Genomic DNA, 115,343 nt, shown 5'->3' on the forward strand with positions numbered 1-115,343 from the left:
TGGACGATAAACATCGGCTGCAATCAACAACGGCCTTGCATTTTGTTCGTTTTTTAATTTTAAAGCCAGTTTACCAGTTGTGGTCGTTTTACCTGCTCCTTGTAAACCAGTCATCATAATAATAGTTGGAATATGATCAGATTTATTAAGTGGTGCGTCTTCTGATCCCATCGTTTTAACTAATTCATCGTTGACTAACTTAATAATTTGCTGAGCAGGATTTAGCCCATCTAACACGTCAGAGCCAACCGCTTGGTCACGCACCGTTTTTACAAACTGTTTAACAACTTGGAAGTTAACATCAGCTTCTAATAATGCTAACCGGATTTCACGCATCGTATCACGTAAATCCGCCTCAGTAACTTTTCCCTTACGTCTTAAATTATTGAAAGTTTTCTGTAAACGTTCTGTTAATCCTTCGAATGCCATTTCTTTCCCCGCTATCCTTCTTCACTTTGTTCTAGCTCTGACACAAGTTGCCATAGCGTGTGATCATCTTTATAGTGTTCTTGAACATAATGAACTAAATTGTCTAATTGTTTATTTCGATTATCAAAATCCTGTAACAGTTTTAGACGCTCTTCATAATCCTCTAGAATTTTAGTTGTACGCTTAATGTTATCATAAACGGCCTGTCTACTAACACTAAACTCCTCAGAAATCTCGCCCAGTGAATAGTCATCAGCATAATACAAAGTAATGTATTCCTTTTGTTTTTTAGTTAAAAGCTCTCCATAAAACTCTAGCAAGCTATTAATTCTGTAATTTTTCTCGATTTCCAAGCAAATACGCTCCTATGCATCTTCATTCAGAAGATCTTTGAATAATCCGTTAACGTATTGTTCAGGATCAAAGGGACTTAAGTCCTCTACTGTTTCCCCAAGACCAACGTATTTTACGGAAAGATGTAACTGGTTCCTAATTGGCAGCACAATACCACCTTTAGCAGTTCCATCTAGTTTTGTTAAAATAATTCCGGTTACACTCGTTGTTTCCAAAAATGCTTTTGCTTGTGTCAATGCATTTTGGCCGGTTGTAGAATCTAGTACCAACAATGTTTCATGCGGTGCGTCCGAAATTTCACGGCTAATTACTCGCTTGATTTTATCAAGTTCGTTCATCAAATTAACCTTATTTTGCAAACGTCCGGCTGTATCAACTAATAATAAATCGTAATTTTCTGCCTTAGCTTTTTTTACCGCTTCGAATACAACCGCAGCGGGATCACTCTGCTCCTTACCTGCAACAACGTCGACTCCATCACGTCGACCCCATTCTTGAAGTTGTTCAATTGCACCAGCTCTAAAGGTATCACAAGCCGCAAGCAGGACTTTACGTCCACGTGCCTTGAAACGCGCTGCAAGTTTACCAATGCTAGTTGTCTTACCAACTCCGTTAACTCCAACAAATAGGAATACTGTTGGACCCTCTTTTGAGAAAACAAGATGATTATCTTCTTGCTTACCATTTCGTGTATATAACGATACCAATTTTCTTACAATGACTTCTGAGATCTGCTCTGGAGTAGAAACGTGTTCATACTCGATTTCATCTCTAACTTCTTCACTAATTTGAATTGCCGTATCAAATCCAACATCAGCCTCAATGAGGGTCTCTTCAAGGTCATCATAAAAATCATCATCCACACCATGAAAATCAACAAAAAGTTTTGATAACCGATTTCCAAAAGATTTTCGTGACTTTTCCAATCCTTTGTCGTATTTCTCAGCTTCTTCTTTCGATTTAGAACTTCTATTAAACCATGCCATCTATGCTAACTCCTTTTTTTGTGCCTCTTCTAATGAGACCGAAACCATCTTAGATACTCCTGATTCCTGCATCGTAACCCCATACAACATGTCAGCTTCTACCATTGTACCCTTTCGATGGGTAATAACAATAAATTGAGTAGTATCCTTGAACGTTTTAAGATACTTTGCAAAACGACTAACATTTGCATCATCAAACGCTGCTTCGACCTCATCTAAAATACAGAACGGAACCGGACTGACCTTTAAAATCGCAAAAAGTAAGGTAATTGCCGTCAAAGATTTTTCGCCACCAGATAATAAACTGAGTCGCTGTAATTTTTTCCCAGGAGGCTGGGCCTTTATCTCAATTCCAGTGTTTAAAAGATCATCTGGGTCGGTGAGCTCAAGATGAGCTTGGCCTCCTCCAAACATCTGTTTAAACACAATTGTAAACTCATTTGCAACCTGATCAAATGTCTCCTTAAATCTATGACTAGCTTCTCTGTCCATTTCGTCGATTGATCGGTTCAGTTGATCAGCAGAACTAGTTAAGTCGTCTTTTTGGGAGCTTAAAAAATCATATCGCTCTGAAACACGATTAAATTCATCGATTGCTCCAATATTGACAGTTCCCAACTCGGTAATCCCACGTTTTAGCAGTTTCATTTCTTGCATTAACTTTTCTGAATCAACATCAACAAGCTCTTTACGGGCATTTTCAATGGTTGTTTCATGTTCATCTCTTAGCCTGTCGATTGCGACCTCGACGGTATTTTTAGCGATATCGCGCTGTCCTTTTTGTTGACTAAGTACATTAGTACTTTCACTTATTTGTCCACTTAACGTTTCAATTTGTGCATTCACACGATCTAATTCATCCTGTTTTTGTACTAAGTCTGATTGTAAATCAGCAATACCCCGTTGAGTATTTTTTAGCTTCTCCTTAACGGTTTCTAAACTCTCATTTGAATTAGTTCGTTCGATTACATCATTGCCTAATAATATTTTCTTTTTCTTATTAAGGTCCAAAAGCTTATTCTGTGAGGATTGTAATGATGATTTCAGATTACCAATTTGTCGTTGAAGTTGGGTTAGCTGTTCATCATAACGTGTTTTTTTAATTCGTAAATTTGTTAATTGTTGATTTCTTTTTTCCTCTGATTCTGAACTTGCATCCAGAATAGATTGCTTTTCTTTAGTTTCAGCTTTAATTTTTGAAATCTGTACTTCAAGTGCCGACTCTTTGTCATTCAAATCCAATTCATTTTTTACCTGAACGTCACCACTAAGATTACGTAGCTCAAACTCAGATCCACTAATTTGCCTTTTTAAAACTAAAATCCGTTCATTTGCCAACTGGAGTTCATTTTTTCGATCGTTCAATGCTGCTTTAACTTCTGATTGTCTAGCTTCAATGGCATCTAGTTTATTTTTTAACTCACGTCCTTCGTGCTGCAATTCTTGCGTTTTGCTCTCTTTAAGAATAACCTCTTCCTCAGATTGATTAATCGTGTCCCGAAGGTCAGCGATCTCCTTATCCTGCGCTAACAATCCTTTACGATTATTTTTGGTAGCCCCGCCACTCATTGTTCCACCAGCATTAATCACGTCCCCGTCCAGTGTCACAATACGAGCACGATACCTAATCTGATTAGCAATCTTTGTCCCATTATCTAAATTATCAACAATCAAAGTCGTGCCCAATAGATATTTAGCAACATTTATAAATTTATCTTGAACGTGAACCAGTTCGGCTGCAATGCCTAGGAATCCCTGTGAATTCATGGAAGCTTCTCGCACTCCAGTCGCTAGGGAACGCGCTTTCAAAACATTGACCGGAAGAAAAGTGGCTCTTCCTAAACGATTTGTCCGTAAATAATTAATGACTGTTTTAGCAGTTTGTTCGTTATCAGTTACAATATTTTGCAATTGATTTCCCAACGCCGTTTCAATGGATACCACATATTGCGACGGTACTGAAATTATTTCTGAAACCGGACCGATAATTCCTGTAAAACGATCCCTTTTTTGTAGAGCAACCTTCGCTCCTTGATAATAACCAGCATATTCATCTTTAAGATTGTTTAAACTGTTAAAACGCGCCTTAAATTGTTGTAACTCTCCCGATTTATGCAACCACTCACTGCGCACCTGTTGATATTCCTGATTAATCTTCACGCCCTTGACTGAAATTTCCTTCTTTTCATCTTCAATTGTCTGAAGATCGGATTGAATTGTATCAACAACATTCGTTAGATCTGTAATTTTTGTTTCTTGTTGCTGTTGTTGTATTTTCAAACTATTTAATTCTTCTTCAATACGAGTAACCTGTTTAGAAGAACGTACCTCGCTTTTTTTTAGAAAGGAACGTTCATTTCGGACCGAAGTTAATTCCTGCAATACATCCATGTATGTAGCCCTCAGGCCGTCAATTTGGTGTTGTAACTTATTTGCATCAAACGTCTTAGAGAGATTCATTAAGTCTGCAATTTGTCCCGATAGCTTGTTAACCTCTTGCTCAAGTACTTCCTGATCCTTATTTTCAGCTTGCAATTGTTGTTTAGACTTCGAAATATCCTGTTGAACTATAACAATCTCGTCATCAAGGCTCTTAATTTGGTTTGTACGATACTTTTCTCTTTCAACTGCTAAATTCTTAACACCCGTAATTTGTTCTTCTTTCCTTGTGAGTTCAACAATCACATTTTGCAAGCTGTCCTTTTTTTGAGTTAAAAGAGTTATCTGTTGTCTTAAACTATCGCGCAGATGTTCTTGCTTGCTTAAGGTATGTCGAAATTCTTGTAACGTAACATCTGTTTCTTTTATCGTTTTTGAGAGGTTAGTGCTCTTTTCAGAATTAGCATCTATTGTTCTAATCAGCCTTGTTCGATCTAAAATATCATATCGTGTTTTTTGCTCAATAAAATCCTTTGCTAAACTAGCTTGTTCTTCCAGTGGATTACGCTGCTTATCAAGTTCATTAATTAAATCATTAACACGTTTTAAATATTCACTCGTTTTACCAAGCTCATTTTCAGCTTTTATTTTATTTTGTTTATACTCTAAAACACCAGCGACCTCTTCAATAATTGCACGCCTGTCTTCAGGTTTACTGCTAAAAATTGATTCCACTCGTCCCTGGGAAATTATTGAAAAAGATTCTTTTCCTAACCCTGTATCAATAAATAAATTCAAAATATCACGTAAGCGACAATCGTTTCGATTAATTTGATACTGACTTTCTCCGTTACGATAAAGCTTTCGCGAAATCATCACTTCAGAAAATTCTGATTTCAAAAAGTGATCAGTATTATCAAAAATAGCCGTAACAGAAGCTCTTGCTAAAGGCTTTCGTGTTTCAGTTCCTGAAAAGATAACATCGGGCATTTTACCGCCTCGTAGGCTCTTAGCAGACTGTTCTCCCATTACCCATCTGATCGCCTCAGTAATATTACTTTTACCAGATCCATTAGGACCAACAATTCCTGTTATTCCATTTTGAAATTTAATTTCAGTTTTATCTGCAAAAGATTTGAAGCCACTAATTTCAATTGATTTTAACTTCATATAACCTAATTCCTATTTTTTACTTTTTATCTGCTGTAAGGCCTTATTAGCAGCATTTTGTTCAGCTAACTTTTTGGATGTTCCTTTACCTCGCGAAAGCTTTTTCCCGTCGGCTATCAATTCAACCTCAAAAACACGATCATTTTCACCACCAGTTTCAGCAATCAACTGATAATCAATATCGACGTCACCATGCACCTGTAAAACTTCCTGAAGCTCACTTTTATGATCGATAACGTGATCAAACCGTCCTTCATCTAGCTTAGGAAAAATCACCTTTTGAACAAATTCCTCAACAGCATCACGGCCCTGATCCAAATAAAGTGCACCAGTAAATGATTCAAAAATATCACAAAGAAGTGAAGAACGTTGTCTTGCCCCTGATAATTCCTCACCTTTGCCTAAACGGATATACCGATCAAAATGGCATTCTTTAGCAAAATCACTAAAACTATCCTCTTTAACCATTGCAGCCCGTAATCTTGTTAATTTTCCTTGTGGCATTTCTGGATACCTTTTGAATAAATATTCAGAAACCACAATCTGTAAAACAGCATCACCTAAAAATTCAATTCGCTCGTAAAATTTAAGTCCTTGATTAGGATGTTCATTTACATATGATGCCTGTGTGAACGCTTCGTCCAACAAATCATGATTATTAAAATGAATATTAAAATTTTGTGCTAAATCATCTTCTAAAGCTTTTATCATTATTGCTCCTTTTTAATTTATAAGAGTTTAACTTTTATTAACCATCATTTTGGGTTTGAATGCAAAAAAGAAGTTTGAAGCAAAAACTAGTTTTGTCTCAAACACCTTTTAACATTATCATTTATTTTTGGTGACTTTCGATATAGTCTACTGCATCCCCAACAGTGTTTAACTGTTCAGCATCTTCATCAGAAATGTCGGCACCAAATGTATCTTCAAGCTCTAACACGAATTCGACAACATCAATTGAATCTGCATCCAAATCCGTTTTAAAATTTAAGGCGTTTGTTACCTTGTCACGATCAATCTCAAATCGATCTGCTAAAATATCAGCAATTTTATTAAAAATTTCTTCTTTTGTCATAGTGTACTCCCTGTTTAATTAGTTCCATACTCTAATATTTTAATATTTTTAAATATTAGTGTCTAGCTAAACCGTAATAACTTTATTCTTTTTCTTCCTGCCTACTTTGATGTGTTTCAAAGTAGTCTGAAAGATTCTTAGTAATTCGGGAATCTACCATGGTTGTTAGTTGACGTAACGCATTTTTAACCTGCTCCTCGTTACTTGATCCGTGTGCTTTCACCACTGGAGCTTTTACTCCTAACAAGACCGCACCACCGTGTTTTGAATAATCCATTTTATCCTGAACTTCTTTGAAGGAATTCTTAAGCAATAATCCCCCTAATTTACCGGAAACCCCACTATCCAAAATAGCATGTTTAATTAGCTTTAACATTGACAGCGCCGTTCCTTCAGTATTTTTTAATACCGCATTTCCAGTGAAACCGTCTGTAACAACAACATCTGCCGTTCCATTTAGAAGCTCTCGTGATTCAATGTTACCTACAAAATTAATTGAATCATCCGCTTCTAACAGCTGATAAGCTTCTTTATGAATTCGGTCACCTTTATCGTATTCTGTACCATTATTCAAAAGTGCAATTCTTGGATTTGTGACTTGCATAACATTGCAACTATAAAAATTCCCTAGAACAGCAAACTCATGTAAATTTTTGGCCTTACTTTCAGCGTTAGCGCCGACGTCTAACATTGTAAAACTATCTTGTGCACCTTCAAGGCTAGGCAAAGTGGTCGTCATACCTGGACGATCTACGCCCTTAATACGGCCAATTACAAATAATCCGGCAGCCAATAATGCTCCAGTATTACCTGCGGAAAATAATGCATCTGCATCTCCATTTTTAACCGCTTGAGCTGCCATCACCATTGACGAATTCTTCTTCTTTCTTACCGCTCTAACAGGCTCATCTTCCATTGTTATAACTTCATCAGTGTGTACAATGGTTATATTTTTAAAATCAGAAACGTATTTTTGAATTTCCTCTTTTTTTCCAAACAAAACAAATTCAACATCACTCAACTCTTCACGAGCTGCAACTACACCTTTAACAATTTCTTCTGGAGCGTTATCTCCACCCATAGCGTCAACAGCTATTTTAATCATCACAATCTCCTTTAGTCCAAATCTTGATTAATTTTTAAACCTTTAGTTACAAAACTTGCTAAGTTTTGATACTTAGAAATTTTTTGCCAGTTGCTTATATTTACAATTTTACTAGCCTCTAATTGTGCAGTCTGAAGAGCACCAATATCAACAACTGGATCCCCAACTTTAAAAATTGGTGTCCCAGATTGTTGTTTTCCAAAAATATCACCTTGTCCACGCATTTTTAAATCTGCTTCAGAAATTTCAAAACCATCATTCGTTTCCACCATAATCTGCATCCGTTCTCGCCCAGTTTGGCTTTTAGGATCAGCTACCAAAATACAGAATGCTTGAGCATCACCACGCCCAACACGACCTCGTAGCTGGTGCAACTGTGCAAGTCCAAATCGATCAGCATCCTGAATGACCATGACGGTCGCATTAGGTACGTCAACTCCAACTTCAATTACGGTTGTTGACACTAACCCTTGGAACTTTCCATCTTTGAAATCAGACATGATTTGATCTTTTTCTTCAGAGGTCATTCTACCATGAAGCAACGCCACCTTAAACTCGGGTGCAAAATCCTTTTGTAAATCTTCAAAAAGGGCCGTTGCATTTTGAAGATCCATCGCTTCAGATTCCTCAATTAGAGGAGTTACAACGAATGCCTGGTGACCCTTTTTAAACTCTTTTAGCATAAATCCTAAAACTTTATTCCATTCGCCACCTTTTAACCAGGTAGTTTTAATCGTTTTACGTCCACTTGGTAACTGATCAATAATTGAAACATCCATTTCTCCATAGGTTGTAATAGCCAAAGTTCTTGGTATCGGAGTTGCTGTCATCGCTAAGGTATCGGGATTTTGCCCCTTTTCACGTAACATCTTACGTTGCTTAACACCAAAACGATGTTGCTCATCAGTTATAACTAAACCTAAATCTTTAAATTCAACATCTCCTTGAATTAGTGCATGCGTTCCCACAACGATATTAACTAAGCCTGCATTCACTTTTTCAAGAAGTGCATCACGCACTTTTTTCCTCGTTCCTCCAACTAACAACCCAACGGTTACTCCAGTACCCTTAAAAAAGCGGGCCAAATTATTCGCATGTTGTTCGGCAAGAATTTCTGTGGGTGCCATTAAAACAGCTTGTTTTCCCGCTGTTACAGCAGCATACATCGCAATTGCCGCGACAACTGTTTTTCCACTACCAACATCGCCTTGAAGCAATCGATTCATATGAACTGGGTTATTCATGTCCCGAAGGATTTCTTTTGTAACACGTAATTGTGCGCTTGTCAGAGGAAATGGTAATTGCCGAATAAAATCTTTAATAACGTTATCATCATAATCTAAAGGAATTCCGTCACTAGATTTATCCCTTTGTTTCATCCATTGCAATCCAATTTGAAACTCCAAAAACTCTTCAAATTTGGCCGTTCGACGTGCATTTTTTACTAAAACGGGGTCGGCAGGAAAATGCAGACTTTCTATCATTTGTTTCCTGTGTAAAAGACGATATTTGCTAATTAAATCAGACGGTACAATATCGTTAATTAAGGATCCATATTGTTTAAATGCGTCTTTAACCAGTTGCTGGATCGTTGCCTGTCTAATCTTTTTACTGGCAGGATACACTGCTTTATACTCATTAGTACTTTCACTAACAATAATTTTAATCCCTGTAAGACTCCTTCGCTTGGCATCCCAGCGCCCATATACGATTAATTCACGCTCAACTTGCACCTGACTCTTAATCCACGGCTGGTTAAAAAAGGTGACCATAACTGATTCAGATCCAATTAATAAACGGAAATTAACTCTAACTTTCTGTCTACCAAAGCGAACGATTGTAGGATCAGCGGCTACGATCCCTTTAAAGGTCACTTTTTGTTGATCTTCTACTTGGCTTGGGTCCTGGATTGATAAATCTTCATAACGAAACGGAAAATACGTCAACAAGTCTTCAATTGTAAGAACATCTAACTCAGCTAATGCTTGTTGCCGTTTAGGACCAACACCTGGCAACACCTGAACTGAATCATACAGACTTTGCACCATTATTCCGTTTCCTCCTATGCTCCTATGACTAATGAAAAATTAGAAACGAACGACGAATGATTCTGAGATTAAAATCATTCGCCGTTCCCTTTTAGACTGTTAAGAATCGTTAACAGTACGCTATTCAACCGAAATTAAAAATGGATAAACTGGTTGATCACCCTCATGAATTTCAACTTCCAGATCATCATCCAGGTCTAGAATTTCATTTTGTAACATTTCTGCTTCATTCATACTAGAATTTTCGCCATAAATAATTGTTACGATCTCACTATCCTCATCAAGCATTCGCTTAACCATATCAATAGTAGCTTGCATCATATCAGGATTAGTATTAACAATTTCTCCGTCAATTAATCCCATATAATCGTTTTTCTTGATGGTCCTGCCATCTAGAGTTGTATCTCGGACAGCGATCGTTACTTGTCCGCTCTTAACCGTATCCAAATTATCTTCCATTCGTTCTCTATTTTCACTGAGGCCATCATCAGGATTGAATTCAAGCATTGCAGCCATTCCCTGCGAAATAGTTCTGCTGTGCACAATTTCAGCTGGAATATTTGATACTTCCACTGCTTGTTCAGCAGCTAAAAATATATTTTTATTATTTGGTAAAATGATTGCTTTCTTTGCACCTGATTGATTAATTCTTTCAACGATATCAGCTGTGCTAGGATTCATTGTCTGACCGCCACTGATAATATGCGTAACTCCTAAGCTTTTGAAAAGTTCAGAGATTCCTTTACCTGGTGAAATTGCAATTACTGCAGTATCGACAGAAATTTCTTTTTCTGATGCAACTTCGTCGTCAGCCACATCTTGTTCCATAATTTCTTCTTGTTGCCACCGCATATTATCAATTTTAATATTTAAAAGATCACCAAATTGTTGCCCCCAAGCTAAAACATCTCCGGGATGTTCAGTATGAACATGGACTTTAACAACTTCGTCATCATTGACTACTAACAGTGAATCTCCTTTATCAGCTAAATAATTATAGAAGGTATCGTAGTCAAATTCTTGTTTAACTTGCTTTCCTTTTCCAATTCTAACCATTACCTGAGTACAGTATCCAAATTGAATATCTTCTGGATTAATCTTTCCTTGAACACTTTGATGATGTTTTGCCTCAACCATTTCATTCATCTGCTCTGAATCAGGCTGATATTCCCGCTCATCTGAAATATCTTTTCCGTTTAATACATCACTAAAAGCATCAAAAACAAAAACTAATCCCTGACCACCAGAATCAACTACACCCACTTCTTTCAATACCGGAAGTAATTCAGTTGTGGTTTTAAGAGCCGCTTTAGACGCAGTATCAATAGCCATCATTACTTCAGCCACATTATCCGTCTCATTTGCTTTAGTCATACCAGCTTTAGCCGCTTCTCGTACAACTGTGAGGATAGTACCCTCAGTCGGCTTCATAACAGCCTTATATGCAGTCTGCGCACCATCAGCAACCGCTTGTGCAAGATCACTAGCACTCAAGCTAACTTTATTCTCCACACTTTTTGAAAAGCCACGAAAAATTTGCGATAAAATAACGCCTGAATTACCCCGTGCTCCCATCAACAATCCCTTAGCTAATGCACCTGCTAATACACCAATCTCATTGCTTGGCTCATCAGCTTCATACTTAGCACCGCTTTCTAGAGAAAGACTCATATTTGTTCCAGTATCACCATCAGGTACCGGAAAAACATTCAAAGAGTTGATAAACTCCGCATTTGCTTTTAGACGATTAGCACTAGCTTGAACCATTGTGTTAAAAACATCGTTAGTAATTAAAGTAGTAACAGCTTCCAATTAATATTTCCTCCTCGTCCAAACGACTTAATCGTTTAAGACCTTCACACCCTGAACAAAGACATTCACAGAGTTGGCTGAAATCCCAAGAATTGATTCCAGACTAAATTTAACTTTTGATTGAACATTTTTTGAAATTTCCGAAATTTTTGTTCCGAATCCAACAATGATATAAACATCGATTGCAACACCGTTATCCTGCTGTCGAACAACCACTCCACGCGAATAATTTTCTTTTCGCAAAATTTCGTTTAAATTGTCTCGAATTTGGTTCTTGCTGGCCATACCAACAACCCCGTAGTTATCGGTAGCTGCACTGCCAACTACTGTAGCGATCACATCATTTGAAACGTCAATTGTTCCGTTTTTTGTTTTAATCTTAACAGCCATTAAAAAACCTCCCTTATTCAAGTACACCAATGATATTTTACCATATCTCAAACACTCAAAAAATACAATATTACCGTTCGCTAATTTTTATGAATACCATTATATCAATAATTCATTAAAAAGTTTCACGTTACATATGTGTAAAATTCGTAACTATGTTAAAATTGGGTGTCAAGGTAATTTACTTGAAAGATTTATCTTGCATTAAATCAAGCAATATGATAAATTATTTAAGTGATTGAAAAAGATTCTATGTAAAATTAGAAGTGACAAAGGAGGATTTCAGCATGGCAAAAGATTTTCTTACAGGAAGCCGTACCCACTTTGGTAACACTCGTTCACATGCGTTGAACCACAGTCGCCGAAGCTGGAAACCAAACTTACAAAAGGTGCGCATCCTTGTTGATGGCAAGCCAAAACGTGTTTGGGTATCAGCCCGAGCACTTAAATCGGGTAAGATTGAACGTGCATAATATAAATAAAAAGAAGCGATCAATTGATTGCTTCTTTTTATTTATATTATGCTATTTAGAGTGACGTAAAAATCAATTTTTAGTTTTATCTCAAACCTTTGGTAGATCCCTACTTTGAATAGCAGCCACGATTCCACTTGCAAAGTTAAAATGGGCCTCATTACCAATAAATTCATTACTACCAAAGGCGCGTGGGTAAGTACATGAATAATTATCGAGTGTATATTTTTCGTCAATCAAGTTTAAATCTGTCACCCCTGTTAGTAAAACAAATCCCAAATATTTATAACCCATTTGTTTTCTAATAACATGATTTCCGGCATGGTAGAATGTAATCAAATTTTGTCGATCTATTAAAGTAATCTTTTCAATTAAATCCTTGAACCTAGGCTGCAAAACAGCAAATATATTCGACAGCAAATGATCCATTCTACCGCCTGTGGCACCATATACTACAACTTCTTCCGCATCCAAAAATTCTTCTTGGACTAGTTTCAAAGCCAATTCAGTATCAGTATCGTCTTTATGCTCATTTACCCGTAATACTTTTTGAGAATGTTCTTGAACCAATTGAAAGTCTTCTTCGTCAATCGAATCAAAATCACCCAAAGAAAGCGCAGGACTGATACCAGCCTTAACCAATCGCAGACTTCCTCGATCAACACCAATCCAAATGCCAGTGACAGTTTCCCAATCAACTGGAATTTGATCAGTAGGCCCTCCAATTAAAATATTGACCCTTGCCATTATTTTGTAAGACCTTTTAATTTTTCAACTTGGGATTCTGGGTCTTTGCTGTTAAAAACGTAAGAACCAGCAACGGCAATGTCTACGCCAGCGTCATATACATCTTTCACGTTTTCCTCTGAAATTCCACCATCAATTTCAATATCAAATTCAAGGCCCCTCGCCTGTCGAAGGTTAGATAACCTTTGAACTTTATCAATGGCCATTGGAAGGAATTTTTGACCGCCGAAACCAGGGTTAACAGACATTACTAGCACTTGATCGACCATTGGTAATAAGTCTTCAAGGGCAGTTAATGGGGTTCCCGGATTCACTACTACTTCCGCTCTTATTCCCCCGTCCTTTATCATTTGAATGGCTCTCGCAATATGATTAGTACTTTCAACATGAACACCAATTACCGATGCACCAGCCTCAATAAAGTCCGAAATAAATCTTTCAGGTTCAGCGACCATCATATGCACGTCTAGCTTTGTCTTTGTGTTTTTAGCGAGGTCACGAACTGTTGCAATCCCAAAACTCAGGTTTGGTACAAACTGCCCATCCATGACATCAACATGTAGGTAATCAGCTCCACTTACTTTTTTTACGTCAGCAACTAAATTTGCTGCATCTGCACTTAATATTGAAGGTGCTACTTTTATCATTTCTTTTTTCTCCTATCCTTTTTCTGATATCCTTTTTGTTTATATTCAGGTTTTTGGGCTTTAATCAACTCAATAAATTGTAAATAATTTTGATAACGACTTTCTAAAATAGTTCCATCTTCAACTCCAAGTTTTACAGCACAACCTGGTTCATTTAAATGTAAGCATTCTCTGAAACGACAATTAGGTGCTACCTTAACAAAATCCATAAAGTATTCTTTTAAATCTTCTATTTGCATTTCAAATATTGAGTAAGTTGAAAATCCAGGGGTATCTGCTACTAACCCATCGTTGATCGGTAATAGTGACACTTTCCGTGTAGTATGTTTCCCACGGTTAAGCGCTTGCGAAACCTCACCAGTTTGTAAATTAAGATTGACATCAATATGATTTAAAAGGGTTGATTTTCCAGCACCAGTTTGTCCCATAAAAATAGTTAACTTGTTTTTGAACAGTTTTTTTAAATCATCGATCTCTGATTGTGTAAACTCTTTATTCTCAAAAAAGACCTGATAACCCATGCTCTCATAATATTGTACTGTTTTATTAAACTTTGTATATTCTGACTCAGTTAGTAAATCAGTTTTAGAAAAATAAATCAATGCTCTAATGTTCTTCTCTTCTAAAGCAACTAATTGTCGATCAAGTAAATTAGTTGAAAAATCTGGTTCCTTAACAGCCGTCACAACTACTGCCTGATCAATATTTGCCAATGGTGGCCTGACAAGGTTATTCTTTCTTTCATGAACAGCAGTGATATAGCCCAGTTCATCCTCTTTTTTAAAATCAACAAAATCCCCCACTACAGGAGCTAATCCTTTGCTTCTAAAATTACCTCGTGCTCTAGTACGTATAACGCGTCCGTTCGCTAAAACATCATAATATCCTGCTAAAAGTTGAATTATTTGCCCATTCTGTTTCATAGATTCTCCAATTATCTTGCTGTTGTGAAAGTGATTGTAGTTACCCGTGGCACAACAACTTGTCCTGCAACAACACTCTGTGAAATTATTCTACCATTGTCAAATTTAGTTGTTTCAATCTGATGCTCTTTAATGGTGAATCCTTTTTTCTCCAATTGCTTTTTAGTACTGCTAAAATCACCACCAACATAATTATCGGTATCAAAACTATTGGGTCCAATACTGACCTCTAAATTAACCTTAATGCCTTGCTGAACCGATTTTCCAGCAGTAGGTAAAGTCGCAATTACGGACCCATAATTTATCTTATTACTGGCCGACTTTGTAACTTTCCCAATCCCAAGTTGGCTTTTAGAAAGCTTAACCGTCGCCGCATTTTGTGTCATTCCCGTTAGGCCCGGCACATTTACCATCCTAGGCGAACTGAGTTTAAAAGCTATTAAAATACTGCCAATAAAGGCTACCATTACTAAGAATGTAAATAATGCTCGCCTTCTAATTGGATGGCGATGTTTCGGACGATGACTTTCTTTTTGTGGTACGTTTTTCGGATAGTTAACCTTATTATTGGTGGAGTATCGAATTTTGGCGTCTCCACTTTCGGGAGTGAAAGTATTTAATTTTTGATCAATTTCTGCCTGATCTAAAACAATGGTCTCTTCATTTTGTTCACCTGCAACAAAACGATCTTCTGACGCACGCTCTGGATTCAGAGTCGAATCCAAATCCTCTGACATTTCCTGAATATTCGAATATCGATCCATTTGGTTTTTGGCAGTCGCCTTTAAAACAACATTTTCTAAAGGTTGTGGAATTCTATCATCGTAACTCCTAACAAAGGGTACCTGATCTTGATAATGCTTAATAGCAATTGATACAGCACTTTCTCCCTCAAAAGGCACTTTGCCAGTTAGCATCTCAAACAAAATGATACCAAGTGAATAAATATCTGATTGTTGGGTTGCAACATGTCCTCGAACCTGTTCAGGTGATAAGTACTGCACCGATCCGATTACCGAGTTTGTCTTTGTGAAGGAACTATCTTCATTGGCTAAAGCAATTCCAAAATCCGTTATTTTAGCATTACCATTCTTATCAATCAAAATATTTTGTGGCTTTAAATCACGGTGAATAATTCCGTGCAAATGTGCTGTTTCAACACCATTTAAAATTTGTTTCATTATTTTAATAATCTGTTTAAAATCTAACGGAAAGTTATCATGGATATATTGTTTTAAATTTTCTCCGTCAACATATTCCATAACTAAATAATTTAAGCCATGATCTTCACCAATGTCATAAACCCCAACAATATTAGGGTGAACTAATTCTGTTGTTGCTAATGCCTCCCGCTGAAACCGGCGAAGCGCTGATTCGTCATCTTGCATATCAATTCTAATTAACTTAACAGCAACATCCCTATCAAGAATTAGGTCGTGAGCAAGATAAACATTGGCCATTCCACCCTCACCAAGGGACCGAATAACCTTATATCGTCCATTTAAAGTTTGATTAGGAGTCATTTTGATTCCTCCTGATCGATTTTCACAATCAATGCAGTAATGTTATCAGGGCCCCCTGCATTATTAGCCATTTCAATCAATTGGTTGCATTTTTCTTCAAGACTAACCGTACTTTGCAAAATAATACTAATAGCATCGTTACTAACCTGGTTGGTCAGTCCATCGGTACATAATAAATATTGGTCATCAACGTGAATCACGAGTTCCTTTGTGTCAATTTGAACATTGTCATCCACACCAAGCGATCTTGTTATGTAATTTTTTTGAGGATGAAATTTTGCCTCTTCATTTGTTATTTCGCCCTTTTCAACTAATTCATTCACTAATGAATGATCTGTGGATAATTGTTGTAAATTACCATCAGCAGAATAAAGGTAGCAGCGACTATCGCCCAAATTCGTAATAATCACCTGATGATCGACAAACAAAGCAACCACAATCGTAGTTCCCATCCCATTTAGATCCTGAAATTGTTTTGCTGCGGCTAAAATTTTAGTATTTTCAGCTGAAATTTGTCTTCTCAACCAATTAACTCCATTTTTAGTCGAGCTAACGGTAGATTCTTCAAATAAAACACCAATATGTGAAACGGCCATTTCAGAGGCTACATCACCTCCACGATGACCCCCAACACCGTCTGCGACAATAGAGAGAACCGCTCCCTTTTTATTTTTAAAGATCCCAACAAAGTCTTGATTATTAGCTCGTTTACTACCACGATCTGACAAATAAGCATAATTCATTGGTATTACCTCACTCTTTTCAAATTAGCAATGAAGAAGCCATCAGAGCCGAAATCATCTGGGAAAATATTTAATGTATCTAATTCCCGGTCATCTTTCAAGGATTTGTCGGTTTTAACCTTTACCAATTCAAAATTTGAATGTTTTTCTAAAAACTCCTTAACCGTTCCCTGATTCTCCATGTCTAACATTGTACAGGTACTATAGGTTAAGATACCATCAATTTTTAATTTTTCAGCAATTGCATCAAGAATGGACAACTGAATTTTATGTAACGTCATCGGATCTAGGTTATCTTTTACATATCTAATCTCCGGCTTTCTTCTCAAGAGGCCGATTCCCGAACATGGTGCATCCACCAGTATACGATCAAATGTATTATTATCATATTGATCATCAACTATAGATGCATCTTGTTTTTCGACCTCAATTCGATCACTAAGCTGCATTCGTCTTGCATTCTTTTTGATCAGATCTAATCGATGGTCATGTATATCCCATGCTACTACTTTACCATTTTGACCAACATATTCGGCAATTTGTGTTGTTTTACCACCAGGGGCAGCACATGCATCGAGTACCTTCATACCATCTTTAACATCCATTACCTCAGCAACTAGCATTGCTGATTCATCCTGTGCAATGATATCTCCCTTTTGGAATAACTCTGATCTAGAGAGCGAGTAAGGTACTCTCTCTAAAATCAACCCTTCCGATCCCACTTGGCTACGCTCAACACTAAATCCTTCTTTTTCTAAACCTTTTGTCACTTTTTCAGTTGTTGAAAGCACTGTGTTAACTCTGATTGATAACTTAGAAGGTGTATTGATACTTTTTAGAATTGAGACAGTTTTTTTCTGCCCTAATTCGTTTATTAGTTGTTTGATAATCCATTTCTTTACACTGTATTCAACAGATAACCGTTCAATTGGATCACTAACAGCAGCAACATTAGGAATGCCCTGTCGCTCAATAGACCTTAAGACTCCAGTTACCATTCGTCGAATACCGTCATGTCCTCTTTTTTTTGCAATCTCTGTCGATTCATTCAAAATTGCAAATTCAGGAATTCGGTCAAGATATTTCATTTGATAGACAGCTGTTCTTAAAAGATTCCTAACCCAGTTCTGCAATTTTTGTGGCTTTTTTAAAAAAGGTGATAAATAATAGTCCAACGTTAACTGATTCTGTAAAACGCCATAAACCAGTTCTGTAATAAGGCGCTTATCCTCAACCTTCAAATCATGTTGTTCGATTTCATTATTAACCTGCAAATTAGAATACGATCCTTCATCGATCTCCGACAATATATTTACAGCTATATTTCTTGGGTTATTTCTAATATTCTTCATACTTGATCACTTGATCGCCTTCAATAAAGGCATTCTCACTTCCATTAAGATAATCTGTAATTGTTAGTTTTGGTTTACCAGCCGGTTGAAGCTCTTCAATTGAAATAACACCATTTTCTCCAGTTGCTATATCTAAAGAATGTTTTGTCTTTTTAACGACTTGACCGGGTTCTAAATTAGTTTTTTGTTCCAAAACTTCAACTTTCCATAGCTTTGTTCGTACCCCATTCAAATATACAAAAGCCCCCGGAAATGGACGAAGTCCGCGAACTTTATCATCCACTAACGAAGCTTTTAAATTAATATCAACCTGTTCTTCTTCCGGCTTAATGTTAGGAGAAAAAGTAACCTTATTTTCATCTTGATCCTTAGCCTCTATGCTACCGTCTAAGAGAGCAGGTAAAGTTTTTAATAATAGATCTCTCCCCAATAAGCTCAATTTGTCAAACATCGTTCCGACATCATCTCTTTTGGTAATATCAATGGACTCTTGTGCAAGCATTTTTCCGGCATCCATTTTTTTTACCATATAGATTATTGTGACACCCGTTTCTTCTTCACCATGCATAATAGCATAATGAACTGGAGCACCTCCACGATATTTGGGTAATAGCGAGGCGTGTACGTTAATTGCAGCAATTTTGACTGAATCAATCAATTTCATTGGTAAAAACTGACCAAACGCTGCCGTAACAATCAGATCGGCATGTAAATCAATCAATTGTTCAAGTTCTTCACTACCTCCAAGTTTTTCTGGTTGATAAACTGGAATATCGTATTGAATTGCCACTTTTTTTACTGGAGATGGAGTCAAAATATGTTTTCGACCCACTTTTCTATCAGGCTGTGTCACTACTGCAATTACATTATATTCTTCAGCATCGATAAGTGAAGTTAGAATTGGAGCGGAAAATTCTGGTGTTCCCATAAAAATAATTGACTTCATATCTTCTTCTCCTTTAAATTAGATAAACACCTGTGGCTCAGGATCTATTGAGATACTTATACCTTGACGATACTGTTTCTGTGCTTCATCTCTAATGGATCTAAGTACTTGATCGAGACCCGGTTCCTTTTGAAATTTAATTACTAATTGGTAAAAATATTTTTGCTTTATTTTTGCAATCGAACGTGGACTTGGTCCTAAGATGACAGACCGATCACTGACGACTTTTTTAATCTTATTTACGATATCAAATGCAACTTTAGCAGCGGTCTTCTCTTCTCCACTAGAAACCGCAACTTGCACTGTAAAGAAATAGGGTGGATACTTTCCGAGTTTTCGCAAATACATTTCTTTAATAAAAAAGTCTTCATAATCTTGTTTTTGTGCTAATTTAATTGCGTAATGGTCTGGATTAAAACTTTGAATGAGGACTTCCCCTTCCTTGTCTGCTCTTCCCGCTCGGCCTGCTACTTGTGTTAGCAGTTGAAAAGTTCTTTCTGCGGACCTGAAATCTGGTAACTCCAGCGACGTGTCTGCGTTCAAAACACCAACAAGTGTTACATCAGGAAAATCGAGTCCCTTCGCAATCATTTGTGTTCCTAATAAAATATCAGCCTCATGATTACCAAAACGATCAAGTAAACGTTCATGTGCTCCCTTTCTTCGGGTGGTGTCAACGTCCATCCTAATTACCTTAGCATCTGGAACAAGTTTTGCTAGTTGTTTTTCAACTTTCTCTGTACCAGTTCCATAAAAACGAATTTTGTCACTGCCACAATTTTTGCAAGCCTTGGGAATTACTTCTTCATGACCACAATAGTGACATCGCATTGAATGTGTATCAACATGCATGGTTAGTGAAACGTCACAATTTGGACACTTTAAAACAAATCCACACGACCGACACATCACAAACGATGAAAAACCTCTTCGATTTAATAATAATACGATTTGTTCTTTCTTGGCAATCCTATCATTAATGGCAGTCAGCATTCCCTTTGAAAATGTTTCATCTGCTCTGCTATTTAATTCCTTACGCATATCGATAATTTTAATTGTCGGTAAATCATGCTTATTAGCGCGCTCTTTCATTTGCACCAAATTATAAACTTTTTTCTCCGCACGTGCTCGACTCTCTAAGGAAGGAGTGGCACTTCCAAGCACAACAGGGCACTTATTAGTTCTTGCACGATAAACTGCAACATCTCGCGCTGAATACCTTGGAGTATCTTCTTGTTTATATGTTGAAGAATGTTCTTCATCAACAATTACAATTCCTAAATTTTGCAAAGGAGCAAAAACTGCTGAACGTGCTCCAACCACAACAGATACCTCCTGCCGAACTATTCTCCTCCATTCATCGAACTTTTCCCCGTCGGATAGAGCACTGTGCAATACCGCCACTTGATTCCCAAACCTTGCTCTTACCCGATTTACCATTAACGGTGTTAGAGAAATCTCAGGAACAAGCATAATCGCTGTTTTTCCTTGTTTAACCACTTCTGCGATGCTTTGTAAATATACTTCCGTTTTCCCAGAACCAGTTACCCCCTCAAGTAATATTGGAGTTGAATCTTTAGACTTAATCTGTCGATCAATCATATTCTTAGCAATTTTTTGTTCCGAATTAAGTATTAAAGCAGAATCACTTTGAACCGTTTTGCTTTGGAATGGATTACGGTATTTCTCAATTGCCTTTCTGATAATCCAGTGTTTCTTTTCAGCACTTTCAATAGTAGAACGGCCAATTTTTTCTTCATTAATCAGTTTCTTCTGAGCAATTCCATCTTCGTCTAGGGTGCCTAGTAACTTGAGTAATTTAATTTGACCGGTAGCATTGGACGCCAACTGGCTAACTTCAATTTTTAAATCGCTTTCGCTTAAATTTGGATACACTTGCATTTCAGTCTTTATCTTAGCGGTATCAGCAATCGCATATTTAAGTTCAACTACTCCTTGGTTAACCCATTCATTAAGTTTAGCTTGTTGCATATGTGTTAACTCTGCTATCCGTAAATCATTGGCTTGTTCAACACCCAGTAGATCAAGTACTTCATTCTTAGAAATTTTTTCTTCATTTACTAGTACATATCGACGAGTATTTAATTTTAGTAAATTAGGAAGCATTGCCCTTAAAACATTGGCTCTGAAGGAATATGTTTGGTCTGCTAACCAATTTGATAAACTGATCAACTCAGAATTTAGCATTGGTTCAGGGTCTAAAAGAGCATTAATATTCTTCAGGTCATCAAGATTTGCTTGAGATTCAATCGAAATAACATAAGCCTGGACGGGTCTGCCAGCTTGTCCAAAAGGCACAAGAACTCTACTACCAACCTTAACCAAATTTTCAAGCGAATCATCAACAAGATAAGTAAAATTCTGATTAGTTTGAAGTGCTGGTATATCAACAATTACATCAATTTTTTTACTCATCTTAATCCTCTTATTTCATAATTTTTTCAGCAACAACATTTAAAATTTCTCGTGCTATACTATTTTTAATTTGTTTTTTTAGCACAATTTTGTCTTTATCAGGCTGTAATAAAGTCACGGCATTATCATCTGCCCCAAACCCAATACCATTACCACTAACATCATTAGCGACAATCATATCTAATCTTTTCTTAGCAAGTTTCGTAGAAGCGTGATCGAGTAAGTCATCAGTTTCAGCTGCAAATCCCACAACCATTTTCAAAGTATCAGGTCTCTTCATATTTGCAATAACATCTGGATTCTCAACCAATTTTATTTCTAAATTCCCATCAAAATTTTCTTTTTTTAATTTATGTTGTGCCTTTTCTAATGGTCGATAATCAGAAACAGCTGCCGCCATAATAACAACGTCAGCATCTGTTACAGCCTTATTGAGACTTTCTTGTAAATCACGAACAGTTTCAATTGATTCAGATATAACTTGAGTAGGTACTTTCAAGTTGGTGGGGCCCGTAATTAAAATTACTTTTGCTCCCCTTTGAGCTGCCTCGTTTGCAATAGCATAACCCATTTTTCCAGACGAAAAGTTGCCGATGAAGCGAACAGGATCAATTGGCTCTCTCGTTCCACCAGCAGTAACAACGATCTTAAAATTCTCTAAATCCTTGGCTACCTGTTTTTCAGAATCTAAAAACTGATTTATCTGATCAATTTCTGGAAAGCGTCCCTTTCCAGTGTATCCTTCTGCTAATAATCCATCATCAGGCTCAAGAACATAAATACCATCATCTCTAAGCTGTTTTACATTGCGCTTAGTAGCAAAGTTAGACCACATATGGGAATTCATTGCCGGAATAACATAAACTGGCGAGTGGCGCGCCAAAACAATGGTACTAGCAAAATCATCCCCGATTCCATTTGCCATTTTTGCGATGAAGTTAGCAGTTGCTGGCGCCACAACTATTACGTCCGCCCAATCCGCTAACGAGACATGGGCGACAGGGTCTTCAACATTATCCTCAAAGTTTGAAAACACGTCCTCATTTGTTAAAGTTTGAAACGTTAATGGGGTGATAAAATGTTTTGCCATCTCCGTCATCACCACTCGTACTTTATTACCATTTTTTATCTGATGTCTGATTACATCGATAACTTTATAAATTGCAATTCCACCATTTAAAATAAAAAGATAGTTTTTCATTATTGAATACTCCCCTTGTCTTATTAGTGTAATTTTAACAGAAATAATTTATAAATTTGTTTTACTAGTCTTTATCTTAAAAAAATAATAAAACGACAATCAACCAATCTAGGTCAACTTGTCGTTTTAAGTCTAACTTTAAATTAATACCAGTCCATTAATCATCTACTTCGTTTGGGTCAATAATAACATCCCCTACTACCACTTCTTCTAACGCTCTACCAACGTTCTTGGTAGACTTATAACTGTCTAACATCTTAGGAGCACCCTCATCTAACTGGTGCGCCCGTTTACTAGCTAACATTATCAGTGAATAACGAGAATCCACTTTTTCTAACAAATCATCTACAGATGGATATAAAATCATAATTATAATTCCCCCAACATTTCTTGATATTCTGGATAAACACGTGTCACACGCAGATGTTCACCCTTTATAATATTCTTAATTTCATCAACTGCAACAACCAAGTCATCATTAACAACAGCATAATCATAATCACGCATTGTCTTGATTTCATCTACTGCCTTACCCATTCGTTTATCAATGGTTGCCATATCCTCAGTTCCACGATTAATAATTCGTTGCTTTAATTCTACCAAATCTGGTGGCGTTAGGAAAATAAAAACTCCATCTGGCATTTTTTCTCTGACTTGTCTAGCGCCGTTAACTTCGATTTCCAAAAACACATCTTTACCAGAATCTAAAGTCTGATTCACATACTGTAGCGGTGTCCCGTAGTAATTATCAACGTATTTTGCGTACTCTAACATTTGTCCATGCGCTATTTTATCTTCAAAGTCACTTTTTGATACGAAGAAATAATCTTCACCATTAACCTCGCCATTTCTTGGTTGTCTGGTTGTCATTGAAATCGAATATTGAAAGTCATTATCCTTTTGTTCAAAAATTGCTTTTCGTACGGTTCCTTTTCCTACTCCAGACGGTCCAGACAACACTATTAACATTCCACGCTTCGCCATTAATAAAACCCCTCAAAATAATTATGTATGCTATATATATTGCACTTTTTTCAGCTTTTTTTCAAGATAATTAAAATTATATCTTGCATTGTCGAACTAATGTTCGTATAATAGAAAATGCAAACAAACGTTCGGAGGATATAAAAATGCAAAATATTCAAGGCATCCCTTTTAAAAGAATCTCAACATCTCTAGCTAAAATTCACGATTCCTACGAAAAACTCTTTAACGTTCCAGAAGATCGTGAACAAATTCTAGCAGATCGTCCAATGCCAGAGTACCAAATTTTAGATGTGATTTCTTATTCCATTACTAACCACCTTCCTGTAAAAATACAATTAAATATTCGACAAAACATTCTTGAAGCTACAGGTTATCTTCATCAAAACAATTCAGGATCTCTGCGTTTAGTCAACCCTAATTCAGGACTAACCCACATGCTAAATATCGATACTATTCGTAGTATTAATAATTTGAATTGATTTTTGCATTTTTTCGCTAACTTATATGGAGTAAAGTGATTATTTTTCAATTTAAAAAGGATTGAATTCATAATATTCAATCCTCACTGTGTGATTTTTCAAGAATGTTCAATTGTTAGCAACTCGCGAGCATGAGCAACACTTAGTTTTGTGATCTCATTACCTGCTAGCATTCTAGCTATTTCTTGTACTCGTCCCTCATCATTTAATACCGTTAAAGTGGTTGTCGTCCGATCATTTTTGACTTCTTTTGCAACATGCAGTTGCTGATCTGCTTTTGCAGCAACCTGCGGTAAGTGTGTAATACACAAGACTTGCGAATGATTTGCAATTTCGTGTATTTTATCTGCAATTGCCTGAGCAACCCTTCCACTTACACCCGTGTCAACCTCATCAAAAATAATACTTGTCACACCATCATTTTGGGCAAAGATCGTTTTTAAGGCCAACATGATCCTTGATAATTCACCACCAGATGCAATTTTTACTAAAGGCCGTAGTTGTTCCCCTGGATTAGGCTGAATAAAAAATTCAACATCGTCTAGGCCACTCAACTCTGGACTCTTTCTTTCAGTAAATTGAACTTTAAAAATTGTATTATTCATATAAAGTTCGTTTAATTGTTCCTGCACTCTTTTTTCTAAGCTAAGAGCACTTTTTTTCCTGATTTTTGATAGCCTAATTCCCAATTTTTGCGTTTTTGCTTCTAATTCTTCAACTTGTTGACTAAGTTCATTGGCGCTGTCGCCCGTTCCAATCATTGAGTCTAGTTCCGTCTTGATTTTTTCAAAATATTCCAGTACTTCGTTTATAGAGTCTCCATACTTTCGCTTCAATTGGTGAATTAACTCTAATCTTTGTTCTACCTGGTCTAGTTCACCATTATTCCATTCAAGTCCATCGATTGCATCGCGCACAGAACTCGCAACATCCTCTAGAGAATAATATGCGTTTGATGCTTCCTCAGCCATCTTTTGATATTCAGTGCCATATTCAGCAATACTTTCAAGATCGTTCATAATGCCGCCAACTAAATCAGTAGCCGCCCCACCATCATCATTCTCAAGAGCCTGCATACTAGAGGAAAGTGCCGCAGATATTGCTTGAAAATTATTTAATTGGTCTCGCTTGAGGATCAACTCTTCCTCCTCACCACTTTTTAGATTGGCAGTGCTAATTTCGTCAATTTGGAAACGTAACATGTCAACTCTCTGATTCCACTCTTGCTCATTAGCCAACTGCTTTTTTAAGCTTTGTTTTACCGTTTGAAGTCTTGAAAAAATTGTTTGATATTCTTTCAAGACAGTTTTTATTTGTCCATCATCATATTGATCTAAGGTATCCAAGTGCTTCTCTCTATCCATTAGCTCTTGGTGCTCATTCTGACCATGAATATCAATTAAAGTATCGCCAATTAAACGTAAGCTCTGTAAATTAACAATAGTTCCATTTATTCTGCAAACATTTCGTCCATTGTTATGAATTTCCCGAGTAATAATTAATTCATCATCAGGTTCAACTCCAACCTCATCCAAAGCTTTTTCCGTATTTTTAGATGTATTTGCATCAAAAACGCCCTGTAATACAGCTTTGGTTGCACCGGTTCGAATAAAGTCACTTGACCCGCGTCCGCCAGCCAATAACCCTACTGCATCGATTATAATTGATTTACCAGCTCCAGTTTCTCCGGTTAAGGCTGTCATTCCTTTGGAAAAATCGACATCTAATTTTTCTATTATCGCAAAATCTTTAATTGAAATTTCTCGTAACATTTTAAACTCCTATTAATCTATCTGTACGAAATCATATCAGTAATTCTCTGCCTTAAACTACTTGCACGATCAGCATCATTGCAAATCACCAATACACCATTATCATCATTTAGAATGCCAAAAACAAAATTATAATTTATTTGCTTAAATGCTGCAGAAATACTAGGCCCATACCCTGGTCTCAATTCGATAAAGATCAACTTATCCTGTAACCTAATAGCTACCATAGCACGTTTTAAAAGATCAAACACCCGTTGTTCTAACTGTGATACATTGTCCTCAGGAACAGCATAGATATTTTTTCCATCACCATTAGGCACTTTTATCAATTGTAATTCACGAATATCACGAGAGATTGTCGCCTGAGTAACCTCAATTCCTGCTTGCTTAAGTGCCTTAACTAAATACTCTTGTTTTTCAATATTCTGTTCTTTAATGATATTTTTAATTATTTCATGTCGTTTGCTTTTTTGCATAATTACTCCGTTGCATTTAATTCCGCATATGCTCTATCTACCGTATTTAAGATATCCACACTAGAGTTAATCGTACCCCTTGCTCCTGGGACACTTTTTAACAAAATCAGGAATTCAATATTACCCTCTCCACCCTTTATTGGAGAAAAATCCAGTTGTTCGACATTAAAGCCTTCTTGAGTTGCCATCGCTGTCACATTTTTAAGAACCTCAATATGGGTACTTCGTTCTTTAACAATGCCATGTTTGCCGACTTTTTCGCGTCCGGCCTCAAACTGAGGTTTAACTAATGCAACAACTAATCCGTTGGGTTGAATTATATTTTTTAAAGTAGGCAGAATTAACTTGAGAGAAATAAACGAAACATCAATTGAGGAAAATTGTGGTTGTCCCTGTGTAAAGTCCTCTAACTTGCTGTATCGAAAATTAGTATTTTCCATAACAACTACTCGCGGATCCTCACGCAGTTTCCAGACCAATTGATTAGTCCCAACATCTAATGCATAACTTAGCTTAGCACCATTTTTTAACATTACGTCCGTGAATCCACCAGTTGAAGAACCAATATCTAAAACCGTTAAGCCATCAACTGTGACATCAAACACTTTTAACGCTTTCTCCAGTTTGAGACCGCCCCGACTCACATATGGCATCGGTTTTCCTTTTAAATGTAATTCAGTGTCAGAATCGATCTTAACTCCTGGCTTGTCCAATCGTTCTTCATTTTCTCCAAGTATCTCACCCGCCATAACAGCTCGCTTAGCTTTTTCACGCGTTTCAAAAAGCCCCTGTTGCACTAATAAAACATCAACTCGTTCTTTACTCATTTTATTTCACCATCAATTTTAAAATCCGATAAAAATACTTCAAGGCTATCAGTTTCAAAATCTATTCTTTCTCTAATCTGAGTAATTGCATATTGACACTGCTGAATTACCCGATTTAATTCTTTTTTAGCTCCGTCTAATCCTAAAATACTTACATACGTATTCTTATTTAGACTGACATCTTTATTAGCTGTCTTTCCAAGTTCCTTTGATGTTTTAGTGACATCCAATATATCATCAAAAATTTGAAAGGCTAAACCGAAATTCCTTCCAAACTCTTTATACCAAGATCGTAGTTCTTCAGAAATATTGGAGTTGGAAACAACAATACCAGTCTCAACTGCTAGACTAATTAACCGACCTGTTTTATTTAAATGCAGCTGCTTTAATTCAGATAATGAATACTGAATATTATTTCCTAGAATATCTTCCAATTGACCGGCAATCATACCGTCTGCACCGGCAGCTGTTGCAAACAGATGCACTAATTCTTTAATCTGTTTGCCGTCGAAGTCAGTATCAGTTAACAATTGGAATGTATACGTTAATAACGCATCACCTGTAAGTATTGCTTGCGCCTCACCAAATTTTTTATGGCTTGTTAACTTTCCCCGACGCAAATCATCGTTATCCATTGCGGGTAAATCATCATGAATTAAAGAGTAAGTATGCAATACTTCCAAGGCCATCGCTGTCGTATAAGTAGAAGTATTAATCGTACCTCCTAATGAGCGAACAACGGCTAAAAAAAGAGCTGGTCGAATCCTTTTTCCACCCGCCTCCAACGAATATCGCATCATGGTTCGTAAATCGTTGTTTAAGCTGTCACTTTCAATCTTTTGATCCATAAAATGATTTAACATTTTTAAATCAAAAATTTTATCTTTACTATTCATTGTCATTGTCATTTACTTCAAAGGCGTCTTCATCACCATTATCTTTCATAACTTTAGCAAGCGTTTCTTCTGCATCCTTCAACGAGCTCTGCAGTTCATTACTTAACTCGACTCCCTTTTGAAACTCTTTTAAAGCTTCCTCCAATGGAACATCGCCTTGTTCTAAATGAGCAACAATTTGTTGTAAATCCTGTAAATTCTCTTCAAAAGTTTTTTCTTTATCCATTTTCTAAATTTTCCTTCTCAATCTTTTTAATTTCAGCACTAGCTTCGCCATCAGAAAAATGGAGATTTATCATCATTGATGGTTTTAAATCTGTCGCATTTTTAATAACTTTATTATTACTGGTTACGTATGAGTAACCCCGCCCCATAATTTTCAAAGGACTTAAATGATCCAAGCTTTCCGCTAATGAAGCAAATCGATTATTTTTATTTAAATATTGTTGCTTTGCAGCATTTTTGTTTCGTTCACTTAAATTAATAACAGTTTGCTTTAGAAGCTTAATTCTATTTGGAAAGTCGTTATTTGATAAATATAACGACTTAACTTCAAGTGATTTTCTTTTATCCTCAAGAATATTCCGTTGATTGTCAAATAACCGTTGTTTCAGCAGATCCAAGTTTTGAACATATCCCTCATACAATCTTTCTGGATTACTAAATAAAAACGATTTTTTAATATTCTTTAAACTTTGTTTCTTTAAATCCAGTAAATTTTTAGTTGCATTGATGACCCGAATACGTTGTTGCTCAAGATTTACTAGTTCATCAGTTAAAACGGGCGTTGCCAATTCTGCAGCGGCCGTCGGCGTTGCTGCTCTAACATCAGCTACTAAGTCCGCAATTGTTGTATCAGTTTCATGTCCCACGGACGAAATTACTGGCAATTCGCTATCAAAAATCGCTCTGGCTACATTTTCTTCATTGAAAGGCCACAAGTCTTCAATGGAGCCACCACCACGTCCAATAATTAATGTGTCAAAACTTGCTAACTGATTGGCGCGCTTAATCTGTCTTGTAATGTCCGCTGAGGCACCTTCTCCTTGAACCTGAGCAGGAAACAAAACAATCTGGGCGATTGGATAACGTCGCCGCACAGTAGTAATAATATCTCTAATTACTGCACCAGACGGACTAGTGACAACGGCGATTTTTTTAGGAAATTTTGGAATTGTTTTTTTAGCAATTGTAAACAGGCCTTCTTTTGCAAGCTTTTCTTTAAGCTGTTGATACGCTTGATACAATGCACCAATACCATCTGGTTGCATATTATCAATGTATATTTGATAACCACCATTACCAGGGAAAACACTGACTCGACCACTCACTAAAACTTTCATACCTTCTTCAGGCTGAAATTTAACTTTGGAAAATGCCGATTTAAACATAACTGCATTTATCTTTGAATTTTCATCTTTCAAACTGAAATATTGATGACCTGGTCTAATTCTAAAATTAGATATTTCACCAGATAAATATATTTTTTGTAAATAAGGGTCAACATCAAATTTCTTTTTGATGTAACTCGTTAACGCTGTTACAGTAAGATATTGCTCATCCATTTTAAATACTCCATTTAGCGAGATTTACGGTTTGTTTCATTAACATTGAGATCGTCATCGGTCCCACACCCTTTGGAACAGGGGTTATGAAACTAGCGATGGATTTAACCCCTTCAAAATCCACATCTCCGGTTAATTTTCCATTTTCATCACGATCCATACCTACATCGATTACAGTAGCACCAATTTTTACTTGATCCTTTTTTATAAAGTGTGCAATTCCTGTTGCAACAACCAAGATATCTGCCTGTTTAATTATATTTGTAATATTTTTTGTATGACTATGTGCAATCGTTACAGTGGCATTTTCATTTAACAGAAGATTTGCCATTGGTTTCCCTACAATATTACTCCTGCCAACAACTACGGCGTTTTTACCGTCTAAGTCAATCGAATATTTTTTAAACATTTCCATAATTCCCATTGGTGTACATGCGATCGGAAGATGATATGTTTCCCCAGAGCTAAGTTTTCCCACATTAATTGGGCTAAAACCATCTGCATCCTTGTTAGGAGAAATTGCTTCAATGATTCTTTGTTCGTTGATTTGTTCTGGAAGTGGCAATTGAACTAATATTGCATGAACGTCTTTATCTTTATTCAAATCTGAAATCTTGATTAATAGTTCTTCTTCGGAACTATTTACTGGCATTCTAATGATTGTAGACTTTATTCCCAAGCTCTCAGCCCTTTTATGTTTATTTCTCACATAGATTTGGCTGGCTTCATCTTCACCCACTAAAATCACAACTAAATGCGGTATTAAGCCTTCATGAGATAATTTTTCTACTTCAATTTTAGTTTGCCCATCAATTTCATTCGCGAGTTCTCGTCCGTTAATTATCATCGCCATTTTAAGTCCTCCGTTCAAATTACTATCTACAATTTTATCATAGAAAACCATTCGTATTATTTTTAAAAGCAATAAACTAGTGATTAAATAAGCCCTATTAAATTATTTAATTAAAATACAAAAAAAGCATAACAAAATTGTTCATCTTGTTACACTTCTATTAATTAATCTTTTTAAAAGCCTCTTCAATCGGCAATTTTTGACAAAACGCCGTTGATAAAACTCTTAGAACTTTCATCAGTGTATTCTTTAGCTAATTCAATTGCTTCATTGATTGCAACACTATTAGGTGTTTCTGTATGGAGTATTTCAAAAGTACCCAGTTCTAGAATCGTTAAATCTGGCTTTGCTAATCGTTGAAGAGTCCAACCATCTTTTAACTTTTCTGCAACCGTAGAATCTAAATCTTCCTTATTTGAAACAATCCCAGACACTAATTGTTGAAGGTATTGTTCATTATCAGGTGCAACTGTTCTGCCATCAATAATTTGATCAGTCAACGCCTCAACATTTACATCTTGATTGGCCTTTTGTGCAAAGGCCACTTGGAAAGCCACTTCACGAACTTGATGTCTTGTTAAACTCACTTATCTTCACCATCATTTTCTGCAAAAATATCATCTGGATTAATGTCAGATTTAACTTCTTCTGGTTCCATACCAACTATTTCAACATTCACTTCATTGATTACGATTTCGGTCATAAAAAGCAGTTGCTGCTTAATTTTTTCTTGAATTTGAGCAGCTGTCTGAGGCACCGAAATACCAAAATCTAGCATCACTCGAATATCAATTACCAGACCACGATCATCTTCACTTAATCGAACCCCTTTTGGGTTAGAATCCAATCGTAAAATTGCATTAAAACTTTTGGAAATCCCACTATCAACTAAGTGCACTCCCTTAATCTGTTCAACTTCAAGTCCCGCAATTGCTTCAACAACTTCTGGGGTAATTGAAATGTTTCCATTTGAAGAACTCGTATCTGTTAATTCCAAAAATTTACTTTCTGCCATTTTTATAACCTGCCTCTTTACTAATTAAGCGCGCGAAATATAACTTCCATCTGATGTATTGATGGTTAACACATCACCTTCGTTTACAAAAAATGGAACTTGAACCACTAATCCTGTTTCCAACGTAGCCGGTTTAGAACCACCACTGGCAGTATTTCCTTTGATTGTAGGTTCTGTTTCGGTAACCTTCAAATCAATTGTGTTAGGCAATTCAACTCCCAATGATTCTGATCCATAAAATGAAATACTAACTTCCATATTTTCAATTAGATAATTTTTTTCAACCTCTAAACGTTCACTTGGAATTTCAACTTGTTCATAGGTATTGTTATCCATAAAAATATAACTAGATCCATCATTGTAAAGGTACTGCATCTTCCTAGTTTCAATGTTAGCTTGTTCCATCTTTTCACCCGCGCGGAAAGTTTTTTCCTGAACGGCACCATTGCGTAAGTTCTTTAGCTTTGTTCTAACAAAGGCACTACCCTTACCTGGCTTAACATGCTGAAACTCAACAATTCGCCAAATATTATCATCAAACTCAATTGTTAGTCCATTTTTAAAATCTGATGTTGAAATCGTACTCATATTTCCATCCTCCAATAAACTTACTTACTCAATAATATCAATCGCGCTATCATTGTACAAGCTAATCACATTAAAAAAACGTCGGATAAGATCCGACGTTTAATGCAACCGATTATTCTGCGTCTGCGACTGGATAAACAGATACTTGACGCTTGTCACGGCCTTTACGTTCGAAGCGAACAACACCTTCTGCCAAAGCAAACAATGTATCATCATTTCCACGGCCAACGTTTGCACCTGGATAAATATGAGTACCGCGTTGACGATAAATAATCATACCTGCCTTAGCAGTTTGACCATCAGCACGCTTTGTACCTAAACGACGACCTGCTGAATCACGACCATTTGATGTTGATCCACCACCTTTATGGTGAGAGAAAAATTGTAAATTCATTTCCATGGTTAGTTCACCTCCATAATTATTTAATTTTAATATATTTTCCATATGACTGACTTACATCTACAAGACCTAACCGTAAACTTTTAAGTAGAACTTGCAATTGCTCGTCCTGCTTACTGTCAATCGTTCTGGGGACGGTTACATTGAGGTAACCACCATTCGCATTATCAGAATCCACGATTAGCTTGACTCCTGTAAGCTTCTCAGCACTGTTGACAGTGTTAATTGCTAAAACAGAAATTGCTGAACAAACAATATCCGAACCATATTCCGAATAATCAGCATGTCCAGTAATTTTAAAGCCTGTAATTCGCTTTTGATTCTCAAAAACTTGTGCTTGTATCATAAACTCACACCCGAATTATGCGTTAATTGAGTCGATCATAACCTTAGTATATGGCTGACGATGACCAGTCTTTGTATGTTGGTTCTTTTTAGCTTTATACTTAAATGTTGTAATCTTCTTTTGCTTGCCTTGTTTTTCAACTGTTCCAGCAACTGAAGCTCCATCAACAACTGGAGTACCAACTTTAGTAGTATCGCCACCAACGAAGACAACTTGATCAAAAGTAACTTTTTCGCCTTCAGCAACATTCAGCTTTTCAACAAAGATCGATTGACCTTCTTCAACTTTAAACTGCTTGCCACCTGTTTTAATAATTGCGTACATAACGTGCACCTCCTTGTTTTCTAATACTCGCCGAAATTAAGTGCTATGCTTTAAAACTCAATTCGAGCGGTTGTAGCGCAGAGTTCACGCAACGTTAATCATGATAACTCACTTTACGACTGGACGTCAAGCCTTATTCAGTAAAAAAATTCAATGGGTGCATTTCATTCTGTCGTGTTGGTGCTTTTAATACTTGGGCCGTAACTCCTGCCATATAATGTGGTGTATAAACCATTCCGGCCGATAACCAATCAATAATCATACCTACCAAACCATGTACATAAAAAGAATTTATTGTAGCCAGTGGATATCCACCAACGTTCATTCGGCTTTGAAAATACTTGGTAAATTGATTGAGATATAAATTAATTGTATTTTCAATAGCCTGAGCAAATCGCCCTTGTTCATCATTACATAATAGAACCGTATACATTTGATAATTAACAGCAATATTATCGAAAAGAGCCCCAATCGACATAACATAAACCTCATGTGACTTTATATCATCCACTGGAATTCTTCCTCTTGCATCAAGAATAACTGAACTAAAAAGGCCCACTACAATATCCTGAAGCGTTTTTTCGACGAAATCATCTTTATCCGTAAAATGTGAATAAAAAGATCCCCTTGTTATTCCTGCTTCATCGGTCAACTGTCGTACATTTAAATCTTCAACACTATATGTTTTTAACAAGTTAATTAAAGCAACTGTTAACTTCTTTTTAGTTTTTAGCACACGTGGATCACTCGAATTAACCATACTTCTCACTCACTTTTCTAGAACTTATCCTAAGTATAGTCAATAAACCATTTTATTTCTATTAAGTTGGCCCTTCAGCATGTAATTTAGAAACATTAACGAACTATGCTTTTATTCATGTCAGAAAACCTATAATTTTATCTATGAAATAAACTTTATATTTTTCACAAAATTTATTTTCGCGTATACTAATCACAACTTATCCGCAGAGGAGGGTTAAATTTTTGGTAAACTGTTTACTATTTTAAATCGTGATAAATAATTTAACTTAGGAGATGTTTTAAAGTATGAAACAGGAAAGTATTTCAATCAAAATCATTGGTCGTTTAGCATCGTTTTTATCAGTTTTAATGTATGTATCCTATATTCCTCAAATTTTTGCTAATTTAAATGGTTCATATGGTAATCCCATTCAGCCCCTTGTCGCAGGAATAAACTGTACCGTTTGGACCTATTATGGATTGTTCAAAGCCAATCGTGATTGGCCCATTGTTATTGCAAATTTGCCTGGAATAGTTCTGGGCTTTTTCACCTTTTTTACAGCGTTACATTAATTAACATTAAACTCACTCAGCATACCAATAATGTTTAACATTAATGTACTTTAAATTATTGAATTGACGTTAAAGAAATAAGAAGCACTTTGTTAATTGAAATTCGATTTAGAAAAAAAGCGATGACCTATTTACCATCGCTTTTTTCTATGCCCCATTATTCCGATACTTTATTCTTTTTATTTTCATAATTTGGTTTGCTAGCTGTTTCCAATCCGAATCATGAACAGGATCTTGTAAAATAACTTGTGGCAAATATACATTTGCCATATAAGAGTCAGATATATATAAATCTGTCCTTGAAAAAACGGTACTATCAATAACGATATTAAGTGATACTAAATCCATCAAGCGACTTTTAACATATTCCGTGTACAATGTTCCTTGTGAAAAATCAACTGTGATAAAAACTGTGTCCATAAATGCATTAGCCGGAATTGTGTCAACTAGGCTGAATAAAAAATAATAATAAATCTGGTTAACATTTTCAAACAATAATTCACGCTCTAGTTTACTTAATACAAACTTAATTTCTTTTGTCGCTATTGCGTCAATATTAGGGTAAACATCATGAAAAAATGATGTTTTTTTGTGATCAAAAAAAGTGGACCCATTAAAAAATGGAAACAGTGCTCTAAAATTAATCATGTCGAAGGATTTTTCAAGCTTAACTCTGTTAAAACTAATATCAACCTCATCATCAACGATTTGCATTTCTAACTTTGTCATTCTGGTAATATCTATTCTAAAATCTGATGTAAAATCTTGTGTATTCACTCTAATTATTTCATTAATCATCATAGATCCAACTAAGAATTCAGTTTCCTCACTTAATCTCAAATCGTTAATTTGATAAATTTCTTCTAAAATTTTTTTTATTTCCAAAATATAATAGTTTTGATCATTAATTATTCCAAGTGTAAACTGTTTACCACTATCTATTCTAATATTTTGAATTGCTAAGATGTATCGCAGCTGTTCAATTTGTGTCGGCGATAGCTGTTTTAAAAAGATCAATCGCAATTGACTTAATAACTCCTTAACATTTACTAGGTACTCCGAAAAAGGAAAAATAATTCCGTTAAAAAAATAATAGTACACATCAAAAATTGTTTCACGAACTTCTAATTCTGAAGAATTTTTGTCAAAATGAAATATATTATATAAGACTCTATTTATTTCAGAACTCATTCGATAGAAATATGACCGACTTATATGAGATCTTTCTATAAAATGACGTTTGGATTCATGTTCTTTTCCAACTAACAAGTAATCAAATATAGCAAAACGAACTGACTCTTGTGCATATTTGCATCTGAGCTGTCTCAATCCAAGCGAGCTTATGTTTTTGAACAGAATATATCCCTTATAAAATAACAACTCTGGTTTTGGACTACCATCAAAAATATTTGATTGTAAATCTTGTGACAATTTTTCAACCAGTTGTCCAAGCTTATATTCACTAATTTTAAGTTCGAAAACAAAATTCAATGTAATTGGTACATCATTGCCAAAATCTAATCCCAATTCATAAAGGGTCAGGCACTTTGCCTGTTCTTCGTCCAGCAATCCCATGAATTCTTTGTTCATAGACATCCACTCCCAAATTTGGTATACACACGGTAATTATACAAACCTTAGGTATATCTTAATGTTAAATAGCAAAATAAAATTCCCAATAATTATTGATTTTTAATTGAAATTTGGGATTGTTTTTTAACGACTTTCATCAACGTTCTTTAGGTATTTTATTTTTTGTCTAAAAGATACCTATTAATTTCATCATAATATTATAATAAAGTTAATACGCTATAAGCTATACTTAAATAACTAAAAAAAGACACCGATAAATATCATTTATCGGTGTCTTTTTAGTAACTACTAAATCCAATTTCATTTTCTTAGATAGTATAGACTACTTCTTTTTATCTATTTTACGACGTTTTGCAACTACAATTAATGCCATCATTCCTATCACTTCTAGTCCAATAATTGTTGCAACCATTTCACTATTAGTGTCATCACCCGTTTGTGGAAGTTTTTCAGAATTTAAATGACTATTCATCTCTAACCCTTTCCCTGGATTAAGCTGGTTGATCGAATTATATAAGTAAGTCATCTTTTCAGTTGAGACCCCTGTATAGTTCATTACCATACGGCTTGGATCTATCAGCGTATTCGCTGGATTAGTAGAAATACTATGACTGTTTTGGTCCAGTGTATTTCTCTTTATTGATGTGCTTAAACTCTCGCTCATTGATGTTGAATCACTCAGGCTCTCACTATAACTTGTACTTGTTGAGGTCGAAACACTCAAGCTTTCACTATTACTCGTTGAGTCACTTAGACTTTCGCTAGTGCTTGCGGAGGTTGATTCACTACCACTTAATATTGTTCTTGTTGATGTTGAATCACTTAAGCTTTCACTAGTGCTTGTACTTGCCGACATGCTTTCAGTTGTTGAAGTTGAAATACTTAGGCTCTCACTATTACTTGTACTTGCAGAGGTTGAAACACTTAAACTCTCGCTTGTTGATGTCGATACACTCTCACTATCACTTGTACTTGTTGAGGTTGAAATACTCAATCTTTCACTATTGCTTGTTGAATTACTCAGACTTTCGCTATTGCTTGCAGAGGTTGATTCACTACCGCTTGATATTGTTCTTGTTGATGTTGAATCGCTCAAACTCTCACTATTACTTGTCGAGTTACTCAAACTCTACTCAAACTCTCACTATTACTTGCCGAGTCACTTAAGCTTTCGCTATTGCTTGCTGAATCACTCAAGCTTTCGCTATTACTTGTGGAATCACTCAAGCTTTCGCTATTGCTTGTGGAATCGCTCAAACTCTCACTATTACTTGTCGAGTTACTCAAACTCTCACTATTACTTGCCGAGTCACTTAAGCTTTCGCTATTGCTTGTCGAGTCACTTAAGCTTTCGCTATTACTTGTGGAGTCACTCAAGCTTTCGCTATTGCTTGTGGAATCGCTCAAACTCTCACTATTACTTGTCGAGTTACTCAAACTCTCGCTTGTGGATGTGCTTAGGCTCTCACTATTGCTTGCTGAATCACTCAAGCTTTCGCTATTACTTGCTGAATCACTCAAGCTTTCGCTATTGCTTGTGGAATCACTTAAGCTTTCGCTATTGCTTGCCGAGTTACTCAAACTCTCACTATTACTTGTGGAGTCACTCAAGCTTTCGCTATTGCTTGTGGAATCGCTCAAACTCTCACTATTACTTGTCGAGTTACTTAAGCTTTCGCTATTACTTGCCGAGTTACTTAAGCTTTCACTATTGCTTGCCGAGTTACTTAAGCTTTCACTATTGCTTGCCGAGTTACTTAAGCTTTCGCTATTACTTGTTGAGTTACTTAAGCTTTCACTTGTACTTGTTGATGTCGAATCACTCAAGCTAGCCAAGTCCGAAGCACTCATACTTTCAAAACACTTGCGATACGTTGCACTCAAAACCTGGCTTAAGCTACCCGATGCAGAAGCACTACCACTCAAACTATTAACAACATTTTGGGACAAGGAAACACTGTTACTTAGTGAGCTACTTACTGAACCAGAAAGACTAACTGTATTTGAACTTGTGCTACTACCAGTACCGGACGAAGACAAGGATATACTAGCATTCGTAGACTGGCTCAAACTCATGCTTTGAGAGCTGTCAGTACTTATGCTCCCACTGGCGCTTACGATAGCACTATTAGACAAACTATCAGAATAAGAACCACTTTGGCTTACCGAACCACTTAAGCTCTGCAATCCTGACGTACTCAATGATTCACTTGTCGTTACCGAGGCATTACTAGTTGAGATGTGGTAAACAACATTAAACACATTACTGCTTCCTGCTGCATATACAGCATTTTGTGCACCGTTAAATGAAACGTAATATCCAGAAATAGTTGGAACAGTTGCATTTACAGCCGTTCCTGGCAGTCCCATTGAAGTTACCGTTGGTGACAACGTATTTCCGTAAATATCCGTGTAGTTTACTGTTGCAGTAATGTCGTTTTGAATTACATAAGTTGTTGGTACCGCAACCGCATTAGTTACAACTCCTGTTCCAGTGGCCGTCGCACCAGTTGGATACGCTGCTGTCCCACTTCCAATTGCCTGCCAATTTCCAGTCGAAGTATAGGTTGTTGGTCCAACTGCTGTTTGAACATTTGCCTGTGGGCTTGCCAATCCAGAAGTAGAAAAGTTAACTAAACCAGGTCCAACAGATATTTGTTCAAGCCCCGTCAATCCGTCTAAGGCCAAAGTAGCATCCGTCACCTTACTCGTATTCCAGTTTGATAAGTTTAACATGGTTAGAGCCCTATCATACTGAAACATAGCATTCATATCTACTACATTACTTGTATTGAAATTTGATACATCTAATGTGGTTAATGCCAAATCAAGCTGAAACATACCCATCATAAAAATTACATTTTTTGTATTGAAATTTGATACATCTAACGCAGTTAAAGAACTATCGTCAGCAAACATTGTGGACATACTAGTTGCATTGCTTGTATTAAAATTTGATACATCTAATGCGGTTAGGGCACTATCATTCTGAAACATATTACCCATGTTAGTTACATTGCTTGTATTAAAATTTGATACATCTAATGCGGTTAAAGAACTATCATTTTGAAACATGGCAGCCATGTTAGTTACATTACTTGTATTGAAATTTGATACATCTAACGCTGTTAAAGAACTATCACCGTAAAACATATCCATCATATTAGTTACATTACTTGTATTGAAATATGATACATCTAACGCTGTTAGAGAACTATCACCGCTAAACATATTATTCATATCTGTTACATTGCTTGTGTTCCAACTCGATAAATCTAGCGCTGTAAGAGAACTATCACCACTAAACATCCACTCCATAGTAGTTGAATTACTTGTATTAAGATTACTTATTCCAGTTATCGTTGTTAACGCCTGTAAATCCGAAAAAAGACCATAAGAATTTGCATTTGCAACAACCCCGCTATTAATAACGATTGATTTTATAGTAGTATTAGCCGTATCATTAGTCCATTTACCAGTCGTTCCTGACCCAAGTGTTCCGCCATTACCATCAGACCCTAACCGTCAATACCCCGTTGCTGTCCAGCGTCCATGCAACCGTCCCGTAAGTACCAGAACTCACTATCGTAGCCGCCTGCGCCACCATGGCCATTCTTACCATTGCTAACTTTTTGGTTGCACTTGATGAACTACCACTAGCAGCTACCGAAGAAGTATTGGCAACTGAACTAACAGCTGCAGAAGCAATTTCACTATCAACTAAAGATACTGCGCTCGAAGTTGCTGCGCTTGAAACATCAGTGTTTAACGAAGATGATGTCGCATCAGAAGTTGCTGAACTAGTAGTTGCATCTGGGGATGAATCTGCTGCAACCGCGCTACTTATACCGTCAGAAGTGATTGCACCAGACGAAACTGCAGAGCTAGCCGATGAGCTTGCTGTGCTACTGGAACTATTTTCAGTAGCTTGTTGGTCACTTGCTGTTGAACTAGTAGCAGACGCAACATTTGTCGCCGAACTTGATCCTGACGTTGTACTTTCAGCAGAATTAGCCGCTGAACTAGCTGTACTTGTATCTGAAGATGCGGAACTTGCAGACGATGAGTCTGTTGCACTCGCACTGCTTGAAGTAGAACTGCTATTGCTTGAACTAGTGGCACTTGATGCAGCTGCACTCGACTCAGCGGGAATTACCGCACTATCCTGTGTAGCCAGCACATCATTATCCTGAACATCCTTAGTTGCTGTTGAACCGGTACTCAAAGAATCCGCATGTGCACCGATTGCATTTTGCCCACCTAAAAAGCCAGCGACCGTCGTTATTCCCGCAAACATCCATTGGCGTCCAGCTTTATACATCTTGTAGTGGTTCTTTGTGTTACTATTTGTTGCCTTATGATTATTTCTCCAAAAAGACATCCCTATTCCCCCATTTGAGCTCAATCCCCTAAATAATATTTAGAGTTCAGCATTTTAGTTGGTCAACATTCAACACTAATGTAAGTTAAAACTACCGCATGTTAATAAACTACATATTATCTTAGCTTAATATCTTTGTTGAAAATCTAGGTTGTTCCAAAAATAATTCCCAATTATTCACGATTTTTCAAAAAATTTAAAACTCTTTTCGATGCAGGTAAACTAAAAACACTGCATGCTATTCTCGTAATTTTAAAGGTCACTAAGACGTAATCAAAAAGGCAAATTTAAAAACATAACTAAGAACAACCAGCTTACACAGCCCAAGCTTATAGCAGTCAGTTAAATTAAACAAGTAGATTATGAAAAAAATATTAAATTAATTTTCTCATATAACATCTAAAATAAATCATCCTTTCATTTAGTGATAGTACTTGATTTAGCTTAATAATTAGAACAAAAAGCTCAGTATTATCCCTTCCAAAATGTAAGCACTTTATGATATAATCTCATAAGCTTTAAAGCTTTCTAATGTATCTTTAATTTTAGCTCAATAGAAAAGCCTACGAGCAAACGTGATCCTCGTTAAAAGCTGCTAACGGGGGTAATTATGATTGAATCATATCAGCGTTTTTGGAATAATATTACAAATTTTTCAGATACAGCAAGTCGACTGGATTACTGGTGGCCAGTAATTATTAACTACATACTTGGAGTAATCTTGGTATTTTTGGTCAACGCCGCCACTGGTCATGGCATTTATAACCTTGTAAATGTCGGAGCATATATAATTGCAGCAATTATTTGGCTTGGTACATTATCAGTTAAAGTACGTCGTCTACATGACATTGACCACTCCGGTTGGTGGATATTAATTAGTTTTGTACCATTCATTGGTACAATTTGGTTTTTCATATTAATGGCATTACCTTCTAAACAAAGTCGTTGGAGCTAGTACAGGCAAGAGCGTTAGTGGGCTTCTATGTCAAAATGTGGTCATTTTGTAGAATAAATTTGGCGTTCTAACACAGTTCTATAAAATAAAGGGCTCCATAATATTTATGTGTTGGTGAAAAAATTCATCAACACTATTTTTTGCATATTAAAAGATATGTTCTTTTACACAACAATTTCGTCGGTGAAAACTAAATTGAAAACGGTGCAAGAACACTCCCTTATTTGGACATCACACAAAATTTCTTCCTTTAAAAATTACACGTACAAAGATATTCTATAGTATAGTTTAGTAAAACTAATATCAGGTTGAATACATAATTGGAGGAGTGCATATCATGAATAAATTACTAACACTTAGTGTAATATCTATGTCTTCATTTACACTTGCTGCATGTGCAAATGGTAATAATGCATCAAAAAAAGTAATGTTAGATCTTCAAAAAAGGAGTCTGTATCTGATAAAAAGCAGGATAGTGAAAGTTCTTCTAAAGGATCATCAAGTGAACAATCTTCAGATCAGAATTCATCTTCAAATCCAGAAGATGTCTCTACTTCTGTTAACAAATCAGAAATTTTAAGTGGTAATTATAATTCATTGGATGGCACCTGGACAAACTCGCATGGTTATAAATTGGTCTTTCAGGACGGAAAAATCACTGCCAATGTTGACAATAGTAATCAAACTTTTTCACTAGCAAATCCAACTGAATCACAGAATACAGTTTTTGTTGCATTTACACCTGCCCCTAAGCCTGACGGTATGTCCATCATGATTGCAACAAAAGGTACTGAAGTTGACAGTGGATCTGGTGACGGAACTATCACCAGCAAAGATCGCATTATTATGGGAAATAACGGTGGAGCTACACTGTTCGCATCCGAAGATAATGGTGGGGCTTCAGATACTGCATACTACAGGAACAACTAGATTTACTATTATGAGCACTCGTAGCATATCTTTACTCGCAGGGAATCGATATTTACGCGATATCTAAACGACTTGGGCATTCTAATATTTCTATTACAATGTAAGTTATGCTTATTTGATTGATGAGAGCAAAAAGGAAAATAACCTAAAAATTTTAAATAATTTAAATAATATTTTTATTTCTCCTTCAAAAAAGCAAAATGCAGTATAGGTTAAAGACACTCTAAAAAGTATTTTTATGGGATTTTTGTGGGATTTCTTTTAAAATGTGGGCATTTTGTGGGATAAAATTTTACGTTCTAGTGCTTTCTAGTGTAAACTTTTAAAAAACAAAAAGTCACAAACGCCGTTATAAAGGCATTTATGACTTTTTGTAAATGTTCTAGTGTGAACTATTATGAACCGGGTGAGATTCGAACTCACGACCGTCCGCTTAGAAGGCGGATGCTCTATCCAGCTGAGCTACCGGTCCATATCTAAAAATTATAGAAAAAAAACTTAATATTGTCAATTTTAATATTGAATTACTTTCATATTTTTTTAAATTTGTTATGATTGTTAGTAGTAAAAACGAGATGGAGATGACTTGTAATGAAAAAAATAGTTGCTTTGGCTGCCCCGCTTTTGGTACTCATACTTTTCCTCGCAGGATGCGTTCATAACAAAGTATATGCAACTGTTGTTATTACACCACAAAAATACGATCAGATCATGAATGACAAGAGAATGATCAATGCTACAATCAAGGATTTAAATAAGTTTAATCCCGAAAAGCCTAGCACCAAGTCAGATATAATTGATGCTGTAAAAGAGATGGAAAACAAAGGTTCAAAGAATTTAAGTAAAACAGATAAAGTTAAATTTAGGGCTTTACTTTCAGATAATAAAAAGGGAATAAACGGAATGGTTTCCCATTCCTATGAACATCGTTTAGGCTTTGATGATGACGTTACTGGTCGCATTAGACATAATATGTTAAGTGCCATTAGACTTATGTCAAAATCTATCACCTCAAATAAAAGTGATCAGGACAAAATATACAAACAATTTATTGACGACACGGGTGCAGAAACAAAATTATACAAAATGAATGATAACCAATAATATTTTATATTAAAACGTCGTAGGTTCTGGCCGAACCTACGACGTTTTTTCTTATGGCTTAAACCAATAACCAATCTGAATTGTTTTTAACATTTTAATGAGTTGAACAGTCTCTTCAATATCGTGCACTCGTAAAATGCGTCCTCCGCTTAAAAACATAGAACTTTCTGCAACCAAGGTAACCGCTAATCTATCCTCACGCTCTAAGCCAAATAACTTTTTTCCAAAGCCTTTTCGCGAAATTGCAATAATTATTGGCCGCTTAAAATCCAATAACTGGTTTATATTACGCATCATAGCATAATCTTGATATCCGTCTGCAACTGTTGCATAACCGATTCCTTGATCAAGTGCTATTCGCTCTTGATCAATTCCTGCTTCACTTATTTCCTTCAGATTCCCCTCAAAAAAAGCATGAACTTCATCAGTCAGATTGTCGTAGTCGTTACTTCGATTACTGTGCATTGATAATAATCCTACCGAAGAAGCTGCTAGTAAATCTAATTTTCGACTGTCATCTGTAAATCCGTTCACATCATTAATAATATCGACGTAATCAATTGCAGCTTTCATCACAGGAAACTTATACGTGTCAATTGCTAGTGCTACACCCGGGAAACGCCCTTTAATTTCTTTTAAATATGGAACAGTTCTCTCAATTTCCGTCTCAGGTGAGATTTCCTTAAAGCCGGGTTTGGTCGTTTGCCCACCAACTTCAATAATATCAACTCCAGCTTCAATCATTTTTTCAACACGTGATATCACAGACTGCATATCAGTATATCTTCCACCATCATAAAAAGAATCAGGGCTTGTATTTAACACCCCATAGACCAATGGATTAAACTGGGTTTCTCTGGTAAATCGCCCATATTTCCAAACCACTTGATGCTCTTTAATGATATTTTGAAAACCGGCATCTGTTGTGAATGTCTCAAAAAGTTTTTTTGAAAAAATTTGTAACGCGGCAATTGGCAAGGCAAACTGTTTTTCTTCAAAAACACTATCAAATTTGCTAATTAGTACACGCAGCTTATTTTCCTCATCATGTCCAATATCTTCAACCTTAATTAAAACCAATTGATTAGACTTAAAAATATTTTGAGCTATTTTGGACTCCAAATTAATCTCGGTAAATTTCATTTTACTGTTCCTCCAACTGATCTGCCATTTGTTTCACTGCAATTGCTCTATGCTGCCACTTTAAACTTTCCTGTACACTCAATTCTGCAAAAGTTTTACCCAGTTTTGGCACAAATAATAGTGGATCAAATCCTTGGTTCAAGTGATGGCTCGGATATTTAACAAGTTCCCCTGTAAAAGATCCATGAGAAATGTATACTTTTCCTGCTGGTGATAAGACTACTAAAGCGGTCCTCATCGTGATCGCCCTATCCCCACTTTTATCTGTAATTTGTACTAAATAATCGTTTAACACGTCATCGTCATCAAAATTCGTTTCCTGACGTAATTGACGAGCAGTTAAAATTCCGTATTTGTTAGGAAATGCATGGAGCTCCATTCCAGAATCATCCGCTACAATCCACTCTTTAGGTAACTTATGCTGCAAAAATTGAGCTTTTATTAACGCATTGTCATAATATGAGCTCTCTCCTTCAACAGGAAATTCAACCTTTTCAATTAGATCCCTATACCAAACTGCGGCTATATTAAACGCCTTAAAAAAAGTAATTAACTCTTCACTTTTAATTTTGTTATTTGATGCAATTATAAGTCTTTGATCCACTTTTTAAACTCCTTTACGACATAAAATGAGCCAGCCACCACAATTACATCATCCGGCGTGGACTTTTCAATCACTAAATCTAATTCATCACTTGATTTAAGGAAATGAGCATTTTTAAAAACTTGTTTTAGCAAATTAGCTTTCAGACTTCTAGATTGATTGTCAGCCTCAATCAGAAAAATATCATCTGCATATTCCGCTATTATTTTACTCATCTTAGCATAATCCTTATCGGCCAAAACTCCGAAAACAACTCTTATCTTTCCTTTTTCTGCTGTCTCCTTTTTAACCGATTTTAATAGGTTACTTATGCCATCAACATTATGCGCGCCATCTAAAATCACGGTTGGATTCTCTTGCAGCACTTGATAACGAGCAGGAATTGAAAAAGATGCCAAAGCTTTGTTTGAAAGGTCACGATTAATCTTCCAACCTTTGAAATTCAAATAGTCTAATATACTGAGCAAGGTTGCCACATTATTTTTTTGATACAATGCTCCTGATTTTAAAGAAATTGATGATCCAGCAATTTTACTTTCGCGATCACTCATTTCAAGATGGGTGAAATTAAAATTATTAATCTTCATTCGATCGTTTTCAACGATAACTAGATTCGAATTAAATTCCGCTGTACTTTTTTTAACAATTGTTTTTACCATTTTGAATTTTTGGGGTGCTAAAATAACCGTTTGATCAGGCCTAATTATTCCAGCTTTTGCTTCTGCAATCTTTTTAATCGTCTTCCCTAAAATATTAGTATGATCATAGCTAATGCTGGTAATCACAGTTAATAAACTTTGTTGAATAATATTCGTTGCATCTTCGGTTCCTCCGAGACCAACTTCTAAAATCACTAAATCTACTTTTTCTCGAGCAAAGAAACACAATGCAATTAAAACAAACCACTCAAAAATACTAATTTTCTCACTATCTTCTCTTTTAATTTGCTTCTTAATAGAGTTAAATTCCTGAGTGAAAGCCTGTTGTGAAATATTGATATGATTGACAGAAATTTGTTCTAAATCATCCCAGATTGCTGGACTCGCAAAATGCCCTACTTTGTATCCATTCTTCTCCAGCACTGTCGCTGTCATTTCGCCTGTAGATCCTTTTCCATTCGTTCCGGCAATATGAATAATAGAATAGTTTAGGTCTGGATTTCCAAGGTCTTCCAATATTCCTTTTAACCACTTAATACGTTCTTCCCCACCAAATGACATTACATTTGGCATTGATTTAATAATTGTATGATATTCATTTTCCTTATTTTCCATTTAAATCCCCAAACATTAATTCAAAAATTCACTTCTCATTATAGAATCGCTTTTAAATATTCCTTGAAATTTAGTAGTGGTTGTCTCTTCACCCTGTTTATTTATTCCACGCATTTCCATGCACATGTGTCGCGCGGTAATCTTAACCGCAACCCCCTTGGGATTCAAAATTCTATTCATCTCTGTTATTAGCATACTGGTCATATTCTCCTGTACGTTCGGTCTTTTTGCGACAAAATCTACCAGTCTTGGAATTTTGGAAAGTCCAATAATTTTTCCATTGTTTGGCACATAGGCTACATCCACAGTTCCAAAAAAGGGGAGTAAATGATGCTCGCACATTGAATAAAATGGTATATTCCGAACTACTACAGTTTGATCATCATCATCAATATCAAAAAGCTTAAAATCATTAAATTGTTGATCATTAGTATGCGCAAATATTTCATTAAAAGCCTTAGCAACCCGTTTCGGCGTCTCTTTTACGGATGAACGTTCTGGATCATCACCGATTGCTTTTAATATGCTAGCAGTTGCTTTCTCGATTTCACTATTATTCATCTGTTTTTCCCCCATATATCTGAACGTTATTCTGATCCATCGTCGCTTTTAAAAGATCGCCAACCTCATACTTAAAATCGCCCTTTGCAATTTCATATAGCGGAATTAACACAAATTTTCTATTCTTCATTTCGGGATGTGGTACCTGTAAAACCGTATTATTGATTGTTTTTCCACCATAGTACAGAATATCCAAATCAATTGTCCTTGGTCCCCAATGAATTTTCCTGACCCTATGTAATTTTGCTTCAATTTTATGCAGGTAGTCTAGTAAATCTTCAGCTGACAATGTTGTTCTAAAGTAAACAGCAATATTTAAAAAATCATCTTGTTTTACACCGCCAACAGGTTCAGTCTCATAAAAATTAGACATTTTAATATCTTTAATATTAGAATTCTCTCGTAATAATTGAACTGCCCACTCTAAATTTTCTTCACGATTTCCTAGATTTGAACCCATACTTAAATATACGTCAACTTCTCCCATTATCTCTTCCACCCTCAACTTCAATCTCGACGTTATCAAAAATTCCGGCAATTGGAGCGGAATATTTTCTAATACGAAGCTTTATGTGTTCTAACGTTGGATAATTTTGCAAAAGCTCCGACAATAAATGATTAGCAACGCTTTCAATTAAATTATAACTGTGAGAGTTAACAAACTTCTCAACTGTTTTGAACACATCAGAGTAGCTTACTGTCTCTTTTAAATCGTCATTTCTAACATTATTTTCAATTGGATACGTCATTTCAACATCAATTTCTAATCGTTGCCCAAGTCTTTTTTCCTCAGGATGAACACCGTTAAAAGTATATAGGTTTATATTATTAATATTAATTTTTCCCAATTTATTCACCTCAAACTAATCTCAAAATCACTAAAAACTTTTATATACATATAGAGACCAGATCAAAACATTGTTTTGTCCGGCCTCTATATGTATATACTATTTAATTTAAACCTGTAATCAGTAATTATTTTCCTGTCTTTTATAATTAATCGTATTTTTATTAAAAAAAGCCTCTTCCATCTGTTTTGGTGTAAATTTCAATCCATTCAGACAAAATTTAATAAACAGGTGCCAAGCATGTTGATAATCAGTGCTTCGATTATAAGAATATGCGCCAAATAACATTTTTTTAATATTCAAAAAAGTCTTGGTCAAATTCATTTTTCGGGAATCATTTTGATAAGCATCAATCTCATGTTCCTCAATTACAATCAAATGATTCCATTGATTCAAGTAAGCTAACAAAAGGAAAAAATCCATCACATCTCCAACTTCATTAAGTACGGTTTCATCCACTGTTAGCCCTTCATCGTGCTTTCCAGCATGTGTTTTCCAAACCTTAAACCATTCTGAAGTATTTGCAACCTCTGACAACTCAGTATCAAGCGCCAAATAACAATTCTCAATCCTTTCATCTATGCTTTCTTGTAGATTGTGTTTTTCCCGAATCTGCCGGTCTAAATCAACCGAAGTTTTTAACATTTTTGCCCAATCCATTTAAATCACCATCTTCAATTTTAGTTCATTTATGTTTCTAATATACCACTCACGAATAAAATCGTATGAATTTAAAATTGCAAAGAGCGATTGCTTTTCTCCATCATCCGTAACTTTGAAAGCCCATTGGTGAGTATCCGAATCCACCTCAATAATTTTAAAAGTAGCGTTCTTTAGTTCAAGATAACCACCTTCAACTTTATCATCATTCATAAATACAAGACCATGTTTAGACGACGCAACAAATAGTTGATCCAAAATATTTTTGTTTAAACCGGACTGTTTGAATAAATATGTCTTAGCATTTCGAGCATCGAACATATTAAAATCAACTTTAAAATCATAAACATTTTCTAAAATGCTTCCAAACTGACTAAATAAAGCAATTTGATCTTTAAATGCTTCCGATTGCTCTTCGTTGCGATTCAAAAAGTATAGATCATTAATCGTATCAGTATCAAAGCTCATTGTCCTTTTTTTTAGGTTTAACACAAATAGTTGACGATTAGTTTGCTCCTCAACATACTTAGCTTGATCACTGTCAGCGTGAAACCTAAATTCCTGATCTGATCCCTTCCAAGTATGTCTTAACTGTTCATGACCATTTGATTCCTGAATTAATAGACTCAATTTAGTTGGCATATTTTGTAATTCAATTAACCGCGTCATAAATACCAGGTAGTAGTCGCTTGGCTCAAACTTCTTGGGAAAAACCACAAAATCACTATCTACTTTAAAACTAAATAAATCACGGGCCGAGGATAACAATGAGTCATATTCTGTTGTTGTGATTAAAGTTCTAAACAGCTTAGCATAATCGTCAGCATGTTTAAGTCCTGCTTCATAGTTATCACGATATGTAAGTAAACGACCTGTTAGTTGTCGCTCCTCAACTGTTGTTTCGGTTTTCTCACTAGAATTATTCACTATCCTTCACCCCACTATTTCCAATCAAGCTAGACATATAGTCAACATACAAGCTGTCGACATGATTACTAAAATCGCCAAAATTTTTGAACTTAAGCAACACTGCATTACGCTCATAACTTAAAATAGTATCTTCCTTAGATAATTCTAAAATCTTTTGCTCATTTTCCGTTATTTTACGTGGTGCGTCTTTAGCTCCTTCATCTTGACTAGCAAGTTCGGATAATTGTTTTTGCAGGTTCTCACGATCTTCCTTAACCTTATTAGACTCAAAAAGGCCACCTTTTTCGGATAGTTCAGCTTGTTGTGCACGTAGTTTCTTGCGCTTTTCATCGCGTTCTTCTCGTCCATCGATAATCTTTTGTAAAGCATCGTTTTCGGTAGTTAAGGCATTAATCTTCTCAATATTATAAGTTTTCTCATCTTCAGCAAGCTCAAAAGTTTGTTTTAATTTTGCAAGTTCAGTTTGGTCAAAAATAAAATCAGTATTTAAAACATCTAATTTTCCAAACAAACGTCGATCCCACCAATTTCCCAAAAAGACGGCGAACTCACCCTTTGAAACTTCCCGATAGTAAAAAAATGGGAAGGTTTCAATTAGGTATTTTATGAAATTTTCACTAAGAAAGGCCGACAGTTCAATGCGTTGGTCTTTTACTAAGTCAAAAGGATTATCTCCATACTTTAAATCAAAGCTTGGAGAAATTTCATCACGATAGCGAACAGGATTCAGCATTTGATAAACCGTTAAATCATCGTGCTCTGAAATCGCCTTTGCGAGATCAACGATGTAGTTATCCTTATTTTCTAAATTTTGAAGCAGCAAATCTCGATCTTGTACCTTTTGTTCCTCTGCCATAGTATTGTCCACTCCGTTTCTTATATTACTAACTACATGTTACAAAAAAAAAAGGTATAAATAAAGTAATGAATTGTATAAAAATAAAAAATACCTTTAGACCCGCAACTTTACGTGCCCAAAAATATTTTTCTTTCCTATTATTTTAATTCTTAAAACATTTCTAAATATTGATCTCGTTCCCATTGCGTTACTTCTTGACGATATGAAGCCCACTCGAGTTTTTTTGCTTCCAAAAAGCTTTGATATATATGTTCTCCCAATGCTTTTTTCATAATATCATCTTTTTCAAATTCCTTTAAAGCATTGTGCAAGGTCGATGGCAAATCTGTAATATTTTCTTCGGTACGCTCTTCTAAGTTCATCCGATAAATATTGCGATCAACTGAATCATCGGGTTCAATCTTGTTTCTAATACCATCAAGACCAGCTTCCAATACAGCCGCAATTGCCAGGTATGGATTAGCAGCTGGGTCCACACTACGTACTTCAAACCTTGTGGAAGCTCCTCTACTACTTGGTACTCGCACTAAAGGTGATCGATTAGAACCTGACCACGCAACATAAACTGGGGCTTCAAATCCTGGAACTAACCTCTTATATGAATTAACAATTGGATTGCAAACGGCCGTAAAGCTACGCGCATGTTTTAACAAACCACCGAGGAACCAGTATGCCTTCTGCGATAATTGTAGTTCACCCTTTTCATCGTAGAATGCATTTCCTGAGCCATTAAATAATGACATATTTAGATGCATTCCTGAGCCATTAATACCATCCATTGGTTTAGGCATGAAAGTAGCATGTAAGTTATACTTACGTGCAACGGTCTTAACCACTAGCTTAAAAGTCTGAATATTGTCAGCTGCTTTCAGTGCATCAGCATACTTAAAGTCAATTTCATGTTGCCCCGGAGCCACTTCATGATGAGATGCCTCAACATCAAAGCCCATATTCTCAAGTTCCAAAACAATATCTCTTCGACAATTTTCTCCTAAATCCATTGGTGCCAAATCGAAATAACTTCCAGAATCATTTAAATGAGTCGTTGGTTTACCGTTCTCATCCAGTTTTAAAAGAAAGAATTCAGGTTCTGGTCCAATATTAAAATCGGTAAATCCTTCTGCCTTCATATCCTCTAAAACACGAATTAGATTATTACGAGGGTCACCAGCAAACGGTTTCCGATCACTTGTATAAACCTCACAAATAATTCTTGCAACCTTTCCATGTTCATTGCCCCAAGGGAAAACCATCCAAGTCGATAAATCTGGATATAAATACATATCACTTTCTTCAATCCGAACAAAACCATCAATAGAAGAACCATCAAACATTAATTTATTGTCTAACAATTTATCTAACTGGCTGATTGGCACCTCTACATTTTTAATCATTCCAAATAAATCCGTAAACATCAATCTTAGAAAGCGAACATTCTCTTCCTTAACCATTTCTCTTATGTCTTCTTCGGTGTATGTACGACTAGCCATATGTATCTCCTTTATATTATTTTATTCGATTCGATGGAAGTTGCGCGCCTGATTCATCTGACAAACGTCCAATTTGGAGCATCTCATCTCTTAGCAACTGGCGAATTTCACTATCTGAAAGTTCCTTTTTTATAGTTTGTTTACCATCATAGATATTTTTTATATCCGCAATATTTAGTCCATCTGAAATATAATCTTGAATCTCAAGAATCCTATCAACGTCGTTCAAAGAATATAGACGTCTATTCCCCTCACTGCGCGCTGGAAAAACTAGTTCTTGTTCCTCATAATATCTAATCTGGCGTGCCGATAAAGAAGTTAACTTCATAACTGTACCAATCGGTAGAACCGACATGGAACGTCTTAGCTCTTTTTCACTCATATAACCATCCCTCTTGCTAATGTCATAATTCTACCAATTTTAGTTATGAGGGTCAAGTTTTCATGTTACATTTTATAACATCACTAAAAAAACGTTGCTTGAACGGCCGAGGTAATTGCGATTTTAACTTGCGAATAAGTTAAGCCACCCTGAATATATAACGTGTATGGCGCTCTAATCGGTCCATCAGCAGAGAACTCAATGCTTGCGCCCTGCACAAATGTTCCCGCTGCCATTATCACTTTATCTTCGTAACCTGCCATGTCTGACGGTTCAGGTTTTACATATGAATCAATGGGTGAATTTTTTTGGATCATTTGGGCAAATTTAATCATTGATTCTTTTTTACCAAAATTAACTGATTGTATTAAATCAGTTCGCGCATCATTCCATTTTGGTGAAACAGAAACGCCACACTCTTCCAAAATTCCACTTTCAAAAATTGCACCTTTAATTGCTGCCCCTGTGACCTCTGGAGCCATAAATAATCCTTGGAACATTCTTCGTAAGCTGCCTAGGGATGCACCTTCTTCTTTTCCAGCTCCAACATTGGTTAAGCGATTGGCTACTAAATTGACCAACTTTTCTTTTCCGACTACATATCCACCCGTTTGAGCAATTCCACCACCAGCATTTTTAATCAACGAGCCGGCCATAATATCTGCTCCTACTTCAGTTGGCTCCAAAGTTTCGGAAAATTCGCCATAACAATTATCTATAAAAATATATACATTGGGGTTTATTTGTTTTATTTGTTCTATCATTTCTTTTATTTCAGCAACGGTAAAACTAGATCTAGCAGAATATCCACGAGACCGTTGAATGGCCACAACCTTAACGTCTTCAGTCAGTTTACGTTGAAGCTCCTGATAATTAACTTTTCCTTTCTCATTTAAACCTACATAATCGAACCCTATTCCAAAGTCTTTAAGTGAACCTTGCCCTTTTTCCCCAACTATTCCTACAACTTCTTGAATAGTGTCGTATGGCATCCCTGTTGCATATAATAATTTATCTCCCGGACGTAAAATTCCAAAAAAGGTCGAGCTAATCGTATGTGTACCCGAGACAAACTGAGAACGCACCAACGCTGATTCCGTTTTAAAAATATCGGCATAAACTCTTTCTAAAACATCTCGCCCAATATCATCATAACCATATCCTGTTGTGCCGTTTAAATGTTCCTCTGCAACTTTTTCTTTTTGAAATGCTTCCAAAACTTTAGCTTGATTAAAAGTAACCTGGTCATCAATTTCATTCAATTTAGTTTGAATCTTCATTTCAACACTAGAAACAAGTTCCCTGACTTCTGGTTTAAAACGTTCTTTCCAATCCATCATTTATTCATCCATTCCTTTATTAAATTATTCATTCTTTTTTGATCATTATCGGGCTGCAAAATTAAATCAAACCAGTTAGTATCCATCTTATTTCTAAACCAAGTTAGCTGACGCTTAGCATAATTTCTAGAATCTTTTTTTATAAGCTCCAAAAGTTCTGGAAAACTAATTTGTTGATTCCAATATAAAGGCCACTCACGGTAACCAATTCCCTTTTGCGGTTGTAATTCATTACCTTGTTCAAACAGCCATCTTGCCTCTTTTTCAAGACCAGAATCAATCATTTGATCAACCCTTTGATTAATTCGATCGTACAACAAAGGACGTTCTGTATTTAATCCAATGACCAAACTGTCAATATTAATCGCATGTTGCGGTTGTTCTGAAAATTTATTTCCAGTTAACCTATAAACTTCCAATGCTCTAATTAGGCGTCGTTTCCCACCAAGCGCAATTGAATTAGCACTATTGGGGTCTACTTTTAATAACTCTTCTCGTAATACCTCTTCACTCAAATTATCTAAACTTAACCGTAAATTCGTACGTTGGCTATCCAGATTAAAATCACCACCCAGCTCCAGATTATCAACTAGGGCTTTTAAATAAAAACCTGTGCCACCAACAATAATCGGCAATTTATTTCTTCCTGAAATTTCCGTAATCAATTTATTGGCATGTTGCTTAAAATCCTTTGCAGTAAATCCTTCGTGAACGTTATTAATATCAATTAGATGGTGTGGAACCGTTAGTTTTTCATCTTCGCTTACTTTAGCTGTCCCAATATCCAATCTACGATAAATCTGCATTGAATCCCCAGAAATTATTTCACCGTCCAAACTTTGTGCCAGTTTAATTCCTAACGCCGTTTTTCCCACAGCCGTTGGGCCAGCAATTATTAAAGCTTTATTCATTATTCACTCTCCCTGAATTGATTTTCGAATACTTAACCCTCGTTCAGGAAAATCTGTAATGATCCCTTTAAAATGATGTTTAAAACAAAACTCCATATTATCTTCAGAGTTAACTGTCCAAGGCCTTATTTCCATCCTAGGTAAGAACCAGCGATGGCTTCTCACCCATGCAATGCTTGGATGCCAATCTTGTATAACATTTTTCTTCGCAAATCTTTTTGCTGATGCCGTTCTCAACTTGAATAAACTTGCTGTTTCAATTGTTGGCTGAATAGCATGTATTTTTTTTATCGATTTAGGATTAAAACTTGAATAAACAAGATGAAATGGATAATCAATGCTGTCAAAATAATTGGCAACTTTTTCTTCTAATCCAGGATATCCAAATTTGTCAGTCTTAAATTCAAGGTTGAAAACTCCCGTATAATGACTTTCAATCAATAGATGAACCACTTCTTGAAGAGTCGGGATCCTAGTACCGAGGTAGTTTAAGCCGAAATATGATCCCGCATCTAACTCCTTCAATTCTTTTAGAGTCATGTCATATACTCTGCCGGTACCATTAGTTGTTCTGTTTACCGTTTCATCATGAATAATTATTAATTCACCATCTTTAGACAGATGTACATCAGTTTCAATACCATCTGCACCGGCTTCAATTGCTTTACTAAATGCCGGTAATGTATTTTCTGGACGCAATCCCTTGCTCCCCCTGTGTGCAATAACTTGAGTAATCATATATTTTCTCCAAAAATCTATTTCTGGTATTTTATTCCCATACAGCGCATAATTAGCCTATAAATGAAAAGGAGTGACTGTGATGAGTAAATTTTTTAAGGGTTTTGTTTTTGGAACATTTTCAACTTTAGCTGCAATTGCTGGTTCTTTATACGCATTTCATCAAATTGTAATTCAACCAATTGAGGATCAGGAAAATCGAGCGGCAGAAAACAAGCGTCGGGCACAACGAAAACAACTTTCTGCTCACCATAACTAGTAATCAATGTTTATTGTAACCTAAATAACAATTAACAACATCGTTGAATGATATTCATAGTTTATATTTAACTAACTTTTCAAATCAATGATAATATTCCAACTTTCATCAAAGTAAAAATCCACTAATTTATGATTCGATGCTGGTGTCCTAAATATTAACTCTTAGGTATCCTTCATCAATACACTTGTTAGTGGATTTTTTATTTTTCCATTGCTTTTTTCATCGCAATTGCTAGTGGACTTTCTTCCGGATCTTCATTATTAATTTTGCTTAGTAATTTTCGCTCTTCTTTTTTCGAGATTTTTTTCTTACGTTCTTTTTTATCCAACATTTTCTCAGTGGTTCCATCATTCAGACAGCGAAAATAACTCTGACCATTTTTTTCAAGAATTACCATCTTTTTATGACATTGTGGGCAACGATGATTCGATACCTTGGGATCTTTACGTCTGCGATAGCCACAATGTGAACAGGTCAATATTTTCCCATCTCGTGAATTTCGTTCTTTTAGTGCATATCCACATTCTGGACATAATTTATTTGTCACCCCAAAATCTCGGTACTCAATCTCACTAGTTTTTATTTCACTCACTAATCTTCTAGTTTCTTTTTCAACATCTTTAACAAAATCCATATAATTTACTTTTCCATGGGCAATCGATTCCAGAGACTTCTCCCACTTACTTGTTAAATCGGGCGAAGCCAAACTTTTATTAACAAGTTTTAAAAGTTGTTGTCCCTTAGGGGTGGTTATTAGCGCTCCATTCGTTCGTTTCACTAATTCACTTTGGGTAAGCTTTTCTATAATTTCGGCACGAGTTGCAGGCGTCCCCAACCCAAATTTTTCCATTTTTCCAAGTAATGTTCCCTCTGTTAATGGCTTAGGAGGTGTTGTTAACTTTTCTTTAATTATAAACTGGCCCTCAATTTGTTGCTTAAGCTTTAATTGAACCTTCGTTTTTTTAGTTTCGGTTTCCAAGTCAAACCGCCATCCCGGTTTAACAACTCTAGTTTGTTTAAAAACAAATTTTGCAGATCCAAAGCCAATCGTTGTATTGGTTGTTTCAGTTATAAATTTTTCCGCAAATAAGCCCAAAAATCTTTTTTCAATTAAACGGAAAATTCGAAGTTCATCTGACGATAACTTTGCTGGTTGAACTGATTCTTCGGTCGGAATAAGTGCGTAATGATCTGTAACTTTTTGATCATTAAAAACAGACCTCTGAACAATTTTCGCTCCCCGTCTAAGATATGCTTTTGCTTGTGAATCAAAGCCACTAAGGGCAGACAAACGTTCTTTTAGAGTATCCTTAATATCTGTTGATAAATACTTAGAATCAGTTCGAGGATAACTAACAATCTTATGCACTTCATAAAGGGACTGAACAATCGACAAAGTCTTCTTTGCAGAAAATGCATACATACTATTTGCCGTTCTTTGTAACTCGGTTAAATCATATGGTAAAGGTGCATCCTGCATATTTTGTTTTACTTTTAAATCCTCAACTAGCCCGCTCTTTTTTTGCAACCCCTGTACTACTTTTTCTGCCTGTTCCCGTGTTTCAAACTGTTCGGAATTTTTCAATAGCAAATCCGCCGTCTGCCCTTGATATACTAAATAAATTTTATAAAATTTATGTGGTCTAAAAGAATTTATTTCTTGTTCCTGCTTCCATATAAAGGAAAGAGTTGGCGTTTGTACACGCCCGGCAGAAAGATTATCTTTATATTTTGTAGTTAAGGCTCTGGTTACATTCAATCCTACCAGCCAATCTGCTTTTCCACGCGCTAAAGCAGAAGCATACAAATCGTCAAATTGTTCAGCAGGCCTTAAATTTGAAAAGCCCTCACGAATTGCCTTAGTTGTTTGTGAGGAGATCCATAATCGTTCAACTGGTTTATTAAAACGTATCCATTCCAAAATATAACGTGCAACAGCTTCTCCCTCGCGTCCAGAATCAGTGGCAATAATTGCACTTTCAACGTCAGTTCTTTTAGCTAAACGGCTAATTGCCTTTAATTGTTGCTTTGTTTTCGGTAACGGTTTAATTCCAATATTTTTGGGGATAATTGGAAGATCGTTTAAATCCCAATTTTGCCAATCTTTATTAATATCTTCGGGTAGTTTTAAAGTTAGGAGATGACCATAAGCCCACGTAATTATGTAGTTATTTCCCTCATAGTACGTTTTATTTTTCTGTTCAACTCCCAAAACTCTTGCTAAATCAGTTGCTACACTGGGTTTTTCAGTAATAATTAGTTTCTTCTTCATTGTTTATCTCCATTTTTTAAATATTCCAGATAATACATTTAAAATGTTTAAAGCAAACTTAGGATTCAGATAGTAAAACGCGAAAAAACAAATCCCGAACAATGAACAAAAATCATCATCATTCGGGATTTGCACTTACCAATTTCTATATGGAATTGTCTATTATTAATCGTACTAAGCTAACCTAGGAAACGTTAAACTTAATATTTACTTTTCTTAGTTTTACCTTCCCAACGTTCAAAACCAGGACGTAAAATCGAAATATTTGTAAAATCATTCTTAGAAAGAAGCAAGGCAGCTCTACCACTCAGTGTTCTTCCCTGGTCATATAGATAAACTGGTAAATCAGCGCGCAACTCTTGCAAACGATTCTTCAACTGAGAATAGGGAATATTACGGGCTCCCATGATATGTCCAGCATCAAAATCACGTTTTTCACGCAAATCAATTACCTGAGCCTTCCGCATTCCGGCCTGAAACTCTTCTTCATCTAACATTTTTGAAATTCTACTACGCTTCCACATCAAGTATCCCTGGTATGAAAAGAAACCAATTAACGCAATGATAACAATGATATTTAACCATGCACCACCACTCAAACTTGCACCAATTATCATTTACATTCACTCCTCAGTCTTAACAAATTAAGCAAAAGTACGGGCAAGTGAAGCAGCTCCAATAACCCCAGCATCATTACCAAGACGTGCCAATTTTAATTCTGTTGAAGTACGAACTGTTGAAAATGCAAATTGTTGAAAATAGTCATTAACCCGATCTAATAAAAACTCACCAGCGGCAGAAACCCCACCACCAATAACAATGCTTTCAGGGTTCAAAGTATTACCCAAGTTACCAAGTGCTAATCCAAGGTAATAAGAAACTCGGTCAACTACACGTAAAGCTAACGGATCACCATCTTTAGCAAGATCAAAAACAAGTTTAGAAGTAATATCTTGACCATCATCAGCTTGTTGCTTCAAGGTGGACTCACCAGAAAATTCTTCAGCAAGATCACGAGCAACATGAACAACCCCCGTTGCACTAGCGTATTGTTCTAAGCATCCACGTTTACCACATGTACACAAATATCCATTAGGTTCAACGGTAACATGACCAATTTCTCCAGCTGCACCAGCTTTTCCGTGCAATAATTGGCCACCAGCAATCAAACCGCCCCCGATACCAGTTCCGAGTGTAACGAATGAAACGTCATCTCCGTTTTCACCAGCGCCTTTCCATCGTTCACCCAAACCAGCCACATTAGCATCATTATCAACGGCAAACTTAATTCCAGTGCCTGCTTCAATATCGTCCTTCACGTTTTGTGTTGTTTTCCAATTTAAATTGAAAGCACCAATAACGGTCCCTTTATCGCGATCTACCGTCCCTGGAGTTCCCATCCCAATTCCAACGAACTGAGACTTATCCATTTTATATAAATCAATATGATGATTAATTGATTCAATAATATCTGGTACGATGTGTGACCCTTCATCTAGAATGTTTGTTTCAACGCTCCATTTTTGTTGAACTTCACCCTCAAGCGTTAAAATAGCGAACTTAATAGTTGTCCCACCTAAATCTACGCCAATTAATTTTGAATCCATAATCCTACTTCCTCCAAGTCTATTTTTCTCGTTTTTCTTCCTCATGGTGCTCATGCCGTAACACAAGCTGTGCTTTCACAAAGGTTTGATCATCAACAACGCCCGCTTTATGTAAATTCTTAAGTTCCAGGCTCATCAATTCAATATCCCATTTGCGTTTTCCAACATATACATATATTCCAAATTGTTTTAAAAGTTGCTGCACGTCATATAAATTTTTCATAACACCATCTCAATTAATTTACCAAATTATCACTAAAATGTAAACGCTAAATCAGTTAATACAACCGTAAATCCAACCAAAATAACTAAACTTCCGACTCTTTTCCACATAGAAATTTTCCCAATCTTTGGAAATCCGATTATAAACCCTAACAAGAACCCTGCTAGGACACCTCCTAAATGTGCAGCAATATCCACATCGGGACCCAGAAAACCACCAATCAATCCCAAAATCGTGAAAATTAGCATTTGTTGTCCCATCTGAGCTAAGTATGGCACACTTCGAAAAGTAATAGCTAACATTAGCCAAACGCCAATTATCCCAAAAATAGCACCGCTAGCTCCCGCAGATATTGTTTGTGGATTGGCAAAGTATAAGCTTACCAAATTGCCAAAAACACCAGCAAGAAGGTATGTAGCAAGAAATTTCCAATGTCCCATTATAGCTTCTAAAATTCGTCCTAAGAAGTATAAAGTTACCATGTTCAAAACTAGATGTTCAATACCAATATGAATAAACATAGAGGCAAAAATAGAAAAATAGTCGCTACCGTTCTTGATTGACTCAGGCACCATCGCCCCGTACCGTATTAAATTATTTATATTTGTTGTTCCGCCCGTGACAGACATCAACAAAAAAACAATCACATTAACTATAACCAATATATTAGTTACAAAAGCCCCTTGAAACCAACTTTTAATTCTGTAATTAATCGGTTGCATATTGAAGTCCTCCAGTAGAACAAATTATCTTTATTGGTACGTCAAAATCGTTAACTTTCCATTCTGGAAGCTTAAATAATTGCTCTTCAAAAGCTAATGCCATTGTTATCCCTTTAAAATTAGCTAAATATCGATCATAGTAGCCGGCTCCAAAGCCAACCCTAAAGCCATCCCTACTTTCAAAAGCAACTCCTGGAACTAGCATCAGGTCAATCTGATCACTCTCATAAACAATACCATTAGTAGGTTCTAAAATCCCAAATACCTTGGGTTCTAAAATCGTATCAGCATCCAGCCTGACAAACTCCATGGTTCGCTCATCATCGTTATATGTTCTAGGAATAACAATGGTTTTATTAATTTTTTTTGCTTCCTGAATAAGTGCATCGGTGCTAAATTCATGTACTTGACTAAGCGTAATCCCGACCACTTTACTTTGCACCCACTCATTACTATTGAATAAATATTTAGAGATGATCTTCTCTTCTTTTTGTTTAACAGTTTGATTAATCTTTTCTAAAGCTCTAATCTGCCTTTGCCTAAAATCTCTTTTGCTAAGCAAACCCATCATCTCCTAATCGCCTAGAAAAACAAAAATCCGAGACAAATTGCTTTGCCTCGGCCTTGTTTGCTTATTTTGTTTCGCGGTGTAAAGTTACTTTACGATCGCGTGGGCAATACTTGTTCAATTCCAAACGATCTGGATTATTACGCTTGTTCTTGCTTGATAAGTATTGACGATTATGGCATTCTGTACATTCCATTGTAATGTGTACTCGCATCGAAACAACCTCCATAAAGTCTCAAAAATTGAATTACTGCTTGTAATCCGTTAACAAATATTAATACTACCACGTTTACAATTCAAAAGCTAGTTATCTTTATCTACTATTTAAGTTTTGTGCTGCACTTGTTGAAGTTGACTTAGTTGGATTTACTAATGTTGACTTCGATTGCACTGTATCCCAGTACGCCTTATAAATCTCTTTTGCAGCATCCATATTGTTACTCTCTGCGTCTAGACCTAATCCTGGCAATGCAAGTGCTACTACCACTTGTGGATCATTAGAAGGCGCAAATGACGCTAACGAAAGGGTCACAGTTTGGTGTCCATTAGTTACGGTTTGGGCTGTACCTGTCTTAGCAGAAATACCTGGACTAATTCCAGCAAGTGGGCCTCCTGTTTTATATTGATTATTACCATGTACAACATCATATAACCCTTGTTTTACAAGTGCTCGTTGTGCATCAGTTTCTTTAACATAGTTCATAATTTGCGGACTTGTGGATGATTGAACCGGCCCCAATTTACCATCCTTATCACTACTTCGAATTTGAGAAACTATTCGTGGAGCAATTCGGTAACCACCATTTGCAATGGTAGACATATATTGAGCAATTTGAATTGTTGTATAAGCATCGTAATTACCAAATGACAAATCTAAAGCCTTACCAATATTAGCCATTCCACTTGGTCCAATCAGTCCAGAAGATTCCCCTGGGATATCAACACCAGTATCAGTTCCCAAACCAAACTGTTGAAAATACCCACGCATTTTATTGAATACGTCAGGGTTCATCGAGGCAAGCCCCTTACCAGGCGCATACGTGAATCCGCCCTCTTTCATTGCTAATTGCATCATATACGAGTTAGAAGAAACCTGTAAGGCACTGGCTGCATTAACACTCATATCAGCAGAACCAGTTGGATTAAACCAAGAAGATTTTGCTCCAGTTCCTGCTAATCTTATAGGTTCATCAGTCAAAGTATTATTTTGAGGCGTTATTACCCCATCCATCAATGCCCCAGAAACCATGGCACCCTTAATTACGGAACCCATTACAATTGGTTCATTGATCGTTCCAAGGGGATTTGTCGTGATTTTTCCTGTTGATGGATTACGGTTCACTCCAGCCAAAGCAATAATCTTCCCAGTATTAGGATTCATTACTACTGCATAACCGCCAGTCGATTCACCGCCAGCACTCTGCGATGCATCGTGCATAATTTGTTGAACCTTTGACTGAAATTTTTCATTAATAGTTAAAATAAGGTTATCACCTTTTTTACCGGCATACTGCTTAACACGCTTGATTATTTTACCACTACCACTTAATTCCAAAGCAGTTTGCGACTTAGAACCACGTAATACTGGCTCATATTGCTGTTCTAAATAACTTTGTCCCACGCTATCATTACGAGCGTAACCTTCTGCCAATAAAGTATTCAACTGGTCACTTGGCAGACCTGACTTGGAGTTTGAAACTGTTCCCGTTAGCGCCTTAACTCCATCGCCAGCTGGGTAGCTTCTTGACCAACTAGTACCTATCTTGACTCCTGGCAAGTCGGATAAATGTTCACCAATTTGTGAGAGTTCTGTGCTGGTTACACCATCATCCTTAATATAGGTTGTAGAAAGCTGATAAGCACCGTTCATGATAGTAAAAATTCGAGCACTGTTCATCTGAGCATTTGATATTTTAGAATCATCTTTGATTACCAAATCGGTTGCTGCATTTAACAACGCCTTTGATGATAACTCATTATGGTCTTTCACTCTATTTTCATATTTTTCTAAGGTGTCAGTATCCGCAAGTAAATACGTAGCTATATTTTGTTTGCTTAATTCCATATCATCTGCTTTTAAATATTTCCCTAGATTATTAGCAGTTCGATACATATCGGCAGGCATTGTCCCAACGTTTTTAGTGTATAAAACCGCCTGATGAGCTTCATTACCAACTAAAACCTTGCCAGTTGAGTCATAGATCATCCCACGTTGAACATTATCAGTTTCAACCGTGTTATCCGTTCGATCAACTTCCGCCTGAAACTTAGAACCATATAAAATTTGCAAATAGCCAAGTTGCCCTACTAGAAGAAGCAAGAGTGCAAAAACTGTAAAGAAAATTAAATTTAGGCGAAAAGGTAGTTCTTTTTTTCGTTTAAAATTGTTATTGGAATTTTTCAATGCTAACTTCCCCTTTTAAATCACTTAACACATCATACCAAAAAAAAACGCACCTTACTATCTAATAACGCTCAACTTAACATTGTCTTATGCTATGCTAAAAACATAAAAAATAATAATTGGTGCAGGAATAATAATGAAAAATATCAAAACAAAATCTTATATATTAAGTTTCATAGTTCCTTTTTTAATTCTTGGAATTTACTTTGCAAGTCGTAGAATGGCTCCGTTCGGAACATCGAGTATTTTAACCGTTGATATGGGACAGCAATATGTTGAATTCTTTGCGTACTTTCAGCATACAATCTTACATAACCCAGGTGCCCTCTTCTATTCATTCTCTAAGGGAATTGGTGGGGAAATGGTGGGAACATGGGCATATTACCTGATGAGTCCCTTTAATTTTTTACTTTTGTTCTTCAAAGGAACGTCTATCACTTCTGGAATACTACTTATTACGTTGCTAAAATATTCATTTGCAAGTTTGAGCATGAATTATTATCTAGCAAAAAATCGCAATCTAAATATATTCATTCAGATTGGAGTTTCAGTTTCTTATAGTCTCATGGCATTTGGTATTGCAAACCAATTGAACATTATGTGGCTAGATGCTTTAATTTTTCTACCCCTCATTACCAATGGTATCGAACACCTAGAAAAAAAATCGAATATCTTGAATCAGTTCACCATTTGGATGTCATTGATGATTATCGTTAACTATTATTTTGCGTATATGATTGCAATTTTCTCTTTAATCTACTTACTTTTTAAATTAACCAAAAGCAATTGGAAAAACTATTCTATTAACTTTTTAAAATCTTGGATCGTAACTATTGGTCTAACCGCATGTCTATGGTTACCAACCCTTTGGTCATTACAACAAAGTAAGCTTACTTACACTGAAAACACATTTAGCTTTGGAACAGATTACAACCCCATTAATTTGGCTAGTAAATTTTTCCCTGGGGCTTTTAGCTTTAAACAAATGTCTAGTGGCTACCCTAACATATACATAGGGATATTTTTCATTGTCGCTTTTGTTGCCTACTTTTTTAATCGAAATATTTCAAAATCTCGAAAAATCAAATCGTTACTCATTACATTGTTCTTACTTGTCTCACTAGATTTTATACCATTTAACTTAATGTGGCATGCCTTCCAATTTCCATGGTGGTATCCATTTCGTTTTAGTTTCATCGTCAGTTTTTGGTTTATTTTGTTAGGTACTAAGGCTTTAGAAAATTATCAGTTCAGCAATCTAAAATTAACTATCCTATCTAGTTCAGTAATTATGGCAGTTTTAACATTTTTATCCGTAGTAAAACTGCCTGATCACACTGACTTTATGACAAGTAATCAAATTATGTTGGGCATCATTTTCTTTATTACTAGTATCCTACTTTGGAGTGGACTATATAATAAATTCAATCCCAAGGGAATTACACTCCTTTTAGGACTCTTTTTAATTATTGATATCAGTACAAACGCAATATTCTCTTTAAATCGAATTTCCTACGTTTCACAGTCAGAATTTGCCGACTATTCGAATGCAGTCAATGATCTAACAAAACAAACTCAAACAAAGAATTCAACTTTTTATCGAGTTGGTAGTAACTTTGCTAGAACAAAAGACGATGCGATGCAATTTAATTATAATGGTGGTTCTCAATTTAATTCAAGTTTGGAAAGCAGTATGATCAATTTGTTAGGGACAATCGGTCAGCCTGTTAGCTCTGGAAATGTATCATACTTGAATGGCACTAATCTAAGTGATAGTCTCCTCGGTTTTAAATACTGGATGATTAATGACCAAACAGTCCGTGGTGAAAATCCGCTGCCTACACAAAGTGTTCGACAAGAACTTAAGCAACCCAAAAATAAAGTATTAAAAACCAATTATGCTTCCGTTTATGAAAATAAAAATGCTCTACCCATCGTATTTATGACTTCTAAATATAAATCAAATCAAGTTCTCCCAATTGATGATCCAATTACTGCACAGAATATTCTTTGGAAAAACGCCACCGGTGAAAAACATGATTTGCTTAACGTACTACCAATGCCACAATATCAAATACAAAATATCAATAACATTAATTCTTTGAATGGATCTATCCTGAGAAAACAAAAGCTCAATAAGCCGGCATCTGTAACGTTCTTCTTGAATAAGCCCAACAAACCAACATATATGACGATTGGCAGCAATATGAATCACAACAATCTAGATGTTCTGGTTAACGGACATCAGATCACAGAAAATGTTGAACTTGATCATCCAATTATCCTTTCAATAAACCAACTATCACATGGCCCAGTTAAAGTTCAAATCGTTTTAAAGAAGCCACAACTAGTGGTTAATAATTTAAACTTTTACACACTAGACCAAAATAGATTGAATCATGATGCATCAGTTTTAAAAAAGGCTAATTCAAATTCACTTACAAACTCTGGTAATAAGATCTCTGGAACAATTAATGTTAAAAACAATCACAACTACTTATGGTCTTCTATTCTATATTCCAAAGGATGGCATTTATATGCTAATAATAAATCAGTGCCAATTGTTCAAAATACAAATGGATTTTTAGGTGCTAAAGTTCCACTTGGCAAGCAGAAGATCTTGCTTAAATATGAACCTCCATTCCTAAGACTAGGTGTTATAATTTCTTTGCTCACTGTAGTGTTATTAGCATTAACAAAGATTACATTCAAAGTAAAAAAAGCAACGAAAAATATTAGCTCATAAATAAAAATGGGGTAACAGCAAAACGTAATTTGCTGTTACCCCATTTTTATTTAATTCACATTATTTTTAATCGCTTGATTTTAGAACTAGTTTTTTACTTCGATGATTTCAACTTCCATCTCACCAACAGGGATACTAATCATTACATGATCCCCAACTTTTTTACCAAGCAACGCTTGTGCGATTGGAGAATCATTCGAAATCTTACCAACCATTGGATCAGACTCAGCTGCTCCAACAATTGTATATTCCTCAGGCTCTTCATCAGGAAGTTCCTTAAAAACAACCGTACGTCCAACCGAAACCTCATCAGTTGCAACATTATCATTATCAATGATTTCTGCATTGTGCAACATGTTTTCAATTGTACTGATCCTACCCTCAACCATACTCTGTTCATCTTTAGCTGATTCATATTCAGAGTTTTCTGACAAATCGCCAAAGCTTCGAGCAATTTTAATTCGCTCAATAATTTCTGGACGAGTCTTTGTTTTTAATTCTTCTAATTCCGCCTCTAACTTATCTTTGCCCTCTAACGTCATCGGAAAAACTTTCTCTTCTGCCATTTTAAATCTACCTCTACTTAACCGTTAAATTTTTCATCGCGTCCATCTTCAGAAAGAATATCACGTACTTTTGTAACTAGTAAATCAATCGCTACAGTATTCTCTCCACCCTCTGGAACGATCAGATCTGCATATCGTTTTGTTGGTTCAATAAACTGATGATACATTGGTTTAACCGTGGTCAAATACTGGGTAATGATCGAATCCAGACTTCTTCCACGTTGTTCCATATCCCGTTGAATTCTACGAATAATTCTAATATCATCATCCGTATCAACATAGACCTTAATATCTAACATATCTCTAACACGCTGATCATCTAAAATCAAAACGCCCTCAAGAATGATTACGTCCCGTGGCTCTTGATGAACGGATTTATTACTACGAGTAAACTCAGAATAATCATATACTGGAATATCGATAGACTGATTACTTTTAAGCATCTTTAAATGCTCTACTAGCAAATCACTGTCGAACGCAAGTGGATGATCATAATTAACATTAATTCGTTCTTCCATTGACATATCAGCTTGGTCTCGATAATACGAGTCTTGCTGAATAATTGAAATTGAGTGTCCAGATAAGTGTTCTAATATTTTACTACTAACCGTCGTTTTTCCACTACCTGACCCACCAGTAACACCTATAATGATTGGTTCTTGTTTATGTTCCATAGCGAACAAACTCCTACTTTCCTTCTGGATTGTACTTTGCAACAGCAGCGTTGAAGGAGTTTATATCCTTAAAGTACAGAACATCACCAACGTTATACTTATTGTCGACCTTCTTTGTAACGGCAAAGAAGAACATATATTCACGATTGGCGTTAATGACTGCCATAATAGAACTTTCCCCTGGGCTATCAACTGGTCCAGGCATATATCCGGTATTAACACGCGTGTTATACGGACTATCCGATTGTAAATCGCTTTCCGTTAATGCCTGTGTCGCTGATTTACGAACAACAGCATACCTAGTAGAAACATCAGATCCTAACGTATCACCCTTAGAGATTCGATTTAAGAATACACCCGCAATCTTTGGACGATCAGAAGTCTTACTTCCTTCCATTTCAACCAGAGAAGCAACGCTTAATGCCTGCTGAACAGTCAAGTTCTTTTCTTTTAGTTTTGAATAATATGGCTTCAAAACAGCATCTTCCTTAGCAACCATTTGAGTTACCAGGTCTTTAAGTGAACTATTCTTGTTGATTGGATAAACGGCTGGGAATAAATAACCTTCCAAACGATACCTAACATTTTGTGCTTTCATTGCAGATCCCAAAAGGTCTGGATACTTAGCAGCAAGTTGCTTAATAAAAGCTTGGTTATTCATTAAACTCAAAAATTGTTTCCCAGTAAACCGATCATTAGTCTTACTCATTGATTTCGCAATCTGATCAATGTTTTCACCCTCACGAATTAATAGCTTAGGTCCATTAACCTCAATCGGAGTTGCAGATCCACCTTTTTGTAACTTATCAGCAATCTGTTTCAAAGTCATTGAAGGCGAAAGTACATAATATCCAGCCTGAAAATTAGCCAAATTTTGTTTTTTAGCATAATAATTAAAAACTGAACCGTTTTTAACAACTTTTTTCTCTTGCAGAATTGAACCAACCTGGCGTGGTGCGGTTCCAATTGGTATATCAATCTGAACCTGTTGATTACTATTTGGGTGCAATGGTTTCATTGCGGAATCAAAGAATCGATATCCTAGAAAAACGGTTACCAGAATTACTAGAAGCAAAATTCCCAAAACCCATTTTACAATCTGATGTCCTCCACCACGTTTTTTATTGTTTTTATTTCCGTTCATCTGCGATCTTGTTCGTGTCATGCTTTGATCGTTGTTATCCAAAATATGTCCCCCTGGTCTTTTTTACATCCCCGTCATTATACAAAATAATTATCAATTATGCATTAACAACTGAAAAAATTTTCCAGAAAATTATCTAATTGTTGCATTTAATTGTGTTTGTAAAGCCATTTGCAATTCATCAAATTCGTTATTTACAACACTTTCTTGCAAAGTTTCATTTTGATCTTGATAGGTTAGCTGGTAAGCCATTGAACGCTTACCACTTGGCAAATGATTTCCTGCGTACACATCAAATAGTTTAATATCAACCAGATATTTCTGCTTAGTACTATTCATGACATCAAGAATCGATTGATTTGAAATGTCATTATCAACCAGCATAGCAACATCACGAGTAATTACAGGATATTTTGAAACTGCATCGTAATGCTGAATATTTTTAGGTAATTCCATGATCTTTGTAAAGTCTAATTCAAAAACATACGTTTCAGAAATTTTAAGTTGTTTTGCTAGTTCAGGATGCACTTGGCCTATAAAACCAATTACTTCATCATTAACCAAAACATCTGCCGTTCTTCCAGGGTGTAAGCTATTTAAATCATGATTGGCGCGGTAAGTAATGTTACCTGTCAAGCCTAGGTTGTGTAAATATTGATCTACAATCCCCTTAACTTGGTAAAAATCAACATCTTGATTCTTAGTATTCCAAGCTTTAGACATTAAACTACCAGCAATCACGCCTGCCAAATGTTCTGTTTCCATCGGTTGAACATCGTCCGTAGTCTTTTCAAAAATTCTTCCTTGCTCATATAAAGCCACATTTGAAACCGAACGAGCCTGGTTATATGCAACATCATCCAAAAGACCGCTAATCAAACTCATTCTAAGAGCCTCATGATCCTTGGTCATTGGCCAGTCAACCTTAACTAATTTGTCTGATTCAGCTTGTGTAAATCGCTGCGCTTTCTCAAGAGTTGTTAAACCATAACTCATTGCTTGTGTTAGTCCCAAGCCTTCCAACACATTACGAGTTTCACGCATTAAACGTTGATTTGCGCTAAGTCTCCCAACTGTGGACCCACTTGAAGGTAATGTTGATGGTAAGTTGTCGTATCCATAAATGCGTGCCACTTCTTCTAAGATGTCCGCTTCAATTGCAATATCCCATCTTCTCAATGGAATTGTGATGGTAAATTGATCATTACTAAATACTGACTCAAATCCCAGACGATCAAAAATATGTTCAACTTCTGATCGTTCTAGATTAGTACCTAATATTTTATTAATACGTGATAATTTAACGTTTACTTCTGTCAAATTAATTTTCGTGTCATTTCCGATAACCGTATCGCTCATTACAAAACCACCAGCAATTTCACGAATCATCTCAGAGGCCTCGTCAAGTGCAGTCTGAAGCGAGGAATAATCAATTCCACGTTCAAAGCGCATTGCTGCTTCACTATGTAAAACATGATAGCGAGCCGTTTTTCTAATCATAATAGGATCAAAGATAGCTGCTTCTAAAACCACATCTGTTGTTTGATTGCTGATTTCTGAATCCATACCACCCATGACACCAGCTAATGCAATGGGAGTATCACTACTCTTTATAACTAAATCGTCTGGTCTTAACTTACGTTCAACACCGTCCAAGGTGGTAAAAGTAACATTTGGTCCAGCTGCATCAACAGAAATATCCGTTCCTAGTGTTGTTTGATCAAATGCATGCAGAGGCTGCCCATATTTCAGCATAATATAGTTAGTAACATCAACTACATTATTAATCGGACGAACTCCGGCTTTCATCAACTTAACCTGCAACCAAAAAGGACTAGATGTAACCTTAACTTCATTAACGACTCGCATCTTATAAACAGGTGCAAATTCGGGATTAACAACATCCACCGAAATCTCTGCATTAGCACTATTCCCAGTTTCCTCAACTTTGCGTTCTTCAAAAGTTGCTTTTTGATCTAAAATTGCAGCAATCTCATGAACATTACCGTTCATACTGAACATGTCACCACGATTTGGAGTAACTGAAGTATCAATGATATCATCATCCATGCCAAGTGCTTCCATAACTGAATCACCAGGCTTCACTTCACTATCAGCAGGAAAAACATAAATCCCATCCACAAATTCCTTTGGAACAACTGAATCATCGAATCCAATTTCCTGCAAAGCGCATATCATTCCATTTGAAGGAACGCCACGCATTTTACTACGCTTAATTTTAACATTATCTTTTATTCTTGAGCCGTGTAAGGCAACAATAACATCTTGATCTGCTGCAATATTAGGTGCACCACATACAATTTGAATTGGTTCTTCTTCACCAACTTCAACCTGGACTATGTGCAAGTGATCTGAATCAGGATGATCAACAACTTCAAGCGTATGTCCCACAACAATTTTCTTGAGTTTGTCATCTAATCGGCGAACTGAGTCAACTTCAACAGCCGTTCTCTCTATTTTTTCAGCAAGATCTTTTGGTGCAATATTAAGTTCCAAGTATTCCGATAACCATTTATATGATAATTTCATTACACATTAACCTCGCTTATTGAACTGAGAAAGAAATCTCACATCATTTAAATAAAAATTACGTATATCATCAACCCCGTAACGCAACATAGCAAAGCGATCGGGACCTAATCCAAAGGCAAAGCCACCATATGTTTCTGAGTCAACTCCTGCCATTTTTAGTACATTAGGGTGCACCATACCAGCGCCTAACACTTCGATCCATCCAGTATACTTACATACTGAGCATCCCTTTCCCATACAATTAAAACAGGTCACGTCTGCTTCAACTGATGGTTCAGTAAAAGGAAAATAACTTGGACGAAGACGTACTTCAAAACGATCTCCAAATAATTCCTGGGCAAGTGTTTCTAGGGTACCCTTTAAATCACCCATAGTAATGTTTTTATCGATTACGAGACCCTCAACTTGATGAAATTGATGCGAATGTGTTGCATCATCCGTATCACGTCGATAAACAACCCCCGGCGAAATCATCTTCAATGGTCCCTTAGAAAAATCGTGCTTTTCCATCGTTCGTGCCTGTACAGGTGACGTTTGAGAACGCATTAAAATATCCTTAGTAATATAAAACGTATCTTGCATGTCTCTGGCAGGATGATCTTTTGGTAAGTTAAGCATTTCAAAGTTGTATCGATCTAATTCGACTTCCGGTCCTTGTACAACCTGATAACCCATGCCAAGAAAAAGATCCTCAATTTGATCAATAATCTGTTGAATAACATGAGGCTGCCCCTGTGCAACAGGAGTACCAGGAAGAGTAACATCAATACTTTCTTCAGCTAGTTTGCGATTCAAACGCTCTTTTTCTAACTCTGTACGGCGTTTTTCAATCGTTGCTGTAAGATTGTCGCGAACCCGATTCGCAAATTCTCCAACCTTTGGGCGATCTTCCTTACTTAAATCTCGCATCCCCCTTAGAACTTCAGTCAAAGGTCCCTTTTTACCTAGTAAATTAACCCTGATGTCGTTTAGCTTCGAAAGATCACCAGAGTTCTTAATCTCACTTAAACCATTTTGTTCCAGTTTTTTTAACTGATCTTCTAACCCCATTCATCTCACTCCTTAAATAAAAAAATAAAACACGCCCCTCAGAAAGGGACGTGTTAACGCGGTACCACCCTTGTTTGCCAGATTTGACACACTTGGTAACCAAATAAGGATGGTTAACCCATAAACCAATCTGAAGCGAATTCACTGCAACTTCTAAAGAGAATTTCTCAGTTAATAATTCTCATTCCTGTTCAGAAGTCTGCCCAGCTACTACTCTTCAGTTACGAATCGCTCAACTATATACTGTACAAAAAAAAAGAGAACCCGTCAATCATCCTCTTTATTACAACTAATCATGCGAAACAATTCACTGATAATTATTTACATAACCTACTGCAAACGACTCACTTTAATACCAGCAGTCAGCAAAAGCATGTACCGAATCCATAACAGGTCGGAGTGCTTCTCCCCGTTTAGTCACTTGGTATTCAATCAAAGACGAATTTGAATGAGTTACTCGTTCAATTAAGCCTTCTTTTTCTAGCGTCTTGAGTCGCTCAACCAACACCCGATCACTGCACCTAGCAACCGTATGAGCCAAATTCTTAAACCGTTGTGGTCCTTCACTCAATAAAGTCTCAATAATTAAACCGTTCCATTTTTGACCCAAAATCTCAAAAGTTTTTTCAAATTTTGGACATAACTCAAATTCTTGCGTCGTACTACTTCTTGTCTCCATCATGGTATTTTACCTCACTACTTAATTAACTTTGGTTATCCATTTTCGATACTTTAAAAACTTTATATGAAACTCTTTACCCAAATGTCCAAAATATTCTTCAACTGCTTGAACATCATCAACTAATGATACCACACTACTCTCCGTGTACTTAGGAAAAGCAACTGTCGCACCCCACATATGTTTTAAAATAATATCTTTTTCTTTGTCATTTAAATTTGTTAACTTTTCAGCATTCCTCAAAGCAACTCTAGGGTGAATATAAGCATGGGTTCCCAAATCAAACTTAGTCGTTCTCCAATCATAATAGAACAGATCATGAAGTAACCCAGCACGAGCTACTGAACGGGCATCAAGATGCAAACGCTTGGCAATACGATAACTATCATAAGAAACACTGATTGAATGATCTAACCGAGTTCCATTATGATGCTGAGTGTAATTACCAAGTTTTTGCACTTCAGCAGTCTTCAAAAGATCTCCAACAATCGACATATACTCTGAATCTTGCTTCCAATCGGACATTAAGAATTCCCCTTTAATTTAATACAGCAATACTACAACCTTATTTATCTAAAATCAAAGAATCTGGTTGATCGTTTCAAAAACGTAATATTTACAATGAAAACATCAAAACCCCGGCTGCAATCGCCACATTTAACGATTCTGCTTTACCTTTTATCGGGATGTATAGGTTAGCAGTAGTCAAATTCGCCAGTTCCGGAGACATACCGTTTCCTTCATTTCCAACGATTAAACCAAGATCTGAACTTCCTTCTACTTTATCATAAGCAGTAGCATCTTTAGACAAAAGTGATCCGTAAACAGGCATCCCATTATCTATTAAGGTAGGAATTAGTCGTAAGAGGTTTGCCCGCTTTAGAATCAAATGATATTGGCTTCCCTGCATTGACCTTAGGATTTTGGGATTATAAAAATCAGCGGTTCCATTTCCAAAGACCACACCAGTATATCCAGCTGCATCAGCTGTTCTTACCATTGTGCCAATGTTACCGGGATCCTGAACATCATCCAAAATCAGCCACTTTCCCTTGAAACTCGTTGGCAAACTCCAATCTTCATCTGAAATGGTTCCAACTAAAAAAACTCCTTGGGTATTAATAGTATCAGATAAATGTTTTGCCACCTCTTCTGACAATATAATCAAACGCTCATCATCAACACGCTTAACAATATCCACATCCTCTTCTACATCTACAACTAGGATATATTGATATTCAATCCCAGCGTCCAATGCTTCTCTTACAGGATGACGTCCTTCTATAAGATATGAACCAAACTTTTTTCGTCCACGGGTTGTTTTTAATTTATTCCATTCTTTAACTTTGGTATTTTTTACTGAAGAAATTTGTTCCATTCTTATCCACCCCTAATCACTGGTTAGTATATCACATGGTCAGTCCTAAAAATGGTATCATGTTATTAAAATAAATGAGGTGATATACTTGAAAACTGTCTATATGAACGCTAGTGGCCGAGTACAAGGCGTTGGCTTTCGATATTCAACTAAGCTTTTAGCTGATCAAACAAAGATAATTGGATGGGTTAAAAATGAAACTAACGGTTCTGTTAGTATTGTTGCACAAGCGGATGATGATAGGTTAGATAAATTCATCGAAGCTATTCGCGCTTCACCTTCACCCTCCGGACGGGTAACCAAACTTGTCATCAAACAAATTCCCCCAATTAATCAGAATGGTTTTATTGTAAAATACTAAAGTTAATTGAAAAAATCCCGTAAATCAAGTATAGTTACCGTTGTATTTTCTATATTGATTGAAGGGATTTTTTACATTGAAAAAATTAAAAGGAATATCTACAATAACCGCTATTTCAACAATAGCCTTGCTACTTGGTGGTTGTGTTCAGAGAACTAAATCTGGAAAGCCATATGGTTTGATTTATGACAATTTAGCAGTCCCAACCCAACATTTAATGGACGGCATTGCTCATATTTTCGGTGGTAATTATGGCTGGGCAATCATACTAGTAACATTTATTGTTCGCCTAATTTTACTACCGTTAATGATCAACCAGTCTCGAAAAGCAACCGTGCAACAAGAAAAAATGTCATTCGTACAGCCCCAAATGAAAGCACTCCAGGAAAGAACTAAAAATGCAAAAACTCCTGAAGAAAAATCTGCAGTTAATCAAGAAATGATGCAACTCTACCGAAATAACAACATAAGTATGACAGGTGGAATTGGTTGTTTACCTATTTTAATTCAATTGCCCGTATTTGCAGCTTTATATGCCGCTATCCAATACTCACCCGAACTTCAAAATGGTGCTGCACATAGTATTTTTATGGGTATCAACCTTGCTAAGCCAAGTATTTTCCTTGCGATTCTTTCATTTGCAATGTACTTCTTACAAGGATGGCTAGGAACCTTTGGCATCCCTAAGGAACAACAAACTACCATGAAGTCTATGATGATTGTTAGTCCTTTGATGATTTTCTTCTTTACCTTAAACGCTCCTGGTGGTCTTGGTCTTTATTTCTTTGTTGGTGGAATTTTTGCTTGTATCCAGACATTGATTATTAATTTATATCGTCCACGTATTCGTGCTCGAGTGCAAGAAGAAATGAAAAAGAACCCTCCTAAAATTGTTGAACCCTCTGGACCCGTTGATTTAAAGGAAATTGCTGAAAGTGAATCAAATCCTGATAACATGGTTATTGAAGATTCAAACAATGATCATGATCAAGTAGACGGTGATGAGCAGAAAAACGTCTCTAAAAAAGATACCCGACGAAATGCGGGAAAGCAACGCCATCATAATTAATAACACATATATAATAAAAAAGATTGTTGAATTTTTCTCAACAATCTTTTTTATCTACTTAAAATTGGTAACTCAATCCTAAAAATGGAACCATGTCCTAATGAACTTTCCAAAGAAATATTTCCCTGATACTCTTCAATCAATCTTTGAGCAATTGAGAGGCCAAGACCATTGCCACCTTTATCACGACTACGGGCCTTATCAACCCTGTAGAAGCGATTAAAGACCTGTTTTGCACTATCTTCTGCAATTCCTTCTCCGAAGTCCTGAACTGCAATTTCAACTGATTGCGTGTTACTAGACAGGGACATGTGTATCTCTTTTCGTTTACCGGAATATTTTACAGCATTGTCAAGCAAAATTATCAGGACTTGTTCAAAGTGGTTACGATAAATCTGAACAATTGGATCTCCCATAACATCGTTATCAAGCATAAATTTAAACTCAGGATGAATCATTTTAAAATCGTTATAAACTTGTGTAACCAACTTTACAACATCCGTTGTCTCGTTTGCGTAGTTAATTTCAATCTGATCTGCTCTTGTTAGATCTAACATTTCACTAACTAAACTTTTCATACGTTGAGTTTCTTCTAATGAGGATTCAATCGAATCATCTACAATTTTGGGATCATCTTTCCCCCATCTATTAAGCCTCTTAAAATGTCCCTCAATCACTGCCACCGGGGTTCTTAACTCATGTGAAACATCCTCAACAAATTGCCTCTGCTGTTCAGTATAACGTTGCATACGATTAACCATGTTGTTGAATTCAGTTGCTAAGTCTGACAACTCATCATTTTGCTTCATATTAGGAATTCGAGAATTGGTTTGAGGATCATTTTCCAGTTCGACCATCGTTTCATGGACCATATTAATAGGTCGTAAAAAGTAAGCTGCAATCAAATAGCCAAATACCGAAACAATAATAAATACCGTTACAGTTGAAAGTAAAAAGACCCAAATCAGTCTATTGTAATTTTTTTTATAACTAGTCAACCGATTTACAACTTGGGCATATCCAATCGGACGGTTCTCCTTGCCAATGATTGGTTTTCGACCAACTAACATTCCACTCTTTCTTGAGAACTGCTGTTGATCCACCCTTTTGAACTTAACGGGATCCTCTCGAGAGGTAAACACATTTTTCCCATTCAGATCATAAATTGAAACAACAATATCTTGTCTTGCTAAGCTAGTAAATAAGCTATTTGTATACAGGTTGTTATTCTGATGACTACTGCGATCCAGATATTGATTCTCAGGTCTCAGCAAGTCGATGCCGCTAGAGCTAATCTTTGTTTCAGAACCTAATCTGTTACCAATTTGATTTAGAGTTAAGTCAACCGAATTACGTTCTTGCTCATACATTGAAAAAGTAATACTTCGAAAAATAAAAAAAGAAAAAAGAGCGAAAATAACCAAAAAACCCATTCCGGTTGAAATCGCCCATTTCCACTTCAAAGATATTCTTCGAGCTTCCTTAATATCTCCGTTATTCATATCACTACGTCCTCATTACGTATCCAGTACCACGAACGGTTTGAATATAGCTTGGTCGTCCATCAACATCAATCTTATTACGAAGGTATCTTATATAAACATCAACAACATTTGTTTCAACACCGTCGTCAACTCCCCAAACCTTGTTTAGCAATACTTCACGAGACTGGACAACATTAACATTCTCCATTAATAGCAATAACAATTCGTACTCTCGCTTAGTTAAGTTAATTGTTTCATCATTCCGACGAACAACTCGATTCTCTTTTTCAATGACAATGTCTTCGTATTCAACTGTTGTTTGATGAAATACCGTATCTTCAGTTTCAAGATCCACCCGACGTAATAGCGCGCGCAATCTAGCCAATAGCTCTTCAATAGCAAATGGCTTAACAATATAATCATCTGCACCATGATCCAACCCGGAAACTCTATCAATAACTGAGTCACGAGCTGTCATCATTATAATTGGAGTTATTTTTTCGCGACGAATTCTGCGGCAAACTTCAATCCCGTTAATCTCTGGAAGCATCAGATCAAGGAGAATTGCATCAAAATCTTCGCTGAGTGCAGCTTCCAATCCTGTTCGCCCATTTCCTTGTACTTCAACCTCATAACCCTCATGTTGTAACTCAAGCTCAACGAAACGGGCTAAGCTTTTTTCATCTTCAATTATCAGAATTTTACTCATGTCTTACTCCAAAATTAAATTATTTTAATACTTGCAACTTAGAATTTTAACATTAAAATGAGTTTTTTCCTAGTATCTTTTTAGAACTCGCATGCTTTTACCGTTATAAATAAAAAAATCGCAACAGGATTTATCCTGCTACGATTTATAAAAATTCTATTGTTCTTCATACCATGGATAATGGAACGAACCTTCACGGTCAACACGTTCATATGTGTGAGCACCAAAGTAATCACGTTGAGCTTGAACTAAGCTGGCTGGAAGGACAGGTGTTCTAAATGAATCAAAGTATGCAATAGCAGATGAAAATCCAGGAACTGGAATTCCAGATTTAACGGCCAAAGCTACGATGTCACGAACAGCAGCCTGATACTTTTCAGAGATTTCTTTAAAGTAATCATCCATTAGCAAGTTATTTAAATCAGCTTTTTTATCAAAAGCGTCTGTGATATTCTGCAAGAACCTTGCACGAATAATGCAACCAGCACGCCAAATTTTTGCAATTTCAGCAAAATTTAGATCCCAATCGTAATGTTCGGATGCAACTTTCATTTGTTCAAATCCTTGGGCATAACTCATAATCTTACTAAAGTAAAGTGCCTCACGAATTTTTTCAACAAGTTCCTTTTTGTCAACATCTGTAACTACTTCAGGTCCATCAATTACCTTACTTGCAGCAACACGTTCGTCTTTCATAACTGAAATATAACGGGCATAAACAGATTCAGTAATTAATGATTGTGGGACACCTAATTCGAGGGCATTTTGAGAACTCCATTTACCGGTACCCTTATTACCAGTTTTATCCATAATCATATCAACAATTGGCTTATCTGAACCAAGATCGTCTTTGCGAGTGAGAATATCAGCAGTTATATCAATCAAGTAACTATCCAATTCGCCCTTGTTCCAATCAGCAAAAACATCGGCAATTTCGCCAACACTCATTCCGAGCATGGTCCGCATTAGTTCATAACTTTCACTGATCAATTGCTCATCGCCATACTCGATTCCGTTATGAACCATCTTTACATAATGGCCAGCTCCGTTAGGACCAATGTATGTCACACAAGGAGCACCATCTTTAGCTTTTGCAGCAATTTGTTCAAAAATTGGAGCAACTAAATCGTATGCCTCTTTTTGACCACCTGGCATCATAGAAGGCCCTTGAAGAGCTCCTAATTCACCACCAGAAACACCAGTACCAATAAAGTTAATTCCTGAGTTATCTAACTCTTTATTACGACGCATAGTATCTTCAAAGAATGTGTTTCCGCCGTCAATTAGAACATCGCCCTTATCCAAAAAAGGAAGTAACTCAGCAATAACGGCATCCGTTGCTTTACCAGCCTGCACCATCATCATAATTCGACGAGGCTTCTCTAAAGAATTAACAAATTCTTCAATCGAGTATGCTGGTACTAACTTTTTTTCTGCGTGATCCTTCATCACTTGTTCAGTTCTTGAAGCAGTTCTGTTGTAAATGGCTACTGTATATCCACGACTCTCAATATTAAGAGCCAAGTTTTTACCCATAACAGCCATTCCAACTACACCAATTTGTGGTTGTGCCATGTTAAATTTCCTCCTAAAAATCACTTCATTTGTACTTATACATACTATCACAATCATTAAATAAAAACACAAAAAAGACCAAAGGACCATGGCTCCTTCAGTCTTTTCCTAATTCAAAAATTAGTTTGCTTTTACGTCAATAACTTGCTTTCCGTTGTAGTAACCACAACTTGGGCAAACACGATGTGATACGCGCAATTCACCACAGTTTGGACATGGTGCCAAACCTGGAGTTGTTAATTTGATATGTCCGCGACGATTACGTTTACGTGTCTTTGATGTTCTTCTTGCTGGTACAGCCATCAATGAGCACCTCCTTTAAGCGAATTACGGTTCCCCGTTAATTTTTAACCCTACTGTTCTGAATCATTGTCCTTAAACAAATCTTGTAGCTTAGCAAGGCGTGGATCAATATTTTTAGTAGCTTCAGCTTGTTCATCCTTTTCGGACCTTACTTGCCAACCATTACCACTTGGCATCGTGCCCTTAGCGACCTCATCTGAAGTTAACACTTGCATTGGGACTTGGAGGACAATGTTATCCTCCACCGCCCGATTCAAATCAATTACGTCATCTTCAACAACCACAACGACCTCTTCATCTGAATAATCATCCAGCTTTGCGTCATCTTCCACATAAATCTCATTAACAGGAAAATCAAGCTTCAGCTGAACCGGTGCAAGTGACCGTGTCGATGGAACTGTTAACTCACACACAATCCTAGCATCAATGGTTACCGCTGAATGATCAGTAACTACTAACCCAGAAAATTCAATCAAACTACATCCTAGAACCAAGTCGGGAAAACGCTCCTTCAGTTGTTGCTCTAGATCAAGCGTCTCCTCAAAAGAGTAAGGTTCCCGATGTTTCCGTAGTTCACTAAAATATAACTGCATGTCGAACCTCCAATGCAACATGAATTATTATACCATGTGCCACTTGAATGTCAACGTAAATTCCTTGACAATCTTTTACACAAGAATAATTTTTTCCATAAAATCATTTGGTGCGATCAACTGATAAATTCTATCTGCCCGATCACTATAAAAATAGTCATTATTAAAATCTTTTTGAGAAATACGATTTAAAATTTTATCACTATTGTTTATTTTCGAAAGGTATTTTCTGCCTAACTGATTCATCCCGAGAATACGAGGTTTACTATCTAAATTAACAGTAGAAGGAATGTTAAGCAATATTGCAGTCAACATCCGTTGTATTGTAGTAACAGAATACCTTCTCGTCTTTAAGTGATCCATTAACTCCTCATAAGAATTACTTTGTTTTATTTGGGATCTGATTCTATTTTGGAATCCTTCTTTTATATTAAGTATCCTGGCAAGCTCAGCAACATCACAACTAATCACTCGATATTTTAACATTGGAAAAAAATCGGGCCATGAAACAAGTTGTGAATTCGTAAGCTCTGCGAGACTTTCACGTGGCAAGGAAGTTAAAAGTGCTGTGGAACTTGTACCGTGTTTAATCAATTCGTTTCTAATCGCAGTTGCACTTGAAAACTCTTTATTTTTGATCACTTTATCATTAAAATCAGCTCCTACCCTTTGAACCGGCATCAATTTTAAGTGCGAATCTAATTTTAAATTCCAGTATGCGTAGTTAATACCCAAAATATCATTTGAGGCGACTTTTGAATCTCCAAAAAGTTGTTGAGCAAAATTTTTCTCGTAGGACTGAAACCGATCATGTTGGTCATCAATCTTACCAGCCATTTTCTGAAAATCTAAATTTGGATGCTCACTGCCAAAAACAAGCGACTTAATTTGAAAAAGGTTTGCTATTCTAACTCCCGCTCTCGCAAAATTATTAGCAGATTGCACAGATTCCTCTACAGGAATCTCTACAACTAAATCAGCACCCTGTTTCAAAGCCATTCGTGCTCTCTTCCATTTATTTACGATCGCTGGCTCTCCGCGTTGTAAAAAATTACCACTCATTATAGCAATACAAACACCATTTGAATTAAGCTTCTTACCCTCTTCTAAGAGGTAACGGTGTCCAAAATGAAACGGATTAAATTCAGCAATCACTCCGAAAGATTCCATTACGACCTCCGACACTTAAAAAACCAACGAGTAGAATCTTTTTTCACTTCACTCTTACCAAAATCTGATGAGACTTCAACATTTGCAAAACCAACATCTTGTAAAACAGATAGATAATTTTGCAATTCATACGTTTGTTCAATATGGATCTCTGAAACCCGTTTAAAATCATTAGAATCATTTTTAATAAAAAAAGTGAGCTCATGTTCTACACTATTAGCAGTATCACCTTCAAAACTTTCCCACATAAATGCTCTATCATCATCTTGGTAATTATACATATATCCAGGATAAACTTGATTAGTTTGATAAGGCGTGATGACATCAAAAATAAATGTTCCATCTTTTTTTAGATGTTCATAGACTTGACGAAATGCTAATTTAACTTCTTGTATACTTTGAAGATAACAAAAAGAATCAGCATAGCAGGAAATAACGTCATAATCTTCCAGTCCATTAAGATCTAACATATTCCCTTGGATTAATTCAAGATCAACATCTGCTTCTTCTGCATGTTGATTTGCTAAAGCTAACATCTCATCTGATAAATCAAATCCCGTAACCCACTGACCATCCTTTGCTAGTAGCACAGCCAACCTACCAGCACCACAGGCAAGCTCAAGCCATTGATTATTACTAGTTTTTACACTTTTTTTAGTGTACTCAAACCACTTCTGATACATATCAGAATCAAAAAGCTGATCATATAGACCAGCAAACGTTTGATAAATCATTTTGTAACCCAATCTTGAACATTAATTTTCTTTGCTTCGGACCAAAGCTTCTCCAAATTATAATATTTTCTTTGTTCCGTTTGAAAAACATTTACAACCACTTCACCAAGATCAATTAAAATCCATTGGGAAGCTTTCTGACCTTCAACACGATAAATCTTTACAGAATTATTTTTTGCCTGCTCTGTGATCTCATCGGCAATTGCAGAAACTTGTCGTTCTGAGTCAGCATTAGCAATCACAAAATACTCTGCCAAAGTGCTTACCTCATTCATTTCAAGTGCAATAATATTTTCAGCGCGCTTATTATCGGCAGCCTTCACTACCATTTCTAGCGTTTGTTTAATATTCAAATTAGATTCTCCTCTTTATCCTATCCTTTGAATCCAAGCATTATAACTTGCAATCATCGCAGGAAAAATTGTTTTATTATTATCAACTAAATATGACAGAGTATGGGTTAATTGGTAAATCACACCTTGCTTTAAGCTTTGATTTGTAACCTTTCGGGCCTCTTCGACGCCTTCAAAATCGCGACCAGGTTCCACATAATCAGCCATAAAAATAACTTGGTCTAGGCAAGACATGACCGGTGCTCCAACTGTATGATGGCGAACGGCATCTAAAATTTCTTCATCAAAAATATTTAGTTCTGCTTTAATTATCTCAGCCCCTACTAATCCATGCCAAATTGCATTACCATAATCCAGTAGCTCAGGATCCATTGCCAAGTCGTTAATATAGCGAACGAATTCGCTGTCTGACTTTTGTTTTGCATAATCATGTAACAACGCAGCAATACTGGCCTTCTCAACATTAACCCCATTTTTTTCAGCGAGATTAATGGCCGTTTGTTCAACTCTTATAATATGTTGAAACCTTCGTTCATCAACGCTTTGTTTAACGATTCCAACCAATTCAGAACGTGTATATGGTACGTAGCCCTCAGCGTACTCAAGATCATTTGTATCCATACAAACTATTCTCCTTTATATACTCTTCAACTTTTTTTGGAACTAAATATTTAATTGATCGTCCATGTTTAATATTATTTCTTATGTCGGTCGAGCTTAAATCCAAGTTTGGTGCGTCTACCCAAATTACCGGATAAGCGCTCACTTGTTCAAATTTTGGACGTTCAACACCAACAAAGTTCACCATTTTACTTAATTCTTTAATCTTATGCCATTTTGGTAGGTATTGCACCATATCGCCACCAATAATGAAATAATATTCGGTTTCAGGATGACGTCTTTTAAGCTCCTGAATAGTATTGTAAGTAAAACTTTTGCCACCTCTTTCAATCTCAATCAAATTAAGTTGAAACATGGGATTATCTTCAATTGCAAGTCTGACCATTTCAACTCGGTGTTTAGCTTCAATGGCATCTTTACTATCGACATGTGGCGGCAAATAATCTGGGATAAACTCGACGTGATCAAGTCCTAATTGTTTACCAACCTGATCTGCAATCATTAAATGTGCTATATGAGGAGGATTAAAAGTTCCCCCAATTAATCCTACTCGATGCTTTTTTTGTATTTCAATCGGTTGTTCTACTATCTCAACATCAACAGAACTGATTGTCTTATTAAAAACTTGTACCATGAATTTTCACCTTTTTAAAACTCCACTTTATAGCAATTGCGTTGTTTAACTCAAAGCTAGTTTCCTATATTGCCCTTACTTGATCAGAAATCTCACGCTTGTCTTCAAATTGTGACACCTTAAAAAGAACAAGAACTCTTCCAATAATTTGTACTACTTGAATATCGGTCTGATCCTCAATGAATGATCTTACATCACTTGTCTCAACATCTGAGTTCTGTTGAATATTGATTTTAATTAATTCATGGTTATCTAGTGCTCCGCTTAATTGTTTCAACCAATTTGTTGTCAATCCATTCTTCCCAACTGAAAACATCGGATGAAAATTATGAGCTTGTGCTCTAAGAAATCTTTTTTGCTTTCCTCTTAAATTCATTTGTCTCTCCTATATCATTGCTTTTCTTGTAATAACTGAAATACCTTCTGGTGCCCAGCCAGTAATAATTGCCCCAGCCGGAACTGATATCCATCCTAAGCCCTCAAACACAATATCACTTTTCTCGCTCACGCTAAAATTATGTTTAATTAATTTGGGTAATTTTTCAAAATTACCATTTGTTGGAGGCGTTAGCAATTCTCCAGCATGCTTTTCATAAAATTGATCAGCATTTTCTAACTTGGTCCGATGTATGTTTAAATTATTCTCAAAATAAGCCACGACTGGTCCATTTGAGCGTTGATAATCAAATCGAGCCAGAGCACCCATAAATAAGGTTTGATCCCCATTAAGTTGAAATACCCGAGGCTTGATCGTTTTTTGTGGTGCTGCGTACTTTAAATCCTCTGGTTCCAAAACATGTGCCATTTGTTCGCGGTGAACAATTCCTGGCGTATCAATCAAACTACTTTCCTCATCAAATGGAATCTCAATCTTATCAAGGGTTGTACCAGGAAATCGTGATGTCGTTATTAGATCTTTAATATCATTTCTAATCGCAATTAGTTGATTTATCAGTGTTGATTTTCCCACATTTGTAACTCCAACAACGTAAACATCTTTGCCATTGCGGTATTTTTCAATTGCCTCAAACAGATTATTTACCTCATGTCGATTCTTAGCACTCGTTAATACTACGTCGATTGGTCGAATTCCATTTGCAAATGCCTGCTGTCGTAGCCATTCTTTCATTCTTGGACGTTTAAGGGATTTTGGTAGAATATCCTCTTTATTCCCGACTAACAACACCTCATTATCACCAATGAATCGATGCAGACCTGGAATTAGGCTTCCGTTAACGTCAAATAAATCCATAACATATACAATTAAAGAATCTGTTTCACTTATCTGACTGAGTAATCGTCTAAAGTCGTCATCAGTTAAGTTTACCGGTGCGATTTCATTGTAATGTCTAAGCCGGAAACAACGCTGACAATATAACTCTCCTGATTCGAGCCCCTTTCTTAAGGCTGATTCAGGTGTATAACCCAATTCATCGGGATTACTAGTCTGAATATGTGCGCCACAACCGATACAAACTAAGTCTTGATCAATTTGATCCATTATTTTTTAAGCCCCTGTTCCATTTCAATTCTGGATACTTTCTTTTTAAAATTATTTTTATAAATTGTTCCAAAAAACGATTAATTCGTGTATTCCATGCATCACTACCAACTAAGGGCTTGACTAATACCCCACGAACTTCAGCCATATTAGCGGAAACCATATCAGTAATTAGCTGATCCCCAACCATTATGACCCCTTTTCGATCTAGTTGATAATGCTTTATTGCCTTGTTAATTCCAAATGTTAACGGCTTCAATGCTCGAGATTCGAATGGAAGACCAAATTTTTCAACAGCTAGTTGGACACGGTGATGATTGTTATTTGAGACAACAATCACTTTAATTCCAGCCGTTCGCATCATATCGAACCAGTCTAACAGTTCTTGAGTTCCATCAGGATTATTCCAAGCAATTAACGTATTGTCTAAATCTGTTAAAACCGCTTCAACTCCATTGTTTTTTAAATCATCTGCGGATAAATCGTAAATTCGTTCGACCATCCAGGTTGGTTTGAAAATTGACATTTTATGCTTCTCCCAATTTACTACTGTCTTACCATTATAGTAAACTTTTTAGCACTTTGCATTTGCAAATCAATTTATTTTTAACTAAATGTTTTTTATATTATTATTTATATGTAAATAATTGAAAAGAGGAAACTCATATGAAGGCAATTGGCATTGAAAAATTTGGTACTCTAAACAACTTAAAAATACTCGAAATTCCGGAGCCTACACCAACAAAAGGACGTCTAATTGTTGCAGTACAGGCTTTTAGCTTGAATCCTTACGATTTAAAAATTATCGATGGATCACAATTAGCGGTCCGCCCTTTAAGCTTACCCTTGATTCCAGGAAGTGATGTTGCTGGAATTGTAATTGATAAAGATAGTTCTGTGACTGATTTTAATATTGGGGATAGGGTTGTTGGACGCTCTAATTTGGGTGGATATGCCGAAATTGCTTCTGTGCCACATCTAAGAGCTGCAAAAATTCCAGATAATGTTTCGTTTGAGACCGCTGCTTCTATCCCCAATGCAGGTGTCACAGCCTTTGACATCGTAAATGGTGCTTTATCTAAAGCAAAGTTTAATTCTGTTCTCATAAATGGGGTCTCAGGCGCTGTTGGGATAATCGCTGCGCAACTACTTCGTGAAAACGGCAAGTTAGTGAGTGGCGTCTTACACTCAACAAATAAACACCTCCAATCTGACTTAAACTTATCTGAAACAGCATTCTATGACATTCCGCAATCATTAGATAAATTAGGAAAATTTGATCTAATCATAAATACTGCACCAGATACCAATAAAATTAATTATCTAAACACCCACCTTAGTCTTAATGGCACAATTCTATCAACAACCGGGATTAGTCAGCTTTCCTCTGCTACGGAACTAATTGACTTCGATGATACAAAATACAAAATGAATCGCCAAGCATTGGAAAGTTTATTAAGCATGATCTCCAATAACCGCCTAAAAATTCCAATTGCTAATCAATCATCATTTAACGTTCTATCCGTTATTAATGATTTAAAACAATTAGAAGTGGCTCACAAACCCGGTAAATTTATTGTAACTATCTAGCAGTAATGCTGACTATTGATATAATTTTTTTCAATTCAATTAAAGCGAAAACGAGACATAAGTTGAGAATGGGACCACTTAGAAGTGATTTCACTTTTCGACTAGTGTCTCGTATTTTTTCCACCTAGTAGAATAGAAATAGGATTCCTTTTTGGATTTTGTCCTTGGCCTACGTTTTCCAATCTCAATATATAATTAAAGCGAGTTGAGGTTTAAACCTCAACTCGCTACGACTTAATCTATATTAATTTTTAGCAAAGACAACAATTACTCAACTATCGGACTATTTTCAATTTCTTCACCGGCATGTGGACCAGCATCTAAACGAACAATTCGATCAACGGTAATTACAACTGCAGCAAGAGGTGCAGGTAATTGTTTGTCAGCCGCATAGGCAGCTGAATCATCAAAAATTTTTCCATCCTTATAAATCGTTGCTTTTCCCTCAACTCTGATACCTTTTAGTCCAGGAAATGGATGAAACGCAACTGCAATTTTATGATTGTCATTCAAATTATGCCAAGCCTGACGCCCTGTCTCTTCATTATAAATCAAATGTGTATCATCTAAAACACGCATTGTTCCCTTAGGACCAACTTGTGGATTTCCATTTTCATCGACAGTCGCAATAAATGCAAAAGCTTGATCAATTAAATCCTTCATATCTGTTGTTAATTTTGCCATTACTTGTTACCCCCTACTTTTAGTAACTGATTATAGAACACATTAAAATCGTTTTCTACTAATAAGATTCCAGCTCAGATAAAAAGATAATTTATAGGACAAGGGGGGTATCTTAAAACTTGATATCTGATTAAAAAAGCCTACAACAAATTTATTATTTGTTGTAGGCTTTTTTTAAACTTAAAGTGACTTTTTAGCTTCATCGGCCAACGATGTGAATGCAGCTGCATCGTTAACAGCAAGATCAGCAAGCATCTTACGGTTAATATCAATACCAGCTTCCTTCAAACCATGCATTAACTTGCTGTAGCTTAAACCATTCATACGTGCTGCAGCGTTAATACGAGCAATCCATAACTTACGAAATTCACCCTTACGGTTACGACGATCACGGAATGCGTATAATCCTGACTTCATTACTTGGTCTTTAGCAACCTTAAATTGAATGTGCTTAGCACCGCGATAACCCTTAGCAAGCTTTAAAATACGTTTACGACGGCGATGTGTAACTGTTCCACCTTTTACTCGTGGCATAATAATTCCTCCTGTAACTGACGACTCAGTTTATCTTTTTCAATTAATTATTTACTGATTGTAGAAAGCATTTTGCTGTAACGTTTGATGTTAGTAACATCCATCATGCTTGTACCACGTAATTGGCGACGTTGTTTCTTTGTCTTACCGTGAAAGCGGTGACTTGTATAAGCATTACCACTCTTAAGTCCGCCGTTACCCGTTTTTTTAAAACGCTTAGCAGCAGCACGGTTTGTTTTCATCTTAGGCATAATAATAATCCTCCAATTTTATTTTTCTACTATTGGTGCTAATACAAGAAACATACTGCGTCCGTCCATCTTAGGTCTCGCTTCAACGGTCGAAACATCAGCAGCTTCTTTAGCCATTCTTTCCAAAACCCGACGTCCAATTTCTTTATGCGTAATTGCACGACCCTTGAATCGAATAGATACACGAACCTTATCACCTTTGGAAAGAAACTTTTTAGCATTCTTTAGTTTCGTGTTAAAATCATTTATATCAATTGTAGGACTAAGGCGGATTTCCTTAATACTAACAATCTTTTGACGTTTACGAGCTTCACGTTGCTTCTTTTGTTGCTCAAAACGGTACTTTCCATAATCCATGACCTTGGCCACAGGCGGCTTCGCCTTTGGTGAAACAAGTACTAAATCTAAGTTTGCGGATTCTGCTAAACTTAAGGCATCTGCCTTACTTTTAACACCTAGTTGATCTCCGTCAACCCCAATCAAACGAACCTCACGTGCGCGAATTCCGTCATTAACCATCATATCATTTGCTATGGTCCTTCACCTCCAAAAAAATCATCAGAGACAGCAGAAAAGCGGAATGGCACAATGCCACCCCGCTTCACGACTATACAATATAGTCTTCAACGTTTTTAGCCCGGCAACTTAATGTCACAAGGCGAGAAGCGGTGGCTTCTGCTTAATCCCAACTATAATAGTATACCAAATCATTAATATGTCGTCAAACTAATTAACTTTTCGACTATAATTATTAATTTCATTTTGAATATCTTGTATGAACTTATCACTCGAAACACTAGTCGAGTTTTCTTCACCATACTTACGAACACTTACTAAGTCACTCTCAAGCTCGCTGTCTCCAACAACCAAAATATATGGAATTTTTTGCGTTTGAGCTTCTCGAATCTTATATCCCATCTTTTCGTTACGATGATCAACAGAAACACGAACGTTGTTACCAGCAAGCTTCTTTTGCAACTGATCAGCATATTCGCCATGCAACTCATCATTAACCGGAATAATAGTTACTTGCTTAGGTGCAAGCCAAGTTGGGAAAGCCCCTTTATAAATTTCAGTTAAGTAAGCCGTAAACCTTTCCATCGTGGAAACCAATCCACGATGAATCATAACTGGGCGATGTTCTTCTCCATCAGCACCAACATAGTGTAAATCAAATTGTTTTGGAAGCATGAAGTCTAATTGAATCGTCGAAAGTGTTTCTTCATTCCCCATAGCCGTTTTAGTTTGAACATCTAACTTAGGACCATAGAATGCTGCTTCACCTTCTGCCTCGACATAATCCAATCCAAGGTCATCCATAGCGCCTTTTAACATGGACTGCGAATGATTCCATATTTCGTCATCATCAAAATATTTTTCAGTGTTCTCGGGATCACGATAACTTAAACGGAATGAATAGTCTTTAATATCAAAGTCAGCATAAACATCAACCATCAATCGTAAAATATCTTTAAATTCATCCTGAATTTGATCGGGTGTAACGAAAGTATGACCATCATTCAATGTCATTTCGCGAACTCGTTGTAGTCCAGAAAGTGCTCCTGATTTCTCATAACGATGCATCATTCCTAATTCAGCAATTCGGATAGGTAGCTCACGATATGATCGAATATGATGCTTGTACACCTGAATATGTGAAGGACAGTTCATAGGACGAAGTTCCAGCAATTCACCATCACCCATATCCATTGGAGGAAACATATCTTCACGATAATGTTGCCAATGTCCAGACGTTTTATACGCATCTAAATTCATTAGCACCGGTGTATAGACATGACTATATCCGTTTTGCACTTCTTTATCTACAATGTATCTTTCAATTGTACGCCGGATTGTTGCACCATTTGGCATCCAATATGGTAATCCAGCTCCAACTTTTGGATCCACGAAGAATAAATCAAGGTTATTTCCAATAACACGATGATCGCGCTCACGAGCTTCTTTTTGACGTTCAAGTTCCACTTCAAGATCTTTTTGTTTTAGAAATGCTGTTCCATATATACGTTGAAGCATAGGATTGCTTGATTTACCTTGCCAATATGCACCAGCTACTGATAAAAGCCTGAGAGCCTTCACGTCACCAGAATTTGGTAGCACAACAGCATCGCTAATAATCACGTTATCATTAACTTGATATACTTGTACACTACCATCTTTGGCATGTTCCTTTATAATCTGTGCTTGATATGGATCGCCGTCCACAATCTCAAGTGCTTCTTTTTCGCTAATTTGATCAGGCTTTAAATTAATTTTAGACTTAACCAAGTCTTTCATTGTGTCTTCAATTGCTGGTAGTTCATCAACACTGATTTGTTGATCATTTTTATCCGTATCAACATAGAATCCATGTTCAATATCACCAATCGTTCCAAAATGGACATTAGGATAAATTGTCTTAATGGCACTGTTTAATAACACAGCTGCGGTATTCCAAACAATAACATTTCCCTCATCTGAATTCTTAACCACAATTTCAATTGCTGCATCAGCCTTAATTGCAGTGTTAACCGATACTAAACTTCCATTTAACTTACCTGCAACGGCGTTCTTGGATAAACTATTGCTAATTGACTTAGCAACATCAAGCACACTTATACCTTGTTCGACTTCCCTTATACTTCCATCTGGAAAACTTAATTTGATACTCATATTTTCTCCTTCCAATAAAAAAGTCCCTAGCACTGTGTAATAACAGTACTAGGGACGCCAATTAACAATTTACGCGGTTCCACCCTCGTTACGATCACGCAAATGATCGTCACTTTATTATCCAATAACGATGGAAACCGGGACAGATTTTACCTGCCCTCACCCGAGTGGGAAACCTTTTTGTATATCATTTTCAGTCACGATGATATTCCCTGCAAAATTAAAAAGGTTACGTGTTCGGATTTAATTTAACTATATAACAACAATCATACTAAAAATTTAATACTTGTCAATCATTTCTGAAATTTTTTCCAACCATCTCAACCGGCACCATTAAAAAACGAATCCGCTCCATTAATCGCTTTGCTTTTAGTGGTTCATGCTCATTTCTTTGATTAACCGACAAATATTCGGTCTCGAGCTGGTCCATAGACATATTAGAGGTTATAAAAGTTGCAAGTTCTTCTTGCATTCTATACTCTAAAATGACCCCCAAAATATCATCACGAATCCAGCTATTACTGTTATCGGCCCCTAGGTCATCCAAAATTAAAATTGGAGCCGCCTTTAAAGCATTCAACTTTTCAGAAACAGAATTACTGCCAATAGAAGCTTTCATTTCCTCCGTAAAACTTGGAAAGTGCACCATTGTGGTTGCATACCCATTATTAGCAAGCTCATTAGCAAGGGCACCCATTAAGTATGTTTTTCCAACTCCAAAACTACCACTTAAATATAACCCCTTGTGAAAAATTCGAGGCTTGTCGGTGTAATCAATGAAGAATTGCATTGCTTTTTCAAATGCATCATTCCGACTTTCATCCCGGTAATACTGGTCAAAACTAGCATTCCGAATATTCTTAGCAATACTTATGGAATGTACAAGCTTACTTCGTTCCATAGCTTTTTGCTCCGCAATTTGGCGATCAGTTGGAACATACTCAATATCGATCAAGTGATTGCTCAAAACTAGGATAGGGCGGTAACCAGCATGAATATTCTTTCCATCCTGCTCACTTCGATCTCTCTCAGAAACATATTCATAGAGCTTAGCGGCGCTTCTTTCAATTGCATCTGAAGTCAAATCTTCGTGATGCTCTTCACAAAAATTAACTATGTCAGGATCTGAATAGACTTTTTTCATCATTTGTTGAAATTTTTGGTTCCATTGTCTCCGGTTCATTAAAATATTCAGCGTTTCCCTAACATTCTCCATCATTACACCTCCCTATTCCGATTTCTCAAAGCTTTTAACTGTTCCTCAACAGAAGAATTACTTACTTTTTTACTACCTTTTTTACCAGTATTAGCTTGTATGGATGACTTTTTTGCCCACTCTGGCAAAGTCTCTTTGGCGACGACTCTTCTACTACGGTGACTAGCTGATGCAGGAGTATTTTGTTTTTGCTTTCGCTCTTTAATCTGCTTAATAGCTTCCTCTGGATTCTTGATTCTTTTCTTACTCCAGTCACTAGCAATTGCATCAAAGAAATTTTTATTAACATTTGTATTATCCTGATCAACAATAACATAATAAATCAATATATTGATCACGCTTAATGGCAGTACCTTGCGATTTACCATTTGTTCAACCGTATAACGTTCAGACGAAGTTACAACTCCACCAACTTGGATCTTAAGGTCGCTTAAAAATTCAATAGGCGCTAGCTCACGTGCAATCTTTGCCAACCGCTTTTCGCTTTTTACCAAATCTTTGTCAGAGCTCACTTTATCTTCTTTTTCTTCCACCACTTGATTGTCGCTAAACTTCTCACGTTGATACTGAAAAACAGCAGATTTTAACTTGGCAAGATCAATTTCATTCGTTCTAAAATCAGTTGATTGGTTTATTAATTTTGCCATCTCTGTTTCACTTATGTTATACAAAGTCTGTTCAACCATGATTAAATCATAATTATCTTTTAAGCTTTTGGGGTCCACATAGCTTGTTTCTAGCAAACTGCTCAGCAGATTAAAATCAAAATTCTTATTTAAAACTGGATCATTATTTTTTTTCTCTGAACCAATTGCTCTTCCAGCCTGTTTTACCAGACTAGAACTATCCACCAAATTTTGTTCAACCTGGTATATATCCGCCAAGGTGCTAGAGATTTTCTGAAATCCATTAAAGTCATGTTTAGTTCGCTTAAAATAATTTACTAGTTTTTTAAATTCTTCTTCACCAGTATTTTGAAGTAGTAATGTTGTTAGAAAGTTGTCTTTAAAAAAAGTCGCTGGTTGAGCTGGCAGCAATAGTCGATAAATCAGACTACTGTGTCCATCCGCCGGTTTACGAAAAGTCTCCATTAATCCAAGAGCTTCCACATACTTACGACCATTATCTAATTCATTAATGTTAAGCCTCAAGTTTGAACACAAAAAGCTATTCAAATGTCGCTGCAATTGAAACTTATCGATTTCTGACACTTTCCAAAGTTCAATAATGAGGCTATACGCTTCTGATGGCATTAGTGGTCGATATAAAACATCTAAAGTTTCACGCTCAACACTATTTAATTGACGGTCATTATCAATGATAAAACTATCATTTGGTGCTATCACATACTTTTCAGCCACTCTAGTGCTCCTTGTTTTTTCGTTCCTTTTTTATCATTTCTTGTAACTCATTCATAAATACATTCATATCTTTAAATTGTCGATAAACACTTGCAAATCGAATATAGGCAATTTCATCAATGTCTGGTAGCAAATTCATAACATACTCACCAATTGCTTGACTTGAAACTTCACTTTCTCCAAGTGCTCTGACCTTATTCTCAACTTTATCCACAATATCTGTCATTTCATCCATCTTTACTGGACGTTTTTCTGCTGCCCTAATAAGACCGCGTAAAATTTTATCTCGATCAAATTCCTCACGGTTCCCATTCTTCTTAATCACTAACAATGGAGTAGCTTCGACACGTTCAAACGTTGTAAAACGAAATCCGCAGTTTTCACATTCACGGCGTCTGCGAATTACCCTTCCTTCGTCGGTAGGTCTACTATCCACTACCCTGGAGCTATTATTATTACAGTGCGGACATCTCAATCAATTCACCTCATAAATTATCTTACTAATAAGTTGTTTTCAAGCCATTTTAACACTTGTAATTCTGTATCGGCAATTGTTCCACTATTATCAATGACAATATCAGCAAGCTTTTTTTTGTCATTCAAGCTCATTTGTGCATTGATTCGTTCTTCTGCTTCTACATTTGAAAGGGAATCGCGTTGCTTCAATCTCGATATTTCAGTTACGCGATCTACTGCAACTACCATCAAAAAATCTACATCATTTTGATACCCTTGTTCTAAAAGGATTGGTGCGTCAAGTACTACTACCCTGTTATTCCTTTTAAAATGCTTCAATTGCTTTAATATCATCCGTCTAATTTTAGGTTGCACAATTTCATTTAAAACGTTCAAAGCATTTTCATTTTTAAAAACAATGCTTCCTAATTTTTTCCGATCAACGTGTTTCCCCGTAATAATTTCAGCGCCAAATTGTTTAATCAATGCTTTCTGTACACTTTTTTTTTGCAAAATCTCATGTGCAATTTTATCAGCATCAACGATCGGAAATCCAATTTTTTTAAAATAATCACTCACTGTAGATTTCCCAGTAGCAATTCCACCAGTTAATCCTATAACCTTAGTCATTTGGCAACCTCAGCTTTTGACAATGAGGACAAAAATGAGTCCCTCTTTGAGCAACTTTTATTTTCTCAATCAAGGTTCCACAACGTGGACAAGGTTTCCCTTGCCGGTGATATACATTTAGCTGATTCTGAAAACTTCCTGCGTGCCCCGCTGCATTAAGGTATGAAAAAACTGTCGTGCCATGTGCATTAATTGCACGTTCAAGTTCAGAAAAAATATTAAGGCGTAACGCCTTTATTTCTTCGTCTGTTAACGTATTAGATGGCTGTAACGGGTGTACCTTGGTTAGCCACAAAACCTCATCAACATAAATATTTCCTAACCCTGCCACGTTTGACTGATTGAGAAGAAAACTTTTCATCCCCACTTTTTTACTTCGTAACCTCTGCGATAAATACTCAAATGTCAATGTCTCGGGGGTTGGTTCCGGCCCAATTGTTGCTAATCCTCCTACTGTCAACTCTTTACCGCTTGGAACCAGGTTCATTCTTCCAAACTTACGTGTATCATTATATCTTAGATCGCTTCCATCGGTGAGTTCAAAGATAACATGATCATGCTTGCTAAGCGGCTCTGTATGAGGTAAAACAGCGTACTTTCCTTCCATCCTCAAATGAGAAACCATTGAAAGGTTTTCACTGAATCTAAATATTAAGTATTTCCCGCGTCTTTCAATATCCAGGATTTTCTTTCCCTTTAGTGCAGACTTAAATTCATCAGGATTTGGCGAAACCATTTTGTCATATCGCACATTCACCTGTTTGATCGTTTTACCCTTAACTAAAGCTTCTAGCCCACGTCTAACTGTTTCAACCTCCGGCAATTCAGGCATTATCTTCACTCCCTATTTGGCTTCATACCAATTATTTCCCCACGATGTTTCAACTTTAAGCGGAACCTTTAATTTCATTGCTGAATCCATCACACTAGGTACAAGTTTCTTAATTTCATTCATTTCTTCATCAGGCACCTCGAAAATCAATTCATCATGAACTTGTAGCAACATCTTTGTTTTTAAGTTTCTACTTTCAAGTTCTTGTTGCATTTTTATCATCGCAATCTTGATTATATCCGCTGCACTACCCTGAATTGGTGTATTCATTGCAGTTCTCTCCGCAAAAGACCTTTGACTAAAATTACTAGAGTTTATATCCGGTAAATATCTTCTACGGTGTGAAATTGTCTCTACATACCCTTGTTCCTTGGCAACTTTAACAATATTATCCACATAATTTTTTACCCCAGGAAATTCCTGGAAATAAGTTTCAATAAATTTTTTAGCATCGGATCGTGAAATTCCAATATTCTGAGAAAGACCATAATCACTAATACCATAGACAATCCCAAAATTTACAGCTTTGGCTTGCCTTCTAATATTAGGTGTAACTTCGGAAGCATCTTTCAAACCAAAAATTCTAACGGCAGTACTTGCATGAATGTCTTGATTCTCAATAAAGGCTTCCTGCATGTTCTTATCACCGGTTAGGTGTGCCAGCACACGCAACTCAATTTGAGAATAATCGGATGATAAAATGTGCCATCCTTCCTTTGAGGGTACGAAAGCTTGTCGAATCTTCTTTCCTTCATCAATTCGAACGGGAATATTCTGTAAATTAGGTTCAATTGATGATAATCGCCCCGTTTGGGTTAAAGTTTGAATGTATGTTGTGTGAATTTTTTGATCTTTCGAATGTACAACTTTTAAAAGGCCTTCAACATAGGTAGATTGGATCTTTGAAATAGTTCGATAGTTTAAAATATCATCAACAATATCAGATTCCCCACGTAGTTTTTCAAGAACATCAACCGCTGTTGAGTATCCTGTCTTGGTTTTCTTGATAATTGGCAAACGCATTTTTTCGAATAAAATCCGTCCTAATTGTTTAGGAGAGTTTATATTGAACTCTTCACCCGCCAAACGGTAAATTTCACCTTCTATTTCACTTAATCGTTCAGCAAATTCACTTTGCATTTGGATTAACCGATTGGAATCTACTCTAATTCCGCTGATTTCCATTTTTGCCAAAACTATTGCAAGGGGCAATTCGATTTCCCAATAAAGTTTATCCTGCTCATTTTGCTTCAACTCGCCATCCAAGGCTTTTCCTAAAACCTCTATTGCTTTACCCTTATTCGCCAGATGCTGAAAAAAGGTTTGATCATCATCTGGAATAGACAACTTTGCACCAGTGCCGTACACGTCAGCATCGGATTCCACATTATAATAAGCATGTTGTTGAGCTAATAAACCTAAATCATTAGAATTCTCATTAGTATCAAGTAAATATGATTGTAATAAAACGTCGTAATTAAAACATTGAGCATTAATTTCTAGTCTATTCAAGCCCACATAGGTTCGCTTGCTATCAAAAACATTTAATTTTACGTCAATATTTTCAATCAAATCTTTAATGGTTGGAAGTTTGAGTAACTCGACATTCCGGGAAACAAACCACTTTTCATCGTTGCCTATTACAAAACCCGCAAAACTTGATAAATGATAATTTTTTTCAGGCATTTCTAAATACAAAGATACTTCATTACCTAAGCTCTCCATTGCCTTATCTAAATTCGCTTTTGTTAACTCTTGAAATTGTGTTTGCTCTACTTCTTTCAGCCCACCAGATTTTTGAAATTTTTTTAAATAGGATTTAAATCCCATTTTTTGATAAAAATCAATTAGGTATTCTTCGTTAATTCCTTTATATTCAAGTTGATCCAATCCAATTTTTAGAGGGGAATCACGATCAATTGTTGCCAATTTTTTTGATAAAAATGCATTATCTTCATCTTCGATAAGGTGCTCTTTCATCTTGCTTTGCTTTAGATCATCAATGTGGTCGTATAAATTTTCAACACTTCCAAACTGGTCAATCAGCTTTAAGGCGGTCTTTTCACCAACTTTAGTTACGCCAGGATAATTATCTGAGCTGTCTCCCATTAACCCCTTTAAATCAATCACTTGCGTAGGTGTCACACCTAACTTTTCTTTCAAATGCTCTGGAGTATAATCTTCAACCTCGGTAACGCCCTTAACGGTAACAGCCACTGTGGTCTTATCACTGACTAACTGAGTTAAATCACGGTCACCCGTCACTATTGTGACACGATATCCAAGCTTTTCTGCTTCTAAGGACAAAGTTCCAATAATATCATCAGCTTCATAATCAGCCAATTCGTACGACTTTATTCCGTATCCTGTTAGCAAATCACGTAAATATGGCATTTGCTCTGTTAATTCCGAAGGTGTTTTGGCACGTCCCCCCTTGTAATTGGTATACATTTTTGTCCTAAAGGTTGTCTTTCCAGCATCAAAAGCAACTAAAGCATCTGTTGGGTTTACATTATCCAAGATAATATCTAGCATTTTATTAAAACCATAAATAGCATTAGTATGCAATCCATCAGCATTAGTGAATCGACTTAGTGAATTTTGTAATGCAAAAAAAGAACGAAACGCAATACTGTTCCCATCAATCAAAAGTAATCGTTTATCAGTCATAATTTTCCTCCGTTTATCCTATCTACATCATACCAAAAATGCAACAAAGCACGAAGTCTTTAGTCAAAAATTATATCAATGATAAGCACTTTTCCCATTACATGTTTTTTAGAAAAGAATCAATCACGTTTAACCAATGCCTTATCGTTCCAAGTCTTATTTCTTAATTGCATCCTCAATATCCGCAATCATTTTTTGGGGTGTTGTTATCGGTGCGTACCTTTTAATTAAGTGTCCATCTCTATCAATTAGAAACTTAGTAAAATTCCACTTAATTCTGCCGTTACCGGATGTTTCTTTTAAATACGTAAACAGCTGATCCTCATCTTTACCATTCACAACAACTCTCTTAGTCATTGGAAAAGTAACTCCGTAATGCATCTGACAATAATCGAGGGTCTCTTCATCAGATTTCAATTCCTGTTTAAATTGATTTGAAGGTAGCCCTAGTATTTCAAGCCCCTTACTATGATACTCATTATAAATTTCTTCAAGCGTCTCTAATTGTGGTGCAAACCCACACTTACTAGCAGTGTTTACGACTATTACAACTTTTCCTTTATACTCAGCAAAATTAATCTTCTTCCCATCCATCTCTGTTTCTGAAAAATCATAAAATGTTGTCATAATATCTCACTTTCATTAAATTTTTTTCAATATTATTTTCTTCAATATTTCAGAGATAATATCTATGTTTCTTGAAATTTTTAATTGTAAATTTAGTATATAAAAAGAAGTTGCATCAAAACAATTGATTACAACTTCTAATATCTAAAGGTTAAATTTTAATCTCGGCTTCCCCATCCAAAAATCATAAGGAAATACTGAAATAAATTAATAAAATCAAGATAAAGACTGAAAGCTCCCTGTAAAGCCAGTCCAGTTTCTGAAACTTGGTCACCATAGCTAAGGTACATATTTTTCATCTGTGCCGTGTTATACATGGATAATCCCGCGAACACAAGAATCCCAATAATTGAAAACACAAAAACAACGGCGCTACTATGAATGAAAAGCATATTGATAAATGATACAACAATCATCCCAATTAATGCTGCTAAGAGTTGCGTACCCATCTTGCTAAGGTCCCGCTTCGTAGTCAGACCTATCAACGCCATTACAACGAACGTAACTGTCGCAGCAAAGAAGGCCCCTGCTATCGTAGCAGCACTATAAACAAGGAAAATGGCTGACAGTGAAAATCCAAAGAATCCCGCAAATCCAAAGAGCATCAAAAATCCGGTCATTGGATTTTGCAAAGCAGAGCGCTGTCCAAACATACTAAACAGGAATAATCCACCAAAGATGAGCCAATACGCAAGCCTATTATTCATAAAAGTAATGTACTGTGGTCGCCAAACAGTGGCCCCCATAAAGGAAATAATGCCTGAAAAGGCAACTGCCGCCGCCATCCACCCGTACATCTTAGTTAAAAATCGATTTAACCCTACTTGGGTATTAATTACATTTCTAGGTTCTTCCAATTAAATTGCCCCTTTTCTCTATTTGAGTGCAATTGTACCAGCTTTTAACTCATAATTCGAGTTTTTAAACGTCAAATGGTCAACAAAAGTCAAATTTATACATTTCTTAAATTTGTTTTTCTAACCCTTAATAGCAGCCTTATAATCATCTTCATATTTTCCAATATCGCCAGCGCCCATGAAAACTAGTACCGCATCATGTAAGTCTAATAATGCTTGTAAATCATTCTCATGAATTATTTTGGTATCATTTCCAATTTTATCAGCTAGATCCTTTGAAGAAACTTTACCCTCAGACTCACGAGCAGAGCCAAATATTTCAGTTAAAATCACCTGATCAGCCAAACTCAAACTCTTTGCAAATCCATCTAATAACGCTGCAGTCCTCGAATATGTATGTGGCTGAAAAACGGCTACAACTTTTTTGTCAGGATACTTTTGTCTTGTAGCATCAATTGTTGCTTTGATTTCAGATGGGTGATGAGCGTAATCATCAATAAGGACGTTGTCACCAACTTTTTCTTCGGAGAAGCGGCGCTTAACTCCTTGATAACTCATTAGCTCACGCTTAATAAGATCTAAATCAATCGATTCGAAGTAACTGACAGCAATAACGGCCAAACTATTTAAAACATTATGCTCTCCAAAAAGGGGTATTTCAAAATGCCCTATTTTTTTACCATGATGAACTACGTCAAACTCCGACCCCGTTGTAGTCCTCTCAACATTTTGCGCCTGAAAATCATCATTCTCACTTGTACCGTAATAATAGATGGGAACATCCGCATGCAAGCTTCTTAGACCTTTGTCATCACCCCAAGCAAAAATACCTTTTTTTACTTGTAATGCTACTTTCTGGAAGGCACTTTGAACATCAGCAAGATCCTTGTAATAGTCCGGATGATCAAAATCTACATTTGTCATAATCATATAATCTGGGTGGTATGCAATAAAGTGTCGTCGATATTCGTCTGCCTCAAACACAAAGAAACGAGCGTCAGGTATACCTTTACCCGTCCCATCTCCTATTAAATAACTAGTTGGAGCAACACCACTAAGAACATGGGAAAGGAGACCAGTTGTACTTGTTTTACCATGTGTCCCAGCAACGCCAATGCTTGTATATGAACCCAACATTTGACCTAATAGTTCATGATAACGGATTACTTCGAGGTTCATAGCACGAGCACGCTCAATTTCCGGGTGCTGATCAGTGAAGGCGTTACCGGCAATTACCACCATTCCATCTTTTAAATTATTGGGATCAAAAGATAAAATTTTAATTCCAGCAGCTTCTAACCCTTTTTGTGTAAAAGTGTACTGATCAATATCTGATCCAATAACTTTAAATCCTTCATCATGTAATATTAGTGCTAAAGAACTCATTCCAGAACCTTTTATTCCTACAAAAAAATAAATTTTCTCTTTATCCACGTTAGAGCACTCCTATCATTTTTTATTTTCTTCTTCACCACTATAATAGACATCACGTGGCTTAGATCCTCGAGCCTCAGACACGTATCCTAATTCTTCAAGTTGATCAATCATTGTAGCAGCACGATTATATCCAATTGAAAACATCCTCTGTAACTTGGAAGTAGATACTGTATCTTCGTTCGCAATATACTTCAAAACATCACCCATCAATTCATCTGAATTATCCGTTTGAGCCACTGCTTCTTTCAACTCAGTCGGATTAAACATATACTGTGGCGGTGCTTGTCCTCGAACATACTCTGTAATTTCGTCAATTTCATCTTCAATATATGCACCTTGCAAGCGAACGGGGCGACTAGCACCGTTCCCGAGAAATAACATATCTCCTCTTCCAAGCAAACGTTCCGCTCCAGCGTGATCAAGAATCGTACGCGAATCAATTTGACTAGAAACCATGAATGCAACCCGAGTTGGAATGTTATTTTTTATAAGACCTGTAACGACATCCACACTTGGCCTCTGAGTTGCAATAATCAAATGAATTCCAGCTGCACGGGCTTTTTGGGTGATACGCACAATATAATCTTGAACTTCGGAAGACGCTACCATCATCAAATCCGCCAACTCATCAATGATTACAACGATATACGGCATTTTGTTAGCGTCATCACCAACTTTTTCTGCCTTTTTATTAAATTGCTCAATATTTCTCGCACCCGCAGCAGCTAGTTTTTCGTAACGTTGATCCATTTCTTTTGTAACCCATTTTAACGCTGCTGAAGCTGCCTTTGGATCAGAAATAACTGGTGATAACAAATGTGGCAAATTGTTGTATGGGGCAAGTTCAACTGCCTTAGGATCAATTAAAAGTAACCTTAATTCTTTTGGCGTTGCTTTATATAATAGTGAAACTAACAAACTATTAATAAAGACTGATTTTCCAGAACCAGTAGCACCTGCAATCAATCCATGCGGCATCTTACGCAAGTCGTAAACCCGAGGTTGTCCAAATAAATCAACTCCGATCGCAACGGTTAAGGGCGACTCACTATTTCTAAAAGCATCTGAATCAATAATTTCTGACAATAAAACTGGCCTAGATTTAAGATTTGGTACTTCGATCCCAACAGTACTTTTCCCTGGAATAGGAGCCTCAATTCTAATATCACGAGCCGCTAATTGTAATTTCAAATCATCTGCCAAATTAGTTATTTTATTAACTTTAACTCCTCTGCCAAGTTCGATTTCAAATTGCGTGACAGTAGGACCCACTGTCCAATTTGCTACACTCGCATTAACCCCAAACGCACTCAGAGCATCATTAAGTCTCTGAGCCAAATCTTTTACCCATTCAGAAGTATTTTCAGCTGTCCTGATAGGATCTGGTAACATTGAAACCTTAGGGAAATTATATCCACGAATCATTTCTGAATGTTCATCCACCTGATTAGACGTTAGAGCAGACTTAGGTACTTCTACATCAAAATCTGGAGTTGGTTCTTCAAATATACGGTGACGTCGGTGATTGGAAGAAAAGTTGCTTGTTGAAAGTTCTCTTGACACTTCTCCACTTGTTAAACTGGATTCTGTTAACTGACTACTTACGCTTATTGATTGTGAATCAAGTCTCGTACTACTCTGCATGTCACTCCGACTATCCAATTCTTTCGCTGGATAACTTTCTGAACGTGTTATCGATTCTCTAGGCATAGATTCAGACTTAAGATGACTTCGCGGTACAAATTTAGAAGTCTCACCTTGTTTGTTCTCCTGAAAAGTTTTATCTTGCCTCGTTATTTTTTTTAAGTGCTTAACTTCTTTTTCATCAATTGCCGGCTTAAATTTTTTTTCAGTTTTAAAAAGGCCATTTTCAACTTGATCTTGGCCTTGTGGATCTTTAAATTCTAATCTTTCTTCTTCTTTTTTCTTTTTTCGAAAAAAGGCTGGCCCATCATACTTACCCATACTTACCCCTAACTAGTACTAATCAAATAAGTGATTTCCTCGTTCAAAGTCAAACGCATCACCAAGCTTAAAGTGGTCATCATTCTCGGGTAAAATTAGTGCACCCTTCTTTTGAGGAGCATTTTTCAAACCAAGCTCTCTTCCAGATACAATCATACCGTCACTTTTAACGCCGCGAAGTTCTCCTGGCCAAATAATCGTTCCGTTTGGCATCATAGCACCAACTTTAGCCACAACTACTTTAATATCTGCTTTCATGTTTGGTGATCCGCTGACTAACTGTAATGTTTCTCCATTACCTATTTCAGTTTCTGTAATTAGCAAATGATCTGAGTCAGGATGCGGAGTAGTTGATTTTACGTATCCAACTACAAATTTAGGATCTCTATCCACAGTTAATAATGTTTCAAAACCAGCTTTATTCAGGAGATCATTTAGAGTTTCGATTTGCGAATCATTTAATTGTACTTGCCCAATTTCATCTATTTTCATCACTTTAGAAATATTCAAAAAATTAATTCCAATTACTTTGCCACTATTTGTATCCGTAATTTGGGCAATATTATCTTTTACTTCTACCTGCTGTTCATCAGCATCTGGTCCTAAAATTGTAACTAATATATCTCCCCATGCTTGAGGATTGTAACTAGAAATAAGCATCCGTATCCCTCTTTATTCAATTATTAATTATGTTAAAATGGTTGTAAAATAATGATTGGAAGTGTTTTCATGTCAATAAAACGTTTGAAATTTTTTATCATTAGTTCTGCCGTCGCAACAGCTTTTGTAGCAGGCGTCGGTTTATCAAACTATCTCAAGGCACACCGTAAGCTCAATTCAAAAACTGTTCTTCGTAAGGTTCGAAACGGCTTTTCAGCAGAAGATAGACCAATCGAAGGAACATGGATTGAAGCAAAATCTGAAGAACTTAACCGCAACGGGTTACACGCTTTTGTGTACTATGGTGGAATCTCCCGTTATGAGGATGGAAAACTGGTCCAATATGAGTTTATAGCTGACGCATACACCGGTACCTTGATTGATATATATCGTCTGTAAAATTTGACATATGCTTCGCAAACTTTTTTGTATAAATAGTTTGCGTTTTATTTTAGCTTTTTAAATAAAATGCGCCTTTAATTTATAAATTGGTTGTCCTTTGACGCTAAACCTATGTTCATATTCCGTCTCAACATTCTCAACGTTTTCATCACTTTTGTGCAAATCAAGCCACACATTATCAAACTCCATACCGTAGTTATTCAAACTAACTAGCGAATATTCAAACAATCCTTGATTATCAGTCTTGAATTCAATAATACCATTATCAATCAATATTTGTTTATAGACTTTTAGAAAGCTCTTAAAAGTGAGCCTTCTTTTTTCGTGACGAGTTTTGGGCCAGGGATCAGAAAAATTCAAGAAAACTTTGCTAATTTCTCCGTCATCAAAATAGTCGGTTAAATCCGCACCATCTGCATATAACAATTGCAAATTAGGTAAAGTAAATTCCAAAGCATTTTTGAGCGCAATTCCCACTACTGTTTTCTGGATTTCAATACCAATGAAATTATAATCCGGATATTTTTTTGCCATGTTAATTACAAATTGTCCCTTTCCCATACCGACTTCTATAAATATGGGTTGTTTTCTTGCAAACCGCGTCTGCCATTTTCCTTTAAGATCCTGACCATGCTCTACTATTAATTCGGGGTGTTCAGGTATTAACTCAATTGCCCAAGGCTTATTTCTAACTCTCATATCTGTTCTCCTACTTTTTTTACGTACCTAGGTATAAACCAGAGTGTAACTAAAAAAATTACAATGATTTGCCCCAAAATGATCCACATTAAATCTATAAAACCAGACATAGAAATTGTAGATGCAATGATTAAAACTATGCTAAAACCAATCGATAATTTTAATATAATTTTTCGCAAAGCTTTCTGCGCTACATCAGTTTCCAATGGATATATCTTAGTAAGCACATTCTGTCCTACTTGAGGATAAACTGCCACTGCTTGTACTGCCATTAAATAAAGTGATACGGCCGAGATTAAGACTTTAAGTTCTAAATTAGACGAAAATCCAATAATTAAAACTGCAATTACTAACAGCCTCAAAACTAAACTACCTAACTCCCCGCCCCTCAAAATAGTACGGCCATAAATATATTCAAAAGGTGAACTTGACTTAGGCGATAAAAGCAAAATAAGTGGATCTAAATAACGTCGCCGTTTTGACTTTGTTTCTAGCTGAGGAACATTGGTAAACAAACTAAAAAAACGATATAAACCATTCATTCGTTTGGCTTCAAAGCTAATTGCGGATAGCCAATCAAAGTTCCCATGATGATCAGAAGTAAGCAAAAGCAAGCCACCAATAATAATTGTAATGGCAAACGAAAAAAATGGATTGATTTCTAACCCTAGCATCGCTACTGCTATAGCACCAATCAATTTGTACCACCATTTCATCTTCCACTTATTAAAAAAAAATTGTTGATAATCTAATTTCAAATTAATAAGACTAACGAAGATCATTTGTAAGCTAAATACTGTAGCCAACAGCCACATACGCAAAATCAATCCCAATAAAGGGGTCGCAATTAATAAAACAATTATCATTATTAAAAAACGAGAAAAAGCAGTTAATCGATAAGAATGTTTTACAAAGTCTTTTGAAATTAAATTTTCTTGCGGTAATAAGAATATTTTATCAGGCTCCTGTAATAGCAAAACCGGTTTACCTAAAATTGCCGCAAAAGACGTGGCAACAATCACTAATGGTCTAATTAATAGATTACTAGAGGATATTCCGCTCAGCCATGAAGAATACGCCAGTCCTACTCCGCCCACGAAGAACATCATTGCTAGCACTAAGTGATCATTCAACACATATCTTAAATACTTAAAAATCATTTTGTGATAAGCTTGATTTCGTTTACGCCATAACTCACTCATCTACATTCTCCCTTACTATTGATAAATATATGTCAGATAGTGAAGCCGCGGGCATCTCGTATTTGGTTTGAAATTCTTTTAGATCACCTACTTCGAGCATTTTACCGTCGTTAATTAAAGCAAAGCGATCACAATATTTTTCTGCTGTGTCCAAAACATGAGTTGACATTAATATTGCAGCACCTTGTTTTTTCCGATGATCTATTAATGATAACAAATCATCTGTCGCCAACGGATCCAATCCTAAAAAAGGCTCATCAATTATAAATAAATCAGCATTAGTAATAAATGCGCAAACAATCATTACCTTCTGCTTCATTCCTTTTGAAAAATTTGCTGGAAACCACTTTAGTTTATTATCTAATCGAAACGTTTTAAGAAGCTGATGTGCAGTTTCCCAAGCAGCCTTCTTATCCAAATCATATGCTTTAATTGTTAATTCAATGTGTTCACTGAGAGTTAAATCATCATACAGTATTGGAAATTCTGGAATATAAGCCAAGTGTTTTTTAAATTCCACAGGATTCATACTCAAATTAATTCCGTTTACTTCAATACTCCCCTTTTGGGGACGTAATAAACCAATAATATGGTTGATAGTAGTCGATTTTCCAGCGCCATTCAAGCCGATTAATCCCAATAACTCGCCAGAATTAACTTCAAAATTCAAATTTTTAATAACAGGAACTGCCGTGTAACCGCCCGTTAAATTGTTTACTTTTAACAAATTTCCACCTCCTATAAGGAAGAATTTCACTTTCATCATTATAACATAGTGAATTTTCTCAGCTCTCTCTTTTAAAGAGTATTAATTAGGTCTTCTTCTCACTCATGGCTTCCTTCAAGGACTACATTTTCAAATATTTATCCACCACCATTTTTAATGTATAATGCATGTATACAACACGGAGGTACCTAAAATGGATGAAAATTGTATTTTTTGTAAAATTGTTGCAGGTATAATACCTAGTTACACAGTCTACGAAGATGACACCGTAAAAGCTTTTCTAGACTTGTCCCAAACAACACCAGGTCACACACTTGTAATTCCAAAGAAACACATCGCAAATATTTATGAATACAACCCTGATCTCGCTGCTAATATTTTCTCTCACATTCCAATGATTGCCACTGCAATTAAGAATTCTGATCCTAAAATCAAGGGTTTAAACATTATAAATAATAATGGTGAATTAGCCGGGCAAACCATTTTTCATTCTCATTTTCACATTATTCCAAGATATAGCAACTCAGACACGTTTTCAGTAAACTTTACTGATAATAGCCATTCATATTCAGAAGATGAATTAACCACCATCCAAGCTCAAATTAAAAATACGTTGGAGAAAAGCAAATGACAAAAAAACATTCTTTTATTAAAGCCACCATTGGTACATGGGCAGTAGTTAAGGTTGTTACTTATTTAGTTGACCATCCTCATTTTATCCGCGATTCCAAGCGAACTGTTGAAGAGTACCTTGATGCCGTCAGCCAGCTTTCACAGTCTACTAAAAACTTACGTCAGAACTCTAACAGATTACAAAATGAGCTTAAAAAAACTCAAAAAACAGTCGATGAAATTAGTAACTCTGTTGACCATTTTGAATTTAAGTTGGAACCCCGCCTTGAAAAAATTCAAGAATTGCAAACTCATATGCAAAATGAAATGAATAGTTTAGAAAATCGTATTTCTTCCAAAAAATGAAAATAGATTGAACTTTTTTTAAAGTTTAACAGTATTAATTTGGAATCTTTCTTATTAATGGTATGATTAATCTTGTATTTTTATCGAAAAAATTGGTTAGGATGTGAATTAAGGAATGAAGAAATTATTACTTGGCCTAGCAAGTATCGCTATGGCTTTTACCTTGGCAGCCTGTGGAAGTAAAACGGTTGCCACAACAAGCGGGGGAAATATTACCCAAGATCAATATTATAGTAGTTTGAAGGATACATCTAATGGTAAACAAATTTTACAACAGATGATTATTAACAAAGTGCTTGAAAAACAGTATGGTAATAAAGTTTCAAGCAAACAAGTTGATAAGCAATACAACTCTTACAAGGACCAATATGGTTCACAATTCAAGAGTGTTTTGCAACAAAACGGAATGACTACTGCAACACTTCGTAGCCAGATTCGCTCAAATCTTCTTCTAAAGGAAGCTGTTGAAGATCAAGATACAATTACTAACAAGGAACTTGATTCTGCATGGAAGAGCTATCAACCTAAGGTCAAGGTTGCACAGATTTTAGTTGATAAAAAAGACACTGCTGAAAAGGTTATCTCAGCTTTGAATGATAAACAAAGTTTTGCTAGTGTTGCTAAGAAATATTCTGTAGACACAGCTACTCGTGATAAAGGTGGCGTTATTCCTGCCTTTGATAACACAAATACAACCTTAGATTCAACCTTTAAGAAGGCCGCATTTAAGCTTAATAAAGACGAATATACTAAGACGCCGGTTAAGACTCAGTATGGATATCAAGTTATCAAAATGTTAGACAAGCCTGCCAAGGGAAAGATGTCTGATCATACTAAGGAACTTAAAGAACAGATCTGGAATAACGATATGAACAATAGTGATAAGTTACATGATATTGTTGCTAAAGTCCTCAAAAAAGGAAACGTAACAATTAAAGACAATGATTTAAAGAACGTTCTTGATGATTACATCTCAACTTCACAAAACTAATAAAAATAGTTAGAAAAATGAAGCGCACTAGAAAAGTTTACAATTCAGATTTTAGAATTAAGTAGTCATGGCTTGCCCCCAATATTCAACTGGGAGTGAGCCATTTTTGTTTGGTTCTATCCCAAATTGTTGAAACAACTTTTAACTTGAATTAACTATTATATTTATCCATAAGAAAACCCCACAATCATTAGATTTCTCGTCTAACAGTTGCAGGGTGCTTCAAAACAAACCTTTATTTTTTAACCCAATGCTTATTCCTATTTGGTTTCCGGTTGATAAAAATTGCGACCATCCATACCAAAAATCCTTTCACTAAATGTACCAGGTGTTACACCTTTTAATGCCCCACTCACCATTTGGATCTGTGCATCTAAATCATCCAAAGCATGTAGCACAACAGCCTCGAGCATATGCGGTTCAATTGGAGAGCCGTATTCTTTCAACCCATGATGAGAAATGATCATGTGACGCAAAATAATCATACTTTCTGAATTAGTATCAATTTTTAATTCTTGCGCTGCTTTTACAATTTCTTCATCAATTAAAACAATGTGTCCCAACAAATTGCCCGGAACAGTATATGTAGTCCCCACTGGACCTGATAATTCAATAGTTTTACCTAAATCATGTAAAATCGCTCCAGCAAACAATAATGACTTATCAATCTGTTCATACTGTTTCGCTACTGATTTGGCCATCCTTAAAATTGAAACCGTATGAAACGCCAGTCCACCTTCAAAAGCATGATGATTTGTTTTCGCAGCTGGGAACGAAAAGAATGAAGCATCAAACTTTTTCAAAAGGTATCGTACTATACGATTCCAGTCAGCATTAGTTATTTCAAAAACCGTGCTATTAATTTCTTCACGTAATTCATCAACAGAAACCGGAATCTTATCCATATATAGTTTGGGATTGGCAGGTTCACTGGCATCATCGGCTAATCGCATTGAATTAATTTTAACTTGTGGATTACCCTTGTATGTCTCCCTGAGGCCGCTAAGAAATACAACTTTGCCCGCCTGAAAATTCGTGATATCTTCCGAGCTTGCATCCCAAAAGTTCCCCCTAATTGTCCCAGATTGGTCCTGAAATGTCATTGATAGGTAATCTTTTTTGGCTCGGGTAACTCGTTTATCCGCCGATTTAATTAAAACAAATATATCCATGGATTCATCATTTTCAAATTCCTTAATTTGTTTTGTCATTGCTAACCCTCCTCTAAATTAGATTTAAAACCTGAACCTCATTGCTCAACTTTTTAATGTCTTCATTTGATGTTAAGTATATCACTTGGTGTTCTTGAGATAATTTATTAATAATATTAAAAACGTTAACAGTACGATCTGAGTCAAAACTTACAAAACCATCATCAATAATCAAAGGTAACTTTGATTCACTAGAAACAATCTTTACAAATGCAAATCTTAGACTGATATAGAGCTGATCAGTTGTCCCCCTGGATAGTTCACCTAATTCAAACTTTTCATGGTTGTCAGAACGCTTAACCTCAATCGTTTGATTACCTATCTTAATTTCATCATAGCGTCCATTTGTTAAAATATTAAAATATTCACTAGCACTCGTTATAACTTCAGGTAGCCGACCGTGAGTTGCCTTTTCCAATGTTTCATCAATCCATTTTTTTGCTATTTTATCAACAAGCCATTCATGTACGTGGTCCGCAAGATTTGCTTTTGTTTCTTCCAAATCCTGTTCTAATTCTTGAATCTCATTTCGGGAAATCAGACCACTTATTTCACCTGTCTTATCAGATCGTTCATCTAACAGTTCATTTTGTCTTTGTTGATTTTGCTGTATTTGTTGTTGCAAAGAATTAATTTGCTCATTTAAAACTCTAATATTCTCAAACTGGTTATATTCATCTAATTGTTCTTTATCTATAGCTTTTTTTAAACTATCAAACTCTTTCTTTGCTTCTTGGAATTGTCGTGCTTCACTAATCAATGCAGGTATTTTCCCTGAATCTATTTGTTCAATGGTAAAATGAAGTTTCAATTTATCAAAAGATTCTTCTTTTTTCTTGCTTTGTAAATCTAATTGATCGGATTGCGCCATCATTTGTCCTTTTAAGCTAGCAACATCATGTTCGACCTGCTTAGTGTCAAACTGCATTTTTTGTATTTCAGACAATCCCTTTTCATCTTCAGGAATGTTAATTAACTGGTTGATTGAATGAACTTGCTTCCAAAAACTATTAATGTCTTCATTTAATTTATTCAATTCTGAATTAGCAACCTGTAATTCTGTTTTTGATTTTTTTAATTGGAAAACTAAATTTTGAATAACAGTCCATTCTGACACATCGAATTCCATCATACCTGCTTGCTTACCAATCGCAGCTAAATTTTGATGTACTTCATCCAACTGTCTTTCCTCGTTCTCCAACTCAACTTGCAGTGGGCTTGCTCCACTAGTAGCCCTTTGACGTAACCCAAGAGCAATGGCCCCACCCCATGCTAAAATAAGCAGAACTCCCTTTATAAGACTTGATATTGGTAAAAGCAAATCTAAAATTGACCAAATTGCCGCCCCAATCAAGAATGGATTAAGTAAAATGTTTTTTTCGTCATGTTTAGGCATTGATAGGATTTGGTTTTTTACTTGATTTACTTCAGACTCTTTTCTCGACTTGGTTAGAAGAAGTTGTTGCAAATTTTTATTATCATTCTCATCGAGTTCTTTCACATTAGAAATATCAATTTTTGAGGGTCCATAACTTTTAATCTCATCAATTGAGTCAATAATTCTTTGCGTTCTTCGTTTATAGTCCTCTCTCTGGCCAATTTGAAGTTTTATCGCAGGAATTTGGTTGCTGATGCTCGTTAAGTTTAAATCATTGTCCTTAGTGTTTTGATTAATTTTTGTGTTTAAACCTTGTACCACTAACTTTAACTTTTCGACCTGCTGACTAGCCGACTGGTATTTTTGCCAGTTTATTGATTCTTCTTCAGTATCGATCGACGGAATATCAAACTTGGATTCTGTTATTTTAGAGTTTAAGATATTCATTCGTTCGATTTTATTCCAAGCTTTTTTTACATTTTCCAATTGGTCGAGTTTACCTTGAAAAGAGTTTTGCTCTTCTCTAAGGTGCTCAACTTTATTTTGATTTTCTTGTTTAACCTTAATTAGTGCATCATACTGGGGCAACTCCTCTCTTTCTTTATTTAATAGTTGTTCCTGTGCACTAACTTTTTTCAATAACTGATTAATAATCGGCTTCTGACCACGCACCTTATATAAAGTGTTTGCCTCTGAATCAAGCTTATCTTCTAAGCTAAACCATTCGTGCCCACCAACTGCTCCCATTCGCATAATTCTTTCTTGCAAAGTTCTATGGTTGACATTCTGAATTAATTCTAAGTCATCTTGATTAAAGCCAAAAAACTCTCGATAAGTGACCAAATCCACTTGTCCTAATATTTCATCTAATAACCCATTATCAACTTTTTCTCCATTTGTTAGGTTGGTTATATTAACAGTATTTTTTTTAGGCTTATCGATCCGTTCTATTTGGTAAAATCCACCATCATATTCCACAGTCAAATTACCACCGTATGCTGCTCCACTGTGGGGCTTATACTGGTTAAATTTATTTTTTCCTTTTGCATCGGAAAAACCAAATAAAATTGAAATTATAAATTGTCTTAACGTTGACTTTCCTGCTTCGTTTTTACCAAAAAAAAGTTGTAATTGTTCATCAAGATTGAACTCTACATTATTCCACTTTCCAAATCCGTATATTTCAATTTTTTTAATCTTCATTTGTATTTTCTCCAAATACATTCTCTTCAATTAACTTTACTTTTACATCATTGTAAAGTTCATTAATTTGTTCATCACTAAGATATTCTTCCGCAATAAACTGATTTTGAAATAGCTTGCCTGCCACTGAATTTATTTCTGCAGGTTTAAAAACAGCTTTTTGGGCCTCGCTCCAAAAGCTTTGATCTAATTCAGAAAATTGTAATGTCTGGGTTTTAAAATTAATTTTAATTTTATGAATCCAAAAATCATCTATTCCTAAAGCGGCTTGCACTCGATCTCGAACCAATCCATTGCTTAGTTGTTCCACTGTTTCCCTTGTGAGTTGGTCCGCATTTTCTAAACTCAAATCAATAATCTGAAAAACATCTTCTTTTGAAGACTCCACTTTAGTTATCATGTGCTCAATGATTTCTCTAGTATCTTTTTCATTAGTTATACCGTAAGCCAACCTTTTCCAAATGATTCTACTTGTCTCAACAAATTTTGAGTCGATTCCACTGCTATTGGTTTCTAACAAATAATATCCTCTCTTACCATTCTCGTTAACATGACGGCCTTGAATATTTCCCGAATATTGAATAATTGGCATCTCATTAAGAATCTGTCTTTGATGAATATGTCCCAGAGCCCAGTAGTCATAATTCTTGTTTAATAGTTCCTGTTTAGTAAATGGTGCATAATGTGATTCAGGAGCATTAATTCCGTCCATACTTCCATGCAACATTCCAATTTGAAAATCAACTTTAGAATCACGAATTGGAAACAAGCTCGCCATGTCAGCTGTGACAGCTTGCTTATCATAACTAAAACCTGCAATCCCAATTCTTTCTCCCGTACTTAACTCAATGATTTTATTACTTATATCCGCGTTAAAAACATTTACATTTTTAGGAAAAATATTTACTGGGATTCTATTATTTAAAAAGTCATGATTTCCAAAGCTTAAAAATACTAGTATTCCTGCGTCTTGTAATTTTTCAAATTGGTCAATTGCCAAATTGATTGAGTTTAGGTCAGGATTCGCATTATCGAATAAATCACCAACAATCAAAACAAAATCAACTTGGTCACGAATAGCGTTGCTAATTAATTGTTTAAACGCTTCCCCCGTCGCGTCTAACACTCGCTGTTTTACTTTCAAATCAATATCTTTCAAGCCTTTAAAAGGACTGCCTAAATGGATATCTGCAGCATGAATGAATTTCATTTTTCTCCTCCTCAAAAGAAAAGACTGACACAAATATATTGTCCCAGTCTTTTCGCGATACATACAAAAATTAATTCCGATATAACTCTTGAACAGGTTTGGTAATAATTTGATTAATATCACCTAATAACTGATTAAGGTTGCGTTCTTTATCCATCAACGACTTAACTACTTCGATGTCACCAACCTTAGTAGCAACTTCTCTAGCATGTGTCATTTCGTCTTCAGTTAAGTCTTCACCGTTTGCCTGTTTTTGTTGAACATTAATTTGAATTTCTTGAAAATCTTGGAAGAGTTTATATGCGACTGGATCCTTTTTCATCTCGCCAAATGCCTTAACCAAATCTTGGTATTCGGTTGTTTCCCTTAATTCGCGTTCCATTTGATTCGCTGTATCATAAATGTTGATAGCCATGATCTTCCTCCTTTTATTAACTACCATAATTATAGCATTTGATTGTTATATACACTACTGGTCCTAGTGTCCAGTGATAAAGTTTTTAGCGTCATTAAACCACTCTTCAGCCTTATCTCTAACTGTATTGGTTCCTTGCGAGATACTATCTTGAATTGACGATGTTCCATTTTGGATATCATCCCATAAATTAGAAGGTGAACCTGAATTTTGCGCTAATGTAGAAGCCATCTGTGTATCAAATTTAGTTCCTTTTGTACTTGGTAAAATTGCACCCATTTCACTTCTAAAAAGCCCGTTCATACCGACCCCAGTTATGTTCTCTAAATGGTGAGCTTTATTAGTATCATCAAAGCCTTCCCACGTTGCAACAACAATATCAGGTGTATAACCAACCATCCACTTATCTTTTGTTGCATCCGCCGATCCAGTTCCATCCGCTTCTGTTGAACCCGTCTTACCAGCAATTGTATAACCGGCCGGTTCAGCTCCATAACCGGTCCCAGCAGAATCATTGTAAACCCCAAGCATCATACTCGTCATTTCTTTAGAAACTTTAGTTGAGATAATCTTCTTTGTACTAGGTTGATTATTTACAATCACGTTGCCAGAAGCATCAACAATCTTTCTTATGAAACCGGTTTGTGCGAGATTACCATCATTTGCAAAAGCTGTGTAAGCTCCAGCTAATTGAAGTGGCGAAACTCCTTTTGTTAATCCGCCCAGCGCCATAGCGAGATTTTTATCCCCACTTTCAGGATGTAATCCGAATTTCTCAACTGAATCGTAACCCTTATTTACACCAATTTTATTCAATAACCAAACAGCGGGTGCATTTTTGCTTTGCTCTAATGCCTGATACATTGGTAATTTACCGGAGTACTGATCATTGTAATTAGCCGGTCTATAATTATTGGACCCATAACTTGTTAACTTATCTTGTAAATTAGAGTCATACGAATAACCATCTTCAATCGCCGGGGCATAAACTGCAATTGGTTTCAAAGTTGAGCCTGGTTGGCGTTTAATTTGTGTTGCTCGATTAAAGCCACGGAAAACATGCTTCCCACGCCCACCGACAACTGCTTCCACTCCACCATTTTTTGGATCTACTGCAACTGATGAAGCCTGTACCATAGTTCCGTCTGTTGCGTTACTTGGGAAGTTTGCAGCATTATCAAAGGTTTGTTCCATTCCCGTCTGTTTACTTTGATCTAAGTAGGTATAAATTTTATACCCACGGTTCAT

General features: G+C 36.1%; 122 protein-coding genes, 1 tRNA gene, 1 pseudogene and 2 other annotated features (2 of these 126 only partly in view). Of the genes and pseudogenes, 17 read left to right on the top strand and 107 right to left on the bottom strand.

What is annotated here, in order from left to right; all coding sequences use genetic code 11:
* The 10 genes from ffh to PECL_RS05010 all read right to left on the bottom strand — a co-directional run.
* A protein-coding gene (ffh, locus tag PECL_RS04965; RefSeq protein WP_014215499.1) for a signal recognition particle protein crosses the window boundary here: on the bottom strand, positions 1-429 show its beginning. Its footprint begins 1,002 nt before the window's first position; only the first 429 of its 1,431 coding nucleotides appear in the window; it begins with the start codon at positions 427-429; the stop codon falls past the left edge of the window.
* An 11-nt stretch (positions 430-440) separates the two neighbouring features.
* Positions 441-782 (bottom strand): putative DNA-binding protein, encoded by a 342-nt coding sequence (locus PECL_RS04970; RefSeq protein WP_014215500.1) that lies wholly within the window; start codon positions 780-782, stop codon positions 441-443.
* A 12-nt stretch (positions 783-794) separates the two neighbouring features.
* Positions 795-1,769, bottom strand: coding sequence for a signal recognition particle-docking protein FtsY (gene ftsY / locus PECL_RS04975; protein ID WP_014215501.1), 975 nt, complete (start codon positions 1,767-1,769; stop codon positions 795-797).
* A complete protein-coding gene (gene smc / locus PECL_RS04980) occupies positions 1,770-5,318 on the bottom strand; it encodes a chromosome segregation protein SMC (RefSeq protein ID WP_014215502.1) in 3,549 nt (1,182 codons plus the stop codon).
* A 12-nt stretch (positions 5,319-5,330) separates the two neighbouring features.
* A complete protein-coding gene (gene rnc, locus PECL_RS04985) occupies positions 5,331-6,029 on the bottom strand; it encodes a ribonuclease III (protein WP_014215503.1) in 699 nt (232 codons plus the stop codon).
* Positions 6,030-6,150: 121 nt separating this feature from the next.
* The gene (acpP, locus tag PECL_RS04990; RefSeq protein WP_014215504.1) at positions 6,151-6,393 is read right to left on the bottom strand and encodes an acyl carrier protein; all 243 of its coding nucleotides are present in this window, start codon (positions 6,391-6,393) and stop codon (positions 6,151-6,153) included.
* A gap of 82 nt (positions 6,394-6,475) precedes the next feature.
* Complete coding sequence (gene plsX / locus PECL_RS04995; protein WP_041534742.1) at positions 6,476-7,495, bottom strand: phosphate acyltransferase PlsX; 1,020 nt, start codon at positions 7,493-7,495, stop codon at positions 6,476-6,478.
* Positions 7,496-7,509: 14 nt separating this feature from the next.
* Positions 7,510-9,546, bottom strand: a complete 2,037-nt coding sequence (gene recG / locus PECL_RS05000; protein ID WP_014215506.1) for an ATP-dependent DNA helicase RecG — start codon at positions 9,544-9,546, stop codon at positions 7,510-7,512.
* Between the two features lie 120 nt (positions 9,547-9,666).
* Complete coding sequence (locus PECL_RS05005; protein ID WP_081478631.1) at positions 9,667-11,313, bottom strand: DAK2 domain-containing protein; 1,647 nt, start codon at positions 11,311-11,313, stop codon at positions 9,667-9,669.
* A 72-nt stretch (positions 11,314-11,385) separates the two neighbouring features.
* Entirely contained in the window at positions 11,386-11,748 is a 363-nt protein-coding gene (locus tag PECL_RS05010; RefSeq protein ID WP_014215508.1) for an Asp23/Gls24 family envelope stress response protein, read from the bottom strand.
* Positions 11,749-12,035: 287 nt separating this feature from the next.
* Between PECL_RS05010 and rpmB the strand changes: the two genes are divergently transcribed.
* Complete coding sequence (gene rpmB / locus PECL_RS05015; RefSeq protein ID WP_014215509.1) at positions 12,036-12,221, top strand: 50S ribosomal protein L28; 186 nt, start codon at positions 12,036-12,038, stop codon at positions 12,219-12,221.
* 90 nt (positions 12,222-12,311) lie between these two features.
* On the opposite strand, the gene PECL_RS05020 is transcribed toward rpmB, so the two are convergent.
* The 11 genes from PECL_RS05020 to gmk form a co-directional block, all read right to left on the bottom strand.
* Positions 12,312-12,968 (bottom strand): thiamine diphosphokinase, encoded by a 657-nt coding sequence (locus PECL_RS05020; protein WP_014215510.1) that lies wholly within the window; start codon positions 12,966-12,968, stop codon positions 12,312-12,314.
* Positions 12,968-13,615 carry a ribulose-phosphate 3-epimerase gene (rpe, locus tag PECL_RS05025; protein ID WP_014215511.1) on the bottom strand — a complete coding sequence of 216 codons (648 nt, stop codon included), beginning with the start codon at positions 13,613-13,615 and terminating at the stop codon, positions 12,968-12,970. The genes PECL_RS05020 and rpe overlap by 1 nt, the downstream gene beginning before the upstream one ends.
* Complete coding sequence (rsgA, locus tag PECL_RS05030) at positions 13,612-14,538, bottom strand: ribosome small subunit-dependent GTPase A (RefSeq protein ID WP_014215512.1); 927 nt, start codon at positions 14,536-14,538, stop codon at positions 13,612-13,614. The genes rpe and rsgA overlap by 4 nt, the downstream gene beginning before the upstream one ends.
* Positions 14,539-14,549: 11 nt before the next feature.
* Positions 14,550-16,061 carry a Stk1 family PASTA domain-containing Ser/Thr kinase gene (gene pknB, locus PECL_RS05035; protein WP_014215513.1) on the bottom strand — a complete coding sequence of 504 codons (1,512 nt, stop codon included), beginning with the start codon at positions 16,059-16,061 and terminating at the stop codon, positions 14,550-14,552.
* Positions 16,058-16,804, bottom strand: coding sequence for a Stp1/IreP family PP2C-type Ser/Thr phosphatase (locus tag PECL_RS05040; protein WP_014215514.1), 747 nt, complete (start codon positions 16,802-16,804; stop codon positions 16,058-16,060). Before PECL_RS05040 ends, pknB begins: the two co-directional genes overlap by 4 nt.
* Positions 16,805-16,809: 5 nt before the next feature.
* Entirely contained in the window at positions 16,810-18,156 is a 1,347-nt protein-coding gene (gene rsmB / locus PECL_RS05045; protein WP_041534621.1) for a 16S rRNA (cytosine(967)-C(5))-methyltransferase RsmB, read from the bottom strand.
* Complete coding sequence (gene fmt / locus PECL_RS05050; protein WP_014215516.1) at positions 18,143-19,102, bottom strand: methionyl-tRNA formyltransferase; 960 nt, start codon at positions 19,100-19,102, stop codon at positions 18,143-18,145. The genes rsmB and fmt overlap by 14 nt, the downstream gene beginning before the upstream one ends.
* An 18-nt stretch (positions 19,103-19,120) precedes the next feature.
* On the bottom strand, positions 19,121-21,538 hold the full coding sequence (gene priA / locus PECL_RS05055) for a primosomal protein N' (RefSeq protein ID WP_014215517.1): 2,418 nt from the start codon (positions 21,536-21,538) through the stop codon (positions 19,121-19,123).
* Positions 21,539-21,548: 10 nt separating this feature from the next.
* The gene (gene coaBC, locus PECL_RS05060; protein ID WP_014215518.1) at positions 21,549-22,739 is read right to left on the bottom strand and encodes a bifunctional phosphopantothenoylcysteine decarboxylase/phosphopantothenate--cysteine ligase CoaBC; all 1,191 of its coding nucleotides are present in this window, start codon (positions 22,737-22,739) and stop codon (positions 21,549-21,551) included.
* A gap of 157 nt (positions 22,740-22,896) precedes the next feature.
* Positions 22,897-23,106, bottom strand: coding sequence for a DNA-directed RNA polymerase subunit omega (gene rpoZ, locus PECL_RS05065; RefSeq protein ID WP_014215519.1), 210 nt, complete (start codon positions 23,104-23,106; stop codon positions 22,897-22,899).
* Between the two features lie 2 nt (positions 23,107-23,108).
* Positions 23,109-23,723 (bottom strand): guanylate kinase, encoded by a 615-nt coding sequence (gene gmk / locus PECL_RS05070; protein WP_014215520.1) that lies wholly within the window; start codon positions 23,721-23,723, stop codon positions 23,109-23,111.
* 146 nt (positions 23,724-23,869) lie between these two features.
* Between gmk and PECL_RS05075 the strand changes: the two genes are divergently transcribed.
* Positions 23,870-24,205, top strand: coding sequence for a hypothetical protein (locus PECL_RS05075; protein ID WP_014215521.1), 336 nt, complete (start codon positions 23,870-23,872; stop codon positions 24,203-24,205).
* A gap of 98 nt (positions 24,206-24,303) precedes the next feature.
* On the opposite strand, the gene recN is transcribed toward PECL_RS05075, so the two are convergent.
* The 14 genes from recN to PECL_RS05145 all read right to left on the bottom strand — a co-directional run bounded on the left by recN (position 24,304) and on the right by PECL_RS05145 (position 34,027).
* Positions 24,304-25,977, bottom strand: coding sequence for a DNA repair protein RecN (gene recN / locus PECL_RS05080; RefSeq protein WP_014215522.1), 1,674 nt, complete (start codon positions 25,975-25,977; stop codon positions 24,304-24,306).
* A gap of 17 nt (positions 25,978-25,994) precedes the next feature.
* On the bottom strand, positions 25,995-26,453 hold the full coding sequence (locus PECL_RS05085; RefSeq protein WP_014215523.1) for an arginine repressor: 459 nt from the start codon (positions 26,451-26,453) through the stop codon (positions 25,995-25,997).
* A 2-nt stretch (positions 26,454-26,455) separates the two neighbouring features.
* On the bottom strand, positions 26,456-27,280 hold the full coding sequence (locus PECL_RS05090) for a TlyA family RNA methyltransferase (RefSeq protein ID WP_014215524.1): 825 nt from the start codon (positions 27,278-27,280) through the stop codon (positions 26,456-26,458).
* Positions 27,277-28,182 (bottom strand): polyprenyl synthetase family protein, encoded by a 906-nt coding sequence (locus PECL_RS05095; protein WP_148265543.1) that lies wholly within the window; start codon positions 28,180-28,182, stop codon positions 27,277-27,279. The genes PECL_RS05090 and PECL_RS05095 overlap by 4 nt, the downstream gene beginning before the upstream one ends.
* Positions 28,169-28,402, bottom strand: coding sequence for an exodeoxyribonuclease VII small subunit (locus PECL_RS05100; RefSeq protein WP_014215526.1), 234 nt, complete (start codon positions 28,400-28,402; stop codon positions 28,169-28,171). Before PECL_RS05100 ends, PECL_RS05095 begins: the two co-directional genes overlap by 14 nt.
* Entirely contained in the window at positions 28,395-29,741 is a 1,347-nt protein-coding gene (gene xseA / locus PECL_RS05105) for an exodeoxyribonuclease VII large subunit (protein ID WP_014215527.1), read from the bottom strand. Before xseA ends, PECL_RS05100 begins: the two co-directional genes overlap by 8 nt.
* A gap of 1 nt (position 29,742) precedes the next feature.
* Positions 29,743-30,594: a bifunctional methylenetetrahydrofolate dehydrogenase/methenyltetrahydrofolate cyclohydrolase gene (locus PECL_RS05110; protein WP_014215528.1), complete on the bottom strand. Its 852-nt coding sequence runs from the start codon at positions 30,592-30,594 to the stop codon at positions 29,743-29,745.
* A gap of 185 nt (positions 30,595-30,779) precedes the next feature.
* Positions 30,780-31,181: a transcription antitermination factor NusB gene (gene nusB / locus PECL_RS05115; RefSeq protein WP_014215529.1), complete on the bottom strand. Its 402-nt coding sequence runs from the start codon at positions 31,179-31,181 to the stop codon at positions 30,780-30,782.
* Positions 31,178-31,609, bottom strand: coding sequence for an Asp23/Gls24 family envelope stress response protein (locus PECL_RS05120; protein WP_014215530.1), 432 nt, complete (start codon positions 31,607-31,609; stop codon positions 31,178-31,180). The genes nusB and PECL_RS05120 overlap by 4 nt, the downstream gene beginning before the upstream one ends.
* A gap of 24 nt (positions 31,610-31,633) precedes the next feature.
* Entirely contained in the window at positions 31,634-32,197 is a 564-nt protein-coding gene (gene efp / locus PECL_RS05125; RefSeq protein ID WP_014215531.1) for an elongation factor P, read from the bottom strand.
* 112 nt (positions 32,198-32,309) lie between these two features.
* A complete protein-coding gene (gene rpmA, locus PECL_RS05130; protein ID WP_014215532.1) occupies positions 32,310-32,597 on the bottom strand; it encodes a 50S ribosomal protein L27 in 288 nt (95 codons plus the stop codon).
* A 19-nt stretch (positions 32,598-32,616) separates the two neighbouring features.
* On the bottom strand, positions 32,617-32,943 hold the full coding sequence (locus tag PECL_RS05135; protein WP_014215533.1) for a ribosomal-processing cysteine protease Prp: 327 nt from the start codon (positions 32,941-32,943) through the stop codon (positions 32,617-32,619).
* Between the two features lie 15 nt (positions 32,944-32,958).
* A complete protein-coding gene (gene rplU / locus PECL_RS05140; protein WP_014215534.1) occupies positions 32,959-33,267 on the bottom strand; it encodes a 50S ribosomal protein L21 in 309 nt (102 codons plus the stop codon).
* 13 nt (positions 33,268-33,280) lie between these two features.
* Positions 33,281-33,349: a sequence feature (ribosomal protein L21 leader region), on the bottom strand.
* A gap of 51 nt (positions 33,350-33,400) precedes the next feature.
* Complete coding sequence (locus PECL_RS05145; RefSeq protein ID WP_014215535.1) at positions 33,401-34,027, bottom strand: TetR/AcrR family transcriptional regulator; 627 nt, start codon at positions 34,025-34,027, stop codon at positions 33,401-33,403.
* A 287-nt stretch (positions 34,028-34,314) separates the two neighbouring features.
* Here PECL_RS05145 and PECL_RS05150 point away from each other — a divergent pair, with 287 nt between their 5' ends.
* Positions 34,315-34,581: a SemiSWEET family transporter gene (locus PECL_RS05150; protein WP_014215536.1), complete on the top strand. Its 267-nt coding sequence runs from the start codon at positions 34,315-34,317 to the stop codon at positions 34,579-34,581.
* 147 nt (positions 34,582-34,728) lie between these two features.
* On the opposite strand, the gene PECL_RS05155 is transcribed toward PECL_RS05150, so the two are convergent.
* The 4 genes from PECL_RS05155 to PECL_RS05165 all read right to left on the bottom strand — a co-directional run bounded on the left by PECL_RS05155 (position 34,729) and on the right by PECL_RS05165 (position 40,555).
* Complete coding sequence (locus PECL_RS05155; RefSeq protein WP_014215537.1) at positions 34,729-36,171, bottom strand: hypothetical protein; 1,443 nt, start codon at positions 36,169-36,171, stop codon at positions 34,729-34,731.
* Between the two features lie 325 nt (positions 36,172-36,496).
* Positions 36,497-37,300 carry an LPXTG cell wall anchor domain-containing protein gene (locus PECL_RS09730; protein WP_014215538.1) on the bottom strand — a complete coding sequence of 268 codons (804 nt, stop codon included), beginning with the start codon at positions 37,298-37,300 and terminating at the stop codon, positions 36,497-36,499.
* Positions 37,297-39,618 carry a BspA family leucine-rich repeat surface protein gene (locus PECL_RS09735; protein WP_081478606.1) on the bottom strand — a complete coding sequence of 774 codons (2,322 nt, stop codon included), beginning with the start codon at positions 39,616-39,618 and terminating at the stop codon, positions 37,297-37,299. Before PECL_RS09735 ends, PECL_RS09730 begins: the two co-directional genes overlap by 4 nt.
* A 67-nt stretch (positions 39,619-39,685) precedes the next feature.
* Entirely contained in the window at positions 39,686-40,555 is an 870-nt protein-coding gene (locus PECL_RS05165; protein ID WP_050899572.1) for a KxYKxGKxW signal peptide domain-containing protein, read from the bottom strand.
* Positions 40,556-41,165: 610 nt separating this feature from the next.
* On the opposite strand from PECL_RS05165, the gene PECL_RS05170 reads away from it, so the two are divergent.
* The 4 genes and pseudogenes from PECL_RS05170 to PECL_RS10370 all read left to right on the top strand — a co-directional run.
* Positions 41,166-41,510 carry a DUF805 domain-containing protein gene (locus PECL_RS05170; RefSeq protein ID WP_014215541.1) on the top strand — a complete coding sequence of 115 codons (345 nt, stop codon included), beginning with the start codon at positions 41,166-41,168 and terminating at the stop codon, positions 41,508-41,510.
* Between the two features lie 337 nt (positions 41,511-41,847).
* The gene (locus PECL_RS05175) at positions 41,848-42,090 is read left to right on the top strand and encodes a hypothetical protein (RefSeq protein WP_041534622.1); all 243 of its coding nucleotides are present in this window, start codon (positions 41,848-41,850) and stop codon (positions 42,088-42,090) included.
* A 53-nt stretch (positions 42,091-42,143) separates the two neighbouring features.
* Positions 42,144-42,440 carry a hypothetical protein gene (locus PECL_RS05180; protein ID WP_014215542.1) on the top strand — a complete coding sequence of 99 codons (297 nt, stop codon included), beginning with the start codon at positions 42,144-42,146 and terminating at the stop codon, positions 42,438-42,440.
* Between the two features lie 20 nt (positions 42,441-42,460).
* A pseudogene (locus PECL_RS10370) lies at positions 42,461-42,651 on the top strand (site-specific integrase); the annotation flags it as partial.
* 187 nt (positions 42,652-42,838) lie between these two features.
* On the opposite strand, the gene PECL_RS05185 reads toward PECL_RS10370, so the two are convergent.
* A tRNA-Arg gene (locus PECL_RS05185) sits at positions 42,839-42,912 on the bottom strand.
* A 119-nt stretch (positions 42,913-43,031) separates the two neighbouring features.
* Between PECL_RS05185 and PECL_RS05190 the strand changes: the two genes are divergently transcribed.
* On the top strand, positions 43,032-43,544 hold the full coding sequence (locus tag PECL_RS05190) for a hypothetical protein (RefSeq protein WP_014215543.1): 513 nt from the start codon (positions 43,032-43,034) through the stop codon (positions 43,542-43,544).
* 51 nt (positions 43,545-43,595) lie between these two features.
* Here the strand turns inward: PECL_RS05190 and folP are convergent, their stop codons facing one another.
* From folP to PECL_RS05260, 14 genes are all read right to left on the bottom strand, one after another.
* Positions 43,596-44,687 (bottom strand): dihydropteroate synthase, encoded by a 1,092-nt coding sequence (gene folP / locus PECL_RS05195; RefSeq protein ID WP_014215544.1) that lies wholly within the window; start codon positions 44,685-44,687, stop codon positions 43,596-43,598.
* Between the two features lies 1 nt (position 44,688).
* Entirely contained in the window at positions 44,689-45,291 is a 603-nt protein-coding gene (locus PECL_RS05200; protein ID WP_014215545.1) for a non-canonical purine NTP pyrophosphatase, read from the bottom strand.
* The gene (locus PECL_RS05205) at positions 45,273-46,565 is read right to left on the bottom strand and encodes a bifunctional folylpolyglutamate synthase/dihydrofolate synthase (protein ID WP_014215546.1); all 1,293 of its coding nucleotides are present in this window, start codon (positions 46,563-46,565) and stop codon (positions 45,273-45,275) included. The genes PECL_RS05200 and PECL_RS05205 overlap by 19 nt, the downstream gene beginning before the upstream one ends.
* Before the next feature lie 15 nt (positions 46,566-46,580).
* Positions 46,581-47,126, bottom strand: a complete 546-nt coding sequence (gene folE, locus PECL_RS05210; RefSeq protein WP_014215547.1) for a GTP cyclohydrolase I FolE — start codon at positions 47,124-47,126, stop codon at positions 46,581-46,583.
* A complete protein-coding gene (folK, locus tag PECL_RS05215; protein WP_014215548.1) occupies positions 47,119-47,613 on the bottom strand; it encodes a 2-amino-4-hydroxy-6-hydroxymethyldihydropteridine diphosphokinase in 495 nt (164 codons plus the stop codon). Before folK ends, folE begins: the two co-directional genes overlap by 8 nt.
* Entirely contained in the window at positions 47,600-47,974 is a 375-nt protein-coding gene (gene folB, locus PECL_RS05220; protein WP_050899576.1) for a dihydroneopterin aldolase, read from the bottom strand. Before folB ends, folK begins: the two co-directional genes overlap by 14 nt.
* A 120-nt stretch (positions 47,975-48,094) precedes the next feature.
* Complete coding sequence (locus tag PECL_RS05225) at positions 48,095-48,634, bottom strand: dUTPase (RefSeq protein ID WP_014215550.1); 540 nt, start codon at positions 48,632-48,634, stop codon at positions 48,095-48,097.
* Positions 48,635-49,561 (bottom strand): hypothetical protein, encoded by a 927-nt coding sequence (locus PECL_RS05230; protein ID WP_014215551.1) that lies wholly within the window; start codon positions 49,559-49,561, stop codon positions 48,635-48,637.
* On the bottom strand, positions 49,554-50,420 hold the full coding sequence (locus PECL_RS05235; protein WP_014215552.1) for a hypothetical protein: 867 nt from the start codon (positions 50,418-50,420) through the stop codon (positions 49,554-49,556). Before PECL_RS05235 ends, PECL_RS05230 begins: the two co-directional genes overlap by 8 nt.
* 152 nt (positions 50,421-50,572) lie before the next feature.
* On the bottom strand, positions 50,573-51,913 hold the full coding sequence (gene glnA, locus PECL_RS05240; RefSeq protein WP_014215553.1) for a type I glutamate--ammonia ligase: 1,341 nt from the start codon (positions 51,911-51,913) through the stop codon (positions 50,573-50,575).
* A 16-nt stretch (positions 51,914-51,929) separates the two neighbouring features.
* Positions 51,930-52,295, bottom strand: coding sequence for a MerR family transcriptional regulator (locus tag PECL_RS05245; protein WP_014215554.1), 366 nt, complete (start codon positions 52,293-52,295; stop codon positions 51,930-51,932).
* A gap of 83 nt (positions 52,296-52,378) precedes the next feature.
* Positions 52,379-53,632: a methionine gamma-lyase family protein gene (locus PECL_RS05250; RefSeq protein ID WP_407946505.1), complete on the bottom strand. Its 1,254-nt coding sequence runs from the start codon at positions 53,630-53,632 to the stop codon at positions 52,379-52,381.
* A complete protein-coding gene (gene miaA / locus PECL_RS05255; protein WP_014215556.1) occupies positions 53,632-54,546 on the bottom strand; it encodes a tRNA (adenosine(37)-N6)-dimethylallyltransferase MiaA in 915 nt (304 codons plus the stop codon). The genes PECL_RS05250 and miaA overlap by 1 nt, the downstream gene beginning before the upstream one ends.
* 3 nt (positions 54,547-54,549) lie before the next feature.
* Positions 54,550-55,284 (bottom strand): glycerophosphodiester phosphodiesterase, encoded by a 735-nt coding sequence (locus PECL_RS05260; protein WP_014215557.1) that lies wholly within the window; start codon positions 55,282-55,284, stop codon positions 54,550-54,552.
* Positions 55,285-55,366: 82 nt separating this feature from the next.
* Between PECL_RS05260 and PECL_RS09870 the strand changes: the two genes are divergently transcribed.
* Positions 55,367-55,543 (top strand): DUF3042 family protein, encoded by a 177-nt coding sequence (locus tag PECL_RS09870; protein WP_014215558.1) that lies wholly within the window; start codon positions 55,367-55,369, stop codon positions 55,541-55,543.
* 202 nt (positions 55,544-55,745) lie between these two features.
* On the opposite strand, the gene PECL_RS05265 is transcribed toward PECL_RS09870, so the two are convergent.
* From PECL_RS05265 to PECL_RS05295, 8 genes are all read right to left on the bottom strand, one after another.
* On the bottom strand, positions 55,746-57,818 hold the full coding sequence (locus tag PECL_RS05265; RefSeq protein ID WP_014215559.1) for a DNA topoisomerase 3: 2,073 nt from the start codon (positions 57,816-57,818) through the stop codon (positions 55,746-55,748).
* Positions 57,819-58,018: 200 nt separating this feature from the next.
* Positions 58,019-58,435 carry a rhodanese-like domain-containing protein gene (locus PECL_RS05270; protein ID WP_014215560.1) on the bottom strand — a complete coding sequence of 139 codons (417 nt, stop codon included), beginning with the start codon at positions 58,433-58,435 and terminating at the stop codon, positions 58,019-58,021.
* 27 nt (positions 58,436-58,462) lie between these two features.
* On the bottom strand, positions 58,463-59,425 hold the full coding sequence (locus tag PECL_RS05275) for an ROK family glucokinase (RefSeq protein WP_014215561.1): 963 nt from the start codon (positions 59,423-59,425) through the stop codon (positions 58,463-58,465).
* 19 nt (positions 59,426-59,444) lie between these two features.
* Entirely contained in the window at positions 59,445-59,648 is a 204-nt protein-coding gene (locus tag PECL_RS05280; protein ID WP_014215562.1) for a YqgQ family protein, read from the bottom strand.
* A 32-nt stretch (positions 59,649-59,680) separates the two neighbouring features.
* Positions 59,681-60,370: a rhomboid family intramembrane serine protease gene (locus tag PECL_RS05285; RefSeq protein WP_014215563.1), complete on the bottom strand. Its 690-nt coding sequence runs from the start codon at positions 60,368-60,370 to the stop codon at positions 59,681-59,683.
* Positions 60,357-60,932, bottom strand: a complete 576-nt coding sequence (locus tag PECL_RS05290) for a 5-formyltetrahydrofolate cyclo-ligase (RefSeq protein WP_050899578.1) — start codon at positions 60,930-60,932, stop codon at positions 60,357-60,359. Before PECL_RS05290 ends, PECL_RS05285 begins: the two co-directional genes overlap by 14 nt.
* A 70-nt stretch (positions 60,933-61,002) precedes the next feature.
* Complete coding sequence (gene rpmG, locus PECL_RS09875; RefSeq protein ID WP_267878784.1) at positions 61,003-61,167, bottom strand: 50S ribosomal protein L33; 165 nt, start codon at positions 61,165-61,167, stop codon at positions 61,003-61,005.
* 84 nt (positions 61,168-61,251) lie between these two features.
* A complete protein-coding gene (locus PECL_RS05295; protein ID WP_014215565.1) occupies positions 61,252-63,342 on the bottom strand; it encodes a peptidoglycan D,D-transpeptidase FtsI family protein in 2,091 nt (696 codons plus the stop codon).
* 136 nt (positions 63,343-63,478) lie between these two features.
* Between PECL_RS05295 and PECL_RS05300 the strand changes: the two genes are divergently transcribed.
* Positions 63,479-66,088: a YfhO family protein gene (locus PECL_RS05300; RefSeq protein WP_014215566.1), complete on the top strand. Its 2,610-nt coding sequence runs from the start codon at positions 63,479-63,481 to the stop codon at positions 66,086-66,088.
* Between the two features lie 86 nt (positions 66,089-66,174).
* Here PECL_RS05300 and greA read toward each other — a convergent pair whose 3' ends face one another.
* From greA to PECL_RS05340, 8 genes are all read right to left on the bottom strand, one after another.
* A complete protein-coding gene (greA, locus tag PECL_RS05305) occupies positions 66,175-66,654 on the bottom strand; it encodes a transcription elongation factor GreA (RefSeq protein WP_014215567.1) in 480 nt (159 codons plus the stop codon).
* A 17-nt stretch (positions 66,655-66,671) separates the two neighbouring features.
* Positions 66,672-67,328: a uridine kinase gene (gene udk / locus PECL_RS05310; RefSeq protein WP_014215568.1), complete on the bottom strand. Its 657-nt coding sequence runs from the start codon at positions 67,326-67,328 to the stop codon at positions 66,672-66,674.
* 13 nt (positions 67,329-67,341) lie between these two features.
* The gene (mltG, locus tag PECL_RS05315; protein WP_411431286.1) at positions 67,342-68,472 is read right to left on the bottom strand and encodes an endolytic transglycosylase MltG; all 1,131 of its coding nucleotides are present in this window, start codon (positions 68,470-68,472) and stop codon (positions 67,342-67,344) included.
* Between the two features lie 132 nt (positions 68,473-68,604).
* On the bottom strand, positions 68,605-71,022 hold the full coding sequence (gene pheT, locus PECL_RS05320; RefSeq protein WP_014215570.1) for a phenylalanine--tRNA ligase subunit beta: 2,418 nt from the start codon (positions 71,020-71,022) through the stop codon (positions 68,605-68,607).
* Positions 71,023-71,028: 6 nt separating this feature from the next.
* Positions 71,029-72,075: a phenylalanine--tRNA ligase subunit alpha gene (gene pheS / locus PECL_RS05325; RefSeq protein WP_014215571.1), complete on the bottom strand. Its 1,047-nt coding sequence runs from the start codon at positions 72,073-72,075 to the stop codon at positions 71,029-71,031.
* Positions 72,076-72,424: 349 nt separating this feature from the next.
* Entirely contained in the window at positions 72,425-72,754 is a 330-nt protein-coding gene (locus tag PECL_RS05330; RefSeq protein ID WP_014215572.1) for a winged helix-turn-helix transcriptional regulator, read from the bottom strand.
* Positions 72,755-72,775: 21 nt separating this feature from the next.
* Entirely contained in the window at positions 72,776-73,279 is a 504-nt protein-coding gene (locus PECL_RS05335; RefSeq protein WP_014215573.1) for an HD domain-containing protein, read from the bottom strand.
* A gap of 91 nt (positions 73,280-73,370) precedes the next feature.
* Positions 73,371-74,132: a TrmH family RNA methyltransferase gene (locus PECL_RS05340; protein WP_014215574.1), complete on the bottom strand. Its 762-nt coding sequence runs from the start codon at positions 74,130-74,132 to the stop codon at positions 73,371-73,373.
* An 88-nt stretch (positions 74,133-74,220) separates the two neighbouring features.
* Here PECL_RS05340 and PECL_RS05345 point away from each other — a divergent pair, with 88 nt between their 5' ends.
* Entirely contained in the window at positions 74,221-74,493 is a 273-nt protein-coding gene (locus PECL_RS05345; RefSeq protein WP_041534624.1) for an acylphosphatase, read from the top strand.
* A 76-nt stretch (positions 74,494-74,569) separates the two neighbouring features.
* Entirely contained in the window at positions 74,570-75,562 is a 993-nt protein-coding gene (yidC, locus tag PECL_RS05350; RefSeq protein ID WP_014215576.1) for a membrane protein insertase YidC, read from the top strand.
* Between the two features lie 50 nt (positions 75,563-75,612).
* On the opposite strand, the gene PECL_RS05355 is transcribed toward yidC, so the two are convergent.
* The 13 genes from PECL_RS05355 to PECL_RS05415 all read right to left on the bottom strand — a co-directional run bounded on the left by PECL_RS05355 (position 75,613) and on the right by PECL_RS05415 (position 85,765).
* On the bottom strand, positions 75,613-77,064 hold the full coding sequence (locus PECL_RS05355) for a HAMP domain-containing sensor histidine kinase (protein ID WP_014215577.1): 1,452 nt from the start codon (positions 77,062-77,064) through the stop codon (positions 75,613-75,615).
* A gap of 4 nt (positions 77,065-77,068) precedes the next feature.
* A complete protein-coding gene (locus PECL_RS05360; RefSeq protein ID WP_014215578.1) occupies positions 77,069-77,755 on the bottom strand; it encodes a response regulator transcription factor in 687 nt (228 codons plus the stop codon).
* 156 nt (positions 77,756-77,911) lie between these two features.
* Positions 77,912-79,330 (bottom strand): NADP-dependent phosphogluconate dehydrogenase, encoded by a 1,419-nt coding sequence (gndA, locus tag PECL_RS05365; RefSeq protein WP_014215579.1) that lies wholly within the window; start codon positions 79,328-79,330, stop codon positions 77,912-77,914.
* A 120-nt stretch (positions 79,331-79,450) separates the two neighbouring features.
* Entirely contained in the window at positions 79,451-79,633 is a 183-nt protein-coding gene (gene rpmF, locus PECL_RS05370) for a 50S ribosomal protein L32 (protein ID WP_002831400.1), read from the bottom strand.
* A gap of 50 nt (positions 79,634-79,683) precedes the next feature.
* Positions 79,684-80,226 carry a YceD family protein gene (locus tag PECL_RS05375; protein WP_014215580.1) on the bottom strand — a complete coding sequence of 181 codons (543 nt, stop codon included), beginning with the start codon at positions 80,224-80,226 and terminating at the stop codon, positions 79,684-79,686.
* A 75-nt stretch (positions 80,227-80,301) separates the two neighbouring features.
* Entirely contained in the window at positions 80,302-81,396 is a 1,095-nt protein-coding gene (locus PECL_RS05380; protein WP_014215581.1) for a tRNA(Met) cytidine acetate ligase, read from the bottom strand.
* Positions 81,396-82,130: a class I SAM-dependent DNA methyltransferase gene (locus tag PECL_RS05385; protein WP_014215582.1), complete on the bottom strand. Its 735-nt coding sequence runs from the start codon at positions 82,128-82,130 to the stop codon at positions 81,396-81,398. Before PECL_RS05385 ends, PECL_RS05380 begins: the two co-directional genes overlap by 1 nt.
* Positions 82,127-82,483 carry a ribosome silencing factor gene (gene rsfS / locus PECL_RS05390; RefSeq protein WP_014215583.1) on the bottom strand — a complete coding sequence of 119 codons (357 nt, stop codon included), beginning with the start codon at positions 82,481-82,483 and terminating at the stop codon, positions 82,127-82,129. Before rsfS ends, PECL_RS05385 begins: the two co-directional genes overlap by 4 nt.
* Before the next feature lie 15 nt (positions 82,484-82,498).
* Positions 82,499-83,104: a bis(5'-nucleosyl)-tetraphosphatase (symmetrical) YqeK gene (gene yqeK, locus PECL_RS05395; protein ID WP_014215584.1), complete on the bottom strand. Its 606-nt coding sequence runs from the start codon at positions 83,102-83,104 to the stop codon at positions 82,499-82,501.
* Positions 83,091-83,738, bottom strand: a complete 648-nt coding sequence (locus PECL_RS05400; protein WP_014215585.1) for a nicotinate-nucleotide adenylyltransferase — start codon at positions 83,736-83,738, stop codon at positions 83,091-83,093. Before PECL_RS05400 ends, yqeK begins: the two co-directional genes overlap by 14 nt.
* Before the next feature lie 64 nt (positions 83,739-83,802).
* Positions 83,803-84,114 carry a ribosome assembly RNA-binding protein YhbY gene (yhbY, locus tag PECL_RS05405; protein ID WP_014215586.1) on the bottom strand — a complete coding sequence of 104 codons (312 nt, stop codon included), beginning with the start codon at positions 84,112-84,114 and terminating at the stop codon, positions 83,803-83,805.
* 9 nt (positions 84,115-84,123) lie between these two features.
* On the bottom strand, positions 84,124-85,239 hold the full coding sequence (gene yqeH, locus PECL_RS05410; RefSeq protein ID WP_014215587.1) for a ribosome biogenesis GTPase YqeH: 1,116 nt from the start codon (positions 85,237-85,239) through the stop codon (positions 84,124-84,126).
* Positions 85,226-85,765: a YqeG family HAD IIIA-type phosphatase gene (locus tag PECL_RS05415; protein ID WP_014215588.1), complete on the bottom strand. Its 540-nt coding sequence runs from the start codon at positions 85,763-85,765 to the stop codon at positions 85,226-85,228. The genes yqeH and PECL_RS05415 overlap by 14 nt, the downstream gene beginning before the upstream one ends.
* A 140-nt stretch (positions 85,766-85,905) precedes the next feature.
* Between PECL_RS05415 and PECL_RS05420 the strand changes: the two genes are divergently transcribed.
* Positions 85,906-86,829, top strand: coding sequence for an NADP-dependent oxidoreductase (locus PECL_RS05420; protein ID WP_014215589.1), 924 nt, complete (start codon positions 85,906-85,908; stop codon positions 86,827-86,829).
* A gap of 267 nt (positions 86,830-87,096) precedes the next feature.
* Here the strand turns inward: PECL_RS05420 and PECL_RS05425 are convergent, their stop codons facing one another.
* The 16 genes from PECL_RS05425 to ytpR all read right to left on the bottom strand — a co-directional run bounded on the left by PECL_RS05425 (position 87,097) and on the right by ytpR (position 103,679).
* The gene (locus PECL_RS05425; protein ID WP_014215590.1) at positions 87,097-87,513 is read right to left on the bottom strand and encodes a pyridoxamine 5'-phosphate oxidase family protein; all 417 of its coding nucleotides are present in this window, start codon (positions 87,511-87,513) and stop codon (positions 87,097-87,099) included.
* A 180-nt stretch (positions 87,514-87,693) separates the two neighbouring features.
* Positions 87,694-88,047, bottom strand: coding sequence for a 50S ribosomal protein L20 (rplT, locus tag PECL_RS05430; RefSeq protein WP_014215591.1), 354 nt, complete (start codon positions 88,045-88,047; stop codon positions 87,694-87,696).
* A 47-nt stretch (positions 88,048-88,094) separates the two neighbouring features.
* Positions 88,095-88,298 (bottom strand): 50S ribosomal protein L35, encoded by a 204-nt coding sequence (rpmI, locus tag PECL_RS05435; RefSeq protein ID WP_014215592.1) that lies wholly within the window; start codon positions 88,296-88,298, stop codon positions 88,095-88,097.
* Positions 88,299-88,316: 18 nt separating this feature from the next.
* Positions 88,317-88,817, bottom strand: coding sequence for a translation initiation factor IF-3 (gene infC, locus PECL_RS05440; protein ID WP_041534749.1), 501 nt, complete (start codon positions 88,815-88,817; stop codon positions 88,317-88,319).
* A gap of 42 nt (positions 88,818-88,859) precedes the next feature.
* Positions 88,860-88,985 (bottom strand) — a sequence feature (ribosomal protein L20 leader region).
* A gap of 39 nt (positions 88,986-89,024) precedes the next feature.
* Complete coding sequence (gene thrS, locus PECL_RS05445; RefSeq protein ID WP_014215594.1) at positions 89,025-90,968, bottom strand: threonine--tRNA ligase; 1,944 nt, start codon at positions 90,966-90,968, stop codon at positions 89,025-89,027.
* Positions 90,969-91,257: 289 nt separating this feature from the next.
* Complete coding sequence (gene dnaI / locus PECL_RS05450; RefSeq protein ID WP_041534625.1) at positions 91,258-92,184, bottom strand: primosomal protein DnaI; 927 nt, start codon at positions 92,182-92,184, stop codon at positions 91,258-91,260.
* A 2-nt stretch (positions 92,185-92,186) separates the two neighbouring features.
* Positions 92,187-93,545 (bottom strand): replication initiation and membrane attachment family protein, encoded by a 1,359-nt coding sequence (locus PECL_RS05455; protein ID WP_014215596.1) that lies wholly within the window; start codon positions 93,543-93,545, stop codon positions 92,187-92,189.
* Position 93,546: 1 nt separating this feature from the next.
* Positions 93,547-94,020 (bottom strand): transcriptional regulator NrdR, encoded by a 474-nt coding sequence (gene nrdR, locus PECL_RS05460; RefSeq protein WP_014215597.1) that lies wholly within the window; start codon positions 94,018-94,020, stop codon positions 93,547-93,549.
* A 17-nt stretch (positions 94,021-94,037) separates the two neighbouring features.
* Positions 94,038-94,631 carry a dephospho-CoA kinase gene (gene coaE, locus PECL_RS05465; RefSeq protein ID WP_014215598.1) on the bottom strand — a complete coding sequence of 198 codons (594 nt, stop codon included), beginning with the start codon at positions 94,629-94,631 and terminating at the stop codon, positions 94,038-94,040.
* Complete coding sequence (gene mutM / locus PECL_RS05470) at positions 94,624-95,463, bottom strand: DNA-formamidopyrimidine glycosylase (protein ID WP_014215599.1); 840 nt, start codon at positions 95,461-95,463, stop codon at positions 94,624-94,626. Before mutM ends, coaE begins: the two co-directional genes overlap by 8 nt.
* 12 nt (positions 95,464-95,475) lie before the next feature.
* Positions 95,476-98,133 carry a DNA polymerase I gene (polA, locus tag PECL_RS05475; protein ID WP_014215600.1) on the bottom strand — a complete coding sequence of 886 codons (2,658 nt, stop codon included), beginning with the start codon at positions 98,131-98,133 and terminating at the stop codon, positions 95,476-95,478.
* Positions 98,134-98,289: 156 nt separating this feature from the next.
* Positions 98,290-98,760, bottom strand: coding sequence for a glutathione peroxidase (locus PECL_RS05480; RefSeq protein WP_014215601.1), 471 nt, complete (start codon positions 98,758-98,760; stop codon positions 98,290-98,292).
* A gap of 158 nt (positions 98,761-98,918) precedes the next feature.
* Positions 98,919-99,617, bottom strand: a complete 699-nt coding sequence (locus PECL_RS05485; protein ID WP_014215602.1) for a Bax inhibitor-1/YccA family protein — start codon at positions 99,615-99,617, stop codon at positions 98,919-98,921.
* Positions 99,618-99,737: 120 nt separating this feature from the next.
* Positions 99,738-101,051 carry a UDP-N-acetylmuramate--L-alanine ligase gene (gene murC, locus PECL_RS05490; protein ID WP_014215603.1) on the bottom strand — a complete coding sequence of 438 codons (1,314 nt, stop codon included), beginning with the start codon at positions 101,049-101,051 and terminating at the stop codon, positions 99,738-99,740.
* Positions 101,052-101,066: 15 nt separating this feature from the next.
* On the bottom strand, positions 101,067-103,019 hold the full coding sequence (locus PECL_RS05495) for a DNA translocase FtsK (protein WP_014215604.1): 1,953 nt from the start codon (positions 103,017-103,019) through the stop codon (positions 101,067-101,069).
* Positions 103,020-103,037: 18 nt separating this feature from the next.
* A complete protein-coding gene (gene ytpR, locus PECL_RS05500) occupies positions 103,038-103,679 on the bottom strand; it encodes a YtpR family tRNA-binding protein (RefSeq protein WP_014215605.1) in 642 nt (213 codons plus the stop codon).
* Between the two features lie 69 nt (positions 103,680-103,748).
* Between ytpR and PECL_RS05505 the strand changes: the two genes are divergently transcribed.
* Positions 103,749-104,078, top strand: coding sequence for a PepSY domain-containing protein (locus tag PECL_RS05505; protein ID WP_014215606.1), 330 nt, complete (start codon positions 103,749-103,751; stop codon positions 104,076-104,078).
* Positions 104,079-104,138: 60 nt separating this feature from the next.
* On the opposite strand, the gene trmB is transcribed toward PECL_RS05505, so the two are convergent.
* The 3 genes from trmB to PECL_RS05520 are packed head-to-tail and all read right to left on the bottom strand — an operon-like array spanning position 104,139 to position 106,709.
* Positions 104,139-104,780 carry a tRNA (guanosine(46)-N7)-methyltransferase TrmB gene (gene trmB / locus PECL_RS05510; RefSeq protein WP_014215607.1) on the bottom strand — a complete coding sequence of 214 codons (642 nt, stop codon included), beginning with the start codon at positions 104,778-104,780 and terminating at the stop codon, positions 104,139-104,141.
* Entirely contained in the window at positions 104,777-105,982 is a 1,206-nt protein-coding gene (locus PECL_RS05515; RefSeq protein ID WP_014215608.1) for an ABC transporter permease, read from the bottom strand. Before PECL_RS05515 ends, trmB begins: the two co-directional genes overlap by 4 nt.
* The gene (locus PECL_RS05520; RefSeq protein WP_014215609.1) at positions 105,975-106,709 is read right to left on the bottom strand and encodes an ABC transporter ATP-binding protein; all 735 of its coding nucleotides are present in this window, start codon (positions 106,707-106,709) and stop codon (positions 105,975-105,977) included. The genes PECL_RS05515 and PECL_RS05520 overlap by 8 nt, the downstream gene beginning before the upstream one ends.
* A 193-nt stretch (positions 106,710-106,902) precedes the next feature.
* Between PECL_RS05520 and PECL_RS05525 the strand changes: the two genes are divergently transcribed.
* The 3 genes from PECL_RS05525 to PECL_RS05535 all read left to right on the top strand — a co-directional run bounded on the left by PECL_RS05525 (position 106,903) and on the right by PECL_RS05535 (position 108,678).
* Positions 106,903-107,340: an HIT family protein gene (locus PECL_RS05525; RefSeq protein WP_014215610.1), complete on the top strand. Its 438-nt coding sequence runs from the start codon at positions 106,903-106,905 to the stop codon at positions 107,338-107,340.
* Entirely contained in the window at positions 107,337-107,687 is a 351-nt protein-coding gene (locus tag PECL_RS05530; RefSeq protein ID WP_014215611.1) for a hypothetical protein, read from the top strand. The genes PECL_RS05525 and PECL_RS05530 overlap by 4 nt, the downstream gene beginning before the upstream one ends.
* A 115-nt stretch (positions 107,688-107,802) precedes the next feature.
* Positions 107,803-108,678 (top strand): peptidylprolyl isomerase PrsA, encoded by an 876-nt coding sequence (locus PECL_RS05535; RefSeq protein WP_014215612.1) that lies wholly within the window; start codon positions 107,803-107,805, stop codon positions 108,676-108,678.
* Between the two features lie 260 nt (positions 108,679-108,938).
* Here PECL_RS05535 and PECL_RS05540 read toward each other — a convergent pair whose 3' ends face one another.
* From PECL_RS05540 to PECL_RS05560, 5 genes are all read right to left on the bottom strand, one after another.
* Complete coding sequence (locus PECL_RS05540) at positions 108,939-109,889, bottom strand: 3'-5' exoribonuclease YhaM family protein (protein ID WP_014215613.1); 951 nt, start codon at positions 109,887-109,889, stop codon at positions 108,939-108,941.
* Between the two features lie 13 nt (positions 109,890-109,902).
* On the bottom strand, positions 109,903-112,470 hold the full coding sequence (locus PECL_RS05545) for an ATP-binding protein (protein WP_014215614.1): 2,568 nt from the start codon (positions 112,468-112,470) through the stop codon (positions 109,903-109,905).
* Positions 112,460-113,680, bottom strand: coding sequence for a metallophosphoesterase family protein (locus PECL_RS05550; protein WP_014215615.1), 1,221 nt, complete (start codon positions 113,678-113,680; stop codon positions 112,460-112,462). Before PECL_RS05550 ends, PECL_RS05545 begins: the two co-directional genes overlap by 11 nt.
* A 70-nt stretch (positions 113,681-113,750) precedes the next feature.
* Positions 113,751-114,095 carry a YlbF/YmcA family competence regulator gene (locus tag PECL_RS05555; protein WP_014215616.1) on the bottom strand — a complete coding sequence of 115 codons (345 nt, stop codon included), beginning with the start codon at positions 114,093-114,095 and terminating at the stop codon, positions 113,751-113,753.
* 63 nt (positions 114,096-114,158) lie between these two features.
* A protein-coding gene (locus PECL_RS05560) for a transglycosylase domain-containing protein (RefSeq protein ID WP_407946508.1) crosses the window boundary here: on the bottom strand, positions 114,159-115,343 show its 3' portion. It continues 924 nt past the right edge of the window; the window shows 1,185 of its 2,109 coding nt (coding positions 925-2,109); its start codon lies beyond the right edge, outside the window; it ends in the stop codon at positions 114,159-114,161.

Origin of the sequence: Pediococcus claussenii ATCC BAA-344 (assembly GCF_000237995.1) — a bacterium.
GTDB lineage: Bacteria > Bacillota > Bacilli > Lactobacillales > Lactobacillaceae > Pediococcus > Pediococcus claussenii.

Bases quoted from the DNA above. Each gene is read 5' to 3' on its own strand.
- ftsY (WP_014215501.1), bottom strand. From the start codon at position 1,769: ATGGCATGGTTTAATAGAAGTTCTAAATCGAAAGAAGAAGCTGAGAAA.
- smc (WP_014215502.1), bottom strand. From the start codon at position 5,318: ATGAAGTTAAAATCAATTGAAATTAGTGGCTTCAAATCTTTTGCAGAT.
- rnc (WP_014215503.1), bottom strand. From the start codon at position 6,029: ATGATAAAAGCTTTAGAAGATGATTTAGCACAAAATTTTAATATTCAT.
- acpP (WP_014215504.1), bottom strand. From the start codon at position 6,393: ATGACAAAAGAAGAAATTTTTAATAAAATTGCTGATATTTTAGCAGAT.
- recG (WP_014215506.1), bottom strand. From the start codon at position 9,546: ATGGTGCAAAGTCTGTATGATTCAGTTCAGGTGTTGCCAGGTGTTGGT.
- PECL_RS05005 (WP_081478631.1), bottom strand. From the start codon at position 11,313: ATGGTTCAAGCTAGTGCTAATCGTCTAAAAGCAAATGCGGAGTTTATC.
- PECL_RS05010 (WP_014215508.1), bottom strand. From the start codon at position 11,748: ATGGCTGTTAAGATTAAAACAAAAAACGGAACAATTGACGTTTCAAAT.
- rpmB (WP_014215509.1), top strand. From the start codon at position 12,036: ATGGCAAAAGATTTTCTTACAGGAAGCCGTACCCACTTTGGTAACACT.
- PECL_RS05020 (WP_014215510.1), bottom strand. From the start codon at position 12,968: ATGGCAAGGGTCAATATTTTAATTGGAGGGCCTACTGATCAAATTCCA.
- rpe (WP_014215511.1), bottom strand. From the start codon at position 13,615: ATGATAAAAGTAGCACCTTCAATATTAAGTGCAGATGCAGCAAATTTA.
- rsgA (WP_014215512.1), bottom strand. From the start codon at position 14,538: ATGAAACAGAATGGGCAAATAATTCAACTTTTAGCAGGATATTATGAT.
- pknB (WP_014215513.1), bottom strand. From the start codon at position 16,061: ATGACTCCTAATCAAACTTTAAATGGACGATATAAGGTTATTCGGTCC.
- PECL_RS05040 (WP_014215514.1), bottom strand. From the start codon at position 16,804: ATGAATTATGCTTATTTGTCAGATCGTGGTAGTAAACGAGCTAATAAT.
- rsmB (WP_041534621.1), bottom strand. From the start codon at position 18,156: ATGAAGAATATTAGAAATAACCCAAGAAATATAGCTGTAAATATATTG.
- fmt (WP_014215516.1), bottom strand. From the start codon at position 19,102: ATGAAGTCAATTATTTTTATGGGAACACCAGAATTTTCCGCTCCAATT.
- priA (WP_014215517.1), bottom strand. From the start codon at position 21,538: ATGAGTAAAAAAATTGATGTAATTGTTGATATACCAGCACTTCAAACT.
- coaBC (WP_014215518.1), bottom strand. From the start codon at position 22,739: ATGAAAAACTATCTTTTTATTTTAAATGGTGGAATTGCAATTTATAAA.
- rpoZ (WP_014215519.1), bottom strand. From the start codon at position 23,106: ATGATTTTATATCCATCTGTAGATGATTTGTTAGAAAAAGTGGATTCT.
- gmk (WP_014215520.1), bottom strand. From the start codon at position 23,723: ATGGCGAAGCGTGGAATGTTAATAGTGTTGTCTGGACCGTCTGGAGTA.
- PECL_RS05075 (WP_014215521.1), top strand. From the start codon at position 23,870: ATGCAAAATATTCAAGGCATCCCTTTTAAAAGAATCTCAACATCTCTA.
- recN (WP_014215522.1), bottom strand. From the start codon at position 25,977: ATGTTACGAGAAATTTCAATTAAAGATTTTGCGATAATAGAAAAATTA.
- PECL_RS05085 (WP_014215523.1), bottom strand. From the start codon at position 26,453: ATGCAAAAAAGCAAACGACATGAAATAATTAAAAATATCATTAAAGAA.
- PECL_RS05090 (WP_014215524.1), bottom strand. From the start codon at position 27,280: ATGAGTAAAGAACGAGTTGATGTTTTATTAGTGCAACAGGGGCTTTTT.
- PECL_RS05095 (WP_148265543.1), bottom strand. From the start codon at position 28,182: ATGACAATGAATAGTAAAGATAAAATTTTTGATTTAAAAATGTTAAAT.
- PECL_RS05100 (WP_014215526.1), bottom strand. From the start codon at position 28,402: ATGGATAAAGAAAAAACTTTTGAAGAGAATTTACAGGATTTACAACAA.
- xseA (WP_014215527.1), bottom strand. From the start codon at position 29,741: ATGGATGAGCAATATCTTACTGTAACAGCGTTAACGAGTTACATCAAA.
- PECL_RS05110 (WP_014215528.1), bottom strand. From the start codon at position 30,594: ATGGCGATGATAATTAACGGACGAGAACTCGCGAATGAAATTGATGGG.
- PECL_RS05120 (WP_014215530.1), bottom strand. From the start codon at position 31,609: ATGGCAGAAAGTAAATTTTTGGAATTAACAGATACGAGTTCTTCAAAT.
- efp (WP_014215531.1), bottom strand. From the start codon at position 32,197: ATGAGTACGATTTCAACATCAGATTTTAAAAATGGACTAACAATTGAG.
- rpmA (WP_014215532.1), bottom strand. From the start codon at position 32,597: ATGGAAATGAATTTACAATTTTTCTCTCACCATAAAGGTGGTGGATCA.
- PECL_RS05135 (WP_014215533.1), bottom strand. From the start codon at position 32,943: ATGATACAAGCACAAGTTTTTGAGAATCAAAAGCGAATTACAGGCTTT.
- rplU (WP_014215534.1), bottom strand. From the start codon at position 33,267: ATGTACGCAATTATTAAAACAGGTGGCAAGCAGTTTAAAGTTGAAGAA.
- PECL_RS05145 (WP_014215535.1), bottom strand. From the start codon at position 34,027: ATGGTTAATTCGAGTGATCCACGTGTGCTAAAAACTAAAAAGAAGTTA.
- PECL_RS05150 (WP_014215536.1), top strand. From the start codon at position 34,315: ATGAAACAGGAAAGTATTTCAATCAAAATCATTGGTCGTTTAGCATCG.
- PECL_RS05155 (WP_014215537.1), bottom strand. From the start codon at position 36,171: ATGAACAAAGAATTCATGGGATTGCTGGACGAAGAACAGGCAAAGTGC.
- PECL_RS05165 (WP_050899572.1), bottom strand. From the start codon at position 40,555: ATGTCTTTTTGGAGAAATAATCATAAGGCAACAAATAGTAACACAAAG.
- PECL_RS05170 (WP_014215541.1), top strand. From the start codon at position 41,166: ATGATTGAATCATATCAGCGTTTTTGGAATAATATTACAAATTTTTCA.
- PECL_RS05175 (WP_041534622.1), top strand. From the start codon at position 41,848: ATGAATAAATTACTAACACTTAGTGTAATATCTATGTCTTCATTTACA.
- PECL_RS05190 (WP_014215543.1), top strand. From the start codon at position 43,032: ATGAAAAAAATAGTTGCTTTGGCTGCCCCGCTTTTGGTACTCATACTT.
- folP (WP_014215544.1), bottom strand. From the start codon at position 44,687: ATGAAATTTACCGAGATTAATTTGGAGTCCAAAATAGCTCAAAATATT.
- PECL_RS05205 (WP_014215546.1), bottom strand. From the start codon at position 46,565: ATGGAAAATAAGGAAAATGAATATCATACAATTATTAAATCAATGCCA.
- folE (WP_014215547.1), bottom strand. From the start codon at position 47,126: ATGAATAATAGTGAAATCGAGAAAGCAACTGCTAGCATATTAAAAGCA.
- folK (WP_014215548.1), bottom strand. From the start codon at position 47,613: ATGGGAGAAGTTGACGTATATTTAAGTATGGGTTCAAATCTAGGAAAT.
- PECL_RS05225 (WP_014215550.1), bottom strand. From the start codon at position 48,634: ATGGATTGGGCAAAAATGTTAAAAACTTCGGTTGATTTAGACCGGCAG.
- PECL_RS05235 (WP_014215552.1), bottom strand. From the start codon at position 50,420: ATGGCAGAGGAACAAAAGGTACAAGATCGAGATTTGCTGCTTCAAAAT.
- glnA (WP_014215553.1), bottom strand. From the start codon at position 51,913: ATGGCTAGTCGTACATACACCGAAGAAGACATAAGAGAAATGGTTAAG.
- PECL_RS05245 (WP_014215554.1), bottom strand. From the start codon at position 52,295: ATGAGTGAAAAAGAGCTAAGACGTTCCATGTCGGTTCTACCGATTGGT.
- PECL_RS05250 (WP_407946505.1), bottom strand. From the start codon at position 53,632: ATGGATTGGAAAGAACGTTTTAAACCAGAAGTCAGGGAACTTGTTTCT.
- miaA (WP_014215556.1), bottom strand. From the start codon at position 54,546: ATGAATAAAGCTTTAATAATTGCTGGCCCAACGGCTGTGGGAAAAACG.
- PECL_RS05260 (WP_014215557.1), bottom strand. From the start codon at position 55,284: ATGATTACTCAAGTTATTGCACACAGGGGGAGCAAGGGATTGCGTCCA.
- PECL_RS09870 (WP_014215558.1), top strand. From the start codon at position 55,367: ATGAGTAAATTTTTTAAGGGTTTTGTTTTTGGAACATTTTCAACTTTA.
- PECL_RS05265 (WP_014215559.1), bottom strand. From the start codon at position 57,818: ATGAAGAAGAAACTAATTATTACTGAAAAACCCAGTGTAGCAACTGAT.
- PECL_RS05270 (WP_014215560.1), bottom strand. From the start codon at position 58,435: ATGATAATTGGTGCAAGTTTGAGTGGTGGTGCATGGTTAAATATCATT.
- PECL_RS05275 (WP_014215561.1), bottom strand. From the start codon at position 59,425: ATGGATTCAAAATTAATTGGCGTAGATTTAGGTGGGACAACTATTAAG.
- PECL_RS05280 (WP_014215562.1), bottom strand. From the start codon at position 59,648: ATGAAAAATTTATATGACGTGCAGCAACTTTTAAAACAATTTGGAATA.
- PECL_RS05285 (WP_014215563.1), bottom strand. From the start codon at position 60,370: ATGCAACCGATTAATTACAGAATTAAAAGTTGGTTTCAAGGGGCTTTT.
- rpmG (WP_267878784.1), bottom strand. From the start codon at position 61,167: ATGGAGGTTGTTTCGATGCGAGTACACATTACAATGGAATGTACAGAA.
- PECL_RS05300 (WP_014215566.1), top strand. From the start codon at position 63,479: ATGAAAAATATCAAAACAAAATCTTATATATTAAGTTTCATAGTTCCT.
- greA (WP_014215567.1), bottom strand. From the start codon at position 66,654: ATGGCAGAAGAGAAAGTTTTTCCGATGACGTTAGAGGGCAAAGATAAG.
- udk (WP_014215568.1), bottom strand. From the start codon at position 67,328: ATGGAACATAAACAAGAACCAATCATTATAGGTGTTACTGGTGGGTCA.
- mltG (WP_411431286.1), bottom strand. From the start codon at position 68,472: ATGAACGGAAATAAAAACAATAAAAAACGTGGTGGAGGACATCAGATT.
- pheT (WP_014215570.1), bottom strand. From the start codon at position 71,022: ATGAAATTATCATATAAATGGTTATCGGAATACTTGGAACTTAATATT.
- pheS (WP_014215571.1), bottom strand. From the start codon at position 72,075: ATGGGGTTAGAAGATCAGTTAAAAAAACTGGAACAAAATGGTTTAAGT.
- PECL_RS05330 (WP_014215572.1), bottom strand. From the start codon at position 72,754: ATGGAGACAAGAAGTAGTACGACGCAAGAATTTGAGTTATGTCCAAAA.
- PECL_RS05335 (WP_014215573.1), bottom strand. From the start codon at position 73,279: ATGTCCGATTGGAAGCAAGATTCAGAGTATATGTCGATTGTTGGAGAT.
- PECL_RS05340 (WP_014215574.1), bottom strand. From the start codon at position 74,132: ATGGAACAAATTTCTTCAGTAAAAAATACCAAAGTTAAAGAATGGAAT.
- PECL_RS05355 (WP_014215577.1), bottom strand. From the start codon at position 77,064: ATGAATAACGGAGATATTAAGGAAGCTCGAAGAATATCTTTGAAGTGG.
- PECL_RS05360 (WP_014215578.1), bottom strand. From the start codon at position 77,755: ATGAGTAAAATTCTGATAATTGAAGATGAAAAAAGCTTAGCCCGTTTC.
- gndA (WP_014215579.1), bottom strand. From the start codon at position 79,330: ATGGCACAACCACAAATTGGTGTAGTTGGAATGGCTGTTATGGGTAAA.
- rpmF (WP_002831400.1), bottom strand. From the start codon at position 79,633: ATGGCTGTACCAGCAAGAAGAACATCAAAGACACGTAAACGTAATCGT.
- PECL_RS05375 (WP_014215580.1), bottom strand. From the start codon at position 80,226: ATGCAGTTATATTTTAGTGAACTACGGAAACATCGGGAACCTTACTCT.
- PECL_RS05380 (WP_014215581.1), bottom strand. From the start codon at position 81,396: ATGGAATCTTTCGGAGTGATTGCTGAATTTAATCCGTTTCATTTTGGA.
- PECL_RS05385 (WP_014215582.1), bottom strand. From the start codon at position 82,130: ATGATTTATCAAACGTTTGCTGGTCTATATGATCAGCTTTTTGATTCT.
- yqeK (WP_014215584.1), bottom strand. From the start codon at position 83,104: ATGGATACAAATGATCTTGAGTACGCTGAGGGCTACGTACCATATACA.
- PECL_RS05400 (WP_014215585.1), bottom strand. From the start codon at position 83,738: ATGGTACAAGTTTTTAATAAGACAATCAGTTCTGTTGATGTTGAGATA.
- yhbY (WP_014215586.1), bottom strand. From the start codon at position 84,114: ATGAATTTAAGAGGAAAGCAAAAAAGATTTCTTAGAGCACAAGCTCAT.
- yqeH (WP_014215587.1), bottom strand. From the start codon at position 85,239: ATGGATCAAATTGATCAAGACTTAGTTTGTATCGGTTGTGGCGCACAT.
- PECL_RS05415 (WP_014215588.1), bottom strand. From the start codon at position 85,765: ATGTCAATTTTCAAACCAACCTGGATGGTCGAACGAATTTACGATTTA.
- PECL_RS05420 (WP_014215589.1), top strand. From the start codon at position 85,906: ATGAAGGCAATTGGCATTGAAAAATTTGGTACTCTAAACAACTTAAAA.
- PECL_RS05425 (WP_014215590.1), bottom strand. From the start codon at position 87,513: ATGGCAAAATTAACAACAGATATGAAGGATTTAATTGATCAAGCTTTT.
- rplT (WP_014215591.1), bottom strand. From the start codon at position 88,047: ATGCCACGAGTAAAAGGTGGAACAGTTACACATCGCCGTCGTAAACGT.
- rpmI (WP_014215592.1), bottom strand. From the start codon at position 88,298: ATGCCTAAGATGAAAACAAACCGTGCTGCTGCTAAGCGTTTTAAAAAA.
- infC (WP_041534749.1), bottom strand. From the start codon at position 88,817: ATGGTTAATGACGGAATTCGCGCACGTGAGGTTCGTTTGATTGGGGTT.
- thrS (WP_014215594.1), bottom strand. From the start codon at position 90,968: ATGAGTATCAAATTAAGTTTTCCAGATGGAAGTATAAGGGAAGTCGAA.
- dnaI (WP_041534625.1), bottom strand. From the start codon at position 92,184: ATGGAGAATGTTAGGGAAACGCTGAATATTTTAATGAACCGGAGACAA.
- coaE (WP_014215598.1), bottom strand. From the start codon at position 94,631: ATGACTAAGGTTATAGGATTAACTGGTGGAATTGCTACTGGGAAATCT.
- mutM (WP_014215599.1), bottom strand. From the start codon at position 95,463: ATGCCTGAATTGCCGGAGGTTGAAACAGTTAGACGTGGGCTAGAAGCT.
- polA (WP_014215600.1), bottom strand. From the start codon at position 98,133: ATGACTGATAAACGATTACTTTTGATTGATGGGAACAGTATTGCGTTT.
- PECL_RS05480 (WP_014215601.1), bottom strand. From the start codon at position 98,760: ATGACAACATTTTATGATTTTTCAGAAACAGAGATGGATGGGAAGAAG.
- PECL_RS05495 (WP_014215604.1), bottom strand. From the start codon at position 103,019: ATGGGTAAGTATGATGGGCCAGCCTTTTTTCGAAAAAAGAAAAAAGAA.
- ytpR (WP_014215605.1), bottom strand. From the start codon at position 103,679: ATGCTTATTTCTAGTTACAATCCTCAAGCATGGGGAGATATATTAGTT.
- PECL_RS05505 (WP_014215606.1), top strand. From the start codon at position 103,749: ATGTCAATAAAACGTTTGAAATTTTTTATCATTAGTTCTGCCGTCGCA.
- trmB (WP_014215607.1), bottom strand. From the start codon at position 104,780: ATGAGAGTTAGAAATAAGCCTTGGGCAATTGAGTTAATACCTGAACAC.
- PECL_RS05515 (WP_014215608.1), bottom strand. From the start codon at position 105,982: ATGAGTGAGTTATGGCGTAAACGAAATCAAGCTTATCACAAAATGATT.
- PECL_RS05525 (WP_014215610.1), top strand. From the start codon at position 106,903: ATGGATGAAAATTGTATTTTTTGTAAAATTGTTGCAGGTATAATACCT.
- PECL_RS05530 (WP_014215611.1), top strand. From the start codon at position 107,337: ATGACAAAAAAACATTCTTTTATTAAAGCCACCATTGGTACATGGGCA.
- PECL_RS05535 (WP_014215612.1), top strand. From the start codon at position 107,803: ATGAAGAAATTATTACTTGGCCTAGCAAGTATCGCTATGGCTTTTACC.
- PECL_RS05540 (WP_014215613.1), bottom strand. From the start codon at position 109,889: ATGACAAAACAAATTAAGGAATTTGAAAATGATGAATCCATGGATATA.
- PECL_RS05545 (WP_014215614.1), bottom strand. From the start codon at position 112,470: ATGAAGATTAAAAAAATTGAAATATACGGATTTGGAAAGTGGAATAAT.
- PECL_RS05550 (WP_014215615.1), bottom strand. From the start codon at position 113,680: ATGAAATTCATTCATGCTGCAGATATCCATTTAGGCAGTCCTTTTAAA.
- PECL_RS05555 (WP_014215616.1), bottom strand. From the start codon at position 114,095: ATGGCTATCAACATTTATGATACAGCGAATCAAATGGAACGCGAATTA.